The following is a 115,343-nucleotide window of genomic DNA, read 5'->3' on the forward strand; positions in this document are numbered from 1 at the left end:
CTGACCAGCCGCTGATGTCTTGATCGAAACTACTAGGTCCAACATCTCCGTCGAAACTTTGACTCCAATCATAGCGAGCAAAGCCGCTCAGCGAAATAGTATCTGTGAACGAATAGCCAAGCCCAGCCTGTGCGTAGAGACCAAACAGAAACTCTAAGTCGTCATTATCAAACGACGCGCTGGAATAGCTACTAATGGCACCATTATCAAAACTCTGCAAAGCGCGCTCACTGTGACTGGCATCCCAAGGCACAATATTTAGCGCCCCTCCGGCACTGCCGTTAACAAACCAATCACCCCAAGTTCGTTCAGCTCGGTAACCAAGGTCCAAAGTAATAACATAAAATTCTAACTCCAGATCTACAGGTGAATACAAAGAGACATCATACGATACCACATCTTCATCTCGGTCCAACTCCCTATCGAATGGTTGATTAGGGTCCGGCACCCTATTGGAAGGCTGATTAGGAATCAGCGGTCCAGTAACACTTCCATCATTCTGATGCACATCGTTAGGATCTAATGAGCCAACTAAGCTAGGATCAAGCTGGTAAGTATCAGTCACCCCAACACCATAATCTTCAACGTGAATGTTACCAGAAAAGGCAGAAACCCCATTGATCGATGACGAACCTTTGAAAATTGAAAAGCCGATTACTGGACCAGTACTCCAGCCATTGCCGTGATCAGTCAAACGGTCTAACTCGATACGAAAACCAAATTCATTTTCGTCACTACCTGAAACTCCAACAGCGCCAGTCTGCAGCGTGCTTTGAGAAATATCCCTAGCTGATCCAGCCAGTTGACCAGCAGCACTCACACTCATCGTTAGAGTATTATTAGAGGCATTATATTGGCCCGCTGAGTCGTAACCCCAATATGAAGTATTACCATCATTCACTGTGCCAGCATCGGTATTCACATAGCCATCATCGTACTGACGGTTAGCGTACGCTGCATCATCGCCAACTGAGCTGGGTAAATTATAGTACCCTTGGCCATATGGCGTCGGAAATACTGAGCTACTAGCAGCCGAACCTACCTTAAAATCCGCGCCTTGCACCTGCCGCATCATTGGTCCAGCAGATAGACGCCAACTAGACGCTGGAGCTGTAGCCGCGGGCATTACCATGGCATGTTTTTCTCCAGCAACCGCAACTCCACAAATGGGAGCGATGACTGTTATATAAACTAGGCTTGGGAGCTTTCTCTTTGTAGTCATATGATTCTATGTTTGGGTTAGGGTTTGCTTAATCTTCTTCGCTAAGCTCAATAATGCGGTAAAATCGCTGACTCACACTGCTAGGATGTGAATCCGTTTTGGGCTGACCACTATCAACCCACTCGGTTTTGTTAGCTACAGCAACAATAGGGGTAGCATTCAACCAATCTGACAAGCCAGTGCTACAATACTGCACACGATATCTACGCCCGACGATAGTAGCAAACTCTATCGCCACGCTGCCGTCGTCACCAGTCATCGATATTTCTATTGCTTCACTGAGCAGGCCAACCTGCAGAGCGGCTTCCTCATCAGACAAATAATAGAGTTCAATTCGGTAATCGGGCACGAAGGAAACATCCCTCGACGCTCTGTAATACTCGACTAACACCGTTTGGCTAGCTCCAGAAGCTATAGCACCAGCTATCTCAATAAATGGAACATTAGATTCTCCATCATGCGCAGCATAACCACTGGCATTATTCACCTGCACATCAGCTGGCAATCCGTGGATGAAGATTTTCATCGCAGCCACTTCCTTTGAGTTTTGATTCGTCACTGTCAACTCGTGAACTAACAAACCAGTTTGAATCGAGACTACCGGGTTCACAGTCAAGTTTACAGAGCCGATGCTTTCAGCACTCAAGATACTAGTTAAAAGAGATGCACTGTTGTTGCCTAACTCACTATCTAGCTCAACAGCATTAACAGAAGCGCTAGTTTCTATCACATCTGTTCCAGCTACCGCAGTCTCATCCACATCAATAGTCAATACCAAACTAGCCCGGCTCCCATTGGCTAAATGATCTATCGACCACTGCCCATTTTGATAGAAACCCACGCCATAGCTCTCCACTGCGGACAAGCTCACTCCAGCTGGCAGCGCATGACTAAGATCAACGACCAGTTGGCTAGCATCACTCGGTCCATCATTTTTCACGGTCACCACATGAACGAGCTCGTCTCCGTCAGAACCAGCAATTGCAGGGTCTAGCGACTCAGCTATAGCTACTGATAAATCCACACTTCGAACAATATCAGCAAACGCCTCAACTTCATCGTCATCTAGCAAGATAAGGTTTTCGTTAGCTGAAATTACCTCCAGCTGGATACCGACTACATCGACACCTACTTCAGCTGAACTTTGTACTGTGTAGCTGAGATCTAATGTCGCTACGGAGCTAACATCCAATGAGCCAATCGTCCATATTCCCGCGGAAATTGTACCCACATCGGCAGAAATATTACTGATAACCACTCCAGCTGGCAAAACCTCCAGCAGTTGGATTTGTACATTTGTCGCCACTGATGGACCATCGTTAGTGGCGCGCACTCGATAACTTAAATTGGCCTCACCTGATCCAGCTAACACAGAAGTCGCTGACTCTTCTATGCCTAACTGGATATCCACATTGCGTCCAATGCTAGTATTCTCTGTAGCGCTATCATTAGTATCATCTCCATCAACTTCGCTCACCGATGTAACCGCAGCTTGTAGTGAAATAGCTTCCACCGCCTGTTCTGCCGATTCCGATACCGTAAACTTGAGCTGCAGTGTGGCGGACGCCGAACTAGCTAGTGACCCAACATTCCAGCTACTCCCAACAACCGCCCCCTGACTGGCTATTTTAGCGCCAGCGTTGACCCCAACTGGCAAGCTCTCAGCCAGCGACAAAGCAATGTTAGTCGCTTCTGACGGGCCTTGATTCGTTACCGTCACGGTATAGGTCAAATTCTCGCTACCACTTCCAGCGATCACAGGATCAGCCGAATCCACGACGCTCACAAGCAGGTCAATTGATCTTTCGATATCTGTAGACTCGTTAGCACTATCATTTTGCGTATTAATTAGAGTTTCATTTGCATTAGTTACCGAGCAGCTAATACCTATAACTCCATCCCCTTCTGCGGCAGTTTCAGCTACGGTAAGAACCACAGTCAAAGTCGCACTCTCCCCCTGAGCTAGATTTCCTAACGTCCAGTTATCACCAGAAATTGACCCTACACTCGGAGTACTTGATTCAACACTAACACCAGCTGGCAAGGTGAGCAAACGATTCAGACTCACTCCTGAGGCATCAGATGGGTACTTGTTATGAACGGTTACGACATAAGTTAAATTGCCGACTCCAGATCCAGCGACCACCGAACTAACTGACTCGTCAATGCTCACCTGTAGGTCCACCTCGCGAGAGATGCTGGTAAATTCAGAAGCTTCTTCTTCTAGCAAAATATCTCGAGCTTGTATTCCAGCTGGAATCAGAGAGAGCTCATTTTCATTAACGCCTGTGACCGATGCTACTAGCCCCACGACATCTACGCCTGCAATAGCCGATGATGAGGCAGTCAAATAATAGCTCAGACTAGCGGACTCACCACTATCCAATGTACCGACCGTCCATTCTTCCTCGCTACTATCGTATGATGTTCCAGCTGAACTCAGTTCTCTATCAACGACCACGGCGCCAGATGGCAAAATAGCGGCGCTATCTATCAAAATCCCCGTAGCTTCTGAGGGGCCATTGTTGGTTACCGTAAGTTGATAATTTAAATTCTCGTCTCCAGAACCTGCTATGACGGGGTCTATGCTTTCGACTATGGCTAGATCCAAATCTACCAGACGGTTAATGCTGGTCGTTTCTGTATCACTATCATCCGAGGTATTCGCTAGATCTTCTGTCACGGAAAAGAGAACCGCTGCTGCGGTGACTTGATCATCATGAGCCGCTTGGCTAGACACATCCACGTATACTGTCAGCGTCGCGCTGGCATCCTTAGCTAGAGAATTTATGGTCCATTTGCCATTTGCGAAGCTTCCAGCTGACTCCGTGTAACTATCAACCACTGCATGTGTGGCTTCCGTCATGTTAACATCTATCACCACATTACTTGCTACCGATGGACCCTTGTTCCCCACCGTCACCTGATAGACTAAATTATCATCACCCGACCCTGCAATAACAGGATCCACATTTTCACTCACGCCTACCTCTAGGTCGACTAACTTGGTCGCACTTAAAGTAGCCTGAGCCGGTCCGCTGTTGCCTAAGTTTGAGGTCAGATCACCAGTCAGCGTGACAAACTCACCATCTACCGTCACTAACACGTCAACCTGTAGCATGCAGCTAGAACCAGCTGGAGCGCTACCGCCAGTGTAGCTCAGCACCGAGGAGCCAGCCACCGCGGTGATCGTGCCTCCTATGCAAGTTGTGCTAGCCGCAGGCACCGCTGCAATTTCTACGCCCGCAGGCAGATTCAAAGTAAAGTCTAGCGAACTAGCTGCTACTGAGCTTAATGAATTATCAATTGATAGAGTCAATGTACTATTTTGACTGACTGATACTGATGTAGGACTATAGGCCATACTGAAGCCCGGAGCTGGATTCACCCGCAGTGAATCCGAAGAAGTGCCACTATTCCCCAGGCTTGAAGTAAGGTCTCCAGAAGTATTAGAAAAAACACCAGCTACCTCAGCAACGACATCCACTGAGACGGTACCACTAGCTCCAGCGCTCACGCTTCCCCCCGTATAACTAATCGTCCCAGTGCCAGCTACGGCGTTCAACGTCCCGCCCGTCAAGGTGGTCGATGCGTTAGGAGTTGCGGCAATGACCATTCCAGCTGGCAAATTATTAGTGAAATCTAGCGCTGAAGCATCAGCCGTGCTGCCAGAGTTATCTACAGCAAAGGTCAAGGTGACGACTTCGCCGATAATCACAGGGTCAGATGAAAAACTTTGGTCAAATCCAGGCGTAGGATTGATGTGCAAATTTGCGCTAGCCGTTCCGCTATTACCTGAGCTGGATGTCAAATCACCCGTGGTATTCACAAAACTGCCCGCAGTTGAGGCAACGACATCTAGCTGGATTTGCCCACTGGCTCCAGCAGCTAGCGAGCCACCTGAGAAACTCCAATTATTGGCGCCAGCTAGCGCGGTCAAGGTGCCACCAGTTAGCGTCGTACTCGCATTCGCCGAGCTAGCTATTTGCATGCCTGCTGGCAGATAGTTGGTAATAGCAATCGACGAAGCTGCTAGTGAGCTAGCTGAATTATCCACTGTCAGGGTTAGAGTAACCGGCTGTCCAACCACATGTGGGTCAGGTGACAGAGTCATACTTACTGTTGGAGCAGGTTCAATAGACAAACTCGCTGATGTCGACTCAGCCACAGTTAGCCCATTGGCTCTCAGGTCGCTACTGATAAATGCGTAATCACCTGCTGCAACTTCACTGGGAACTACGATAGAGACATCTATCTGGCAACTTTCGCCTCCAGCTAGAGAACCTCCCGTCATGGTGATAAAGTTGGTTCCAGCTAGCACTGAGCCACTGCCACAAATGTCATTTTCAGGCAGACCAACAGCCACGGTTCCAGCAATACCAGCGCTCAGATTTTCAGAAAAGGCGATGCCATTCACTGATTGCACGGCGTCGTTGTTAGTTATGGTATAGCGAAGTGTCGCCGTGCCACCTACTACCGATGGGGCCAGAAATGATTTTTCAAAGCTAACATTTTGCACTGATAAAGTATCAGAGGCCGACGAGCCATATACAGCAAGGCCATCCAGCTCACCAGTTAGTTCACTGGTTGAACTAATGTATTCCCCAGCTGGGGCATCTACAGGAACCTGCAAATTGACACTGAAGGTAACGCTGCCGCCCGCGGCTATGGAGCCAGCAGTTAAAGTAAGCACATCAGCTCCGCTGAGTTGTGAACCATTGCCGGCAATATCATCAACAGGCAAGCCAACAGCTTCTAGGTCTGAGAGCGCAGCTCCTAGATCGTCAGTGAATGAGATATTAGTAACCGCCTCAGTTTCACTGAGGTTTATTAATGTGTACTCTAATGTCACCATTCCTCCCGCGGCTACAGGATCGTTAGTGAATGATTTGCTCAGCTGGATCCACTCGGAATTTAGTTCTAATCGACTGGCTGAACTTGGCACAATGATAGAGCTTCCATCTATAGTCGCAGTGAGGTTACTTGTTGAGCTGTTATAGCTGCCATCACTAGCGGATTGAGGAATCAAAACCTCAAGGTCAAAGCTGCAACTCGTGCCAGCGGGCACGGACCCGCCAACCACAATAATGAAGCTTGGTCCATTAACTGTCGACCCTGCGCCGCACGGTTCGGGAGGAAGAGATGTCGCCGCCAAACCGCTAATTACTGACGACAAACTATGAGTATAAACAATGTTAGTGGCGTCTTCAGTCCCTTGCGTATTGTCGATGGTATAACGTAGCGTGGCCGTTTCTCCAGGAATGAATGGTCCTCCAACAAATTCGTGGCTGAAGGTCAGCACCTCTAGCTTAAGCTCAGCGCTAGCAGCATCCGAAGTCACAGTTAGGCCAGCCACCTCTGCTGAGGGAGCCGATGTCGTTGAAGTATAGCTTCCGCCCGTAGCCGCAGCTGGAATGTTTAATTCGACAGAGAAAGTACATTCTTCACCTGGCTCAAGCGAACCTCCTGTAAAAGTTAGCGCTGTAGTTCCTGAAATCCTAGACTCATTGCCACAAATATCATCAACAGGTAGTCCACTAGCAGATAAGCCAGCTATCACTGAGTTAAGATCGTCAGTAAATGAGATCCCTGTAGCTCCACTCGGAGCATCTACATCAAGGCGCAATGTATACTGTAAGGTGACTGTCCCTCCCGGCAAAGCACTTGATAGAAACTCTTTTCTCAATGTCACTCCCGGAACAACGGTCAAACTCGTTGACGCCGCTGCCCCAGTGTAAACGTCTCCTGAGCCAGTGCCACTCACCGCTGAAGAGCTGATTTCATACGTGCCGCCTTTTACATTTTGTGGCAATTGAAAACCAAAACTAAATGTGCAAGTTTCCCCAGCTGCTAGTGAGGCTCCGCTTACAATCAAAAGGTCATGGCCACCAACTTGTGAAACATTGGAATTGGATCCAGCGCCGCAAAAGCCAGCTAAAGGAAGCGAGCTGGGAGTGACACCAGATATAAACTCAGATAGATTCAAGGAAAACGAAATATCAGTCAGGGCAGCACCTCCATTAGGGTTTGTTAGCGAACATTCTAATGTCGTGCTCCCGCCAGATTCAATAGGGTCAGTAAGAAAATTAATTGATAGAATAGGAGCCCACTGCACAAATAGAGTATCGCTAGCTGCATTGCCAGCTACGCTATCCGAGCTAACAAGACTACTTGTACTGGCATAACTACCAGCCGTAGCCTCAGCAGGAACCAGCAAAGTAACAACAAAAGTCTCTGAAGCGCCAGGAGCTAGGCTGCCAGAACTCAGAGTGATTAGATCGCTCCCACTCAGCTGAGATCCATCACCACAAACACCCGTAACAGGAAGACCAGTAGCTACCAAGCCTGTGAGCACCGCATCTAGGTCATCCGTAAAGGTGATATTATCAACTGTCTCCGAGCGGCTATAGTTAGTGATTGTGTATTCCAGCTCAACAGTGCTTCCTGGAACTACTGGATCGTTAAGAAACTTCTTTTCGATCAGAAGATCTACTGGCTGTGTCAGTATAGAAGTCGTAGCATAGGAAGCCGCTGACTGAATAAAAGCATCACAAAATAGATCATTTACGCCACGACCGTCAGCTACGATATCTATACTAAGGGTCAGCGTCTCTCCCGGTAGAAGTGCATTAATAATAGTATTTCCATTATGGCTATAACCATTAAAACTAAAGTCTATATGGTCTCCCCCAGCTTCAGCAGTAATAGCAGGTGTTTGTATGAACTGCTCATAAAGGGGATTCGATGCAGTACCAGCAGGAAAGTCATGCTCAATATTCGTAGGCTCAGCGACAACGAAACCAGCTGGCAGCTGTGTACTAAATGACAGGTTACTAATATCCCCCCCTCCAACAGGGTTACTAACCACATATTGAAGCGTCGTCCGCCCCCCTTTGAACACCGAGTCTGGCGAAAAAGCCATGCTGATGAGCGCTCGATTGACATCAACAACAAGATCATCTGTAGCGGTTCCTGAGTTACCAGCTGATGAAGTTAGATCGCCAGATGTGATCGTATGAGTCCCTACCACCGAGCTAGTGACAAACACAGTCACATCAGCGGAGGAACTTGCGCCCATTCTTCCTCCCGTCACACTGATGGTATTTCCACCGCTAGCAGCTACTACGATGGCATCCGCTAAAGTCGTGCTCGCTACTGCTGGGCTGGCAATGCTAACATCAGCAGGCAGATTAATGGAGAAAGCGACATCAGTAACTGGAGTCCCATTCGTATTGTCAATGGTGTAGACTAACTTTGTTGCCCCTCCTGGACCAATCGTATTTGGCTGTAGAATTAAGCTAGGACTAACATCCGCCTGAACAGCTAATCCTAGCAGGCAGAATATCCATAAGCTTATCAGAGTGGTCAGCCAGCGAGACTGTGACAAGTGGCTAGAAACGGGACGGTTTTTCATCAGGTATAGGGATAGGTTGAAACGTGAAAAAAAGAGCCTCAGCAAGGTCATCGACCTCGACATAAAACATCCAGCCTCGGCAGCTCGCTGGACATGATTTCTCAACCTCAGATGAGAAAAGATAAGAGACGCAGGGAGCCATGGCTCCCTGCAGTTGAATCAAAATAAATTAGCGACGACGGCGTATGGCCAAACCAAAACCCCCAAGCGCTACTAGCACTGCAGCTGATGGTTCAGGTACAGGAGTCACGTCGGTACCAGCTACTCCAGAGAAAGCACCTGAGGAGTCAGAAACTATAGTATTTTCCACAATTGTAGTAGCTTGATTCGGTAGGGCCGTATTGAATGTAAATGAACCTGATCCAGTAAAAATGTATTCATCGCCTTCTGAAAATACCAAATCATCATCAAATGTAATAGTTAGTGTTTGAGTTCCTGGAGCAGACGTTCCAAACCCAATAGGCGCTGAACTATTATTATTTTGATACACCACCCCTTCAGTCACATTTGTTAGGGAATAACTCCCCGTGAAACTAATATCATTAGTAGTAATCAATACACCCGGGCTAAAAGCCCCTGTAAAACTTAGTACTGCAGAACCACTAAACGAGCCGTCTGTTGTACTCCCTAGATCAGAACTGAAATCAAAGTTCACGGTATCGCCATCCCCCGCGTCTTCTAGGTTAATAATCATAGCCGCTTGTGAGGCCGAAGCCACCGCGAGCATGCTTATCGCTGTTAATAATGTTTTTTTCATATTTTTCGTTATTGTTCTTTTTGAGGGGTTTGTTGGATGTTCATTAGTTTTGAGCCAGCTGGGATCTGGTACTCAGAGCTTGTTCCATCAGGCCAGGTGACCTGCAGCAGGCCTCTTTCATGTCCACCCATGCCAAAGTGCAATGCCTTTGGGTGAGCTGATAGATAACCAGTGGTCGAGTGAACTTCTCGCCACACTTGGCTGCCGTCGGAAAATTTCATGATGGCAGTCGCGCCAATAGCATCACCACCATGGCGGTCGACTAACTTGATAGATGCCGAGCTACCTAACTTCGCGCCCATATCATTGCGCCACAGGCTTACCTCACCGTGATACGGATTCACCGCCACATCGAGGTCGCCATCACCATCGTAATCAAAATAAACCGCAGAGCGTGAATTCCCAATAATGCCGAGGCCGCTAGCGTCGGTACCTTGTTGTAGACGCCCGCCATCATTCACAAAAAAGACATTCTGTTCGCTGCGTCCATGGGCAAAAGTGACTTCTTTTTTTTCCCCTCTAAGAGGCTCGGCGTAGAAAGGATTCTCTTCGGCGTAGATGTTAAAATCATTCATGCCATTGAGCACGTAGAGGTCATCGTCGCCGTCATGATCAAAATCAAAAAAATCAGCATCCCAAGACCAGCCAGTTGAAGCATATCCACGATCTACCAGCAGGCTGTTTGTTAGCTTTGGCAGGCCCGCTCCAGCTGAGCGGGTTGAGAGAAATAAATCATTGGCCTCAACCACACGCATGTTGGCTAACTTTTCTGGGTTAAAAGATGCCGTCGTGCCCTCGTTAGGCAAAACGTACTTCTGGTCCTTATTCATCGTTACGATGTTGGAGATGTAGAAATCTGGCAGTTCATCAGCATTCAAATCCGCAATACCTATGCCCATCGTATAGGAGGCTTTTCCCGTTCCCAACTGTTCGGTCACGTCCACAAAGCCAAGGTGTCTGCCGTCTTTGATTCCCAAGTTGCGATAATATACGTTAGAGCCAAAATCATTCCCCGAGATCAAATCCTGCCAGCCATCGCCATCGATATCCGAATGGCCAACCGCCTGCGTCCAGCCACAATCGCCAACTCCAACAGACTGGGTAACATTCTCGAACTGGAATCCACCAAGATTGCGGAATAGCTGGTTTTCTCCACCATTGCGATTATGCCTAGCTAGGGTTGGTAAATCACCTGATAGATAGTTTCCAAAATAGCCAATGTAGATATCTAGCAAGCCATCTTTATCATAGTCCAGCACCGTGCAAGGCCCAGCTACTTGTCCTTCTCCGCCAAGCTGAGCCAGCTGGCTTAAATCCTCAAACTTCCCGCTACCATCATTACGATAGATTCGGTGTGAATCATTAACATAGGAAATAAACAAATCTTGATCCCCGTCATTATCAAAATCAACAAAGATTGGCTGGCGAACTTCACCATAAGTTCCATCCTCACGTTTCCAGTCTATGCCAGCTTGCTGCGTTACCTCTTTGAATGTTCCGTCTTGCAGGTTTTGATAGAGTTTATTGCCAGCTCCGCTAAGAACCAAAAGGTCAGGCCAGCCATCACCATCGACATCCTCAGCGGCAATGCCACTACCACCAAAGGCTGGTGGAATGGTGATTTCCCCAACGCCATTCCCCTTGTTGATATAGCTGCGCAGCTGGCGGGATAGCCAATCCGATGAACGATGCTGCATCGCTATGCCCACTAGATCAGTAACTTCTTTAAAATAGACACCCTCACTAGCAGGCTTCGCCTTCGCCCCCTGACTTGAATGTAATGTCAGCTCTGGTCTCTCAGCTGGAGAGCCCATCATTGCATGCTCCTGAATCAAAGATTGCAGATATTGCAGAGCCTCACCTAATCTATCAGAGGATAAATACTCATCTCCAGCTTGTTTGCTTTTTTCACCTGCCTGACGCCATAACAAAACACCAAATTGAGCTACCCCCTCAGCGAGCAGCTCGGCTGCAAATGGGCTAACATCCAGCAGGATCTGTTTTTCATAATCACTGAGAACATATTTCAGATAAAGCCAATGCAGGCCACTATCACGAAATGCATCCATGTCATAAGCCTCTATTTCGATGCTCTTATCAGCTAACTTGGGAAAGAAACTAACATCTTCAAATTCATTCACCTCAAAAGGAGTGAAGCTCTGCAACGCGCGATGCATGCTAGACTCACTTATCAATTCCTCACCATCACGTTCCGCTAGCTGCTGAGCCAGCAAATAAAGATCGCCAGCAAACTGCACCATTGCCTGAGTATAATATGACCTCAACTGCTTTGCTTCAGCGCTGTCGCTAGGCCAACGGGCCTTGGCAAAATACACCTGCAGGTTTCTCACAAACAGCTGATTATTAACAGCGTTGTAAGCCTGGTAGCTGGCTAACTTTTGCGCAATCACCTGCGGCAAAATATGTTCACCGCCTTGAGACAGCTCCTTCTCAGCTTGGTCTTCAGGTGTAGCAACTAAACCTAACTCCAACCAAGCCTCTCTGAGTATCTGTTCTGAGATCTCATTGCTATTTCGCTCTCTGGCTAACTGGTCAGCCTTCTGTAGAGCAGCTAGAGAATAATCATCCACGACTGACTTCAACCCCGCTACCATTGGCTCACTCAGATGAGTTAATTTCTCACCACCAAATAACAACTGCTCTTGTTTAACTGCTAGAATAGCTCGCAGTGAATAGGCAATACTGCTATACTGACGACGATCTCGCCCACTCAGCTCAATTCTCTCACCATCAGCTAATTCAATCACACATGATCCTTCAAGCGATGGCTGGATCCTTGGCAATGCCCTCTTAGAGATCGCTTCTTCTATCAGTGAGTCCTCTGGATTCGAAGCATGAATAGATTGCCAGATACTTTTCGCTAGGGACTTCAGCAATTCGTTGTTAGCGAAGCGAGCATGGCAACTCAACGGTGTGCCAAACATGAAGTCCTGTAAACGACTCGCCGTAGCATAACATTTGGGATCGCTTTTCGCTTCCAAAGTCTGAATCTGCGACACGACTGAGTGCGCAGAATCAGCTGAGTCCTGAGCCAGTAATACTGACGAAGGAATCAGTAACAGCGCCCCGCCAATTATTGACGGGACACTACTCTGTAGTTTGACTTTCAATGATTAGTTAGCCTTGAGGGCTTCCACTTCTTTCATCAATGCTTGCAGTTGAGCTTCCATTCTGTCGCTCTTCTCTTTCAAAGCATCAATTTCAGCATCCTTTTCTTCAACTGTCTGATTAAGACCTTGAATCGCTGCTAGAGCGACGCCAGCCATATCACGGCTGCTAATTCTCGTATCAGAGTCACCCAAATCAAACTGGGCTTTAAAGCCCTGCGCCATAGGACCAATGTGACGCGCTTGACTACGGTCGTTCTTATAAGTCCACTCTGACACTGGCAGTTTAAGCACCTTTTCAAGTACTTCTTGCTGGTCCAGCTTCACAAAGTTAGTTTTTTGAGTCTCATCAGAAAGCTCAGTCAGAGCCTGACAGGTAATATTTCCTGTAAAAGTTGAACCACTGTACTGCCCAAAGCTGAGCCTATCTCCGAGCAAAGCAGAAGAAATTGTTAGTGAGCCATCCGACTTTGACGTTAGACTCCATGTCTCAGCTGATGACTTCGCCGAGATCACAGCATTCTGACCAGCGCCAACAACCTCAGCAAGCACTGTAGCACTTCCAGTTCCTGAGTTAACTGCCGAAATTGTTGCTGTTCCATTGGATGAGTTTTCAGCTTTCACTGAAGCGCCGTTGGCATCTGTACTTTCAGCTAAAATACTTGCCACAGCGTTAGTTCTCCTAACATGAAGCGCTGCTTGCGGGGAGCTTGTACCCATACCTACATCGCCATCACCATGGATATCTATAGAGCTTTCTGGAGCACCAGGCCTAATTCGGAATGATAACTTTGATCCGTTAGTTACATCACGGATGAAAAAGTTAGCTTCATTGCCGGCCATGTCCCATGTCTGCGAAGCAAAACCACTTGTACCATTCTGTTCTAACCGCAATGTTGGGGTATTACCTGTGGCTGTATGCAGATCGACAATTGGTGTTGATGTTCCAAATCCTACATTGCCTCCTGACTTAACATAAAGAGCGTTATTGCCAGCTCCTTGAGCTACGTAAAATGGTTTGGTGCCCGCATCTGAATCTTCGAAAGCCAAATAGTTGGCTCCACCGTTAGAACTATCATTCGCTACAATTCTCCAATCAGCCGAAGGAAAACTCGCAGAGGTACTGGTATCTTGAAAATGAATACGTAAATTGTTCTCCTTTAGTCGAATGGTATCAAAACCGAAACTTTCACCATTCACCGAATCAAAGCCTGCAGCTAAACTTCCTTGTATAATCGTATCATCAACATGGATGACATCGCGAGGCAGCATGCCGGAATCGTTATCAAAGCTACCTGTGTGAGCTATAGGAAAGGAAACTGCTCCTCCAACTACTTTGAATGAGCCTGAGTAGTTAGCTGACGATCCGCTGTTAGCCTCACCAGCTCCACGCGACAACTGCTCGCCGGTATACACCACCAATGACCATGTATAATCGCCATCAGGCAGCACCTGATCTGATTGAGCGAGTACTTCAAGATTAATGGACTGGCCAGTTGTATAGGTATTCACCAATGGGAAAATGGCTTCACCATCAACTGTGAGCGTTGCGCTCGACCATGTTTCATCAGTTGTCCAGCTAAGTAACTCACCATCATTGATGGTAGATACCGTGGTTTCAGCGCACACGTTCCCAAAGCTCAGCAAAGCCACGGAACTAGCGCAAATCATCGATTTGCTAAATTTTTTCATGATGTAGGGATATGTTCTTAGGGGAAGAGACTACCCAGTGATGAGTTAAACACTCGATTTAGTAAAGTGTTTTTCTATCTTCTAAAAAAAATCATCCCACAAAAACCTATCAGAAAAACACCCCCATTCCCCATTTCATAATCACTCAGGGCTTAAACACATTTTCAGCTAGGAATCAAAAAACATGACACACCCCCTAACTAACGATGATTAAACAAATTAAATCACTAGATGTGGCTCCAGATTGACAGCAAACAACTATCTATCGACCACTATGACCAACAACTAGTCATAGCGAAGCAACAAAAAAGCCCAGCTGGAATCCAGCTAGGCCTTTGACGAAAATGGTTAATTGATAGAATTAGTTTAGATCAATCCTACAGCTTTGCGCACGCGCTGGAGCACCACAGCGGCTTCCGCTCTCGCTTTCTCAGCGCCCTCAGCCAGCACACGATCAACATAGCTAGGGTCGGCGATAAGCTCGTCACGTTTCTCACGCATAGGAGCGAAGAACTCCCAATATGCCTCCCACAGGCGCCCTTTGAGATCGCCGTAACCGAAACCACCAGCGAGGAAATCAGCTTTCATTTGCTCAACGTCAGCCTCACTAGCAAATAACTTGTAGAGATCGATGATGATAGATCCTTCAATTGGCTTTGGCTCTTCCACTGGAGTTGAGTCAGTCTTGATGCCCATGATGAGTTTACGCATCTTTTTCTTTGGCCCAAAGATTGGCAGTGTATTGCCATAGCTCTTGGACATTTTCTGGCCATCGAGCCCTGGGACAACCGCCGTATTTTCACGGATCTGCGACTCAGGCATAACCAACAGATCTTTTCCAAACTTGTCGTTAATCTTGCCAGCTAGATCGCGAGTCACCTCAACGTGCTGCTTTTGATCTTTACCTACAGGAACAACGTTAGAGTCATAAAGAAGGATGTCTGCAGCCATCAATACTGGATAAGCAAACAAACCGTGGTTAGGTGAAAACCCTTTCGCGATTTTATCTTTATAAGAATGGCAGCGCTCTAGCAGTCCCATTGGGCAGACGGTGGATAAAATCCACGCCAACTCGTTAACCTCTGGCACATCGCTCTGACGGAAAAATGTAGCCTTCGCTGGATCGAGCCCGCAAGCAAGGAAATCAACTGCCATCTCTCGCACATTTTCACGCAGCTCGTCAGCGTTTTCCGAGGTATTCATGGCATGGTAGTTAGCGATGAAATAAAAGGCATCGCCCTCATCTTGCAATTTCACAGCTGGCTGCATGGCACCAAAATAATTACCCACATGTAATTTACCGCTTGGCTGAAGTCCGGTCAGAATTCTCATGGCTGGATGATGCGAATCTCCAGCTACTTGTCAAGGGTGCGCATGCCCATATGCACGCTAGAATTTGCAGCCACCACGCATTTCTCACCATCACCGTAATCTTTAGTCCAGATGGGGAAAATTTAGCCCAACAAACTAAATCGAACAAGCCACCCGCTCACCACAAGCGACGAGAGCGCCATAACCCTTGATTTCCAAGCAACAACAAACAATCCCAGTTCCTCCCTAGCAGATGAATTTCACCAGTTACTCAGCAGAGATTTTTTACTCTTCACCTCAGCTGGTGATCGTGCCACATTGCGCGCGTTAATCACCTACTCCATCCCTTGAACAAAGAGCACATTTTCACTTTCCTTAAAGGTTTCGCCATGGGCGCAGCCAATGTCATCCCAGGCGTATCAGGTGGCACTATCGCCTTCATCACTGGCATTTACGAGCGGCTCATCAATGCCCTAAAATCCATGGGGCCAACTGCCATCAAACTGCTATTCAAACGCGACATCAAAGCTTTTGCCGCTCATATAGACCTCTATTTCCTCATCTCCTTAGGTCTTGGCGTGATCTGTTCCGTATTCACTCTAGCAAAGGTTCTCAAAGTAGCTAACACCAGCCATCCAGTTTGGGTTTCTGCCTTCTTCTTTGGCCTCATCCTTGCATCCATTTTCTCCGTCGGACGTATGGTGAAAAATTGGGCCCCCAGACAAGTTCTCGCCTTAGTCATTGGTCTCAGTCTAGCAGTCACCTTGGTTTTAGTCGACCAAGCCCAACAGAACCGCGACCCGATGTATCTAGCTATTTGTGGCATCGCAGCGATGTGCTCAATGATCATTCCCGGCATCTCTGGTTCATTCATCCTCCTTCTCATGGGTAACTACGAGCTCATCATGTTAGAAAGCGTCAACATGCTTCGCCTCGGTGAATTTGGAGTCGCTCTACCTATTCTCATTCCCGTAGGCATCGGCGCAGTAGCTGGCCTAATCGCTCTATCACATATCCTCAGCTGGTTATTTAAAACTTACCACGATACCGCTGTCGCGCTGATTACAGGCTTTGTGGCTGGCTCTCTCGCCATCATCTGGCCGTGGAAGGAAGCTGGCAAAATTGAGCGATTTAACGGCAAAGAGAAGATTGTTAGCTGGAAGCACACACTACCAGACTTTTCTACTTCACACGACCTCATAGCAGCTGCTATTGTCATTGCTGGCATCGCCCTCATTGTTGTAACCGAGTACCTAGCAGCGAAGGGTAACAAGACCACAAACTAAGATATCTGGTTGCATCAAAGCAACAACAGACTAACAATAATCCCCAATGCAAACAAAGATCTCACTATCAAGCTTCATTATAACCTGCCTGATTTTGGTCGTCTCAGTCACCGTGGTCTGGTTTACCACGGGTGGGCACAAAGCTCATGATGTTTGGTTAGAACAAGTTCGCAATAGCAGCCCAGAAGCAATTCCAGCTCAACGGCCCGCCCCAGATCCGAACCAACTGGAGCCAGCGCAGATCAATGTTGAAGAGCGCCTTGGCGTGCTATTTCGCCAGTACCCGTCACTTACTACCCCGCCAGCTAACGATGCAAGCCGCCACTATCAAGTCTTAGCTGCGTGGTTTGACATCAATGATCGCCCTGCGCTTTCCAGCCAGTTTGCGCAAATGGAGCTCATGCTCGGTGACGACAGCAGATGGGATGCTAACGCCGCTCAGGCATTTCTTGCCGAACACCAACTTCTCAGCGTCAAAGTTCGCCAGCTAGGCCCGTTGCTAGATTTGCCCAAATCACTAACGGCTGATGACTACGCTAGCGGCAATACTAGCCGGTATCAAGATCAGCTGAATACCGCTAAAAGCTATATCATTTTCTGCAGGCTACATTTTGCTCTGCATGCCAAACTTGGCCAATTGGAAGAAGCGGCTGCATTCTACCAACTCGTTCATGAAGCTCGCAAAGTAGCCAAAGTAGGCATCGAAGGATCGTCCATTGGCGTCGCCATTTCAAATAAGCTCGATAGCCTAACTCAACAAGTCGCCCCCGAGCAGCCAAGCATCCTCACTATCCGTGAACGCTTCCCATTCCAGCTGCCCAGTTACAGCGAAATTCTCAGATACGAATTCCGTATCAACATGGAAACATTGTACTCATGGGCGCAGACCACACCAGATGGACGCCTCGTCATCAACAGCCCTGAGTTTCCCCGCGAGATCACGGTGATAGAGATTGAGTCGGCTTTCACGACGGCCTACACCTACTACGTTAGAGAGCTTGCTGAATACGAAGAAATCCACGGCTATTCTCCGGACTTCCTCACACTGGCCAAGATTCAGAACAACTTTCAGGCACCTCTATCATCTCTTCAGCAAGAAATCATCGATCGTCATTTTACCACTTTTGCTGGGCACGCAACCGGGCTCAACCGAGCGAAGTTAGTCCACTACATGCTCAATGCAGCTTTGGATATTGCCACTGCTGAAAATGCTGGACGCAAGTACACTGAGCCGCTGCCGATTAACTTTCAAACTCGCGAGCGCGTCAGCTGGAACGGCGACAGTAACTCGCTGCAGACCAAGCTTGGCATGGAAGAAATCTCCATCGAGATTCCTTCCCGCAACAAGTAATGGTAAAAACTAACGCTGAACTACAGCTTGGTCGCCTTCCGTACCGTAGCGGTCTACACCAACGATAGCTATCAGCTCAGGGCTACCTTTAATCGTCAGCTTGTTAGTTCCAGCTGGAACGACTTTGATAGCAACCCACTTGCCATTATAGCGAGCTTGCACACCATATTTGGCTGCGCCTTTGACCGATCTCCAGCTCAGGCTAACATTACCTCCAGATCCTTTCGCACTAATACTTGGCGCATCTACCTTTTTCTTACTCAGCCACGGCATTGGCGGTACCAGCGCTGGCGTAGTGTACATGTTTTTACTCAACTGGCTGGAAATTCCACCACGGTTCTCCATCAATGCTTTCACGCTCCAGTGGATATGCCCAACATAATTTCTACCAATACTGCGTGAGTAGGAAACTTGATTCACAATCTCTGACGCCGGACGGCCAGGATCGGCGGTGCTATTAATCCTAGATGTCGCTATCCCAGGCCACACCGGGCGTTTTCCTTGTTTGCGCCACCAATCTAGCAATAATGTATAACTTTGCTTCTTCGGCTGGATGCGCCAATACAACTGAGGTGCTAGATAATCGCACCACGAGCTGGCTAACCATTTTCTTGAGTCAGCAGATAGATGTTCGTGAGCATCGATACCAGCTTCGATACCAGCTGGCACACCAGGCTTCCAGATGCCAAACGGGCTAATTCCCACGCGCACCCATGGTTTGATCCCCTTGACGGTACGGTACATATCTTTGACGTAGTTATCGACGTATCCACGACGCTTTGCCGGACTCAGTCCATCAGGAAATGGACGTGTCACTTGTCCATTTTTCACATCTGGATAGGGGTAAAAATAATCATCAATATGCACACCATCGATATCGTAACGACGCACCACATCCGCAATCACATCTAACGCACGTTTCCGCACCGCTGATTTAGACGGATCTAACCACACATATTGTTTGTACCTTTTTGTCAGGCTTGGTGATGTTTTGGTAATGTGATTGCTAGATGCTCTATGGCTGACGTTGCACAGAGCGCGGAACGGATTGAACCACGCATGAACTTCAATACCGCGGGCGTGCGCCTGTTGGATGGCATACGCTAAAGGGTCATAACCTGGGTCTTTACCCATCGTTCCCGTTAGCCACTGACTCCATGGTTCAAGCCTAGATCTATAAAGCGCATCGGCATTGGGGCGGACTTGCAGGATGATGGCATTCATTTTCATCGCCGCCATTTTATCTAGAATGCGGCGCATTTCAGCCTGCTGAGCAGACGCGCTCAAACCGGCTTTGCTAGGCCAATCGATATTATGTACCGTAGCTACCCAAGCTGCGCGAAACTCTTTCGGCATCAGCGGGGCCTTTTCCCGAGAAGGTTTATAAGTCTGGCCGATGGCAGATGTCATCAGCGCCAATATGAGGATGAAAATTCTAGGAGTCATAATCTATGTATGGGTAGATAGTAGCTAGCGGAATTCAGCGCGCAGCGGTCTAGCAAAGGTATAAACCACATCCCACGGCTTGGCTAGTAGCTAGCTAGAAAAATGCTCATTTTCACAAATTCCCCATCATGCGCTTAACCAAGCGATAGCCCTCCACATCGGGAGCCTGTGAGATAGCTGTAAAGTACTCGTTGATGCGATGGTAGCCACGTTTGCATAAATAATCACAGGTCTGCTCGAGTTGTTTACCATCGACCTGTGGGTCATTTGATAGAATTAGAGCGTGAGTACGCATGCAAGCACAGCTCATAGCGAACAGCTCGGTGGCAATGTCCACTAGTCTTCCTAGCCTCAGCTGATCACGCTCTAACTTCGGCCCTTTAATCACCATGGAATGAAATAGCGCCCTAGCGAGACGACGGCTCAAGTGGTTGATCTTTTTCAAATGTCCAGCTAGCAAGGCTGACATCGATTCGGGCACATCCGCACCACGAGGCAACCATCTAGCGGGATACCACTGGGCATAATGCAATCCAGCTTTCGCTGCCGCCGAAAGTCTATCAGCGATGCCCAAGCGCGTATCAATCGCCTTGGCGCCGCGACGCAAATGAGGGTCTAACGCCTCACGGGCGATGAACAATTTCATAATCTCACTAGATCCCTCAAAGATAGTATTGATGCGACAATCGCGGAACATGCGCTCGATGGGATCTGCCGATTCACCACGAGCACGCAACGAATCCGCTGTTTCATAACCTCGTCCACCACGGATCTGCATCGCCATGTCAATATCACTCCACGCCGCTTCCGTGCCCCACAGTTTGGCCATCGCCGCCTCAATGCGGATGTCCGCTTTTTTATTCTCATCCACTAGGGAAGAAACATAATAGACCATAGACTCAGTAGCTAACAAATCAGCTGAAATATCAGCCAGCTTGCTAGCAATCGCAGCATGCCGGCCAATTTGCTGTCCCCACTGGACGCGCTCATGACTCCAGCGCAGGGTAATTTCCTGAGCTCTACGCATCAGGCCTATACAGGCGGCTGGCAATGTTAGTCTCCCCGTGTTCAGGGTGGTCAGCGCCACTTTTAACCCCTTGCCTACTTTATAAACCACATCATCCAACGGCACTTTGACATCGTGAAACCTAACTACCCCATTATACAAAGCTTTGAGCCCCATGAAATGGCAGCGAGTCACGATTTCGACTCCGTCAGCTTCGACATCTACTAGAAATGCCGTCGTTGCATGAGGTTTCGCCTCTGAAGGCGTCTTTGCCATGACGATGATGTATCGAGATTTCAGTAGATTGGTGCACCAGACTTTTTCGCCGTTGAGAAGGAAATGGGATCCATCCTCGCTCAGTTCGGCTGTAGTTAGCATACCAGCTGGATCTGAGCCTACGCCACTTTCGGTGAGGGCAAATGCCGACACCCCTCCAGCTGCGCAGTGCGGCAGGTATTTTTCTTTTTGCGCCTCCGTGCCAAAAACTAACAACGGCTGAGGAACACCAATAGACTGGTGAGCGGAAAGCAATGCAGCTAGGTTTCCGCAATGGCTGCCAAGCAGCATGGCTGTTCTAGAGTAGTTGGTTTGCGACAATCCCAGCCCGCCATATTTTTGCGGAATTTTGATACCAAAACATCCCATCTCAGCTAGCTGAGCAAATACCTCATCGGGGATTTCCCCTTCTCTATCAATCGCGTCAGGATCGACTTCGTCATTAAGGTAACATTCTAATCGGCCAATAAAATCATTGCCCAGCTCGGCATCATCATGACTCTGAACACAATGAGCTAACATCGGTGAAAATTTGGGAACACCCATAAACAAGCTAGCGGCAAAACCACTGACAGCTCGTGTATCACGGCTATCTTCAGCCATTTCTAACGCCGCGCGCTGGCCTTCATTCATCGTTGAGGTATCGATGATGCCATGTTCTTGTTGTTCATTTTGCTTCATATCATTCCTCCTTATAAAACTTCTCATCGGCCCAAGCAAAATCATCAGATGCTCGCAGTGGCCCGCCACGGAATGGCGCATAACCAGTTCCCATCACCATGGCAAAATCCAACACACTCGCCGAGCTCACCACTCCTTGAGCCAGACACAACGCGGCTTCCTCACTCATTTTTCTAGCTAACTGCTCAGCTAGATCTTTTGGAGCCTGCTGCGGTTTCACTTGGCCTACTAGCTGCGGGTTCACGCCCACTTTCTTTTTCCCTTTATACAGGTAAAACCCACAGCCAGATTTCTGCCCGAGCATATTCATTTCTAGCAACTGCTGCAGCAGTTCGGGCATTTGCATGCGCTCTGGATATGCCTCCACCAGAGTATTGGCCACATATTGTCCCACATCAATGCCCACAACATCCATCAAATGAATTGGCCCCATAGGCATACCATAATCTAGCATTACGCGGTCCAGCGTTTCTATATCCACACCGCGCTCGTACCAATGAGCCGCTTCCAACATGTAGGGCATGAGAATGCGGTTGACCAAAAATCCAGGTGAATCTTTAACCACCACAGGCAGCTTGCCGATAGATTGAACAAACTTCACCGCGGTAGCTACGCTGACCTCATCGGTCTGCTCGGTAACAACAACCTCTACCAGTTTCATCATAGGCACGGGATTAAAAAAATGCAGCCCTAGCAGGCGTTCTGGCCGGTGAACCACATCAGCTAGTTGGTGAATCGGCAGCGCCGAAGTATTACTAGCCAGCACCGTTTCTGGGCCAGACCTTTCACTCAGGTCAGCAAAAATTTTCCTCTTCAACTCTAAATTCTCTGTGGCGGCCTCAATTACCAGCCCACAGCGCTGCAAACTAACCGGCTCACTCATGGGCTGGATTCTATCCATTCCAGCTTGCATCTGCCACTTACTAACAACACGCTTCTTCAGCGCTTGTTTGTAGGTTTTACTAATTCCCGCCATGCCAGAAGCCAGTGCTTCATTATTAACATCCTGCAGCAATACACTTTTGCCACGAGTACTCAACCAATAAGAAATGCCACTGCCCATAACACCTGCGCCAATCACTGCTGTCCTCTCAACCATGCGCGCACGATGATCATTTGGTTTCAGCTTGCGCGCCGCCTCATTTGAAAAGAAGAGCTCTGTGAGCCTGCGAGTCTCTGGACGCTGCAGCAAGCTAACAAAGGCTTTCCTCTCCATCGCCAGACTCTGACGACTGGAAACGTTAGGCGCTTTCACTAGAAGTTTGATAGACTCCTTGAGCGCTGGGTAATGGCCGCGAGATTTGGCCATCATCATAGACTTCGCCTTACTACCTATCAGCATGGCGCTAAGCGGGTTATTTGTCAGCCAGTGGTTTTTGCGTTGAGGTTTCTTTTTGGCCATGAAACTCAAGCTGTATTGGAATAGGTTCTCTGCCGCGCATACCTCATCGACCAGCCCTTTAGCCTTCGCCGCCTTGCTTTTGAGCAACTTTCCAGCCAGTACTAACTGCAGCGCCTGAGGTAGGCCAATCAACTTAGGTAGACGCGTTGAGCCACCCCACGCAGGCACAATGCCTAGCAATGTTTCAGGTAAACCAATGCGTGTGCATGAGGCATCGGATGCGATGCGCCAGTCGCAAGCGAGAGCAATTTCACAGCCGCCACCAGCGCAGGCACCATGAATGGCAGCCACGGTTGGAATCTTTAAATTTTCAATGCGCTGAAAAACATTCTGTCCCATTTGCAGCAGCACTAACAACTCCTGTTCAGATGCTCCAGCTAGGGTTTTAATATCGGCGCCCGCGATGAAGATTTTCTCTTTTGCTGATCGGATCAACAATCCTCTAACCAGAGGATCAGATTCTATCGCCGATACATGCACCTCTAACTCTTGCAGTACCGCGCCATCAAATAAGTTCGCCGAAGCTCCCGGTCGGTCAAAACTGAGCACCGCGATTTCTCCTATGTTACTGCGTTGAATGTATTTCATAATTCACTCCATTTTTTCTAACCAAAGAGCCGCACCCTGCCCGCCACCAATGCACAATGAGACCAATGCTTTTTGTCCGCCACCTTGGTGCATGGTATGCATCGCCGTTAGGACTAACCTAGCACCAGTTGCGCCGACTGGGTGCCCTAGGGCGATGGCGCCGCCGTGTGGGTTTAACTTATGCTCAGGAATCTCACCTAAGGCCTGATCGCAGCCAGCATGCTGAGCTGCTGATGGTTCCTTCAATGCCTGCAAACATGCGAGCACTTGGCCGGCAAACGCCTCGTTAATCTCCACGGTATCGGCATCTTGTAGCCGCAGACCTGATAGATGTTGCGCTTTATGGATCGCGTGAACGGGGCCCAGCCCCATGCGTTTAGGGTCGCAGCCTGCATAAGCGTATGCTCGCAGCTGTGCGATGGGAGAGATGCCGTACCACTTCTCCAGCTCGTGAGCCTTTTGTTCGCTAGCGACTAACAATGCCACAGCGCCATCGGTAATTTGCGACGAGTTACCAGCAGTCACGGATCCTGTTTTACGGTCAAAAACCGGCTTTAACTTGGCCAATTTATCGATGGATGAATCTCCCCGTATGCCATTGTCACGGTCCACCACATGGCCATTGATAAAAAATGGTGTCACTTCGTCTGCTAGAAATTTTCCAGCTCCCGCAGCCTTGAGCTGTGAGTTCACGGCAAACTCGTCCTGCATTTGCCTAGTGATGCCAAACTCTCTAGCTAGCACTTCAGCCGTCTCGCCCATATTCAGTCCACTTACTGGATCAGTGAGGCCTAACTTCAAACCTATCAGCGGGGAAAAATCAGCTGGTCTGAAATTCATCGCAGCCGAGAATTTTTGACCTAACGATCGCGCCTTAGCGAGCTGCATAAATTTGCCGATAGCTGACTGCCGATACAGCCACGGCACCTGGCTCATACTATCAACCCCGCCGACTACATACAAACTACCGCGACCAGCGGCGATGCGCTCGGCGGCGGTCGTGATAGCCTCCAGCCCCGATGCGCAATTGCGGTTCACCGTCATGGCTGGAACGTGCTTGGGAATACCTGCGCGCAGCGCGATAACACGAGCAATGTTAGCCGCATCTACCGGCTGACAAACACAGCCCATAATCACTTCGTCAATCTCAGCTGGATCGATGCCAGTGCGGGCTAACAAAGCCGCCACAACTTCGCGGCCAAGGTCAACGGCGCTGAGATTAGCAAAATCAGTGCCCATACGGATGAACGGGCTTCTTATGGCTGCTAGAATTTGCATGGCAGTTTAGGGTTCATTTTGCGGTCTGTTATCAACAACTTTTTTCTCTTTCAGCTCCACGCCGACGCCCTGCATTTTACGCAGCGTTTCCCAGTCATGGAACTTCACTTCATTTGGGCTCAAGTCGGTTTCCTCTTTGAGTCTCTTGCGAATTCTAGTAGCCAGCTGTTCTTTGTTATCACTGATAGCTACGGCGTGGATGACGATTTCATCGAGGTCTAATGGATCATCATTGAGCTTGCGCAGCTCCATCTGCCAGGCGCCTAGCCCATCGGTATCATCGAGGATATTTTCTAGCTGATTGAAATCTATCAATGTGCCTTTGAGCTTATCAATTTTCATGCTCTTGATGTCGGAAACACGAGAAATTCTCCCAACCAGCCGTGGGCATGTTCGCCCGCAGTGTGGGCATTTTCCATAATGCAGCCCTTCCTCTATCAGGTCACCAGTACGGTAGCGCAGCACCACCGATCCACGGCTCTGCAGCGCTGTATAAACAATCTCGCCGCCATGGCCTTCAGGTACTCGCTCGCCAGTGTCAGGATCGATGATCTCAATGAAACCCAAATCTGGATAGGTATGAAAACCAGTGGTCTTGCCACCGAGCGGCGGCGGGCATTCCGCCCAGGCCATCTTGGCTTCGGTAAAGGCGTAGGTTGAGATGATTTCCACATCTGGCGCGCCCAGGTCCGTGCAGAATTCATGCAGCTTGCGGCGCATGCCAATAGGCACTTTCTCACCACCTAACACCACCTGTTTGAGATGATCCCAGCTGCGCCCCTGTTCAAGGGCTTGCTGCAGCAAGTGATAGAGAAATGTGGGCATCGCAATCAACAAGTCTGGATTGATTTTAGAAATGCTTTCCACGTTACCTAACGACCCCATCACCTTGCCGCCACCTGTTGATAGAGCGAACACACCAGCAGCGGTGGACGCATAGTGGGCCTGCCAAAATGCGAGATGGGGAGCGAATGGGAAAGCATTCACCGCGCGGTAGTCGCGCTGGGTGTTACAAATAGCCATCAAACGACGGCCAGATTCCTCTAGCAAATGAATATCTTCCGCGGTGTATAAAAAGGGCACGGGAGCCGCTGAGCGGCCAGTTGTACTGGTCATGAAAATCGGCCTCAGCTCACGCTCCAACAATTTCTTTGCTTGGCTGGGGCCATTGCGCAGGATCATTTTCCATGTCGACGCCTGCTTGCGCAGAACTTCTTCATCTGGGATCAATACAAAGTCTTTAGGATCTATCAAATCAGCCTTGGATGTGAATGGCAGACGCTGCAGGTCAGCGGTCGTCCTAATAGAGTTAGGGTCAATATCTTCACGAGCAAACAGCGCTCGATAGAACTTAGAAAATGGCGCTACACGATCGCGAATGAGCGAGCGCAATAGCTGGTTTTGCATCAACTGAGTTTCCATAGGCAGAGCGTTAGCCCACCAATTTTTTCTTAAGCTTTTCATGCGGCACCTCGTTTCACATGGTTTTCTATCAACTCAGAAATCTTAGGCATCTGAGCCAGAGCCATTTTTCGGCCCATCTCAATAAATTGTTCGGCGTGAGCGAAGTCGTACCACTGGCTTGGCTGGCCGGCATAACAATCCACCACCACGTCAGCCTTTTTGGTAGATTCGTGAGCCATGCGAATTTGCGCAATCTGCAATGACCGGCTCATCACATCTAATCGATGGCCTTTTCCCACCGGATTGATACGCCCACACCACTCTAGCATTTTTCCCTCAAAGCGGCTGCAAATTCCCTCGCTATGATAAGCGGTCTCGCCTCGCAGAGCTGCGTCGTGGAGTTCGTTGTAATCAGGAAATGCAGTCGAGGCGATGACGTAGTCTACCTCGGTAAATTCGTGCAGCGCATCCACTGGTAGCGGCTCCACCACGCCACCGTCTATCAGGCTTCTATCATCCACCGTCACGGGCGTGACAATGCCAGGAATCGCACAGCTGGCGTGCACCGCATTGGCTACGATGCCTTGGTTAAAAACTACCCGCTCGTAGCTTTCTAGATCTGCGGCTACGATCAATAACTGCTTTTTCAGCTGGCTAAATGTCACCGCCCCAATGCTCTCCATCAGGTGGTCACGTGCTTTTTCTCCCTTAAAAAAACCACGGGTGAAGGGGAAATCAAAATCGGCAATTTTGCGTAATGCATGGGCGTCTTTCATTTCATCCGCCAGCTGATGGAGTTTTTGTCCATCCCAGCCAGCTGCCCACAGCGCGGCAATATAACTGCCCATGCTCGTTCCCGCCACCGCCGTCACGGGCACGCCTTGCTCTTCTAGCACCTGAATCACCCCGAGATGAGACAGCCCCTTGGCGCCGCCAGATGATAGCGCGAGACCAAACTTCACCTCATGCCAGCCAGCTGGCTTTTTCGCAGGGGCATGCGGCGGCGCGGGCTTGGCGGCAGCGTGTTGACGTGAGCCATCACCAGCTGATGGGTTTACCGCTGGTTGAGCTGCTTGTTTGTGGGGATTGGCGGGATGGTGCATGATCAAACACTCCTCTCTAATGATTGGAAAATGATACGCTCTAATTTCATCCTGCAAGATACCACAGTTTTTAGGCAAGTGCCACACCTTGACCACCGCTTATTCTTTTACGGTCAATAGATAAAGCTCCTCACCCAACAAACTCAAGTTCTCTAATCACTCGCATATCAAGGATGTTACCGATTGCAAATCCAGCGGAGCCAGCCAGCTAGAAATTTGTCAAATGATAGAACATTTCGTTATGAATTCGCTAGATCTCAGCCAGCTAGCTAGAATTTCTCTCTGAGCCGCTACTTTCCGTCGATGAATAGGCCACAGCTCTTAGCTAGAGGAAATGCAGCAAGCTAGCCGACTCCTTGATGATTATGCGCTTGCAAGACCTGAACAAACCATCATACAGACGTTTATGAAGAATTGGCTGGCAGCTCCTCTCACACTCCTGGCATTGGTTTCTCCGCTTAGTGCGGTGGTGATTCGCGATGATGTTTTTACCAACAATGGCGGGCAGCTAGATCCATCTGTGGATCATGTGGATGCGGGCTACAGCCAGCATAGTAGTTTCGCCCAACAGGATGTTTTCAAAGCGTGTTTGCAGTGGGGTGATGGCGTCAGCGCCAATAGCAGCTCGGGCACCTGGCTAGGCAATGCTAATGGCTCCAGCTACATTCTCATCGCAGGTCATTCTAGTAAGTCAGCCAATGGCTTCGTCTCCACTGGTTTTGAATATACCGACTGGCAAGGTCAAACGACCACACTCAGCTCAGCGAGCGTGACTCACTGGCGCAATGATGTCGCCGACATCGCCATTTTACAAATCGACCAGCCCATCGTGATTCTAGATGCGGTGAATCCTATCTTTTACGATGGCGACCAAGAGGCAGGCAAAGTTGTCACCTGGATAGGTACTGGATTTCGCGGCACCGGGCTGGCGGGGCAAGATTTTGACAATTTCGGCTCTGGCCGCGCGGCGGGCCAAAATATCATCGATGGCGCGATGACCGCCACCACTTTTGAGTTTGACTTCGACTCGGCTGCTCATACCAGCCTGCAGCTGGAAGCTCACCAAGCCAGTGGTGATAGTGGTGCCGCTGGCTGGATTCAGGTCAATGGCCAGTGGATGATCGCCGGGCTGGTTTCTGAAAGTGAGTACCCTGAAGTTTACCAAGCTAACAACATCATGGTGCGTACGTCTGGCACTCTAGACTGGATCACTAGCACCTATAGCGGCGCATTTACCGCCGTGCCCGAGCCTAGCTCCGCAATCTACGCAGCTCTGGCGGCTTTAGTCTTTGTTAGCCAGAGAAGACGCAGCTAACAAGTCCGCCAGCCAGCTTATTGGCCATCGCCAGATTCATCAATTTCCTGCTGGAGAATGAGAGAAAAGAGGTCGACGTCGACAACTTGCCTAGACCCTAACATCTCAATTAACATTCTCACTCTATCATTGCCGCCGAGCAGCTCGACCACTTCACCTTGCATACCTTCTAATGGCCCGTAGGCGACTTCTACTTCATCGCCAATCTCGATGCTCGGCTTGAGCACCACGGTTTCCCCCTCTTCCAGCTGGCTCTGCAGCGCGTGGATGAATTCCTCGTTGATCGTGGGCATGAAATCACCAAATTTCACGATGGTGAGCACGCCATAGGCATACCGCACAGCTCGCTCCATTTTCTGGCGGTCGAACTTGGCAAATAGATAGCCGGGAAACATCGCTTCCAGCCACCAAATTTTGCCGCGTTTGGTCGCCTTGCGGTATTTCAGCCGCGGGCAAATGACCTCCACACCATCCAGCTGGCGGAGCTGTCCTGCGGCGATGTGCTCGCGCTTTGGTTGACAGCGCACACAATACCAAGCCAGCTGGGGTTGCTCATTCATGATTTTGTTCCGAGAAATTTCTGCAGCAGTGGCAATACCATCTGCACGCGCTTAGACCAACGTTCTAGGCGCTCGACGCGCTCTAATAAGAACTCTTTTTCCTCGCCAGCTGGCAGGGCATCAACGTCGCCTTCTAGCGCTTTCAGCTTGCGTGAGCCACTCTCCATATGCGGACGAATCTCCTCTTTAATAAACCCACCAACCAAGCGCTTGAGCTCGACGTCAGCTTTGTAATACGTCTTGCGGTCGCCGGGTTTATTCTCCTCTAGCACGGCGCCCAGAGTGCGCAGCATCTTGATGCCTTGGCTCGCTGAACCTTTGCTAATTTCTAGCCGCTGGACCATTTCATCCATCGCTAAGGGCTCGCGGCTGGAATAGAGCAGGCCGTACATTTCTCCTACAGATTTTGGTAAACCTAGCAATTTAGCGCCATCGCTAAAATAACTGACCATCTGTTTCTCTAGGGATAGGATCTCATCCGATGCTTCACTGCCCATGCTCATGACGATGATAATGACGTAAAAATGCGCAGAGTTCAATTATTTTTGAACTTTGCGCATTTCCCCAAATCCATTAGCCATCACCTCAGCCGCTGGAAACCATTCCAGCTGGCTGAAGTGCGGCGTTTCAGCTTTTCTATTCTGCGCTTACGCGAATGAATATTTTCTCTTTACCTTTTTCCAATGGGTAATTTTTCACCCCATCAATCACCTCAGGCGTTTGCTTATAGCTGGACCAATTGACCAGATCTTCTGAGGTTTCCACCTTGTATTCCATCTTGTCGCGCATGCCGTGAGCCACGCTAAATGAACCGTCTTTGCCGCCTTGGATCGTTGGTTTCTTGCCCATGAAAGCGTAGAAATCAAAGGAGACATCTGCCGGAACTGGCTGCAGAGCCTGCGCACTCAGCACCTTGATCGTATCGCTCGAAGTTAGCTCGTGAGCCTTCCATCCTTCGTAGTTATTTGGCAGCAAGTAAGCCCCAGCCCAAACTCCAAATGGATGTCTGCCTTCGTAGACTTGATTCACCTCAAGTCTGAGCAGATTGACGCCGACGACATCAATATCGATGTGCTCAGCCATGTCGGCCTGGCCAGCTGGAGCCCCCTGATAGATCAGCTTGCCATCACCGTAAACCTTGAATTCCAACAAGGTTGATTGCGGGTTATCAAAATTTGTATAACAGAAAGTGTCAGACACAAAGCGCAGGTAATTACCTTTGAGGTTAAATTCCAAGACACTCGGCGTATGGAAACCAAATCCTTTTTCATAAACCCAGTTGCCCATTACAATCGGACTAACATTATTATTCAGGGCATCCACCCCAAGCTTCTGCCAGCCATTTTGAGAGCTTACCAAAGGCATGTCTGATAGGAAGACCGCAGCATCAGGGAAGCCAACTAACTGAAGTGGCTCTTGCAGCTCAAGATCACCAAAAGTAACTGAGCTGTAATTGCCAAATCCTGGACCCTGAGCTAGCTGCAGCGAATCGATGTAGAGCTCTTTACCACTCTTAATCTGCAACTCGATAGAATTGCCGCCTTCCTTGAGCTGACACCAAATGTAACGATCTTTGTAGCGGCTAACTGGACTCGTTAGGCTATCTTTAGTCCCTAGAGCCACACCTGAATCTTGTTGGTTAATGCGGCCTGATACAGTGACTGATTGCCCCACTAGATCAAACTCACCCGCATCTGCGCCAGCACCATTGACCACTAAGTTAACGTTACGCGACGGGCTAGAATCAGTTGAATAATAAGGAATGTTCAGCAGGTACTGACCACTACTTGGCACTTCTACATTCCACACAATGTATGCTGAGTTATTTTTTGGGAAATAAGCACACTGGTTAGTAGTCGCATTCTCCAGATAGAGTTTGTCCACCTTATCGGCAGCATCAGCCAATGTCACTACTTCACCTCGCATAATGAAGGCTTCACTAGCTGGGTACAGGCGACGTACTGATTCATAGATCTCATTTTCGTCGCTAGCCGCAGAGCTCTCTATGCTGGCTAGCTGATTCAAATTCGCACCTGGCGGCATAACCTTGACGCGAGCTACATCGTAATCAGATAGACCTTCCTTGTTAGTCACCTTGAGGTGGAAGGTGAAAGTTGTAGGTTCACTAACTACGGGAGCGGTGAAATTCGCAATGCTCTGTTTAGCTCTGGTAAGGCTAACGGACGGACCATGCTCGGTTTTCACCTCCCACTGGTAGCTGATTTCACTGCCATTTGGATCATCCGAGCCCGTGCCATCAAGATAGACAGTGGAGCCGCTAGCCACAATCTGGTGGCCTGCTGTCACCGCATATGGATAGTGGTCAACAGCGACATTAGATTCCTCAAAGTAGACTAACATCACGAGATCAGAAGCATTACCATTGGTATCCGTGGCCGTCACCGTCAGCACGTTAGGTCCAGGGAAATGCTTAGCTACATCATTGCTAACTTTATAGACATAAGAATTGCCATCAAAGTATCCAGGGAAGCCAATAGACTTGCTCAGGTGAACGGTATCGCCATCTGGCTCCTCCACATCAAACTCGATGCGCAGCGTTTCCCCCGCTTTGGCACGGAAGATGTTTTTGAAGCCGCCCGGACCTTCTCCTGGTTTGGTCATGGTGATTTTTGGCGCTGAGTTTGCTAGAATACTCAGCTGCATGACTTTTTCGGAAACGCGTCCGTGTTGGTCAGTGGCGCGCAGGGTGATTTCATGAGCCCCCACGAGATGCTCTTCAGCCACCACCGTATACACGCCGCCAAAGCCGCGTGCATTTTCAATAACACGACCAACCTGACCTGACATGCTGATTTCCATCGGCGACACAAAATCTGTCTGCACCGCAATTGGCACGGTTAGCTGCTGGCCTACAACAATGCTATGCTGTTCTGGCACCGTGCGCAGCTCAGGAGCTGGTCCTAAGTTAGAAACTTGCAGATCAAAATAGATCGTCGTTTGCCCCACACTTCCCTGGCCTTTGATCGCCAGCTGATAGTTGCCGATGTCTGAAGACTTCGGTGTCCAGCGGATGTAATAATCGTGATCTCCATGGCTGTCTGGCTGACGCACTAATGTCGCGCCAGATGGTAAGTTACTACAAGAGACAACAACATCGCCATCGCGACCTTCTGCTCGCAGGATGTGCAGATTATAAGACTGACCTACTCCAATATGTGAAGGACCACGAGCAAGTAGCACTGGGCGCTTCAGGTCCCCCTTCCAGCTAGGCTGGTTAGAGCGGCGCTGAGTGACTACTTGGAAAAAGTCAGCTACTTCTTGGCCGTATTCACTTAGGATATCAGTATAGACACCTGAGTACTCATTGGGATCAAAACCGCTAGATACCATGCCGGTATTGTTACAGTAGCTACAACCGTCGCCGCCGCAGTATCCGCAGGTGACTTGGCTGCCTGAGCCGCTAGCAAGCTCCGTTCCCAACATTGCTTTCCAAATCAGATAGGATGTATACTCCACATAAGACTGTATGTCTTGTGGGTCATCCTTATCCATCAAACCATAACGGTATTGAATGTGCGCCCACTCTCTGTAAGCGGAATCCTTTTTTCCATTCACATAGGTCGGGTAATTTTTCGCTAAATTAGCCAGTCTATATTTCTCTAGCAACAATCTGTTAAAGGATGCCATGCCACTCGCTTGGCCAGTGTACCAGCAAGCAGACCAGAAGCGTCCGACGCCGTCGTCATAATCACGTGTGGGCGCGAGAGCTGAATGTGTCTCCCACCATCCGTAACGCAATCTGCGGTACTGAGCGGTGCGGGTAGCATCGCCAGAGATATCTTTTTTGGCACTAATCACACCGTGCAGCAGCAGCACGTCGTCCATAGAACTATTAGGAGCAAAATCCCAATAGCCATTTTTTGTCCATGGCGCATCAGTCCATTCTCCACCTACCCACGTAGGGAGTTGGTATTCATATGCCTGGATCTTATTCCAGCCGTCTTGCGCGTACTGAGCCATCGCCAGTGAGTCATAGTCCCAGCCAGAACTGGAATTTTTTAGAGGCGAATAGAGAGAGTTAAACAAGGATGATGTTTGTGCCACCATGCCCGGTGTTGTGCCCTTTGTTAGCAATTCGCGGATTGGCTCCTGTGAATAAGCTGGCGGGATAAAATGAGGCATCCACTCCTTCCAGTTGAGCATGTTTTTGCTGATAAACTCTACCGATCTGTTGTAGTCGTGGTAGTCAAAATGAATGTCCTCGATGGTTGCCGTTTCATGGCCCGTCCACGCTGGCCAGAAATCTCCGCCCTTATTCAATGGCGGATTGTTGCTTCCTGGAGCTGTGCCTAACGGCCCTGACTGCAAGAATGGCTCATCCATGGTCATAAATGGCCCAGGGTGATTGTAGCGTAGAAATTCGTAAACTTTCTCACCTGCTTCTGCATCACCGAGCGCGCCTGCAAATTTTTTGGTACTAGAAACCACACGCGCTGGAGCAAATGACTCACCAAACATCACTAGGTCTTTGCCACTATCAGTATGGCAAGCGCCACACTTCTCCAGATAGATGGCTTCCCCCTCAGCTAGACGTTCTGGGGAAAAGGCATCAGGCGCGAGGTAACTAACATCGCGTTTGCCTGTTTCCTTATATGGCAGCTCAAAGTAGTGAGGTAACTTTGCATTTTTGCGCTTCCAGAAATGATCTTGAGGCTCCAACAGCTCTTTCTTTCCATTAGCCTGATTGACCATGTAGATTGGCAAGTTGCGGTATTTGGCAAACAACTCAGCATTCATCTTTTCACCAAATGGATTCACAGCTACCGGCATGGAACACTCACTCGCATATTCAAGATGCAGTTCAGAGCCGGTATCAAACTCTAACGAACCATCAAGAGCGATAGAGCCATACTGATTCTGCCAATCAAGGTTGAATGACTCATAGAGTTCGAATTGATACAAATTTCCGCGATATGTGTCCTTGGTATTTTCACAAGGTTTATCTACCAGAATGCGAACGTAGCGAGTTTGCTTAGGAGTAAAATTACGATCAGTAATTTCCAACACATTGCCAGTCACCACATCGAGGTCAATCCAGTCGCTATCTTTGCTCAAGCTTGGATTAGACTTGGTACTGTATTGCAGGCGGTAGTTGTAGAAGACCTTCCCCGAGCCCACCTCGTAAGGGCTGGTCATCCTCATCACCCAGCGCGAAACTGTATACACATCTTGTAAGTCCACCATCAGGGTGTGGCTATCACGGTAGAAATCATGCCAGTTAGTCTTAGGATTACCATCGGTGATGCGATCTGGCCCTTTCCCACTAACGTAATTGGCTGCCGTAGCTGGCTTATTGAGCGCGACGTTAGAAGCCGAGCGAAGAGTATGAGGCACAATAGACAAGACACTATTTTCTAGCTGAACGGTTCCACCTGGTCCAATGCCTAGGCGCCCCGCTTTGAGTGTAGAATTCTCTACTTTAATAGTATTGCCTGATGCTCCTGACGATGAACTCACCCACAGCAAATCATTGACTTGAAGTTGAGCTTGTTGGCTTAAGTTAAGTTGGTTATCACTTCCAGCCAAACCAACATAACAGGGGCCGTTAATGTTAATCTGGTCACCATTGACCACAACAGTCTCCGCCTCGCTGCCAATATTTTGGCCTAGAGTGAATCCGTTCTGATAATCGTTGATAGCAGTAATTTCAGTAGTGCCAGCTCTCAAGATTGAGGCTGATGCTAAGACTAACATTGCCGCGGATGTTAGGAGGGTTTCACGTGTTTGTCTCCGTGAGATCTTCATTTGTTTTGTGCTTGTGAGTGTCGTTTTCTCCTTCACTGGCTGGGTTATTTTCCGATGAAGAGGCGATGAGCTGACGGTAAAAAATTGAACTCCGAAACACGCACAAATGATATGAAGTCTATCAGGAATACATGAGGGTTATTTCGTTATTCAAAAGTTAACCAGCTAACATCCATATTGTGATATTTCATTTCGGGGTCAACACAGTCACATTAATCAAGCGTTTGGACTCAATCTAGCTAGCTGATTTAAAACACTCAGACAGATCTACAAACCATGTGTGTAATAATCGAAATTGCTAGAACATGAAATCACACATCCATATGTATCGATGTGACAGAATTACCATTTTGCAGCGTATAGACCACCTGAAATCTGGCTCCCCTCACTGTTACTAAACCGATACAAATCAATGTGTAAGAGACAAAAAAAATGAGCTCATTGAGCTCATCATCATGCTGGGCCTGATGACCCATTTTCCAGCTAGCTAGAAAAAAATGCTCCCGAATTCAGGAGCCGAAAACTAGCGAGAAGCGCTTTGCAGGTCTTCACCTGCAGGGCTCATTTTACCCTCGATCACAGCACCGCTGAGATCTCCTTTGAGAGGTAGCGATCCTTTACCCAATCTCGGGTATGTCTGGTAATCAACCTCATGCATGTATGACGCTCCAAGCCAGAGCGACAGTACCAACGCACTTCCAATGATGAATAGACGAACTTTTTGCATGAAAAAATCAGATTGTTTTGCCTCCGCAACGCACAGAAGATGAAAGCATTATAATCTTTATAGTTAAGTTCTGTAAAGCACTTTAACTTATGATCATAACTCCTGCATCACGCGTCAACGCGCCGAAGGCTTGTCACGATTCAGCTAAAGGATCAAGACATTTATCCTCAAGCCAATGTTCAATAGAAAACTCCAGCAGCCCTAGCTTTGCTCAGATGTCGTCTGAATATCTTGCAGTGCGGCGATAAAATCAGCCAAAATATCCGCCGGCACCATGATGGTATCGCGGTTGCCCGAGACATCTTCCGTGATCTTGACCACCTTACCTCGGGCATTCTGTTTCAGATCTAAATAAAATGTCTTACGATCTGCCAGAATCTTCTCTGTATGCAACAACTCGCTGTTTCTTCTATCGCTCACGGTAAAATCTATGTTGTAAATCTAGCTTCCTACGAAGCTGGAACTTTGCCAATATCTGGACTCATCTAATCGAAGTCAAGTAAAAGCGCTTGTTTTCATTTCAGCTAGACAAACACGATTAGATCCTGCACTAACTAAGCCATGTCCAATTCTAACGACACCAGCAAACAAAAGCACAACCCTGCGGTGCAAGCCCTCATGTGGATTGGCTGGCTTGGAGTTATCTACATGACAATCATGTATCAACTCTTTCTGATTTCCGATGAGATAGAAGTTAACACCTTCGACCCTCTGATAGAACCGGTCTCTCTCGGCTGCCTAATCATCCCTCTATTGCTACTCATCGTGACGAGGTTTTCTCTTCTACCAAAACTATCTAATGCATGGATTCAGCTGCTCGTTTTTCTTCCCTGCATGTTTGGTCTAACATTCATCTCTTTACTCGGCATCTTTATAGGGTCCAGCCACAAATTGCTCTTTGACCTCAGCCAGTTGCTTCTGCTCATCCTCTTCATCCCCTACTGGATTCGGGCGAAAAAGAAATCCAGCCAGCCACCATCACTTCCAGCTGGCTAAAATAAGTCTCCGCTGAGGAATTTCTCCTCCGCCACCAGCTGCAAAGATGCGCTCAACTCACCGCTGGCTGACGCTTGAACATTTTTTAGAGATCATCTCCAATTTAGCATTCTCAAATTGGGGTAAATCAGCCTAGTCTGCCCGAGCCATGGCAGACAACTTTGTACACCTACACGTTCACACATCATTCAGCACGCTGGACTCCACCGTGCGCGTCAAAGACGTCGTCGCCCGAGCCAAAGAACTCGGCATGCCAGCCCTCGCCATGACCGACCACGGCAACGTCTTTGGAGCCGTCGATTTCTTCATGGCCTGCCAGTCAGCAGGCATCAAACCCATCCTCGGCTGCGAGATGTACCTAGCGCCGGAATCCCATACGCACCTCAAAGAAGTGCCGCACCGAATGGATTCCACCCATCTCACTTTGTTAGCTAAAAATGAAACTGGCTGGCACAACCTAATCAAGCTGATTTCCATCGCCAACCTAGATGGCGTTTTCCGCGATGAACCGCGCATCGACCGCGAGCTGCTAGCTGAATACAACGAGGGGATCATCTGCCTCAGTGGTGACATCGACGGGCCGATTAACGAATGGCTGCTGCAAAACAACCCAGACCGCGCGCTGCAGGAGGCAAAGCTTCTGCACTCTATCTTCGGTCAGGAAGATTTCTATATCGAGCTCAACAACCACGGGCTAGAGAAAAATGAGCAATCCATAGCTGGACTGGCTGATATTGCCAAACAGCTAGCCTGTAAAGTGGTGGTCACTAACGACGTCCATTTCCTCCACGAAGAAGACCACGAAGCTCACGACGTTCTACTCTGCATTGGCCAAGGCAGACTACTGATTGACGAAAACCGCAAGCGCTACCCTAACGAGGTTTATTTCAAAACTAACGAGCAAATGCGCGAACTCTTTGCCGAGTTCCCCGAAGCCTGTGACGCCACCTTAGAGATTGCTGAGAAATGTGACGTCGACCTACACCTCGATCCTACCAGCTCAGAGAAATACCCGCAGTTCGATTCACCAGACGGCTCACCGCGTGATGAATACTTCCGCCGCGTGTGTTTTGAAGGCATGGTAGAGCGCTACGGCAAAGAAAAAGCCGGCTGCGACGAATACGTCCAACGCCTCGAGTACGAGATGAAAATTATCATCGACCTCGGCTTCGCCTCCTACTTCTTGATCACCGCTGACTTTATTAACTGGGGGCGCGATCAAGACATTCCTGTTGGACCAGGTCGTGGATCCGCGGCGGGCTCGTTAGTCGCCTACGCCATGGGCATCACCGACATTTGCCCAATGCGCTTTGGCCTACTCTTCGAACGATTCCTCAACCCGGAGCGTGTCAGTCCACCCGATGTGGATATTGATTTCTGTCAGACTCGCCGACCTGAGGTAATCGATTACGTGCGCCAGAAATACGGCGAGCGTTGTGTTGCTCACATTATCACCTACGGTACTCTGGGCGCCAAATCCGTGCTGCGTGATGTAGCCCGCGTCATGGGTGTTAGCTACGGCGAGGCAGACATGTTAGCTAAGCAAATTGAAGCCAAACCTGGCATCAAGCTACAGTCAGAATACGACGACAAAGAAGAACTACGCGACATCATCTCCAACAGCTCAACCTTCAAAGACCTGTGGAACTTCGCCATCAAGCTGGAAGGTCTCAACCGTAACACCGGTGTGCACGCCGCTGGTGTGGTTATCGGTGATAGAAACCTCGATGAACACGTCGCCCTAACACGAGCAAAAGAAGGTGAAGTTGTCACCCAGTGTGACATGGGAGCCATCACCGAAGTAGGGCTGTTGAAAATGGATTTCCTCGGCTTGAAAAACCTTACCGTGATTCAAGACGCCGTGCAGTACATTCTGCCAGACTTCCCTGACTTCGATATCCGCTACGTCCCGCTAGATGATAAACCTACCCTAGCACTACTCAACCGCGGTGAAACCATGGGTGTGTTTCAGCTGGAATCCGGCGGCATGGTGGAAACCTGCCGCAAATATGGCATTGATAAAATCGAGGACGTGATCGATTTGTTAGCCGTTTATCGTCCGGGAGCCATGCAATACATCGATGAGATGATTGCAGTGAAAAAAGGCATCAAAGAAGTCGAGTACGAGCACCCACTGCTAGAAACCATCTGTGGCGACACCTACGGCGTCATGATCTATCAGGAGCAGGTGCAGAACGCGGCGAAAGTGCTCGCTGGCTACACCCTCGGTGGTGCGGATATTCTGCGCCGAGCGATGGGTAAAAAGAAACAGTCTGAGATGGACAAGCAGCGCAAAACATTTGTTGCTGGCGCCAAGGAGACTAACGACATCGATGCTAAAAATGCCAACTTGATTTTCGATAAAATCGCTGGCTTTGCGGGTTATGGTTTCAACAAATCTCACTCAGCATGTTACGGCCACATCTCCTACTGGACCGCCTATCTCAAAGCTAACCACCCGGTTGAGTTCCTCTGCGGCCTGCTATCTAACGAGCTTAACAATACCGAGAAAATTGCCATTTTCATCAACGAGGCACTGCGCATGGGCATCGAAATTCTACCGCCTGACTTGAACAAATCAGAGGTTCGCTTCTGCCCAGAAGTTACCCCATCCGGCATCAAAGCTATCCGCTACGGGCTAGCAGCCATCAAGAACGTGGGTGAAGGCGCCATGACTATTGCGGTGAAAGACCGCAAAGAGAATGGCAAGTTCGAGTCATTAGATGAACTCTCCAACAGACTTGATTCCAAAGCAGTTAACAAGCGGATTCTAGAAAACCTCATCAAAGCTGGTGCCCTAGACTGGACCGGCGAAACTCGCGCTGGCATGTTCAACCGCATCGAACTTGTCATTGCTTCAGCTAGCTCCGCGCAACGCGATAGAGCTCAGGGCCAAGTCTCATTGTTTGATACCATGGACTTTGCCAGCAGCGCTCCTACGCCAGAGGCTAACCAAGAATTTGTCCCTGAGTGGACCAAAGACGAACGGCTAGAAACTGAAAAAGAGCTGCTAGGATGTTACACCTCTGGTCATCCGCTAGATGAATACAGAGATTTGCTAGGCTCAGACAGATTCTCACCACTCGGCAACATCGACGACCTCGACATCTCCGATAGAAAAAAACGCTACACCATGGCTGGCATGCTCAGGCTGGTGGAGCACAAAACGACCAAGGCGGGTAAAAAGTTTGGAGTCATGCACCTAGAAGATTTCTCAGGAACCTGCGAAGTCGTTAGCTGGAGCGAAAGCTATCTACCCGCCCTCGAGGAAGGATTGCTAGAAACTGGCAATATCATCACCGTGCGCGCTCAGGTTCAGGAAGATTTCCGCGACCCAGAAAAACGTCGTGTCAGTGGATCGCAAATCAAGCTGCTCAAGAATCGTAAAAAAGCTACCAAAAAAGGCGACTTCGAACTAACCATCTGGGCATCTCGCACCAGCGTCGACGAGCTCACAGAGATCCGCGATACGCTAGCCAAATACCCAGGCAAAACGCCCGTCGTCATTACCTTGCAAAAAGGAACTGGCGAGCGCGCCATCCTTCAGGTGTCTGAGAAATACAAGGTCAACGTCTGCCCAGAGATCATCAAAGACCTCCACCAATGGAGAATCTAAGCTGGCGCTGCCGCCAGCTAGATCCTAACTAGACTCTCTCACAGTGATCTGGAAAACTCGTTTTCCAGACCTTGAGGCATTGCTCTATTTCTTCGGTTTCACGTGTTGGGCTCAACTCCCAAACCAGTGGTTTTTCCGGGCTGACGTATTGCATCAAGTTAGGAAAATCCATCTCCCCGGTTAGCGGCACGCGGTGGTCGCGATGAGGCCAGTAGACATCGTGCACGTGGCAGCCTATCAGATATGGCTGCATCTTTTTGAGCCATTGTTCATGATTGAGCAAACCTAGATTATGCTTCAGCTGAACGTGGCCAAAATCGTGCCAATAGCCAACCCAAGGGTTGTCCTTAAAATGCTCCTGCAGTTTGATCATTTCCTCCTCTGAGGGAACGTCTTCATAACGGCTGCGGCTCTCTACAGCCAGAGGCACACCCACCTCTTTGGCTTTCTCACTCAGCTCTTCTAGCGCTTCTATCGCCCGCTGATAGTACAGTGGTGAGAGTTTTTCACGCTTCTTCACAAAGGCTAACTTATGTTTGGTATACTCTGGATCTAGCTGGCTACCTTCACGCACCATCGACGTTAGCTTCTTTGTCCACTTCTTGCTAGGCATCGGCACAGAGCCCATGTGCATGACGATGTACTTAGCTTCGAACTCGCCAGCCAGCTCGAGTGTTTTCAATGTCATCTCCATCGCCCGCTGGCGCTCAAACCCGCGGTGTGAGGTAAACTCGTATGCATCCGGCGCATCTATCATCACCTCAACTGGTGAAGGAAAATAGTTATGCACCCCAGAGCATTTGAACTTACCAGCCTGATAGGCTTTACGAATCCCAGGCAACTTGGCAATCGTCATGCCGTGGCTGAGCTCGACGTACTCCACGCCAAGCTGGGTAATTTCATCTATCATCTGCTCGCCATCACTGTGACGCGCATTGTTCCAGCAGCTAGAAAAACTCAACATACTAACAAACTAATTTATGGTTATGGCAACTTCCAGCTAGTCTTGAGACGCTGGTACTCAGCCTTTGGCAAAAGCACAAACACAGGGTTTTTGCTAGGGTCTACCTTAGAAATCATTTCTTTAAGTTTATCTTCGCGCATAGAGGTGCAGCCGTGCGTGGCGCGTCCACCATTGTCGCGCCAGATGTGGAAGAAAATCGCGCTGCCGCCTCCTGGCGTTGCCTTTTTCCCGTGATCCGCAGCATTGTGAGCCACAAATAACTTTAAGCTATGCGCGTGGTCACCTTGTCGCATTTGCTGCTTTTTCTCCCATGCTGTTTTGGGTTCGTGTTCTATCACCAAATGGCGATTATAGTATGGTGAGTTAGAATCTTCTACCCACAGGTCGCGAGTGGTAATTTGTCGGTAACTCAAAGCACGGTTTTTTTTAATCTGCGGCGCATATCCATAAGCTCCTCCAATCCAGAAAACACCAGCTGGCGCCTTCGCATCTCCCTCTTTTTTCATCGCTGAGCCCTTGGCTAAAGGATGTAAACCACGACCCCAAACCATGCCATTTTTCCCTAAACGGCCAGGCCAACTTTTCATAACGGGTTTCCAGTTCGAGCCAGATTTCTCATACATAGCCAGCTGCACATGGCTAGAGCCCCAATCGTCAGCCACACCTAACACGACCTGCTTACATGAACGCGGCAGCTCAAAGGCCGCTATGGGCATCAGGCTGAGTAGGGAAATCAATATGAACTTTAACATACCAGCAATGTAGCGACACAAGTCATGCTGTCTACTGCGGAGTTTTGCCGACCACTAACTTTTCCCTAGTGCTTGGTCACGCCATGCGAGCTTATTCATTACAATTTACGCCACCCACACTACACACTAACGACATATTCATAGCCTGATTGCAATTCGACAGTTTCACTAGTGACGCAAAAAATCAGCATCTCAATTAACACATGATATTCTATCCACCATTCTCAAAAAGGCTAACTAATACGATTTCATACGCTTAACCGAACCTACCCAAACAGTCGTACATGATCATGTCACACTTGAATTTGACAGACAGCTTTTTGAACACTGAAATCTATCAATAGATAGAAAACCCACTCTTTGTTATGAAAATAAAAACACTAACAATATCATCAATGTTCTGCCTGCTGGTCCCGTGCTCCGCAGCCACTTCTGTATATGCTAACTTCCTGGGCGCATCAGGAACAGACTCATCTATCAGCAACGGTAATATCGGTGGCAATAATTGGAATAACATCCAGTTCAATGCAGGCACCGCGCAGAACCTCAACGCTAGCTATCTTAGTGATGCTAACGGCAACGCAACGAACTATACTTTTGCAGCCACCTTCTACGGCGGCGTATCCATGAATGCCCAAGGTGGAGTCAATGTTTCTACTGACGATTCCATGAACTGGTATCACGATGCCAATGGCATCGACTCATCTATCAACACGGGGAACCGCATCGATAACGGCTCAATCACTGGCTTGAATGCTGGCGATACCTTCGCCACCTATAGCTTAGGCGGCTTTCAGACCACGGATACCGTCACGCTTACTTTTGTTTGCTCACGTGATGGTGGTTATATTGATCCTAACACAGGAACAACACGCTATACAGGCATCCTCGTTGACGGCCAAGACATGGGGTATTTCGGCGCAGGAAGTGATATTGGAGGCAATACAAATCAAGAGTTCACCATCACACTAACAGGGAAAACAGAATACGACATCGACTTCTTGTTACCTAGTGATTCAGGAAACTGGGGACCATTGGGCAATGCATTCAAACTCGACGTGGTACCAATTCCAGAACCATCTACCTCAGCAACAATGATGCTAGGGTTGAGCGCGCTACTACTCAGACGCCGTGTGAACCGTCGCTAGAGAAATCTACATTCCTAGCTACTATCAAAAAAACAAGGTCAGGCGCATGGACATCCATCACCTGACCTTCTTATTGTTCGATTCTATCGAGCTGAAATATATAGCCTAACGAAGTGCTTCAATCGCCTCGCGAATATCTTCGATTGTCACTTTTTTAGAAACCTCAGCAGCGCCTAACTTAGTCAACAATACGAAGTTGATCTCACCGCCACTAAATTTTTTATCGCGCTGAAGTTTGGCCACGATCGTTTCGCTATCAATACTATCAGCTAGCTTGAGCGGTAGCTGGAATTGCTCTAGCAAATCAATAATTTTCTGGCTGTCAGCAGCTGGGAATCCATTGATTTTTTCAGACAGTCTGAGCGCAGCAATGGTACCTAAAGAAATGGCTTCGCCGTGAAGCATCTCGCCGTAAGGTACAGAGGCTTCGATGCCGTGCCCGATGGTGTGACCAAAGTTAAGCAAAGCACGAGTGCCCGCGGTTTCACGTTCATCTTCTTCTACCACGCGCGCCTTAATCGCAAGGTTACGGGCTAACAAATCTGGCTCAACGTACTTGGCAGCGGGATCCAACTGGCTGAGGTCTACAACCATCTTAGCGTCACGAATGGCAGCATGTTTGATCGCCTCAGCAAAGCCCTCGCGGTATTCACGACCAGCTAAAGTCTGCAGTGTGAGCGGATCAACAATCACCATTTTCGGCTGATGGAAGGCGCCTATCAGGTTTTTTCCTTCCGCTGCATTCACGCCAGTTTTGCCTCCGGCTGAACTATCAACCTGCGAAACAATCGTCGTTGGAATTTGCACAAATGGAATGCCTCGGTAGAAAATAGCCGCTACAAAGCCAGCTAGATCACCAACCACACCGCCACCCAGGGCGACAACAAATGACGCTCTATCATGGCCTTGCTGAATCAGCTCGCTGCACAAGCCAGAGACTTGAGTCATCGACTTGCTGGCCTCGCCAGCTGGCACCACATGTACGCTTGGCTCATAGCCAGCTGCGCGCAGCGATTTCTCGACGCGGTCGGCATACAGCGGTGCTACGTTGCTATCAGAAATGATTGCGCACTTTTTCTTCAACCCCAGCTGGGATATCAGCTCGCCAGTTTGATCGAGCAGTCCGTCTTCGACTAAAATATCGTATGAACGATCCGCTAAGTCTACGTGTACAGTTGGCATGATAGATTTCGTTAGTAATTACTCCCAGTGGGAAATGTTTTTGAGTTTTTCGAGGCGGTCATTGATGTCTTCGCTACTGCAGCCTTGTAGTTTCTGCGTAGAAAATGCCTCACAGGTGAAGCTAGCTAGAACGCTGCCGCGGATCGCACCATCGCGAATATCGGCAAAGCTATATTCATTATGATCTAGTGAATCAAGCCAGCCAGCTAGACCGCCGAGGAATGAATCTCCAGCGCCTGTTGGATCTGCCAGCTGACGCAGTGGCCAAGCTGGGAAAGTGAAAAATTGACCGTCTGGACCAAACAAATACGCACCAAACTCACCCAACTTGATGATGACAAATTTTGGACCTTTCGCTAATAATTTCTCGCCAGCTTCGATCAAGTTAGATGTCGCCACAAACTCACGAGCTTCTGATTCATTAATCACGAGCAGGTCGATGCGTTGCATCACTTCGTTGAGCCTTTCGTTAGCAATGGCAATCCATAGATCCATCGTATCCGCCACCACAAACTTATTTGCGCTCACACATTGGTCGAGCATCTGGATCTGGTTGTCTGGAGACATGTTAGCCAATACCACTACATCTGCATCCGCCAGCTCAGCTGGAATTTTAACCTGCCAGCTCTCTAGCACGTTGAGCCCCACGCTGTGTGTGGTACGCTCATTCATGTTCTCGTGGTACTCACCTGTCCATGTGAATGACTCGTCTTCTGAGCGCTCCACACCAGCCAGAGTCACACCGTGGCTCTCTAGCATATCGAGATGCTCTTGTGGATAGTCGCGGCCAATGATTCCAACAAGATCAACCGATGACGTCATGTAGCTAGCTGATAGAGCGGCGTAGGCCGCTGAGCCACCAAGAAGTTGCTCTCCCTTAGCGTCTGGAGTGATAACGTTATCGATTGCGATAGTTCCGCCGATGATGATAGACATGATGATTGATGGTAAATTTTCTGCTGCCGCTGGGTGCGCGCGAGCATGCATGGGTTTCCCCCGAATGACCTAAGAATTCAAGTCTTTTAGTTGATCTACACAGGCTCGTGTAGTGCCGACCACATCCTCAGCGGTAAGCAAGGCAGAGACTATGACCACGCGGCGAGCGCCAGCGTCAATCACTTCAGCTAGGTTAGATGGCACGATGCCACCGATACAAAATACGGGAATCTCAGCGCCTACACTCTGCTGCACACCAACGATATTTTCCATGCCAATGCCTGGTCGTCCTTTTTTTGTTGGCGTAGGGAATAGTGGCCCAAAGCCGATGTAATCAAATCCCTCAGCCAGTGCTCCAGCTGCTTGCTCAGGAGAATGAGTCGAACGTCCAACAATCATCTCGCCTCCAACAATTTCTCTCACTGCTGCTAGAGTGCCATCATCTTGACCAATGTGCACACCGTCAGCTGAGACCTGTTTGGCAATGTCAGCAAAATCATTAACAATAAATGGCACTCCTGCCTGACGACAAACAGATCCTACCAGCTGGCTGAATTTTAGAATCTTATCTAGCTCGCAGCCTTTGGCGCGCAGCTGGATCACGCCAGCGCCACCGTCGATAAGTTGTTGGGTTCTCAACTCCAACGAATCTTCATTGACGTATCCCAAATCCACAATGCCATACAATGTGGCCGCCGCTAACTTCTCTCTGACTGTCTGACTCATAATGCTGATTTTTCTTACCCACTTTGTGAAAGAGAGGCGCCAAAGAAGCAAACCAAATCCCTCGTGATTAGACATTCGCCAGCTGACTCGAATTAGGAATCTGGAAAAAACACTCACTGATTAGGACAGTTTTACCAAGAAGATTGGTCTCCAACTCATTAGCCACTTGACCAATTGCCCTCCTATGGGTCTTATGCCCGCGTCATTCACTCACTTTTCAGCACATGCTCAAAGGACAACTTAGATACACAATGCAATGTTTGGCTGCTCTGGCAGCTCTGACCCTGACCTTGTTAGCCGCGATTCCGGCTAGCGCGCAGGATTTTGAAGGAAAAACGATCTCACAAGTGCAGATCCGCTACAGCGGGCCACGCACTGTGGACGAAGCTCGTATACGCAACTACATGAGTGTGCGCGCTGGAGAAAAATACGATGCTACCAAACTCGACGACGACATCCGTAGCCTCTACGAAAGTGGCCTAATCGATAATATCTTATTCTTCGCTGAGCCTCAGGGTGAGAAGGTTAAGGTGATCGCCGAAGTTGTTACTCGCCCAGCTCTAGCGGGTGTTGGTTTCACCGGCAACGAAATCTTTAGCGACAAGAAGTTAGCTAAAGTTTCCAAGCTTAAGCCAGGTGGACCTCTTAGTGATACGCAGATTTTAGAAGCGCGTAACAACATCGAGAAACAATACCACGGCTACGGTTTCCCTGACGTTATCGTTAGCCACCGCATGCAGCCAGTGAATGACAGCGGCCGTGCTGACCTCATCTTTATCATCGACGAAGGCGCCAAGAACAAGGTGCACAAAATCACCTTCGAAGGTAACAACTCATACGATAACAATACTCTTCGTAAGGAAATGAAAACCAAACAACAGTCATGGCTTTCATTCCTAACTAAGGCAGGTCAAATCGACACCACCTTGCTAGACGAAGACGTTGACCGCGTTCTCGACTTCTACCGCAACCGCGGCTACCTGCGCGCCAAGTCTGACGGCTTCCGCCGTGAGCCAGCTAAAGACGATATGGTTAACCTCGTTATGGCTATCCAAGAAGGCCCGCGCTACAAGGTCAATGGTGTTGGGTTTGGTAAAACTTCCGTCTTCAAGGCTGAAGACCTCATGAAGGTGCTCACTCTCAATGCTGGCAACGCCTACTCAGCTGAGAAAATGCGCCGAGACATCACCACCATCCGTAGTTACTACGGTTCTCGTGGATACGCTGACGCCACCGTCACTCCTGACCTGCGCGACGCCGGTCCATCTCAGGTGAACATCACCTACCGCATCACTGAAGGCAAGCCCGTCAAAGTAGGTCGCGTCACCATCGAAGGTAACGACAAAACTCAAGACCGCGTGATCCGCCGCGAACTTCCTCTCAAGCCAGGTGATAACTTCAATACCGTGGAAGTAGAAACCGCCCGCGCTCGTCTGCGCAACATGAACTACTTCAACGACGTTCAAGTTAGCAATGACCCTAGCAGCCAAAAAGGTTACCGTGACATCAACATCCTCGTTGACGAAAAAGAGACAGGCCAAATCAGCTTCGGTCTCGGTTTCAGCTCAGTCGACTCTATCGTAGGTTACATTAACCTCGAGCAGACTAACTTCGATATCACTAACCCATGGGGATTCACCGGTGCTGGTCAGCGATTCTCTACCAAAATTCAAATCGGTTCTGAGCGTACTGACTTCGACCTCTCATTGGTTGAGCCATGGTTCCTCGGTCGCCGCCTCGCGCTGGGTACCACACTCTTCTACCACGACTCTCGTTACTTCTCAGATGTTTACGAGCAATCTAACTTTGGTGGTGAAGTCTTCCTGCGTCACAAAGTCACTGAGCGCTCAAGCCTCAAGACATCTATCCGTATTGAGAAATTCGACGTGCAAGTTGAAAGCGATACTCCAGATGATTCACAATTCTGGCTAGACGACGGCGACTACCTGCGCAACTCACTCAACATCGAGTGGACACTCGATACTCGTGACAGCAACCAACTCACCCGTAAAGGTCACCGCGTTAGGTTAGGAGCCTACTACGCTGGCCTTGGTGGCGACGTAGAAAACTACGGCCTCTCTATCAGAGGTGAAAAATACTGGAACCTCTACGGTGACAGTATCCTCGAGCTCCGCGGTGCGATTGAAACTGTAGAGAGCGACGACCGCGTTCCAGTCTTCGACCGTAAGTTCCTCGGTGGCCAGCGCAACCTGCGTGGTTTCGAGTACCGCGACGTCGGTCCACGTGACGAAGCTACTGGCGAAGTTCTCGGCGGCAGCGGTTCAGCATTTATTCAGGTAGAATACACCATCCCGCTCATCGACAGCGTGCGTGCAGCTATCTTCTACGATGCCGGTCTTGTTTCCTCAGACGCCTACTCATTTGACGGTGACGTCTTCAGTGATGTTGGTCTGGGTCTGCGCCTGCGCCTACCATTCGGTCCACTCGCGGTTGACTACGCCATCCCAGTTCAGTCACCAGATTCAGAAGCTGACAAAGGTGGCCAATTCAACTTCTACCTCGATTACAACTTCTAATCGATAGAACCGAATCATCATTCACCAAAAACGCCACTCGCATGCGAGTGGCGTTTTTTTGTACCTCAGAACTTCCTCTAGCTAGAGAGGGATGGTTTCGATGAGTAGCGGTACATGCTCCCACGAGGGCTAGATCTAATGGCTGGCCCAGCTAACGAGAGCGAGGTCCTCAGCTAGTTACTTTTCTTCAACCTCCAAAAGGTGATTTAAGACTTCAAAGATAACAAATAGGGGGGACCAACAAATATAGTTAGCCCCCCCTGTCTATGAGAATTAATAAATTACCCTTTGCCTTTTTTCCCTTTGCTCTTTGGCTCAGCACTTATGAAATCGCCAGTTCCTGGATGCGACTTAAGCGTTTTCAACATCGCTTCGACACGCTCGGGCATTTGTTTCGCTAGATTATTGCGTTCGCCAATGTCTTCAGCGGTATTGTATAATTCAATCACAACACCTTGTTTGCCACGGCGATAGATCAGCTTGTATTCCCCACGCTGCATACCTACTGCGGACACGTGTCCAGAACCGTGACCAATTGGAAACATCCATACAAAATCTTGCGTATCGGCAAGCTCACCTGAACCACTGAGCACTGGCAAAATACTACGACCGTCAACGTGCTGCTCAGGCATGGCTGGGAGCTTAGCTACATCCAAGACTGTTGGATAGATATCTGTATTGATAGTAGCGGTCTCTATCACCTTGCCACCTTTGAACATCGGTGAGTTCACAATAAACGGCACGCGAACACCACCATCGTAAATCCATCCTTTGCCTCCGCGGTATGGGTAGCTGCAAGCTGGAAGGTGATCAGGCCAGCCCTTCGTTCCTTTTGAATTTGGTCTCGTTGATAGACCTCCTTGATCTGCTGTGAAAATAATCAGAGTATTATCACGTATTTCAAGCCGATCGAGAGTATCAACCAAGCGCCCAACACTATCATCTACTGATTTGAGAAGACCTGCGAAAACCGCGTTGCTCTGGCTGTTACTAACGACAATTTCCCCTCCTCCATCAACTTGCTCTACTCTATAATCGTGCGCATCACGGAATTCCTCTGGCACCTTACTTTGAAAATGTTGGAGGTATTCTTCCTTTGCTTGCAGCCTAGTATGCACGCCGTAGTATGATAGATATACCAAGAATGGCTCATCTTTGTTAGCCTCAATAAATTCAATGCAGTGATCAGTTAGTACATCAGGTAAGAAGCTTCCCTCAGGGCAATCCTCTAATCCTGGATACGCTCCTTTTGACTTGCGCCCGCCTTCATGAAAAGGCCAGAAATATTGCCCTGGCTGACCGTTGCTACCACCTCCAATGTTGATGTCGAATCCATATTTAGTCACCTCATCAGGTCCACTCATATGCCACTTGCCTGCAAAAAGTGTCTTGTAACCAGCATCCTGCAGCACCTTCGGCCAGATGATATTGCCTGCGGGAATTTTCCCCGGAATACCAGTCACTCCTAAACGAGCCGGAAATTTACCAGAAACCATTGCCGAACGGCTGGGACCACACACAGGGTGGCTTGAGTAGGCATTCTCAAAGCGTAATCCATCAGCGGCTAGCTGATCAATGTTAGGAGTTTCATGAAATGTGCTCCCATAACAGCCTAGGTCCATACGACCCAAATCATCCACCAACAAGAAAACAATGTTAGGACGTTCAGCTGCGGACAAGCTGCCAGCTAGGCAGGTGATAATGGTTAATAACTTTTTCATCATTTAAAATCTTCGATTCACTATTGTTGATACTTGTACGTAGCAATATTCATAAACCTTTTTCCATAAAAATGTTTCACATGTGAAAACGATTATCAAAACAGCCACCCAAACCCCTTAACAACTAATAATAAACACATTAACAACAGCAAGATACTCGTACAGCTATCATGATATTTACCAAAATAAGCAACATTTTACCATTTTACTGACATCATGATTTTTTATGTATAAATAGCCATACCAATAGAAGTTAGCACACACCTATGAACAATACCTTAGCAATAGAAAAAATCGCCCACATTGGTCGGACCAACTGGCCCGGTATCATTACGGCTATCGCCATTCTAATCATCTCCTTAGCTTCCCAACTACAAGCAACTCCATTGCGCACGGAATCTAACTTCGATGATGGTTGGAGCTTCGCCAGATTTGGCAAGATGCCCGGAGGCGAAGTACTAGCTGAACCCAAAGGCATTGAGAAAAATGAGTTCAATACCAATGACTGGCGAGCGGTAAAGATCCCACATGACTGGGCCATTGAAGGACCATTTGATGCCAAGCTAGCTAACGAAACAGGCAAACTCCCATACGCTGGCATAGGCTGGTATAAAAAAGATTTCACCATGCCTGCAGAGGCAAAAGATCAACGCCACTTCATCCATTTCGATGGAGCAATGAGCCACGCTCAGGTCTATGTAAATGGCAGCAAAGTGGGCGAATGGGTATTCGGATACAATGCATTCCGCTTTGAAATGACTGACCAGCTCAACTACGGCGGCAGCAACACCGTCGCAGTTAGACTAGACAACCCCGATCAGTCATCACGCTGGTATCCGGGAGCTGGTATCTACCGACACATCACCCTAATCAGCACCCAGCCAGTTCACCTTACACAATGGTCTACCTTCATACGCAATAAAGAGGTGAACCAAAATGAAGCCACCATGCAGTTAAGCTCACAGGTGGTAAATCAGAGCGAAACCAGCGCTAACACCTCATTAGAATATCAAGTTCTGTTCGACGGCAAAGTCGTTCAAGACGGTAAACTGGCCAGTCAATCCATCGCCGCTGGTAAATCCGCCAGCTTTGAAACACAGATCCAGCTGGCGAAACCACAGCTATGGAGTCCTGAAAAACCATCACTCTATCAACTTCGCGTAACTGTAAAATCAGCCGATGTGGCAGTGGATCAGAAAGATTTCACCTTTGGCGTTAGAGATGCCAAATTCACCGTTAAAGATGGCTTTCACCTCAATGGCCAGCGCGTGCAACTCAATGGTGTCTGTATGCACCACGACCTTGGGCCATTAGGCGCAGCTACTAATCGAGCAGCAATCGCTAGGCAAATACGCCTGCTCAAAGAAATGGGTAGCAATGCCATCCGCTTCAGCCACAACCCACCTAGCAAAGACTACCTAGAACTCTGCGATGAGATGGGCATGTTAGCTATCGATGAGTCATTTGACTGTTGGAGAAAAGGCAAAAAGCGTAACGACTACGGCAAACATTTCGACGAGTGGCACGAGCGTGATATTCGTGCTTGGGTTCGCCGCGACCGCAACCATCCATGTATTATCGCATGGAGTACCGGCAACGAAATTCTCGAATTCAAAACTGGCGGCGAAGGTATTGAAATTAGCAATCGCCTTACAGAAATCGTTAGATCCGAAGATGACACTCGCCCTGTCACTAATGGAGTTAGTCGCTGGCAAGCCGTAGAAAACGGCATGGGAGCTACCCTCGAAGTCTTTGGTATCAACTACCATCACGTCAAATATGACATCGGCCTAAAAGCCTTCCCCGACACCCCCTTCTACGCCAGTGAAACCTCATCCACATTCAGTTCGCGTGGCGTCTACACATTCCCTCCTAACGTAAAAAACAAAAAAGCCGGTCTCACTAAAGACTTCCATGTTAGTTCCTACGACTACAGCGCGCCACACTGGGGCGCTCCCGTTGACCAAGTCTTCCTACGTCTCGATAAATACCCTAGCTTTGCAGGTGAATTTGTGTGGACTGGCTTCGACTACATTGGCGAACCTACGCCATTCAACAAGGACCCAACAAATGCGCTCAACTTCGATACCGAGAAGGAAAAAGACGCCTATCGTGAATTCATGAAACAGAGCGGTGGCGCTCCATCTCGCTCATCATACTTTGGCATTATCGACCTCTGCGGGTTCCCGAAAGATAGATTCTACCTCTACCGCAGCCGCTGGATGCCTAATGAGCCAACACTACACATTTTACCTCATTGGACATGGCCTGATAGAGTAGGAAAAGAAACCCCTATTCACGTCTATACCAATGCTGACGAGGTCGAGCTGTTTGTCAACGGCGAGTCCAAAGGCAGACAAAAACGCCAGCCATCTAGCTATCGTCTTGTTTGGAATGATGTGGCCTATCAGCCAGGTGAAGTTTACGCCATCGCTTATAAAGATGGCCAAGAGTGGCAGCGGTGCACGGTCAAAACCGCCAGCGACGCAAGCAAGATTGAACTCTCAAGTGACCGCAAATCAATCGCTGCAGACGGCTACGACCTCGCATTCATCACCGTCTCTATCAAAGATAAATCTGGCATCACCGTGCCGCGCAGCATGAATGAGGTAAACTTCTCTATCGAAGGTGATGGAGAAATTGTTGCTGTGGGTAATGGCGACCAAACTAGCCATGAGCCATTTCAAGCTAGCAAACGCAAAGCATTTAATGGTCTGTGCCTCGCTATCGTTAGAATCAACAAAGGAGCTACCAAGCCAATCACTCTGAAAGCGACTAGCTCTGGACTACAGGCAGCTGAAATCACTATCAGCCCGTCTAAATAATTCCTTTCAAATAGAATACCAACGCTCCGTGCTGCACTTCAGTACGGAGCGTTTTTTGTTACTTCATCCTCCCGCTAGCTAGTATTGATATAATCAATACTGCGAAAAAAACTATCAATTACCACCCCGGTGAAATGTGAGGCACGGTGTAGGCATGACACTCATGCCCTACATCATGATCACCGCAGCCGTGATGTTTCTCATCGAACGTCTCTGGCCAGCCAATGCTCTCCCTAAAGTTCCTAACTGGTGGCCCAGAGTTCTTTTACTGAATCTAGTGCAAGCCGCTGTTGTCTGGCTAGCAGGAGTTAGCTGGGACCAATGGATGCGCCCGCTGGCACTCTTATCTAGCCACCAACTTGCACTCTGGCAGCAGGTGTTGATTGGTTACCTCACCATTACCTTTGTTTATTATTTCTGGCACCGGCTGCGCCATGAATCGAAGTTTTTCTGGCGCCTCTGCCATCAACTGCACCACTCACCACGGCGCATGGAAATCCTCATGTCCTTCTACAAGCACCCCGTAGAAATTACCATCAACGGGATTCTGAGTTCAGCCATCATGTTCCCTCTGCTAGGCCTATCACCTCAAGCGGCTGTACTCACCAGCCTAGCAACAGGCATCGCCGAACTCTTCTATCACTGGAACATCAAAACCCCACGCTGGTTCGGCTATCTATTCCAGCGCCCAGAGTCCCACCGCGTCCATCATCAATACCTCCACCATACGCAGAACTACTCTGACATCCCTCTTTGGGACATGCTCTTTGGCACATTCAAAAACCCTAGCAAAAAGGTAACTCAATGCGGTTTTGACGACTGGCGTGAAGATAGATTTGACGACATGTTAGCTGGTCGCGATGTGCACGCAGCTGGAAGCAAACAACTCTCACCCATGCACCTGCTCCCCAGCTGCATTGGCTGCTCGAAACGTTGGGCCTGCTGGCAATCACGCCAGCTACAGCACCCGGATTCAAATTCTAACTCATCAGAATCATGAAGCTCATCACTCGTCAGAATCTACTCGCTCTATCAATCCTACCGCTAGCCAGCTTGGCCATGCTCGGAGAAATCATCCAGCTGCCGAAACTCAAAGCGCTCGGGCTTGCGAGCGGCATCGCCCCATTCACCAAAGTCTTTTGTACAGCTAACGACCAAGCCACAGGTGAAAGCTATGAAAGCTTCAACCTGCAATTCCAAATCCACTATACCACTGCCGACCAGCTAGATCACACACTCACCCTAAGCCCAACAGAGTCTGAAAAAATCCATGGCCCTTACAACCGCCGCAATGTCTATGGTGCCACACTCGCCTATGCGCCAGCCATGACGGCGGCGCAGCGCGATCAGTTTATCCACTACGCACTTGTCCATCCTGGCCAGCTGGCACGTGAGTTAGACATTCCAGCTAACGCAAAAATCAACGCGGTAACGATAACTAGCCACGACAACGAAAAATCATGGAAGTATAGCAACTTCTAACTCTCCAGCCGCCATGTCCGTACTCACCCAAAAAGCTCGCTACAGCGAACGCCAATTCACCACCTTTCGCATCCTCCTCGGCGTTTACCTCATCATTCATTTTCTCGCTCTCGTTCCCTATGCAGCCGAACTTTTCAGCGACAGCGGGATTCTATCAGACCTCACATTAAACCCATTCTCAGCTAGCTGGCCTAACCCACTATTTTGCTGGCGATCACCTGCAGCAGCCAGCTCGCTGATTATCATTGCCGCTCTAGCAGCGGTAAAACTTAGCTGTGGATGGCATCGCAAACTCAGCGCGGTCATCCTCATATTCATCTGGTCGTGTCTATTCACCGCCAATCCATTCATTGCCAACCCAAGCCTCGGGTACATCGGCTTATTATTAGCTCTAACTTTATGCATTCCAGCTGGCGAAAAAATCACCCCGTCGGCGAAATCCAGCTGGTACATGCCAGCGATGGTACCATGGGTAGCTTGGGCGATGATGGCTATCGGTTACAGTTTTTCTGGCTGGCTGAAACTCTCCAGCCCGAGCTGGCTTAGCGGCGACGCGCTCGCCCAAGTCTTAGAAAACCCACTCGCTCGCCCTAATACTCTGCGCTCGCTTCTTCTATCACTACCTGCTGAAATTCTAAAACTAGCCACATGGCTCACCCTAGCAGCTGAGATCTTATTCCTACCGCTTTGTTTAAGTAAAAAATCACGTCCATGGATTTGGCTAACAATGACGCTAATGCACATTGGCATTGTGTTTGTTATCGACTTCGCCGACCTTAGCTGCGGCATGTTATTGCTTCACCTATTCACATTTCAGACATCTTGGCTGCCCGCTCGCAAGCCAGTTGGTGACGCACGCCACATACTCTTCATTGATGGCGAATGCCTATTCTGCCAAGGCAGTGGGAAATTCCTCACAAAGTTAGACAGGCAAGCAGTCCTTCACTTTGCCCCACTACAGGGAGAAACTGCTAGCCAGTTACTCAATGATGAGCAACGGCAGCTAGTTGATGCTAACAACCATGCCAGCGGCGCCGCCATATTGATAGAAAATGCCCAGCTGAATGGTGATGACACCTCCGCCCGCACTTGGTCTGGCCATCTCGCCGTGCTGCGCTCACTCTATCTAGTTGGCAGTTTGCCCTCCTTAGTCTGGCTGCTGCACTACCTACCAGCCAGCTGGCTCAGCGCCGTCTACCGAGCCATTGCCCGCCAGCGCTATCGATTTGGTAGAAACCAGGCGTGTTCATTAGACCGATCCGCCAGCGACCGCTACTTGCCGTGATTCCAGCTGACGCGATTAAACGGGGAAAATCACAAATCTCACGCATACATCGCTAAAAAGTCATTGGATTTTGCCAAAAGCTGCGCCATATACACCACATGCCTGAGCACAAACCAGAGCGGAAGAAGCGCAAACTCAATCTAAAACAAGCCTTTGGGCTTTATAGTTACTTGGGTAAATACAAGATGATCTTCATTCCGTCATGTATCGCCTTGTTTCTTACAGCTGGGCTCGCGCTGGCATTTCCGTATTTTCTTACCCAACTGGTAGGTGATCCTATGGACGCAGCTCGCAGCGGTAATATCGATGCGGAGAAAATTGCTAGCAACATCGACCGCGTTGTCATCATGCTTTTGGGCACACTAGCACTGCAGGCGTTCATCTCCTACTGGCGAGTTAGAGGTTTTATCAAAGTCAGCGAAAGCGCGCTCAACGACATCCGTCAGGCGCTATTTGGCCACATGGTTCGCCTGCCCATGCCGTACTTTTTGGAAAAACGTCCCGGTGAAGTTAGTAGCCGCTACGCCGCAGACCTTGGAGTCTTGCGCGATACCCTACTCACCACTGTGCCACAGTGCGCACGCACCTCAGTCACTCTAATTGGCGGCATTGTTTTCATCTTCATCGCCTCACCTAAACTGGCTACCATCATGATCACCACCATGCCCGTGGTCATCCTCATGGTCGCTATCTTTGGCCGCAAAATCCGCAAATTCTCACGCGATGCCCAAGACACTCTAGCTGATAGTAACATCGTCGTGGAAGAAAGCATTCAGGGCATCTCAGACGTCAAAGCATTCACTAACGAAGACTACGAAGAAGATCGCTACCGCAGCACACTAAGCAAGGTGCTAGATGTCACCCTGCGTGGCGCAAAAGCTCGTGCCTCATTCATCAGCTTTATCATTTTTGTCCTGCTAGGCACCATCGCCGGTGTAGCTTGGGTAGGCGCTCACATGCTTGCTAGAGGAGAAATTTCAGGTGAAAACTTTGCCATGTTTGTGCTCTTCTCCATCTTCGTAGGCGCGTCTCTGAGCTCGTTTCCTGAGATCATCAGCCAGCTACAAAAAACCGCTGGTGCCACCGAGCGCATTCAAGAAATCCTTGGTGAAACCTTGGAAGAAGAGCCTAGCTCAGGAAGACCACAGCTGCTAGATAGCGGCGAAGTGGAGCTGCGCAATGTTGGCTTCCACTACCCGTCACGCGCCGATGTTCGAGTGCTCAATGATGTTTCATTCATTGCCAAGCCAGGTGAGCGCATTGCTCTGGTTGGGCCTAGTGGCGCTGGTAAATCGACTGTCTTTTCATTGCTCTTAGGATTCTATCAGGCGCAGCAAGGTGACATTTTCTTCGACGGCAAAAGCTTCAAAGACCTCTCACTAGCGGACACTCGTAGCTCTATGGGTTTGGTGCCACAGGAAGTACTATTATTTGGCGGCTCCATCCTTGAGAACATTGGCTACGGGCGCCCCGGCGCTAGCAAAGAGGAAATCATCACCGCTGCCAAACAAGCTAACGCGCACGAGTTCATTGCCAATTTCCCTGAAGCTTATGAAACCACCGTGGGCCCACGTGGCATCAAGCTCTCTGGCGGTCAGCGCCAGCGCATTGCTATCGCTAGAGCGATTCTAGCCAATCCTAAAATCCTCCTGCTAGATGAAGCAACCAGCGCGCTGGATACGGCTAGCGAGAAGCTGGTACAAGAAGCGCTCAGCCACCTGATGCACGGTCGTACCTCACTGATCATTGCTCACCGACTGAGCACTGTGCGCGACGCCGACCGTATCCTTGTACTGCAGAATGGCCACATTGTGGAAAGCGGCACTCACGACGAGTTGATGCTCAGAGATGGCGCCTATCGCATTCTGGTAGAAACTCAGCTAGAAAGCACGAGCACGCTTGCCGATAGCCAGCCAGCTGAGGTATAGCTTATCCATGAGATTGATTGATAGAATTCCTGGCTACAGTGATAAGTGCATGCGCAAGCATGGTAAATCAGCTTATTACATATCACTTCTATTACCTCTCTTAGGCATTGCGACATTCTGTATCATCTTCCTACCTCCTTTGAAACAGGCCGATCAATTGCTCTCAGATGAATCAACACGATATGAAGCTCAGCTAGAGATGGTAGATTTGGCCAAATCACGGCCACTTTCCGAGAAAGAGGCTGCTGAACTCAAAGCTGGCCTAACAATAGCTCAGGCCTCTGGCAAGTTCATCCTAGAGCTTCTTCCAATATTCTGCACCTTTGTTATAGCTATATTTATCAGCTTCCTTGCAGCATGCTCGTTACAAGCGAAAATCAACAGCTTGCTAGAGCGGCTCGATGAGGTTAAAGATTGAGAGATGAAGTCTCCCACATTACTTCTTTCTCTCATTCTATCAGCTGGACTAAGTGCAGCTGAGAATCCCTTGCTTATCCAGCTAGATCAAGCAGCTGTGCAGCTGAGTTTTCAAAAAATCCCCGCGGCTACATTTGAAATGGGCAGCCAGCTCGACGAGCTTGAGCGCCAACCAGACGAGCTAGCTCATCGCGTGACTATCAGCGCGGATTATTATCTAGCTACTCATGAGCTGACACAGAGCCAGTGGTTCAAGCTGATGGGAACCACGCCGCAGCAGCAGTTTGAGAAATATAACAAACGCTGGCCACTGCGAGGCACCGGCGACCAGCACCCGATGTATTTGATCAGCTGGGACGAATGCCAAGAGCTGTGCAAAAAACTTAACCAGCTGGCGGCTGCGCAACTTCCAGCTGGCTATCAATTCACTCTACCAACAGAAGCTCAGTGGGAGTACGCCGCCAAATCCGGCACGCCTAACTTCTCGCTAGAAATACTTGCCGAGCTGGCGTGGTTTCGTACCACGAGCAAAAAACAAGTCCATCCGGTAGCCAGCAAAAAACCTAACTTGCATGGTTTATTCGACATGCACGGCAATGTCTCCGAGTGGTGTTTGGACTGGTACGCCGAGTATCCAGCTGAACCGGTTATTGATCCAGCTGGCCCCGCCAGCGGTGACCGTCGAGTTTGCCGCGGTGGCAGCTGGTTTGGCAAATGGCAAAATACCCGCCCATCACGCCGCTTCCACGACCCACAGGACCAAGGATTCAGCTCAATGGGCGTGAGGCTGTGCCTGAGCAAGGCTGGTCAAGAATAAATAGTTAGGAAAACTCAGCTAGCTAGATGCGGTCGATGAACCAATAAAGACCAATGAGGGCGATGCTGGCTGATAGGCCGTCGCGCAGGTAGTGGAACCAATCGAATTTTCTGAACCAGCCGATGGCTAACAATACGGCAAAGATGATGAATACTTGAGCCAATTCAACACCGATGTTTGCGGCTAACAAAGGCATAATGATATTACCACCAGAGCCGAGCTTCTCGCCGAGAGCACCAGCAAAGCCGGCACCGTGAATGAGCCCGAAGGTGAAGATCACGCCGAGGCGGAATTTTGATAACTTCTTCAGCCAGAAATTCTCAACGGCCACAAAGGCAATGCTCAGGGCAATCAATGGTTCGATGATAGATCCAGGTAGGTTGATGAAACCGAGCACTGATAGAGCTAGGGTGACGGAATGAGCTAGGGTAAACATCAAGCTCTGAGTGAGCAGCGGGCGCCAAGTGAGCGAGAGCAGCACCATGGCGAGGATGAACAGAACGTGGTCAAGCCCCTCTGGCAGGACGTGCTCAAAACCTAAAATCACAAAGCTAACAAACGAGCTGGTTTTGCTAGGCACAATTGACTCTACCACTTCAGTCTCTTCAGCTGGCTGGCCATCTTCACCTTTTGCCGCAGTAGCGGGCTTGCTCACAACCCGCATCAGCTCTAACGACCCACCGGGTTTGATATATTCGTAGGCTTCGATTTCACCGTGAATATCGTGCATGGCAACGAGGTATTTGGGATGTTTGCCCTCGTTGATTTTCATCACTAAAGTTCCCGTTGGCAGTTCCCCATCTACTAAAATTCTGAAGTAGGCGTATCCACCTAGCAACTCGGGGAAATTAGGCGGATCAAAATCAAAATCTGGGTAGCTGGCGGTCCAATCTAACTTGGTCACTTTATCTCCCTGATGAACTTGCCATTCGATGCATTCACGCAGGTATTTCTCAGCCCCTTCGCGCAGCTCGGCCCATTTTTCTGGGCTTTGTTCGGCTAACCATTCGCGTGTTGGTTGTGGTGCGTCGACATCGAGTCGCTGAGCTTCGGTGGCATAACCAACATCATAGAGCACCTCAGCGCGCCAGCTTTTGCCGTCGTGGGTAAAGTCGACGTAGATTTGCTCAACAAGATGTGCGCTCAGGCCAAGAAGGGTGAGCCACCAAATGAAAAAAATGCGCAATGAGAAATTCACGTGCGCGTTATACGACAGCTTCGCTGATAGACAAGCTGAAAGCATGCCATGTAGTCGCTTGCCCCCACTAACAATCGCTATCTAAACTGGGTGCTAAGCTTTTGCGGTTCGTAAAATTTCACAACTAATCCGCTGCGCCTGTACGCTTGGGCAATCTCTTTTTCCAGCTGGTCGAAACTACGCCCCAACAAGAGCTCGTCGATAGCAGTTTGGCCAGTTTTCCCCTCGTGCAATCCTTTGAGGAATGAGTTTAGAGATTCGCGTGTGCCGCCTCTATCAAGGTGGATGAAGTAGTTGGTTAATAACAATCCAAAGGCGTAGTTAGCTCTAGCATTTTGGCCTGAGAACTGGCCGTAGGACATGGTCATGAACCACTCTAAGTTAGGCATGTGTACTTCCTTCACTAGATGTTGGTCATACTGTGAGCCCACATTGGCGTGCCGGCCACCTAAGGTAATGTAGCGCATGAGGTTTTTCTGATGCGATGTATTGAGGTGGAATTTGCCGCTCTCGTAGCGGGTGCCAGCCACGTACTCGGCGATGCCTTCGGAAAACCAGCCACGCGAACCTTGCGCAAAATAAACTGGCTCAGTGAGCTGGTGGGTGAGCTCGTGCATGAGGATGTAGTTCGTTTTTTCGTGGTCGACGCGATAGCTGCCACCTAACTTTCTCACCCCAAGGTTATGGATAGGCACAACAACGTGGTCTTTTTCTGGATCATAAAATCCACCAACACCTGAGCGGCCACCTAGCTGCATGAATGAATGGTTAGACTCAACTAACAACACCTTGAAATAGCCGCCGCGCGTGTGAGCCTTGAGCATGCCTAGCGGCATTTTATTAACGTAGTCGTATGTGGCTTCGAAGATTCTAGCCAGCTTTGACATGGCTGAGCTACCGAGCTTGGCGTCGCACTGGAATTCAAAGTGTGGGCTGCGGTAGACGTAGAAGTCGTTTTTACTATCTTCCTTGATCACTTGGATCGTTTGCCGCGGGCTCGCGTATGCTTCTGTGGGCCACGGCGAGCTGAAATCTGCGCGGTAGTATCGGTGATCGTTAGATACTTTCTTCGACATGCCAGCTAGCGCATCTGGTGAGGGCTGATTTTTCGCTGCAGGAGCCGTGGTTTTTTTCTGGCTAGAACTGCTTGAGGCGGTGGGTTTACTGCTCCCCATGCCCATGACGTATGCCTGGTCGCCGAGTGATAGTCGGCTAAACTCGACGGCAAAAAGTTTGCCGTCACTGGTGCGTTTGAGAACCACTTTATTTCCCTGCTGGCGCACGTATTCGGCTTCCATAGAGGTGCCGGCTTTGACGTCACGCCACTCACGCGCACTAGCCGAGCAGGCAAAAGCGGCGATCAGCAAGCAGACTTGGGTGATTCGATTAAGTGTTTTTTTACTTCGCACACTATTTATCTGCCTTAGCTAGCGCGCGCCGTCAAAGTGAATCTTCACGCCACGTGACTTCCAGGCCTTGGCAATTTGCTCCTGGAGCTGCTCGTAGGTGCGTCCCATGAGCAGAGCGTCAATGGCTTCCTGACCTTTTTTGCCATCCTGCAGCGCCTTGAGAAAATGATTTAAGGCGACGCGCTCGCCATCACCATCCATGTGGAAAAAGTAGTAGGTCAGCAGCAATCCACAGCCGTAGTTGCGGTTGGCGTCGGCGGTGAAGCTCGAGTAGGGCATGAGCATGAAATCTTGCACGGCAGCCATGCGGATTTCATCACCCAGCGCACGGCCACCATTTTTATCTCTGCCATAGGCGGTGACGTAGTCTTTCACCGCGCTGATCTGTTGTTTGGTAGAATAAATGCCCGAGCGGAATGGGGTGACGCCGACATATTCAGCTAGACCCTCGGTAAACCATCCTCGCGCACCTTCGGAGTAGTATTTTCTATCCGTGAGCTGATGGGCAATTTCATGCGGCAGGGTTTTGTTGGAGTGGTCGCGGTCGCGCATGTAGCGGCTGCCTACTTTTTTCACGCCTAAGCTGGTAAGTGGCACCATGATCAAATCTCCACGTGACATATAAACACCTGCAGATTCTGGCGGAGCGCCGTTAGAAACGTAGGTGCCGTGATGTTCAAATAACAAAATCTTGAAATGCTCACCTTCGAGATGTGGTTTGCGCATGCCTAATGGCAGCAATTTGACATACTCATAGGTGGCCTCAAACAAGCGAGCAAAGCTGCCCACGACGCTCTGGCTGAGCTGCACGTCGCAGATGTATTCGTAATGCGCGCTGCGGTAGACGTATTTTTTCTCTGTGTCATCTTCGGAGACAACTTGCACATCTACTTGGGCGGCTACTTTCACCTGTGACGGCCAGTCGGCGGTGTAGCTGGTAAACTTCGTGGCGTCAGCTTCGCGGCTACGCCGGCTAGAAGACGTGTCGACATCGCTGTCGCTGCCGGGGTCTAGCTCGTTTTCTGTTTTATCCGCCATGCGCTGGCTGACGTAGCTACGATCAGCCTCGCTGAGTTTTGCCAATGATAGGCTGAATGATTTGCCATCGCTCTGCCGCTGGATCTTGACCTGCTCACCATCGCTAGAAACATACTCTGCCTCAACTTTGCGCCCGGTCTCGGCGTCCGTCCATTCACGCCCGCTGGCTGGCAGCAAGATGGCAAGGCTGCTCAAAATCATTATCAATGGCTTCATTGTGCAAAAGCTAACAACAAGCCAGCTAGCCGACAAGCAAACTGTGAATGCAATTTCACCTAACGCTGATGATTTTAGCCGAACCGATTACAGAAAATCGTCCGTGAATCAACCAGATGTCTGAAACACACCTAAGTCATTCTAAGTTAGCAAAATGAAACCCCAGCGCTCTATCAACGACAATCGTTTGACACTTCACTACTTGGTAACGTGCTGATGCTGACTGCGTCTGGGCTTATGTAATCAACAAAAACTAACTCCATATATGTCTACCCCATCAAAACTACCTCTCATTATTTCCGATAACCTCGACACCGACGCCACATTTGTAGGCCGCGAGCTCAATGGCAGAGAGATGCTAGTTTTCAAAATCACCAGAGCAAGTGGCTCATGGTTACTCGTAAAGCCAACGGCATTCAGCGCTGACCAAGGCGAACAATGGATCCACCCAAATAGCATGGACTGGGCCTGGAACCTGTACAAAGAGGTGCAGCACGCCGCCTAAAATTTCTTTTCACCACTGCCAGCTGAGTCGATTTCTAGAAAATCACTAGGCTGGCAACTATACCATTTCATCTAGTGCCGCCGGCTAATAAGTGGACGCTGCGCCCATTCATAGCGGATGGCCCCCAATACCCCCTCATCGTATCCCCCAGCGCAATAACTCCTTGCAGCTAGACTAGGTACTAGATGAAATGACCCTTTTTTTTATTTCACCCAGCCGTTTTGGCTGCCCTTTAGCTAAGCCATTCGCTCATAGCTTAGTGATCTAGTTAATTTTTCATATTGCCCAGTTTCTCCCGCTGGCTGGCTATTTTTCCGCTGGAATAAGTAAGCTGGCACATATGATTTAGCCTTTGTTCACAATTAAAACAAATTTTGTGTAACACGCTTAAAATAAACGCGTTTAGGTAAATGAACACGGAAACAATCGTTTAAAAATCATGAACAATCCACAACTACCTCCCGTTCTCGCTGAGAACCTAAACCCACAGACACAATTTTTTGGCAGCAGCCTCGATTCCGACGAACAAATGGTCTTCAACATCCTAAGAGCCAGCGGATCATGGTTGCTAATCAAACCATTTTCAGAGCGCGGTGACCGCAGCGAACAATGGATCCACCCATTAAGCATGAACTGGAAATGGTCTTTATTCCAAAAACAAGAAGCTCAGCAAATTGACGCTGTAGCGATCACCGCGGCATAAACAATCCCCTCCGCTAAACGACACACAACTAAAGTTGTCCTTATTGACGAGTCCCCTAGGCACGCCCCCGTCTGTCAATCACTGCCAGCTAGCTCCCCTATTAGAAACAAGTTTTCCCGCTGATTTTTTCAGCCCCCCGCGCACTTATCAAATTGCTTCATCTTGCCGAAGCCTGACCGCCGATTTTCCAGCCAGCCTTTCCAGCCAGCCTTTCCAGCCAGCCTTTCCAGCCAGCCTTTCCAGCCAGCCTTTCCAGCCAGCCTTTCCAGCCAGCCTTTCCAGCCAGCCTTTCCAGCCAGCCTTTCCAGCCAGCCTTTCCAGCCAGCCTTTCCAGCCAGCCTTTCCAGCCAGCTAGCCGCTGCGTCCCTATGAGGTCATGACCATTTTCCCATCAGCCATTGGCTGATAAATCCACCCGCAGAACAAAAATTTGGCCCTTTTCGCGCAGAGCGAAAAGGGCCAATGAAAAAATCATTTGCTAGAGATTAGCAAATCAGCCGGTGAATTAGGCCATATTAGTGAAGACCGTTTGCACGTCTTCATCTTCTTCTACTTTGCCGATGAACTCGTCGATTTCCTCGCGCTGTTCGTCGGTAAACTCAGCTGGAGTATTGGCAATGCGCTCCAGCTTGGCTTCTTTGATCTCCACCTTCATGTCTTCCAGTGTTTTGCACAGGTTGTTGAAGCTTGTGTACTCACCTACCACTAGCACCACGCCTTCTTCTTCCTCCAGCTCTTCGAGGCCAGCGTCGATCAGCTCGAGCTCGATTTCCTCTAGGTCCATGTCGTCCTTGAGGTCAAATTCAATCACAGCCTTGCGTGAGAACATGAAATCAAACGCGCCGCTCTGCTGCAGCTGGCCGCCAGATTTGTTAATCACCATGCGCACATTGGCAAAAGTACGTGTATTGTTATCTGTAGCGCACTCGATCCACAGCAGCACACCGTGTGGGCCCTTGGCTTCGTAGTTCACCTCAGCGAAGTTTGCGGCATCTTTAGCTGTCGCGCGCTTGATCGCTTTCTCAATGTTATCCTTAGGCATGTTCTGAGCCTTGGCATTCATGATCGCGGTGCGCAGACGAGTATTAGACTCAGGGTCTGAGCCCCCCTCTTTAGCTGCCATGGTGATCACTTTTCCTAGCTTAGGATAAAGATTAGACATCATGCCCCAACGCTTCAGTTTCGATGCTTTCCGGTATTCAAATGCTCTGCCCATTTTCGTCTAGTTGTAAAAATTGTCCCCGCCAAATGCAGCGGGACTGAGAAGGTAGTGGGAATCTAGCCAGCACTCAAGAGCGGACATTAATAAAACATCTCATGTTTCACCGACTCAAAAAACATTTCTAAAAATCGCTATTTATGGCACGCAGGTTGCTGCATGAAAATTATTCATGGTTCGCCCATTCTAAAATTGCAGAGGAACGAACGACTGGCTAGACCCGTTCGTGTCATCCTGTGACATCACTAATAACACTACAACACATAAATTATTATGACATCCAAGAACAAAACTGGCTGGCTGAGTCTAGCGGTTTCCTCCCTCCTGGCCCTACCAGCCATGGCTGAAGAAGCAGCCGCTGATGCAGCAACAACGGCCCTTAATGGCGCTGATACAGCGTGGATCATCGTCGCCTCTGCGCTGGTCTTAATGATGACTCTACCTGGTCTGGCCCTGTTCTACGGTGGTCTGGTTCGCTCGAAAAACGTTCTTAGTATCTTGGTGCAATGTTTTGCCATCACCGCAATCATGTCACTACTCTGGGTCGCCTTTGGATATTCATTTGCCTCTACATCAAGCGGCAGCGAGTTCCTCAACGGCTTCATTGGTAATGCCGACAAACTTTTCCTCAAGGGCATCACCGTAGACTCGATGTCAGGCACAATCCCTGAATCACTCTTTGTGATGTTCCAGATGACCTTTGCCATCATCACCCCTGCACTCATCGTGGGTGCCTTTGCCGAGCGCATGAAATTCAGCGCTGTGCTTATCTTCTCTACCATTTGGTTCATCATTTCCTACATCCCAGTCTGGCACATGGCCTGGGGTGGTGGCTGGTTCCACGCTATGGGCGCTATCGACTTCGCCGGCGGAACTGTGGTTCACATCAACGCCGCCGTAGCTGGTCTCGTTGCCTGTTTATTCATCGGCAAGCGTAAAGGTTTTGGTACTTCTCCAATGCACCCGCACAGCGTGCCAATGGTACTTACTGGTGCTGGCCTCCTCTGGGTTGGCTGGTTTGGATTTAATGCCGGCAGTGCGCTGGCAGCTGACGGTTCAGCCGCGATGGCGATGCTGGTGACCCACGTTGCCACTGCTACAGCCGTTGTGACTTGGATGATCGTTGAATGGATCGTTGACGGCAAGCCAACTGCGGTTGGTGTCGCCACTGGTGCAGTAGCTGGCCTCGTTGCTATCACTCCTGCAGCTGGAGACGTTGGACCAATGGGCGCTATGGGCCTTGGCCTCATCTCCGGTGTGGTCTGCTTCTTCTTTGCCACTCGTCTCAAGCACATCTTCAAATACGATGACTCACTGGACGTCTTTGGTGTTCACGGTGCAGGTGCCATCGTTGGTGCGATCTTCGCCGGTGTTTTCTGCTTCGAGGAATTCGGCGGATCTGGCGGCAATCTCGAGAGCATGGGCGCACAGGTTTGGGCGCAGACAGCGTCTGTTCTCATCACCATCGCTTGGTCTGGTGTAGCCACTATCATCGGCCTCGTGATCGCCAAAGTTTGCTGCGGCGGACTGCGTGTCGACGACAAAACTGAGATCGAAGGTCTCGACTACGCCGAACACGGTGAGACTTCCTACAGCGACTAATTTGTATCCGTAGCTAATCTCCCCTTACAAAAAAACAACTGCCTCGTGGTCATCTGACCGCGGGGCAGTTTTTTTGTGCCTAAAAACCAGCCAATAGCAATGGATGCTCCACGGGCGGGTTATACAACGACATCTGTCGCAATATACACCAATTCAAAAACTTTTATTCGTGAAATAAATAATCGGTTTAGTTGACGACAAAAAGACGACTTAACCAACCCCTTTGAAATCGTTAGAACCAGCTAGGCAACACGCCAAGAAAAACGGCTGAAAACACCCATCAAAAACACCCCCAACCCTCTAAAATAAAACAAATTAACCCATTCAAACAAAGGTCAATCAACTACAAAAATATACAGGGCGAACAACTGAGGCATGATATAAAAAACCGGATATTGCGCACCCTAAGCAGACCAAACAAAAAAAACTAAAACCAGCTAGACTCACGATTAAAAATGATAATTTGCTGCAAAATGAAGTTGTATTTTTACGTTAACAAAAGAAAACAAAAATATCACCACGGAAAATCATGGCCAAACTTAATTCATTCTCATTACCCGTTCTTCTGGGTATCGTTCTAACCAACCTGCCCTTGACTCCGCATGCCAGCGGCCAAGAGGCTAATCCAGCTGGCACTCAAGCAAACTTCCAGATTGTTCAGAGCAACAAAAGTGTTCCCATTATTTTTGACCAAAAGGCAGCTGACGTCATCGAGATCAGCGCAAATGCCTTAGCCAAGGATATTGAACTCATCACTGGCACAAAGCCGATTGTTACCAACAAGCTGAAGTCAGATTCTAAAACTGCCATCATCGTTGGTACGCTGGGGAACTCAGTAGCCATCGACCAGCTCGTTAAGTCCGGTAAGATTTCTAAAGATGGCATCGCCGGCAAATGGGAAAGCTTTCTCATTCAGACCGTAGACAGCCCAGCAGCTGGCATCGACAAAGCACTAGTCATCGCAGGTAGTGACTCACGCGGCACCGCCTTTGGTGTGTTTGAGCTCTCCAAGCGCTTGGGTGTATCACCATGGGTATGGTGGGCTGATGTAAATCCAGCCAAACAAGACGAACTGCAAATCGCGCTTGATGATGTCGTCATGGGTCCTCCTTCTGTGAAATTCCGCGGCATCTTCCTCAACGACGAAGACTGGGCGCTGAAACCATGGGCAGCTAAAAACATAGATACCGACGTCAAGGATATCGGCCCAAAGACCTATGCTCAAATCTTCGAGCTGATGCTCAGACTCAAGGCCAACTACATCTGGCCAGCCATGCACCCATGCACCAAGGCGTTTTTCTATTACCCTGAAAACGTAAAAGTAGCTGAGCAATACAACATCGTGCTCGGATCTAGCCACTGTGAGCCAATGCTGCGCAACAACGTGGATGAGTGGAAAAAGAACTTCAAAAACGAGTATGAAAAGAAGCCAGGACCGTGGCGCTACGATACCAACAAAGAAGAAATTCACCGCTACTGGGAAGACCGTGTAAAAGAGTCAGCCAATGTTGATGCGGTTTACACCATCGGTATGCGCGGCGTGCATGACGGCGGCATGCCTGGACCTAAAACCACTGAAGGTCAGGTGAAGCTACTCAATGAGGTCATCAAAGATCAGCGCGAAATGTTTGCCAAACATTTAGGCAAAGACCCTGCTGAAATCCCGCAGATTTTCTGCCCGTACAAAGAAGTGCTTAAGCTGTACCAATCTGGTGCAGAGATTCCCGATGACGTCACCCTCGTTTGGGCTGATGACAACCACGGCTACATCCGCAACCTTTCTACTCCTGAAGAACAAAAACGTTCTGGCGGCAGCGGCGTTTACTATCACCTCTCCTACTGGGGTGTGCCAAAGGATTACCTCTGGCTGAGCACTATCGCGCCACCACTTATTTCATACGAACTCAGCAAAGCCTACGCCTACGGCGCAGATCGCTTGTGGGTGATGAATGTTGGTGATATCAAACCAGCTGAGCTGGAAACTGAATTTGCCATGGATCTGGCCTGGGACGTCAATGCCTGGCCGCCAGAGAAGTCTCATGAATACGCTAAGCAGTGGGCGGCACGCACCTTCGGCAAAGAATATGCCGAGGAGATTGCCGACATCAAAGATGTCTACTACAAACTCGCAATCGCCGCTAAGCCAGAGCACATGGACTCAGTTCCATTTTCTAGCGAAGAAATGAATACTCGCCTCGCGGAGTACAAAGAAGTCGCCGAAAAAGCTAGCGCACTGAAAGCAAAGATTCCAGCTCACCTGCAGGATGCTTATTACCAGCTGATCCTCTACCCAGTGCTTGGATCATGGAAAATGAACGAGAAGCAGTTGTACACCAGAATGGGCGAAGACGACAAAGCTATGGCAGCCTACAAGGAAATCATTGCCTATACCGAAGTCTACAACAAAGAGATCTCCAACGGCAAATGGGACCGTATGATGAGCATGATTCCACGTAACCGCCCAGTGTTCAAGGCACCCAAAAAGATGGATAAAAAATCAGTGGAGAAATATCTGCTGACCGATAAACCTATCAAGACCATTGCCGTATCAGACTTGCAGTTTGACAGCAAAGAGATGCACATCATCCCTGGTCTGGGTGTCGATGGCGCAAGTCTTACACGCAAAGAATTTGTCAGCGAAAGTTACCAGCAAGCCGATGCCGCCAAAGCGCCTACAGCTTCATGCAAAATCAAACTGCCAAAGGGCAAATATCGCATCGAGCTCGTTTGTGTGCCAACTCACGCCATCCACGAAGGTCGTAACCTCACCATGGCTCTTAAAATCAATGACGAAGACAGCCAGTTCCTCGACATCAACTCGCCAGCTAAGTCCGACGCATGGTACAAAAACGTCCTGCGTGGATTCTCAGCTGCCGATGCTAAGTATGAGCTGAAAGAAGATGGTTACCTCAACCTTCAGCTTGGCCTGCTAGATCCAGGTTTGGCTATCTCCAAGATTGTGATCTACTAATCGCTTCTAGCTAGATCCAAAGTATCATCGAGACCGTTGTGCCGCGCTGCCTAAGCAGCCTGCACAGCGGTCTTTCTTTTGCCCGTAAATAGCCGCCGCTAACAAACAGGCGTTCTCACTACTATAATTTCCCCGCTCTATTATACCTGACAGCGTGATACTGTTAGTCTATCGTCGGTAGTTACCACGCCCCCAACAATCACTACACAAACAGCTAACATGAACACAGAAATGCCAGACGAGATCATCAGCCTAGGCGCCTTTGAGCCAAGAGATACAAAGTCCATCATCAGCAAGTTAGAAGCGCAGGCCATCGCCTTTGAAATCGGCATCGATGAATCCTTACTCATGACACCTAGCCGTGGAGTGGAATTTCAGCTAGGACGATTTCCAGATGGATCAAAAAACCTCATCTTTATCCACAAAGACAACCTCCCCGAGGCCGAAGCCATTCTCGCCAGCGTTTTTCCGCAATAACTAGCTACGCATGAATCCAGCAAGAGACAAAAACCAAGGGCTCATTGTGATGCGCCCATTGCTCTGCTGTGCCATCGTTTTTGGCGGGATCGTTAGGATCTTTGAGTGTTACTCCTATACGTCTACAAAAGCAGAATTCATCGAGCTCTGGCAATCAACAGGCAATGGCCCGTTTGCATTCCCGGCAGGCATCAAAATCTGTGCCGTGCTGTTCCTCTTGCTAGCAACTCTTGACCTAGCTCTAGCTAAAAATAAGCGTGGTCGTTGGGCTACATTTATTTTCTGCATCATCCTAGCCGTCTACGGCTGGCTGCTGAACCAGCATACCGCCGCGTATGCGCGTGACAACCGCTCGGCTCAGCAATCTACAGCTCACCAATAGCTAGCTGGGAATTTCCAGCTAGCAGACTAACTAAAATACTTCACCACCACGCACTGCCATCCTTGATCAAAATCTAATATAGGCTGGTCCTAAGGTCGGTAATTTCAAATTCATAGCGCGCGCCCACAGCTAGATCGCTGGGTTTGATAGAAATTAAACCCGTAGAATTCGGCTGCACGGCCCAGCTATATTCCTTGCCGTTGTATACGTCCAATAGCTCATCCTTGTCGTCATAAACCTTTAAGGTGTAGACTAGGTCCTCCCACTTGTATTTTGTCTGGTTGTTTATTTGATAAATAAAAACCTGCTTACCATCATTTTCTCGCTGGCTGGTGAGTTCGCTAGAAATTGATTCTTGATGATCAACAAACTCAACTCCTCCCCAAAATATTCCTCTAAATATCCAAAGCATGATGAGCATTGGTAAGAATGGGGCGATGACCCCCACTAGACGGTACTTCTTGCCCTGGTCAGCCGTACAGTGCTGACACTTCTTTGCCTGATCATCGATTTCACTGGAACATGAGGTGCATTTTTTCATCACCAAAACCTAACCAGAGAAGTTGCTAGACAGCAAGCATCAAGGCTATCAAAACGTTCACTTTCTCGGAGGTTTATGAGCTGCGCAAAAAATCCAGCTAGCTAGAAACAAAAAGCGCCCGCTGCGTGAGCAACGGGCGCTTGAAATATTGAGTTAGCTGGATGCTTAGGCGCTAGCGGTTTCGTCGCCGCCTTTACCTTCTGCGTCTTCAGTTTCTACAACGACTGGCTCTGGCTCTTCCACAGTCATTTCGATTTCGAAATCACGGTGTGAATGGAAGCCGGTACCAGCTGGGATCAGGTGACCCATGATGACGTTCTCCTTGAATCCACGGAGGTAATCTACGCGGCCAAGTGTTGAGGCATCGGTAAGAACACGTGTGGTGTCCTGGAAGGAAGCCGCTGAGATGAATGATTCAGTCTCAAGTGACGCTTTAGTGATGCCGAGAAGAACTGGCTCACCTTCAGCACAAGCACCACCTTGGGCGAGTACTTCGTCGTTGGCTTTCTTGAATGTCGTTTTGTCGATCTGGTCACCCCAAAGGAACTCAGTATCACCAGGCTCGGTGATTTTGACTTTACGCAGCATCTGGCGGATAACCACTTCGATGTGCTTGTCGTTAATCTCAACACCCTGCAGACGGTAAACGCGCTGCACTTCGTTGTTGAGGTGTTCTTGGAGAACCTGAGAGCCACAGGCTTCGAGCAGATCTTCAGGAGCCACTGGCCCTTCAGTGATCTGGTCACCAGCTTTGAGGTAGTCACCTTCAGAAACGATAACGTGTTTGCCCATTGGGATGAGGTGGTCAGCGTGCTCACCACTCTCAGGGTTAGTAACGATAACTTTCTTCTTACCACGAACGTTAGCACCGAAGCTGATTTCACCGTCGATCTTAGCAATGGTACAAGCATCTTTCGGACGGCGAGCTTCGAAGAGCTCAGCAATACGCGGAAGACCACCAGTAATATCACCAGTCTTAGACGCCTTACGTGGCGTACGAGCGAGCTGTGAACCAGCGGCTACTCCGTCACCTTCTGCTACAGAAAGGTGAGCGCCAACTGGGATTGAGTAGCTAGCGAGGATGTCCTTGGTATCTTTGTCCACAATGACGATCTGCGGGTGCAGGTCTTCTTTGTGTTCAGTAATAACCATGCCTTCCTGGCCAGTCTGCTGATCTTTCTCAGTCTGAACGGTAATGCCTGTGATCATGTCGCGGAATTCCACGATACCATCTTTAGCGGCAAGAATTGGTACGTTGTACGGATCCCAAGTTACGAAGGTCTGACCCTTCTTCACTTTTTCACCATCACCTACAGAGATCACAGAACCGAGTACTAGGTTGTAGCTCTCGAGCTCAAGACCATCTTTGTCGCGGATGATTACAGAACCATTCTTGTTCAGCGCTACAGAGTTGCCGTCCACGTCTTTAACGTCGCGTACTTCTTTGTAGACTACTGTACCACCGTTCTTAGCTTTGATAAGCGGCTGCTTGAATGATGAGGATGCAACACCACCAACGTGGAATGTACGCATGGTCAGCTGGGTTCCCGGCTCACCAATTGACTGTGCTGCAATAATACCAACTGCTTCACCAATCTTGGCTACCTTACCTGTGGCAAGGTTGAGGCCGTAACACTTCTGACAGCAACCACGTCCAGTCTCACAGGTGAGAGCTGAGCGGATCTTAAGCTGAGTGTATCCGATGTCTTCGATGCGAGCTGCTTCGATTTCACCCATCAGGCCATTCGCTTCAACGATGGTCTCACCTGTGACTGCGTCGACAACTTTTTCAGCTGAAACGCGGCCGTAGAGACGCATGGAGAGAGATGCGGCTTCTTCGTCGTTCTCGATGATTGGAGTAACGGTGATGCCATTTACGGTACCACAGTCGTGCTCAGTAACGATAACGTCTTGAGAAACGTCAACCAGCTTACGAGTCATGTAACCTGAGTCAGCGGTCTTAAGCGCGGTATCAGCGAGACCCTTACGAGCTCCGTGAGTAGATGTGAAGTACTCAAGTACTGACAGACCTTCACGGAAGTTTGAAGTAATTGGGCGTTCGATAATGTCACCAGATGGCTTGGCCATCAGACCACGCATACCGGAGAGCTGCTTAATCTGCTGCTTGTTACCACGAGCACCAGAGTCAACCATGAGGTAGAGTGGGTTCACCATCTCATCACCCTTGTTGTGCTCGAGCTTACGGTAAAGAGCATCGGCAATGTTATCTGAACAGTGAGTCCAAATATCAACCACCTGCTGGTAGCGCTCGTTATCGGTGATCACACCGTTACGGTACTGCTTAGTGACTTTTTCAATCTCAGCGTAGGCCTTAGCAATCTCAGCTGGCTTTTCTTCTGGAATCACCATGTCGACGATACCAATGGAAATACCTGAGCGAGTCGCTTCCTTGAAACCGAGGCTCTTCATGTCATCAACAACCAGAACAGTCGCCTTCTTACCAGCAACCTGGTAACAGCGCCAGATGATGTCACCGATCTGCTTCTTACCAACGTTGTGGTTCATGAAACCAAGACCTGCTGGCCAGATTTCGTTGAATCGCACGCGGCCAGGAGTCGTCTCGAGGATGGCTGATTCTTTGTCACCAAATACGGTGTCGCGGTTGAAGTCTGGGTTACGCAGACGGATCCAGTCGTGGTAGCCCACCTTGCGGGAAGCAATAGCGTATTCTACCTCTGTGGTATTTTCGAACAATGGAAGGTGCTCGTTCTTCTGCTCTTCCTTCTCAACAGCTGTCAGCTGGCGAGCATAGGTAAGGTAGTAAGTACCAAGAATAATATCCTGTGATGGAGCAATAATTGGCTTACCAGATGCAGGTGAGAACAAGTTGTTTGGCGCAAGCATGAGCTGGCGCGCTTCCATTTGTGCTTCTACTGAGAGAGGCACGTGAACCGCCATTTGGTCACCATCGAAGTCAGCGTTGTAAGCTGTACATACGAGTGGGTGCACACGGATAGCAGAACCCTCAATCAATACTGGCTCGAATGCCTGGATAGAAAGTCTGTGCAGGGTCGGTGCGCGGTTAAGCATCACTGGGTGTCCCTTAGTCACTTCCTCAAGAATATCCCAAACTTCAGGAGTCTTGCGGTCGATCATCTTCTTAGCTGAACGCACAGTGTGGCAGTAGCCAAGCTCTTTGAGACGGCGGATGATAAATGGCTCAAACAAGCTGAGTGCCATCTTCTTAGGAAGACCACACTGACCAAGCTTAAGGTTTGGTCCAACAACAATCACAGAACGACCTGAGTAGTCGACTCGCTTACCAAGAAGGTTCTGACGGAATCGTCCACCTTTACCCTTGAGCATGTCTGAGAGTGACTTGAGGGCGCGGTTGCCAGCACCTGTCACTGCACGACCGTGACGACCGTTATCAAACAGAGCATCCACAGCTTCCTGCAGCATGCGCTTCTCGTTACGGATAATCACCTCAGGAGTCTTCAGCTTAAGAAGGTTCTTGAGACGGTTGTTACGGTTGATCACACGACGGTAGAGGTCGTTAAGGTCAGAAGTAGCAAAGCGGCCACCTTCCAGAGGAACCAGCGGACGAAGGTCCGGTGGAATTACTGGAAGTACGTTCATTACCATCCACTCAGGACGGGTATTAGACTCGTGGAAACCGCGAGCCAGCTTGATACGCTTGGCGAGCTTCTTCTTAGTCTGCTTAGAACGAGTATTTTTCATCTCTTCCTCAAGCTCGACGCAGAGTTCCTGCAGACGTACTTGTGAGAGAAGCTCTTGCAGAGCTTCAGCACCCATCACTGCACGGAATGCAGTTTCACCGTAGGCGTCTTCCGCTTCGATCAGGTCAGTTTCGCTAAGCAGCTGGCCGAGCTCCAGGCCAGTGTGGCCAGGTTCAGTCACTACGTAATCTTCGTAGTAAATGATACGCTCAAGCTGACGAGCAGCGAGGTCGAGGATCAAGCCGATGCGTGATGGCATACACTTGTAGAACCAGATGTGTGATACTGGCACAGCGAGCTCGATGTGGCCCATGCGCTCACGACGAACGCGAGACAGAGTCACTTCAACGCCACAGCGGTCACAGACAACACCTTTGTGCTTAACACGCTTGTATTTACCACATGAACACTCCCAGTCACGAGTAGGACCGAAGATACGCTCACAGAAGAGACCGCCCTTTTCAGGTTTGAAAGTACGGTAGTTGATGGTCTCAGGGTTTTGCACCTCACCGCTACTCCATGAACGGATTGTATCAGGATTCGCCACAGTGATTGCGACGTGATCGAACTTATCTGGGCGTGTGTCTACGCCGAAGAGTTCACGAAGATTGTTTTCTACACTCATTATAAATTAGTAGGTAGTTAAAAGTTCAGGCTTTAGCGGATTAGAGAGTAAGGTCATCAAGTGAGAATTCAGCCTCATTAGCCGATGGGGTACCACCAGTTCCTGGTCGTACGTCCAAGCAGAGCGCCTGCATTTCCTTCATCAGAACGTTGAAGGACTCAGGAGTTCCAGCTTCGAGGTTGTTATCACCCTTGACAATAGCTTCGTAAATACGGGTACGTCCTTGGACGTCATCTGACTTCACAGTAAGAATTTCCTGCAAGATGTATGCGGCACCATAAGCTTCAAGTGCCCACACCTCCATCTCACCGAATCGCTGACCACCGTACTGAGCCTTACCACCAAGTGGCTGCTGAGTAACTAGTGAGTAAGGACCAACGGCACGAGCGTGGATCTTATCAGCCACCAAGTGACCGAGCTTGAGCATGTAGATCTGGCCAACCACTACTGGCTGCTGGAATGGCTCACCTGTAAGACCATCATAGAGAGTGGACTTACCTGCTACTGAACCATCTTTGCCGTCACCGACCCATGTGTATCCTTCAATCTTCTTGGCTTGTCCCATGAAGTCCCAAACTTGTTCTTCTGGAATGTCATCGAAAATTGGAGTGGCAACAGTAAAGCCGAGTGCTTTGGCTGCGACACCGAGGTGAGTTTCGAGCAACTGCCCCACGTTCATACGTGATGGCACGCCGAGTGGGTTCAAGCAGATGTCAACTGGAGTACCGTCAGAGAGGAATGGCATATCGGCCTCAGGCACGATGTTTGCAACCACACCTTTGTTACCGTGACGTCCAGCCATCTTATCACCAACGGAAAGCTTACGCTTAGCGGCGATGTAGACTTTGACTTCCTTGATCGCACCTGGATCGATTTCATCACCACTCTCGAGAGTGTCGAGACGACGCTCACGGTCTCCGTCGAGCTCAGCAAAGCGCCCTTCGAATGTTGAGATGATTTCAAGGATCTTGTTGCGGATTGGTGATGGATCAATCTCGATGTGATCGTAGATCGCAGCCAGCTTACGGAGAAGCGTCTTAGTGATCTTACGGTTAGCCGGGATGATGATTTCACCAGTCTGAGCATTTACCACGTCGAGAGGAATCTTTTCGCCGAGCAGGATGTCAGAAAGCTTCTCAGTGAGTTGCTCAGTGAGAACGTCTTTCTTCTTCTTGTACTCGTCGTTGATCTTCTTGAGTTGCTTGCGCATCTTAGTAGGATCCAGCTCGCTCTCTTTACGACGTGCCACGCCGTGAGTAGTGATGCGGATGTCCTGCACGATACCGATACAACCGGAAGGTACGCGGAGTGAAGAATCTTTAACGTCAGCAGCTTTTTCACCGAAGATAGCACGCAGAAGGCGCTCTTCCGGAGCTAGCTCAGTTTCAGACTTAGGAGTGATCTTACCAACGAGAATGTCGCCTGGCTTCACCTCAGCACCGATGCGGATGATACCGTCATGGTCGAGGTTTTTCAGAGCTTCATCACCTACGTTTGGAATATCACGTGTGATTTCTTCAGGTCCAAGCTTAGTATCACGAGCTGCACACTCGTACTCAGAAATGTGGATTGAGGTATAAACATCCTCTTTAACCACACGCTCAGAGATCACAATAGCATCCTCGAAGTTGAATCCGTTCCAAGGCATGAAGGCAACCATCACGTTACGGCCAAGAGCAAGCTCACCACCGTCTGTGTTTGGTCCGTCAGCGAGAACGTCGCCAACCTTCACCTTAGTACCACGCTTCAGAATTGGCTTCTGGTTTAAGCAAGTACCAGCGTTTGAACGCATGAACTTACGCAGCGGGTAAACGTAGATACCTTTAGAAATATCAGAACGCACTGCATTCACATCAGAAAGCAGAACTTCGTCAGATACTGGCAGCTCACCGTCTTTAGTTACCACGATCACCTCAGCTGTAGCAGCTGCAATGATACCGTCGGACTCAGAAACGATAACCGCACGTGAGTCAGCAGCCGCTTTGGCTTCCAGACCTGTACCAACGTATGGTGCTTCAGAAACGAGCAATGGAACACCTTGGCGTTGCATGTTTGCTCCCATCAATGCGCGGTTCGCATCATCGTGTGCGAGGAATGGAATGATACCCGCCGCAACTGAAACCAGCTGCTTTGGAGAAACGTCCATGTAGTCAACCGTTGTTGGGTCAACCTCAATGAACTCACCTTTTTCACGAGCAGTGATACGCTTAGCCAGCTCAGTGCTGCCAGCGCTTACGGTGAATTCACCCTTGTCGTTGATGAAGTTGTTTGCCTGAGCGATCAGCTTACCTTCCTCTTGGTCAGCGGTAAGGTACTCGATCTGGTTGGAAACAACACCTTCTTGCACGCGGCGGTATGGAGTCTCGATGAATCCAAACTCGTTAATGCGAGCATAGGTACAAAGTGAGTTAATCAGACCAATGTTTGGTCCCTCTGGTGTTTCAATCGGGCAAATACGTCCGTAGTGAGATGTGTGAACGTCTCGAACTTCGAAACCAGCACGATCACGGTTCAGACCGCCAGGTCCGAGCGCTGATAGACGGCGTTTGTGAGTCAGCTCAGCCAGAGGGTTAGTCTGGTCCATGAACTGAGAAAGCTGTGAACGACCGAAGAAGTCACGGATCACTGCTGAAAGTGCTTTCGGGTTGATGAGCTTCTGAGGAGTCATGCCCTCAAGGTTCACATCAAACAATGTCATACGCTCTTTGACGAGACGCTCAGTACGAGCAAGACCTACACGACACTGGTTAGCAAGAAGCTCACCTACTGCACGCACGCGGCGGCTACCAAGGTGGTCAATATCGTCAAGTACACCCTCACCTTTTTTCAGGCCGAGCAGGTACTTCACAGCACCGAGGAAATCAGATGGATCCATCACGCGCAGTCCCTTGTCCACTTCGAGGCCAAGTTTCTGGTTGATCTTGTAGCGACCAACGCGAGTGAGATCGTAACGCTTCTCGTCGAAGAATAAACGCTCGAGAAGTGCTTTTGAGTTAGCTGCAGTTGGTGGATCACCAGGACGCAGCTTGCGGTAGATGTCTTTGAGTGCTGACTCTTCGTCAAACGCTGGGTCTTTCTTAAGCGACTTAAGCAGAACCTCGTTTTCGCGAGAATCAATCACGTTGAGAGTTTTGTAGCCGAGTGCCAGCAGCTGGCGAACCACACCAATAGTAAGTGGCTCGTAGGCTTTGGTTACAGAAACTTCATCGTCGAGAACATCTTCGTATGGAAGCAGGTTACCCAGCTCCTCTTCAGGCATATCTTCTGCAAGCGTGAGCTTCTGAACTGTGAAGAATTCTTCCACCAATTCACGGTCAGTTGGCCAGCCAAGTGCACGAAGGAATGTTGTTGCAAGGAACTTACGACGACGACGACGACGGTCGAGGTAAACGTAGAGAAGATCATTAGTATCGAACTGAGTCTCAAGCCATGATCCGCGATCAGGAATGATACGGAATGAATGAAGCACTTTACCATTGAGGTGAAGTGAGGTCTCAAAACAAATACCAGGTGAACGGTGAAGCTGAGAAACGATAACACGCTCAGCACCGTTAATGACGAAAGTACCGCGGCGGGTCATCATCGGCAATTCGCCCATGTACACACGCTCCTTTTTGTTGCCGGACTCGTCTTTAAGTTTGAATGTAACGTAAAGTGCTGCGCTGAAGGTCTCACCTGTGCGCAGTGACTCCAGAGCCGTTGCTTTTGGCTCTTCGATGTCGTAGGCTAAAAACTCAAGAGTGATGGCTTCATCATAACTCTTGATGGGAAATATTTCCTGAAATACGGCCTGTAGACCAGTGTCTTCACGTTGTGAAGGTGGAATATCCTTCTGTAAAAAGTCTTCATATGATTTGCTCTGAACCTCGATGAGGTTTGGAGGTTGAATGACTTCCTCAATGGTTCCAAAGTAGCGTCGCTCGGCCATGATGTATTCTAGATGTGGATTTGGTGGATTGCGGGGGAATTAGATCGGATTTTTCCTCTATTAGGACGAAAGTAGCGTGTTAGGGCGATTAAAAGTATCGTTTAATTCATTGGCGTCTACAAAAAAGCGCTAAAATCAGCCACTTCGTAGAGACGCCGAAACGGCACGCGGGAGATTTCTCCCCCACGTGCCGGAAATTGGAAAGTCGGACTACTTGAGTTCGATCTTAGCGCCAGCTTCTTCAAGCGCTTTCTTAGCTGCTTCAGCAGCATCCTTGTCAGCACCTTCGAGTACTGGGCATGGAGCAGCTTCAACAAGCTTCTTAGCGTCAGCAAGACCGAGGCCACTTACTACACCACGAACTGCTTTAATTACAGCAATCTTGTTACCACCTGCTTCAGCAAGGATAACGTTGAACTCTGTCTGCTCTTCAGCAGCACCACCACCGTCAGCAGGAGCACCTGCAACAGCAACAGCAGTAGGAGCAGCAGCGCTTACGCCCCATGCTTCTTCAAGGTTCTTGATCAGTTCAGCAGCTTCGATGATTGTAAGCTTGCCCAATTCTTCAGCGATTTTTTCGATATCAGCCATTTTTTTATTCTCCTTTGCGGTGTCGTCGCGCCTGGAGCTACCAGACATTTGAGGGTGCATGCTTGTACCCCGACGAGGAACCAATTTTTATTTATTCAGGCAGCATCTTGGAGAGATGCTGCCATCCGTTCAGATTGTTTATTATAGTTACTATTCGCCAAACTTAGCTTTAAGCACACGAGCGATAGATGAACCAGGCTCGTTGAGTGTGCGTACCAGTTTGCTCGCAGGTGCGTTGAGCACACCGAGGAGTTGGGCGAGGAGTACTTCGCGTGATGGAAGGTTAGCAAGCTCAGCAACCTGAGATGCTTCAAGAACGTCTCCGTCGAGAATTCCTGCTTTAACTTCCATGATTTTGAATTCTTTAGTGAATTCTTTAACGACCTTAGCAGCAGCGCAAACGTCAGCTTCACCAGTGATGAATGCTGTTTGTCCTGTGAGTTTCTCGCTGATGTCAGGAAGACCTGCGTCGGCAATTGCCTTACGCATGAAAGTATTTTTAGCCACGTGGCACTCTGAACCAGCCTCAGTGAGGCGGTTACGGAGTTCACTGAACTGAGTTACACTCATGCCAGTGTAGTCCACAACAAGCACAAATGGAGAAGCATTAACGCGCTCAAAGAGCTCGTCGATCATGTATTTTTTATCTGCGTTCATTTCTCTATTCCTTTAATGCTTAGTTAGTAGTGAATGCAGCAGCGTCAAGAGCTACACCTGGGCACATGCTAGCAGCCAGAGTGATGCTCTGGATGTAGTTACCTTTAGCAGATGCTGGCTTAGCCTTTACGATGCTATTGATGAGAGCTTCAGCGTTTTCAGCAAGTTGCTCAGGGCTAAATGATGCTTTACCTACAGCAGCAGAGATGTTGCCGTTTTTGCAAAGCTTGTAATCGATTTTACCGGCCTTAGAAGCGTTTACAGCAGCTGCTGTATCGTCAGTTACGGTACCAGTTTTTGGGTTTGGCATGAGGCCACGAGGTCCAAGAACACGAGCGATCTTACGCACTTCCTTCATGGCATCAGGAGTAGCGATTGCTGTGTCAAAATCGGTGAATCCGCCTTGGATCTTAGCAATAAGATCTTCAAGACCGACTTCGTCAGCACCTGCAGCTTCAGCTGCTTTAGCTGCGTCACCAGTCGCGAAAACGACAACGCGAACAGATTTACCAGTACCGTGCGGGAGAGCAACGGAACCACGAACCATTTGATCGCTCTTACGAGGATCAACACCCAGCTTGAATGACAGAGTCACTGTTGGGTCAAACTTTGGTGCGGGAAACTTTTTGATAGTCTCAACCGCTTCACCGAGTGCATACTGCTTTTCTCCTTCAACGAGAGCAGCTGCAGCTTCATAGCGCTTACTTCTATTTTTAGCCATTTTGATTTTTGCAGTGCGGGCGGGATAGTCAATTTTAACTACCTCTCCTGCGGGTTGGTTTTGCCATGCCCTAAATTAAGGCATTTGGCGAGATTAATATTTTTTAATAAATCGTCCGTTGACGATGAAAGGATTAATATCCTTCGATTTCGAGACCCATTTGTCTGGCTGTACCAGCAAGGATCTTAGCAGCTTGCTCCTTATCGTTAGTGTTAAGGTCAGCAATCTTTGCATCAACTACTTCCATGAGTTGATCCTTAGTGAGCTTACCACACTTAACTGTGTTTGGAGTGCCTGAACCTGAAGCAAGACCTGCTGCCTTCTTAAGAAGAACGGCTGCTGGTGGCTGCTTAGTGATGAAGCTGAATGTAGCGTCTTTGTAGACACTAATGACAACCGGAAGGATGTCGCCAGCTTGCTTTTGTGTCGCAGCATTGAAGTCCTTACAGAACTGCATGATGTTGACACCCGCCTGACCGAGAGCTGGACCTACTGGAGGAGAAGGGTTCGCTTGGCCGGCCTTAATTTGAAGCTTGATAACGCTTTTAATTTCTTTGGCCATGATGTTATGTCGTTTTGGGTTGGTTTTCAGCGACAACCTGATTGTCGCCGGAAATTGATAGAAAAGTTATTGAGACCGATTGGCGCGCAGACTACTCTTTTTCAATCTGCCAAGCTTCCAGCTCAACAGGTGTAGCGCGGCCGAAAATATTAACGGAAACCAGGATTTTACCTGTTTCGTGATCGATTTCTTCGATCACACCGGTCTGGCCTTCAAATGGGCCATCACCAACTTTCACACTGTCGCCAGTGTCGAAAGTAATCGCAGGGCGGATATTTTCTTCGCGCTCGTTAATCTGCGATAGCATAGCGTCAACCTCGCGCTGACGCATCGGGATAGGACGATCTTTGGTGCCGGCAAAACCGATCACACCGTCCATCTCTTTAATGAAATACCAAGTTTGGTCCATCAGTCCACCGTCTTCTTCAAACAGGTGCATATTGACGATGATGTAACCAGGGTAGAATTTACGCTTGGTTTCAATTTTTTTACCACGGCGGTTCTCTTCAACACGCTCTTGTGGCACCAAGACATCAAAGATGTAGTCACCCATCTCCTGAGCTTCTGCTTCACGACGAATACGATCGTGAACACGCTTCTCCTGTCCGGAAAGTACGTGTACAACATACCATTGTTTTTTTGGCTCTGGAACGACTGGCATCTCTTATCTAGGGTATTAAGTCTTTAGAAAAAAAGTCTGACGAGGTTATCGTCAGTACTATTGACCAAGTGTTGTAGTAATCAAATTCAACGCTTTGGCCGCTAAGATATCGAAGAAAGCTACAAAGCCCGCTAGCAAGATCATTGCCACCAATACCACAAGCGTGGAATCAACCAGCTCTTTATACTTCTTAAAGCCCTTCGCCTTAGGATCACTGTCCCACGGCCAAGAAGCCTTGCGAAGCTCTGCTTTTACTTCATGGATGAAATTGAATGCTTTGCTTAACATGCGCTTATCTTCTTAGATTAAATAAAGCTGGCAGGGCCAGAGGGACTCGAACCCACAACTTTCGGTTTTGGAAACCGACGCTCTACCAATTGAACTATAGCCCTTTGATTTGCTTTACTTAAATGCTGAATGTTTAGGCTGGGAGGGCGCCCCGATTCAGCGGCGGGACACCCTCTAATATCAACTGCAGTTAATGGCAAGCATTATCTGGCAGTTAATTTCACCTTAAATTAGTCAAGGAGTGCTGCAACGCGGCCTGCACCTACGGTACGACCACCTTCGCGGATAGCGAAGCGCATGCGCTCTTCCATGGCTACTGGTACGATAAGAGTAACTTTGAGAGTTACGTTATCACCAGGCATAACCATTTCGATTCCTTCTGGAAGCTCGATGCTACCAGTCACGTCTGTTGTACGGAAGTAGAACTGTGGACGGTAGTTGCTGAAGAATGGAGTGTGACGGCCACCTTCGTCCTTTGAAAGAACGTAGATCTCAGCTGAGAACTCTTTGTGAGGAGCAACTGAACCTGGCTTACAGATAACTTGACCACGCTCTACGTCGTCTTTCTTAAGACCACGAACGAGGAGACCAACGTTGTCACCTGCGCGACCTTCGTCAAGAAGCTTACGGAACATCTCGATGTCTGTAACAGTTGTTTTCTGTGTGTCACGGATACCAACGATTTCAACTTCTTCCATCTTGTGAACGATACCACGCTCAACACGACCTGTAAGAACAGTACCACGACCCTCAATTGAGAATACGTCTTCAACTGGCATCAGGAAGTCAAGATCAACTGGACGCTCTGGCTCAGGAATGTATGAGTCAACAGCTTCCATGAGCTTCTTGATTGAATCGATGTGCTTCTGGTCACCTTCAAGTGCCTTAAGCGCAGAACCCATAACAACTGGGATCTCATCACCTGGGAATTCGTACTCGTCGAGGAGTTCACGAATTTCCATTTCAACGAGCTCGAGGAGCTCTTCGTCATCAACTTGGTCAGTCTTGTTCATGAATACAACAAGAGCTGGAACACCAACCTGACGTGCAAGAAGGATGTGCTCACGAGTCTGAGGCATTGGGCCGTCAGCTGCTGAGCAAACGAGGATACCACCGTCCATTTGGGCAGCACCTGTGATCATATTCTTAACGTAGTCAGCGTGACCTGGGCAGTCAACGTGAGCATAGTGACGGTTCTCTGTCTCGTACTCAACGTGTGCTGTAGAAATTGTAATACCACGCTCACGCTCCTCAGGAGCAGCGTCGATTTCGTCGTATGCCTTTGCTTCACCGCCTGAAGCCTCAGCCAGAACGTTGGTGATTGCAGCGGTAAGAGTAGTTTTGCCGTGGTCAACGTGGCCAATTGTGCCGACGTTAACGTGTGGTTTTGTCCTTTCGAATGCTTCTTTAGCCATGGTTTTGTGTAGGTTGCGCTTTTGACGGCGGCTGGTTTACTTTATAAGTCATACAGAGCAGTGGAGCTTATGGCGGGAATTGAACCCGCGACCTCATCCTTACCAAGGATGTGCTCTACCCCTGAGCTACATAAGCGTTCGCACTTCTCCACTTCTCCGTACTTCTTTAAAATTCGCGCTCTTCATCATTCATGAATGAATCCCGAAGCGGGCGAATTCTTTAAGTCGCGGAAAGCGGGCGGCAAACTAGCAAAGACTTGCGCTGTGTCAAAAACAATTTCACTCAAACCGTGATATTTTTTCGTTTCGAATTAAAACACCCAGCTAGTTAACCAGCAATAGCTTCAAAAACAGCCACTTACTAAACCGACCTCACTAGAGAAAAAAATCTCTCTATTTGCATTCCAGCCAGTAATTATAACCACCAATGCAGCTATAAATGCAGTTCTGCATTTATAGCTACCGGCAAATCCATCGCGGCTGACGTCCTGCCGCACGATTTCTCTAGCAGCAATCAGCCAGCTACAATCACTTCATCTGCTGTTTATTTTTTGCATACAGCCACTGCAGCACCTTGCCGTCCGCAATGATCGCCATCGCCTCAATATCCTGCGGACCAACAATTGTCTCCGTGCGGAATACTATGATGCCAGTATCACGCTGCACACCTTCGTAAACTTCAGGAGTCCCCGCACGCGCATCTTGCACTTGGTCTAGAGTAAACTCGGTAACCTCACTCGCTTCAATACTCGCACGCATGATAGTTAAAATTTCAGTATCCGTCAGTTCACCACTGCCAGCTGAAGCCGGAGCAGCTGGCTGATCGCTAACAGCAGGCTGAGCTGGCTCCACAGGAATCACCGGCTGGGATTCAGACAAACCCGGAGTGGGTGTTGCCGCTGGCTGCGCTGGCGCACTTGCCGGCGCAGGAGCTGGATCAGGAACCACTGGCGGAGCAACTGCTGGCGGCTGAGCATTTGGATTTGCCATCCGCTCAAGCATCTTTGGCATAGCCAGCTCAATAAAGTTGGTTTTGCGAATATCAATCGCCCCTTCAACCACACCCATCACGCTGAAAATCACATCTTCACCTTCCAGGCCGATGACATCAACCATAGAACCAGCTGTCAGCGGGTATGGTTTGTCGCGCACCACAATAGAAATCTCCTCACTTAAAGCCACCCGATCAGGATAATCTTCTTTGGCAAACTTGCTCAGATCAATACCCAGATCACTGCCAGCAACCGCAACGGTCTTAGCTGGAGTCACCACAACTTCATCATCCCCTGTCAGCGTGATTGTCTGTCTCGGTTTAGCTGGCGCGGCAGAATCATCTACCAGCTCGCTAGTCGCAGCTCCTTCATCATCCGGCAAAATGGACTTTTCAACTAACGGAAAGAGCACATATCCCACTGCGACGCATATTAAAATAATCCCTATTGTCCCAAAGTTCATGACCTAAAGCACTAGCAGCCAAATTCCACACTAGCAAGCCACATATCTAACGTTTATACATCTTTATACCTACAGACCAACCGCCAACAGCATGATTAAAGCGTCTTAAAACCAAGCGCAAACTTGCTGGCGCATATTGCTTGCAATGTCTCCAGCTGGCAGCAATGTCTAAGCCATGCATCGCCTTTTTCTCCTCGACGGCATGGCGCTCGTCTACCGTGCCCATTTCGCCTTTTTCCGCAATCCCATCATTACTAGCAAAGGACTCAATACCTCAGCGATTTTTGGTTTTGCCAACACTCTGCTAGACATCATTGAAAACCACCAAGCCACCCATCTAGCCGTCGCCTTCGATACCTCCGCGCCCACCGAGCGACACAAGATATTCCCAGAATACAAAGCCCAGCGCGATGCCATGCCCGAGGAGCTCGCCGCCGCTATCCCCTACGTCAAGAGACTCTGCCGCGCTATGGGTATCCCCGTCATCGAGCTAGATGGCTACGAGGCCGACGATACCATCGGCACCCTCGCCCGCCGCGCTGACGAAGACGGATCCTACGAAACCTACATGGTCACCCCAGATAAAGATTTCGCTCAGTTAGTGTCCGACAAAACCGCCATGTGGAAACCTGGCCGCAAAGGCGCCGAGTTCGAAATCCTCCGCTACCAAGACATCCTCGACAAATGGGAAATCCAGCGACCTGAGCAAGTCATCGACATCCTTGGCCTGTGGGGAGACGCGTCAGATAACATCCCTGGCGTGCCCGGCATCGGCGAAAAAACCGCCAAAAAACTCATTGCTAGATTCGACTCTACTGAGACGCTGCTAGAATCCACCGACCAGCTCAAAGGCAAACAAAAAGAAAATCTCATCAACTTTGCCGACCAAGCTAGACTATCAAAAAAACTAGCCACTATCATCGTCGACGCGCCAGTTGACGCTAAGCTGGAAGACATGGTGTTAGACGAACACCACAGCGATGACCTGCCAGCCCTCATTGAGGAGTTAGAATTCAAAACCCTCGGCCAGCGGCTACTCAACCGTACACGTGAAGGCGCCCACATCGAGGAAGCGCCAGCTAGCCAGCCAGCTCAGCTGAAAAACATCACTAACAGCGACCACAGCTACCACTTCATTACCGAAGAAAAGCACGTCGCCAGCATCGTCAAAGATTTACAAAAAGCAGACCGCTTCTGCTTTGACTTAGAAACCAGCTCGCTAGACCCGCGCAGCTGCCAAATCCTCGGCATCGCCCTGTCTATCAACCACGGCAAAGCGGTATTTGTAGAACATTCCATCGCCCAGCCAATCTATCAGCTACTCACTGAGTCACCCGCCACCAAAGTTGGCCACAACCTCAAGTTCGACCTCTCCGTGCTCGCCATGAATGGCTTCACCGCAGCTGGCCCATTCTTTGATACCATGATCGTGCACAGTCTCGTCATGGCTGAGCAAAAACACAGCATGGATGCGCTGGCTGAAAACCTCCTCAGCTACCAGACAGTCAAATTACAAGACGTCTGGGAAAAATTCCTCGAAGCACAAAATGCAGCTGGCGACGAAGACGACTTATTTGCCACTGCAGCAAAGAAGCGCGGCAAGAAAGCCATCGACATGTTAGCTATCCCGCTAGACCAACTGGCTGACTACGCCTGCGAAGATGCAGACATCACCATGCAGCTGGCTATTCTGCTTACTCCAATGCTGCAGCAAAGCGGCCAGCAGGAACTCTACGACAAAATTGAAGCGCCACTCCTCCCAGTGTTAGTTGCCATGGAGAATGAAGGCATCCGCGTAGACACCGAGACACTCGAAGTCACCGGAGTGAAACTTCAACAACGAATCGACCAGCTATCAGCTAACATTTTCGAACAAGCTGGCAAAGAATTCAATCTGAATTCACCAAAGCAGTTAGGCGAAATCCTTTTTGGTGAAATGCAGCTGGTAGAAAAACCAAAGAAAACCAAAACTGGCCAATTTGTCACTAACGAGCAGGTCCTATCATCACTAGCGCCCAAGCACCCAATCTGCGCCGATATCCTCAACTACCGCGAAGCAGCCAAGCTGAAGTCTACCTACGTAGACGCCCTGCCTAACCATATCTCTGAAACCACCCAGCGCGTCCACACCCACTATCATCAGGTGATGACCGCCACTGGCCGACTGGCATCTAACGACCCTAACTTACAGAACATCCCAGTGCGCTCAGAAGCAGGCAAAGAGATCCGCCGCGCCTTTGTTCCTCGCGACGAAAACCACACCCTGTTTGCTGCCGATTACTCGCAAATCGAACTCCGCGTCATGGCTGCCGTCGCTGGTGATGAATCCATGATTGAGGCATTCAAAAACGGCCTCGACATTCACGCCGCCACCGCCGCCAAAGTCTTCCACGTTGAACTCGACGATGTCACCCGCGACATGCGCAGCACCGCCAAAATGGTCAACTTTGGCATCATCTACGGCATCTCCGCATTCGGTCTATCACAACGCCTCGGCATCCCGCGCGCCGAAGCCAAGGAGATCATCGATACCTACCTCGCCCAGTACCCAGCCATCGCTGCATTCATGGAGAAGAGCGTTGAAGACGCCCGCAACCAAGGGTTTGCAGAAACTCTAGCTGGACGCCGCCGCAACCTGCGCGACATCAACTCACGCAATGGCAACATCCGCTCTAACGCTGAGCGCGCCGCCATCAATACCCCAATCCAAGGCGCCGCTGCAGACATGATCAAAGCCGCCATGATCAAGGTGCAACAGATCCTAACTGACGGCAACTACCGCAGCAAACTCCTTCTGCAAGTTCACGATGAACTCATCATCGACATGCACGTCGACGAACTCGCCGAACTGAAACCAAAAATCGTCGCCGCCATGGAATCCGCCATGCTGCTACCACACGAGGTGCCAGCTAAAGTAGAAACCGGCCAAGGTGACAACTGGCTCGTCGCCCACTAACAAAACCACCCCCAGCTAACCATTCACCGCCTCCCCAGTCTCGGTCTTTCAGACCTTTGCTGGCTGGGCGACCCCTACCCAGACCTGCGTTGCTCCTGCGGAGCTTCCTTGGTCTGGGCTGTAATCTCTCGGCCCTTCGGGCCTTTTCTTGATGATGCCTGACACTTTTCTTGATCATGCCTGACACTTTTCTTGATCATGCCTGACACTTTTCTTGATGATGCCTGACACTTTTCTTGATCATGCCTGACACAATACGTCAGAGCTAGAGCCCTTCCTTTCCCGAATCAACACCAGCTAACTAGGACGCCAAACCTAACACCGTCCAACTGACGCGCTGCTACTAATAATCCAATATTCACACTAAAAGAATCCAGCACAAAGAAAGAACCCAGCACAAAGAAAGAACCCAGCACAAAGAAAGAACCCAGTACGAAGAAAGAACCCAGTACGAAGCTGAGGTAAAACTCAGCCAGCAATAAATACTTCGCCTCCCAATTGGCTAGCCGGACCCACCCTCACTGTTAGGTGCCGAGCGCCGCTAAAAAAAGGCCCAAAGGGCCGAGACATTACAGCCCAGACCAAGCACCGTGCCGAAGGCACACGCGCAGGTCTGGGTGAAAGACCGAAGCAGCAGAAGGTCTGAAAGACCGAGACAAACGCCAGCCCAACCAAAACACACCAGGCTAATCCCAAACATAGCGTTCATCCCAAGCTACTTTATGTTTACTCAAAAGTGCACGAAATTCATCCTGAAATGTATGCTTTGCGTGATGCTCCCGCTGGCTGGCTATGTAATCAATAACCGCATCCACATTTGATTGGCTGACCGAAAAAGCTCCGTAGCCGAACTGCCAGCAAAACAACGGGTTTTGCTGATTTGCTTTCACCCATTTGCTAGATTCCACCTTTAGAGAAGAAACCAAATCCGCAATCGTACGGGTTCGGGATTGGCGAATGAGGACGTGCAGGTGATCCTCCACTCCGCCCACTTTGATTACCTGACAGCCATGTGAACTTCCAGCGCCCGCAACGTACGCCCACAGATCACACTCCCAGCTCGGAGAAATCCACGAGTGCCTATCTTTGATACTAAAAACAAGATGCAGGTAGGCTTGTGACAACGATTGAGGCATAGCTAGCAGGCTAACACAAACATCATGATTTGTCTCGGTCTTTCAGACCTTTGCTGGCTGGGCGAACCTTACCCAGACCTGCGTTGCTCCTTCGGAGCGGCCTTGGTCTGGGCTGTAATCTCTCGGCCCTTCGGGCCTTTTCTTGATGATGCCTGACACTTTTCTTGATGATGCCTGACACTTTTCTTGATGATGCCTGACACTTTTCTTGATCATACCTGACACTTTTCTTGATGAAGACTGACACTTCCCTTGATGATGCCTGACACTTTTCTTGATCATGCCTGACACTTTTCTTGATGATGCCTGACACTTTTCTTGATCATGCCTGACACAATACGTCAGAGCTAGAGCCCTTCCTTTCCCGAATCAATACCAGCTAACTAGGACGCCAAACCTAACATCGCCTAACTGGCGCGCTGCTACTAATAATCCAATATTCACATTGAAAGAATCCAGCACGAAGCAATGGCAAAACCCAGCCAGCAATAAAATACTTCGCCTCCCGATTGGCTAGCTGGACCTACCTTCACCGCTAGAAACCAGACGGCGCCTAAAAAAAGGCCCAAAGGGCCGAGACATTACAGCCCAGACCAAGCACCGTGCCGAAGGCACCAGCGCAGGTCTGGGCGAAAGACCAAAGCGGCAGAAGGTCTGAAAGACCGAGACAAACGGCAGCATCACCGAAAATCACTCCCCCTCACCTAGCTAGTTTCTCAGCTGGAACGCCCGCTGCTATTTATGCAGCTAGCTGGCGTCATCCTCGTTCGCTAGGATTTCTCATGCGGTGGCCGCTGGTTCTTTTGCTTGAAATTGAGCTGTATCTGTGCATTGTCCGCGCGCAACCATGGCTGATAAAGTAACTCAATCACTACCCGGATTTCGCGATTTTACTCCGCGTCAATGTGCGATTCGCAACTACCTGCACGAATGTTGGAGGTCGGTAGCTCATCGGTACGGGTTTGTAGAATGGGAAGCACCGCTGGTAGAGTCGACTGAGCTGTACATGAAAAAGACGGGCGACGAAATTGGCACCCAGCTATTTCGCTTTGAAGATCAAGGTGGCCGCGACATCACGCTGCGCCCTGAGCTGACAGCATCACTGGCGCGCATCGTGGCTGATAACCAGCGCGATTTCCCTAAGCCGCTGAAGTGGTTTGAGATCGGCCCATGTTTCCGCTATGAGAAACCACAAAAAGGCCGCGGACGTGAGTTTATCCAGTTCAATGCCGACATCATCGGTGAAGCCTCAGCAGCAGCTGACGCCGAGCTGATTTCCATGGCGATTGATACCATGCTCGAGCTGGGATTTGAGGAAGGTGACTTTGTTGTGCGCGCCTCTGACCGCAACAGCTGGCTGGCATTCTGCGAGCAACACCAGATCGAAGACATTTCTGGCTTCCTGCAGATTATCGACAAACTCGAGCGCATGAAACCTGAGGCGGTAGCTGACAAGCTGGTGCCATTTGGTGTCGACCGCCAAACTGTCGATGAATTTATTGCCAACCCAGACAACGCCAGCGACGACTTCAAGCTGGTGCAGGCAAACCTAGCAGCTCGCGGACTGGCTGAGTTCTTTGAGCTCGACCTGACGATTGTGCGCGGGCTGGCTTATTACACCGGTGTGGTTTTTGAAATCTTTGACGGCAAGAAATCTATGCGCGCGGTAGCTGGAGGCGGCCGCTACGACAAGCTGCTCAACATTCTCTCTGACGGATCATGCGACATGCCAGCTACTGGTTTTGCCATGGGTGACATGGTGATTGCTAACTTCATCGAAGAAACAGCTCACGCAAAAATGGAGATGGAGAAGTGGATCATGAACCACCCGTCTTGCGAAGTTTACGTGGTGGTAGCGGATGAAGAGAAGCGCCCTGAAGCGCTCGGCGCCATCAGCGATCTACGCCGCGCTGGCGTGCAAGTAGACTACCCAATGGTCAAGCTTGGCGTTGGCAAGCAGTTTAAGAAAGCTCAACAATCTGGCGCGCGCTTTGCGCTGGTGATTGGTGAGGAATTCCCAGAAATGAAGCTCAAAATTCTAGCTGCTCGCAGCGAGGAAACCATCCACCCGAATGCCGATTTAGCGGAAACTATCGTCTCACGCCTTGAGCAGACAGATGGCCCGTTGATTGCTTAATCATACACAAATAAAAGATGCGGATTGATGTTTGCGTGGCATTTGCTACGCCTCTCCGCAGCAGAAGCCACCCCCACCAAATAGATATAACCATTTAAGACCATGCGTACACATCATTGTAACGAACTACGTAGCTCCGATATCGGCAGCACTGTCACTCTCATCGGCTGGGTTCAGTCAGCTCGCGACCACGGTGGCGTTATTTTCACTGACCTGCGCGACCGCGAAGGCCTCACTCAGTGTGTTTTCCACCCAGAGGAAAATGCAGAAGCCGCCAAGCTCTCACACACACTCCGTCAGGAAGATGTGATCCAAGTAGTCGGCCTCGTTGCAGCTCGCCTGAAGACAGACGACGTTGATACCACCAACAGCGACATCGCTACAGGTGAAATCGAGATCGTTGTCAAAGAGCTCAAGATCGTCAACAAAGCTGAAGTGCTTCCATTCCAGCTGGACAAAGAAGTGCACGAGGACCTGCGCATGAAGTACCGCTACCTCGACATGCGTCGCCCGAAAATGGCTCGCAACATGAAGCTGCGTCACCGCATCACTAAGACCACTCGCGACGTACTCGACGAAGACGGTTTCCTCGAAATCGAGACACCTATCCTTTCTAAGTCTACTCCAGAAGGCGCCCGTGATTTCCTCGTGCCATCACGCATGCACCCAGGTAGCTTCTACGCACTGCCACAGGCACCACAGCAGTACAAGCAGCTGCTCATGGTTGGCGGTATTGAGAAATACTTCCAAATTGCTCGTTGTTTCCGCGATGAAGATCTGCGCGCTGACCGTCAGCCTGAGTTCACTCAGATCGATATCGAAGCTTCATTTGTAAACCAAGATGACATCATCGGCTTGATCGAAAAGCTCATGGGTCGCATTTTCAAAGAGTCTATCAATGCTGACATCCCAGCTAGCTTCGAGCGCATCACTTATCAAGATGCCATGAACCGCTTCGGTTCTGACAAGCCAGATACACGCTTTGGTTACGAGCTTACCGAGCTGGACGCAGTATTCTCTACTACCAAGTTCAAGGTATTCTCAAGCATCCTGAAATCAGGCGGCTGCATCAAGGCGATCAACGCTAAAGGATTTGCAGGCATCTCATCTGGCCAAGTCGACAAGCTCACTAAGCTGGCGATCGAAGCTGGAGCCAAAGGTCTCGCTTACATCCAAGCACGTGGCGAAACTCCAGACACATGGCGTTCACCAATCACCAAACTCTTCACTGAGCAAGAACTAGCTGACCTCAAAGAAGCCATGAACATCGAAGCGGGTGACCTCATCCTCTTTGGTGCCGGCGACTGGGAAACCGTTTGTGACGTGCTCGGCCGCGTTCGCCTCAAGGTAGCTGAATACCAGAAGATTCTCGAAGACAATACCGACCTCAACTTCCTCTGGGTGACAGAATTCCCACTGCTCGCCTACGATGCTGAAGACGACAAGTGGAATGCCGTTCACCACCCATTCACTCGCCCAGTACCAGAAGACGAAGAAAAACTTCGCAAGGGCGAGCTAGAAGGCCTGCGCGCACAAGCTTACGACGTTGTTCTCAACGGTTACGAGCTCGGCGGCGGATCTATCCGAATCCACGAAGCTGACCTACAGGAAGCGATGTTCGACGCCCTCGGTGTCACTCCTGAAGAGAAAGTGGAAATGTTTGGCCACATCCTCGACGCCTTCAAATACGGCGCACCTCCACACGGCGGTGTTGCTCTCGGTCTCGACCGCGTATCCATGCTTGTTGCCGGTGAAGAATCAATCCGCGAAGTGATTGCCTTCCCGAAAAACAACAAAGGCAGCGACATCATGTCTGACTCACCAGCTGAAGTTGATTTCAAACAACTCCGCGAGCTGCGCATCCAGACAGTGGCTAAAAAACCACAAGCTCAGCCAGATAGCGCTAAGTAAGCTGGACGCTGAATATTTCAGCCAGAACTAGCTAGCTAGAACCATTTCCATCCCGCCACGCCCAGCGTGTGCGGGATTTTTTTTACCCCTAACTACCAGCTAGAAATATGCGCAGAAACAAAAAAGCAGCTAGGCATCACACCTAGCTGCTGAAAACATCAATCCCTCCGCGAGATTACTTGCGGCGGCGCAGAAGAAAAGCGAAACCAGCCAAACCCGCCAAGGCTGTAGAACTAGGCTCGGGAATAGGAGCCGAGACGATACCATCTACCTTGAGGTTATCCGCAATAAGGCTAAAGTTGCTGCCAGTCTTTTTAGTACGAGCCAGCACATAAAGGGTGACTGTATCATCATTGCTCAATCCAGAAATCCCGGACAATGAGAAATCCCCCGTGTTAGTCAAACCTACAGCGATAGGGTCAGCTAGCAGACTCGCATCATCATCGCGGCTCAACACCTTCAGACCGTCAGTCTGACCAGCATTTGGGTTGGTCTCCCCAGCAACGGCATTTAGCTCCACAATTGGCCCATCATTCACGGAGTAAAAAATACCGTAAGTTAATGGATTACCAGAGCCAGTCCCACCGCCATCACCCTTAGTGCCTCCCCAATCCATGGAGTAGACAGCTGAGCTGAAATCTAAAGCCGCGCCAGCATCTGGTGTAAGCTTGAAGAAAAAACCCGTATCGCTGCTATCAACAGGGCCGTTATCAATGTCATTTATTGTGGAGACACCAAAAAAATACTTATCTGTCTGCAAAATAGAATCTGACGGAACTGAGCCGTCCGCGGACACCTGAATATATGAAAATTCATTTATCGTCCCCTTTGCCAATTGAATTGATACAGCCGAAGCAGTCACGCCAGCGCCCGAAACTCCAGCATTATAGGACGACGATTCAAATGCGTACGAGATGGTAGCCGCATGCGTCAGCTGAAGCATTGCGGAGCTTAATAATAGAGGTGAAATTATCTTATTCATAGCTAAACAACTTATTCTTAACAACCAAGACTCACCCCAGCCACCCCAACAAGACAAGCATATATGAATAATTTTTTTACCTAATGTTAAAAAGAATACTGATTGTATAAATCTACAACAATACAAACAAAAGCTATCTAGCTGATTTACTCAGCTGGCAGCTCTTTCACCCAGCCGAAGTTGATGAGTTCCACTAGCTCGAATTGTTTCTTTTTATGACTATCGTTGACCGAGCGCAGCTTGAACATGAATGGCAGAGGTGAAGAGTTGGCCTCACCTCTAGCAAACTTACGCTGGTGGAATTCGATTTTTCTAGCTAGAGCAGAATCACGCGGCACATAAACTGAGACGGACTCGTCCAATTTAGGCTCAGAATATTCATAGGCAACCCACGCCTTATCATCACGAAATTGATAGGCGTAGAAGGCGCCTTCACTCAAATACGCGCGCATCTCGGCCTCGGCAACTTCCCCATTCAGCAGATCTTGTATACTATAAGGGTTGTAACGACCGTAGGCATCCCAATCAATGAGCCCTAGCTGATCCCCTAGCAGCACTGGGATGAGCACCATCTGCAGATTCTCCAGCTGGGCTGAGTATAGAATATAATTGTCGCCCATAATTGGACCACTAAACAAGGTGCGTAACTTAGCCGTCTGCGCATCAGCTGAATACTTAGCATAATGCTGACGGGCAATTTCTGGCTGGCTGACATATTTCAGCCGCTCTTCCAGATCTGTAGTATTTAGGAATGCGCGGATATTCTCCTCGAATAATTCCCAATCGATAGCTTTCAACTCAGCGAGCTCCGCCTCCACACCAGAGCTTGCAGCTACCCACATCGCATCATCATCCGCTGGAGCTACTGATTTTTGCTTGGCTAAATAAGTGATGCCGGCAGCAAATAGGCCAACAACAAACAAGACGATCACTATATTGCGCCCCCAGATAAATGGATCGCGCTTTGATGCTCCATTCTGGCCACCCTGCCACTTTTCTTGCTCGTGCTTACTATGCCCACTCACCACTTTCTTTTTCCGTCGACGCCCCAGCTGAGGTGGCAGCTCTGGCTGGCTTGATGATGACCTTCCAGCTCGGCGGTATTTATTTGAGTGTGGTGTAGACATAGATAAGAGACCTTCTGGTACATTTAGCAGAAAACCCAGTATTCTGCACAGTTGTTTATCGTAATTTCCAACGAACTTCTTTCTGATTCACCGTAGAAATGAAGGCAAAATTGTATTTTGCCCCTAGTGCGGCATCGATTCCCCGCTATTTGACGTAATTTTTTTCAAGTTTTCACCACTCGAAAAATAACAAACCCAGCTGGATAGAGCACAACTCAACAACAATTAATCCACATAGACTTACACCAGCTAACATCTAGCTGAAACGCCCGGTTTTTCATAAGCTAAAACCAGCCCGTGAGAAAAAAAATGAACTTTAAGCAAAGATTTCCTTGCCTTTATTCGGCAATCGAGGTAACTCCCTCCCGCACCGTTTCTTCGGAACACCTGCTCGGGTGGCGGAATTGGTAGACGCGCTAGACTAAGGATCTAGTGGCCGTTAAGGCCGTGGGGGTTCGACTCCCCCCTCGAGCACCACTTTTCATTAAGTGGTTTTTACGACGAAGATCTTTTATCAGCACTCGCTATCGGTTTCTCTCTACCACCCGATTTCTTGTTTCGCGAGACACTACATGCTGAATATTCTTTAAAGAACTCAAGCTATGACGACTTTCCAAAACTATGCACGCCATAATGAAATCGGCGCGAACTGCTACGTCCTCGAGACTGGCAACTGCCGAATCGCCCTAGACTCTGGCATGCACCCCAAAGAAGAAGGTATCGATTCCCTTCCCCTGCTGGATGAAATTCCAGACGATAGCATTGACGCTATCATCCTTTCCCACTCCCACCTCGACCACTGCGGATCTATCCCAGTGCTGATGGAAGAGCAGCCAAACGCACCAGTCTTCATGACGCCTGCTACTTTTGAGCTAGCTGACGCGCTGCTTCACAACTCCGTCAACGTAATGATGAGCAAACGCCAAGAGCTCGGCATCACGGAATATCCATTTTACACTCACCGCGAGCTCGATGAAGTACAAGAGCGCTGGATCACCAAAGGGTACAAAAAGCCATTTGAGATCAAAGAAGGGGTGAAAGTTACTTTTTACGATGCTGGCCACATCCTCGGCTCAGCTGGCGCATTGATCGAATCTGAAGGCAAGCGCATCCTCTACACCGGCGACGTGCAGTTTGAAGACCAAACGCTGATCACCGGCTCTAAGCTGCCGACTGAAAATATCGACACGCTGATCATTGAGACCACTCGTGGCGCCTCACCTCGCCATCCAGAATACACTCGTGAAAAAGAGGAAAACATGCTCGCTGAGGCTATCGAACGCACCATCGCGCGCGGCGGCTCAGTACTCATTCCGGTATTTGCCATGGGCAAAACTCAGGAAGTGATGACCATGATCCACAAGTTCAAAGAAGACAAACGCATCCCTGATGCTCCAGTCTTCATGGGCGGCCTGAGCACCAAGATGACCATCATCTTTGATAAACACTCCGGCTCATCACCACGCAACGTTCCCGGCTTCAAAATCCTCCGCGACATGGAGATCCAAGGCGCCAAACAAAAACGCCGCCGCAAGAGCACTCCGATCCACTACCGCCCAGGCGCTATCTTCGCCCTGTCCAGCGGCATGATGTCTGAGAAAACCGTCTCCAACAACTTTGCCAAATCATTCATCGATAATCCAAAGAACTCACTGCTCTTTGTTGGTTACGCTGATCCAGAATCTCCAGCTGGCGTGATCCGCGCCTCTGAGCGTGGCGACTACATCAAACTCGACCCCGAGTCTGAAGCCGTGAAATTTGACTGCGACATGGACGTGTTTGATTTCTCCGGCCACGCCACCCGCGATGACCTTCTGGAGTATATGATCAAAGTGAACGCAAAAAAAACTATTCTCGTGCACGGCGATCCAGAAGCGACACAATGGTTCGCAGATCAGCTTGCTGAAAAATTACCTACCACTGAAGTGATTATGCCAGAAATTGGTCGTAATTACGAAATTTAACCTTAAACTCCCGCCACATTCCTACATAAGCCATGCCACTCATCGTTCAAAAATACGGCGGCACATCCGTCGGCTCCATTGATCGCATTCGCAACGTTGCCTCCCGCATTAAAAAACTGCGCGACGAAGGAAACCAAGTTGTAGCCGTCGTCTCCGCTATGGGCGGTGTCACAGACAAACTCATTGGCATGGCCAATGAACTCAACGACACCCCTCCTGAGCGCGAGCTAGACGTCCTCCTTTCTTCTGGCGAGCAACAATCTATCGCCCTGCTCTCCATGGCCCTCGAAGGCATGGGAGTACCAGCTGCCTCAGTTACTGGCCGCCAAGCTGGCATTTTCACCACTGGCAGCCACACCCGCGGTCGCATTGACAAAATTGAACCAAACATGGTGCACGGCTTCCTCGACGAAGGCCGCGTAGTCATCGTAGCTGGATTCCAAGGCATCACTGAAGACGGCCACATCCACACACTTGGCCGTGGCGGATCAGACCTTACAGCCATCGCTGTAGCCGCAGCTATCAATGCGGACCTTTGCCAAATCCTTACCGACGTCGACGGCGTTTACACCTCTGACCCACGCGTGGTCAAAGACGCCCGCAAACTCCCTGAACTCTCCTACGACGAGATGCTCGAGATGGCCTCATCCGGCAGCAAAGTCATGCAGTCTCGCTCCGTAGAATTTGCCAAAAAATTTGGAGTTGTCTTCGAAGTGCGCTCAAGCCTCAACGACAATCCAGGAACCATCATTACCGAAGAACATCCCGATATGGAAGCAGTAGTCATTCGCGGAGTCTCGATCGAGCGCTCCCAAGCACGTGTTACCGTCCAGAACATTCCTGACGACGCCAAGTCCGCCGCTCAGATCTTGGGCGCACTCTCAGAAGCAGAAATCAACATCGACATGATCGTTGCCAACTCATCGCAAGATGGACGTGGCCGACTATCATTCACCATGCATACCAATGATCTTGGCCGCGCACAAGCTGCTCTCCAGCCGCTGCTCGGACCACTCAATGCCACCGTTGAAACAGAAGCTGGCCTAGCCAAGCTGTCTACCGTTGGCATCGGTATGCGCTCACACTCAGGTGTAGCCGCTAAGATGTTTGAAGCACTCGCTGAAGCAAACATCAAAACAGGCATGATTTCTACCTCAGAAATCAAGATCGCCGTCACTGTAGAAGAGACACAGATCGAGGAAGCAGCACGCGTCGTGCACACTGCTTTCAAGCTGGAAAGCAAGCCTTGCGCCTAATTTTTGGCCACCCAATAACAACTTAATTCTCTGGCGAGCCAAGTTTCCCCTTGGCTCGCTGATTTTTTTTGCATGACCACCGTTCTCGATACCATTGACAAAGGCACCCGCTACCTCGAATCCCGCGGTATTGAGGATGCCCGCCGCAACATGCAAATGTTGGTTGCCCATCAGCTAGGGCTCAATCGCATCGAGCTCTACATGCAGTTTGACCGGCCGATGCAAGAAGACGAGCTCGCGCCACTGCGCGACATGCTCAAAAAACGTGGCCAACGCGTGCCTCTGCAACACCTGCTCGGACGCGTAGAATTCTTCAATCGCGAATTTATCTGCGACTCACGCGGGCTCATTCCGCGGCCCGAAACTGAAGAACTCGTCGAGCTCATCCTTAAAGAAAATTTACCCGCCGAGTGCGACGTGCTCGACCTCGGCACTGGCTCAGGCGTGCTTGGCCTCACACTCGCCGCTGAGCTGGCGGAAAAATGCCACCAACTCACCTGCGCAGACATCTCGCCAGACGCGCTCGCGCTAGCTGGAGAAAATGCCGCCGAGCTTGAGCTGGATGGCGTGGAGTTCATCCACACCGACCTCTTCGACCAGCTAGCTGGCCGCCGCTTTCACCTCATCGCCGCAAATTTACCGTACGTTGAGGAGACCGACCGACCATCACTGACACCGGAGGTCATGCACGACCCCGAACTCGCACTTTTCAGCGGAGCTGACGGCCTAGACCTGCTCCGCCGCTTCTGCAAAGAAGCCCGCAATTACCTTCACCCAGGCGGCATCGTCGCTTTAGAAATTGGCCATCGCCAAGGTCCCGCACTTGAATCCTTGCTTCTAGCCGAAGGCTTCACTAATGTGCGTGTCCACAAAGATATGAGTGGCATTGCCCGCTTCCCCATCGCACACATCGACTAAAAACCATGGATAAACTTCTCGTTCACGGCGGCTCAAAACTGAAAGGCTGCATCAATATTTCTGGGTCAAAAAATGCCTCATTGCCTATTCTAGCAGCCACTCTACTCACCGAGCAAACTTGTATCATTCGCCACGTCCCGGACGTCTCTGATACCAACTACATGCTGCAGATCCTCACCGCCCTCGGCGCTGAAGTGGAGCGTTCAAGCGGCACCGTGCGCATCACCGCAGCCAATATCATCCATGACGCACCCTATGAGCTGGTACGCAAAATGCGCGCCTCTATCTGCGTAATGGGCCCATTGCTTGCCCGTCTGGGCAAAGCCAGCGTATCTCTTCCCGGTGGCTGCGTGATTGGCGACCGCCCAGTGGACCTGCACCTCAAAGGCCTGCAAGCGATTGGCGCCCACATCAACATGGACTCCGGCAACATGCACATGACCTGCAACGGCGGACTCAAAGGCGCTGAAGTCGACCTCAGAGGCAAGCACGGACCAACTGTACTCGGCACCGACAACCTGATGATGGCGGCAGCTCTCACACCCGGCACCACCGTCATTGAATCTGCAGCCTGTGAGCCAGAAGTCGTCGACCTCGCTGATTTTCTCAACAAAATGGGCGCAAAAATTTCCGGTGCTGGCACCAGCCGCATCGTCATCGAAGGCGTGGAAAAACTCAACGGCGTGCAACACACCGTCATCCCCGACCGCATCGAAGCCGGCACATTCATGGTGGCAGCAGCGATGGCTGGCGAAGGCGTCACCCTCAACCGCGTGCAGCGCGATCACATGGAAGCCATCAGCGACAAGCTGGAAGAATCTGGCCACTCGGTGGAATTTAATGACGCTGGCACTAGCGTGACCGTAAAACCTGCTGAAAACCCAATTGGCGGCAAAATCACAACGGCTCCTTATCCTGGTTTCCCAACGGATATGCAGGCTCAGTTCACTGCACTCTACGCCATCACACCGGGCATTTCCGTGGTGGAAGATACCATTTTCCCGCAGCGATTTATGCACTGTGCTGAAATGACCCGCATGGGCACTAACATCAATGTCGACAACGGCACAGCCGTCATCGAGGGCAACCGTGAGCTCTCTGCAGCTCCCGTCATGGCCTCCGACCTGCGCGCATCCGCCGCTCTCGTTCTCGCCGCATTATGCTCTAAGGGAACAACCGAGATTAATCGACTGTATCACATCGATCGTGGGTACGAACACATTGATGAAAAACTGCTCCAGCTAGGGGCTCAGGTCGAGCGCGTCGCTAATTAATAAGTTTTTCTTGCTAGATTCTTAGCTAACGAGTAAATATTCGACTTGACGCATGTCCATCCCGCATGGAGATTCGCCGGCACGAAACCTCAGCTGGTTGCATAATGGGTGGATTGTGCCCGCGACCAAAATTAGATTTTCCTAAATTCCTATGGCTACTAAAAAGACCGCAGCTAAAAAGACGACCGCTAAGAAAGCGACCGTCAAAAAAACTGCCGCATCCAAAAGCACCGCTAAAAAGGCTGATGCCTCAGCTAATGATGAAGCTGCAGCAAAGCCAGCTGGCAAACGCGCGGTGAAAAACCGCATTGATACTCCCGAGATCCAAGAAAAGATTCGTGAGCTCATCGTTCTAGCCAAAGAGCAAGATTACCTCACCTACGACGACATCAACGAGATCCTGCCAAATGACTTGGTAGATCCAGCTGACGTTGAGGCTATCCTCGACCGTCTGCGTAAGATGGAGTTCGACATCATTGACGCCTCAGAGGTAGACAGCTACCGCGACCGCAAGCGCGACGATGCCACCGACTCACCTAAGGGCGACCAGAAACTCGACATCCTCGATGATCCAGTTCGTATGTACCTCAAGCAAATGGGCCAAGTTCCATTGCTTACCCGTGAGCAAGAAGTAGAAATCTCCAAGCGCATCGAAGACGCAGAAGTAGCCGCCAACAGCGTGCTTCACCGCTATGGGTTTATCGCTGAAGCCTACCTCGACCTCGCCGACCGCCTCAACCGCGGTAAAGAGCGATTCGACCGCGTCATCCAAGATAAGAAAATCGAAAGCCGTGAGCGCTACATGCGCGCGCTACCAAAACTTTGCGAACAAGTCCGCAACCTCTACGAGGACAACGACCAAATTTACCGCAAGCTTTCTGCCAAGCAGCCACGTGGCAAGAAGAAGCTCGAAGAGTCATTTGCCAATAACTTGGAAAGCCTCGAGCGTCTCTACCATCGTTTCTACTACAAACAAAAGGTAGTGGAAGAATTCAACAAGCAAGTTGAAGAGCGCCAGAACAAGTTCATCAAATACGAGCGCAAGCTCAACATCAACCCAGACGAAAAAGAGTTCATCACCAAAGTACGTGAACTCCAGCAGCAGTCATGGATGACCGCTGAGAACTTCGGCGAAGCTCGTAAGACATTGCGCAAGTTTACCCGCGCTGCTTACCGTGCCAAAACCGAAATGGTGGAAGCCAACCTGCGTCTGGTAATCTCCATCGCCAAAAAGTACACCAACCGTGGACTTTCATTCCTCGATCTCATTCAGGAAGGCAACATGGGCCTGATGAAAGCGGTGGAAAAATTCGAATACCGTCGTGGTTACAAATTCTCCACCTACGCAACATGGTGGATCCGTCAGGCGATCACTCGCTCGATTGCTGACCAAGCGCGTACCATTCGTATCCCAGTGCACATGATCGAGACAATCAACAAGCTGATGCGCGTGCAGAAGCAGTTGGTACAGGAATACGGTCGTGAACCAACTCCAGATGAGATTGCTGAAGAAATTCACCTTCCCGTGGAGCGTGTACGTACCGTTCTCAAGATGGCTCAACAGCCGATCTCACTGCAGGCACCAGTAGGTGACTCAGACGATACTTCCTTTGGTGACTTCATCGAAGATAAAGCCGCTGAGAACCCAATGGAAGAAGCTGGTTTTGCCATGCTCAAGGATAAGATCGGTGACGTTCTCGATACTCTCACCGAGCGTGAGCGCGAAGTTCTCGAGCAGCGATTTGGCCTCAAAGATGGCTACTCACGCACACTTGAAGAAGTGGGCCGCCAGTTCCAGGTGACTCGTGAGCGTATTCGCCAGATCGAAGCGAAAGCACTGCGTAAGATGCGTCACCCGACCCGTATCCGCAAGCTGGAAGGCTTCATCGAGATGCCAAACATGTAAGCTGCCAGCCAGCTAGAAAATTTCCACGAGAGCGTGCCATCTGGCCGCTCTCGTTTTTTTTTGCAAAAAAAAGAGCCGCGCCATAATTAGCGCAGCTCGTGCATAGCGTTTCTTTACCGCCTATTGGCGCTCAAAGCGGAAGATTTTTTCACCTTCCTTGTACAAATTCAGCCGGTCGCGCCCCTTCAACTCCATGTAGGCAGGGTCTTCGTCAATACCGCGGCTCATGCGCTCAATGCGATCCAACTTCTCCATAGAGACTTCTTCGCGCTCTTTTTGTTCCGCCAGCTCAGTTTCCATTTCCTGGAGTTTGAGGTAATGCGGAATCGCCGAGGCAAATACAGCTGAACAGAAAACCAAAACCAACAAACAAACTGCTAGGCGCACACCAGCTTGCATCTGAGCTGTCCGCTTTTGAATACGGTTAAACTCACCTGCACTGGCATAATAAGGTTCAGAATGTTTATCAAACGCCATTAACTACCTTGAAACATAAACTATTAGATAGGATTCAGCAAAGCCCAAATAGATAATTTTCTGAGCATCGGCTAAGCTATATATAGTAACGACTTGTGACATTTGCTAACAAATCCATAACACTTATCAGAAATTACATAGCCCGCTAAACCGTTAAGATGTACAAGTTAAACGCCTTATCACTAAGTGGATTACCATGTAAACACAAGGTGACGACTTTTACCGTAGACAGGCGATTTGAAATATGAAAGCCTACTAAAATCGCAAACGTATAAAACGTTTGCACCCCAAACATTTTTTACCCTATGCACTGTGTATCCTGCGGCACCTCGCTCCCCGAGTTCCCCCCACAAAGCAAACACTACGACTGCCAATGCGGCTATCGTCTGTGGTTTGTTCCTCACGGCAAAAATGAGTACCTCATGAGTTGCCACTCCTGTGGCAAACCTGGCGTGATCACCCGTGAGTTTTACCAAAGGAAAACCGCCTGCGACTGCGGTGCTCGCTGTGCTGCCATTGAGCTCAGCGCCACGCAATCACCAGCTGAAGAGCCAACGCCGGTTCCAGCTGAGGAAAAATCAGCTGCCGTGGAGCTGAAAACATCCACACCCAAAAGGCACAAAAAACCCGCCCCAGCTGCGGCCAAAGTAGCTGAGCCTGTAGCTGTCACGCTCAAACCAGCCGCACCCAAGCGCGCTGCAAAATCACCTCCTCCACCAGCCGCCGTCGCCCAGCCAGCAGCCCCAGCGCAGCCAGTTCGCCAACCAGCGCAGGCGGTCTATCAACAGCCGGTGGTGAAAGCCAAAAATAACTACCTTGGCATGCTTGCCTCAGTCGCCATTCTCGGCGGCGCACTCGCTGGCATTTATTACCTTCCCGAGCTGACTGGCAAAACCGACGACCAGCCAGCTGCAGAGGCAGAAACTGCCGCCGCCAAAGCGGAAGCTGTAGACACCTCGCTGATGCCAGCACAAATCGCTGAAATGGTGCGCGCTGATGAAGGTGAGCTCGAAATCAGCAAAACCACTAAGGTCAATGCAACGCTCACGCCTGAGAGCCCGCAGCAAGATATTCTGGGCAACTCAGCGCAAGGATACCAAAAGCTAGCGAACAAGCGCGAGACACCGCTCAGCGAAGCCAAGGTCACCAGCCAGCCGTCCAGCTACGAGGTGCTTCATTTTGAAGATAAAATTCAGCCCTTTCTGCAACAATACTGTGTCAGCTGCCACGGACCTGATGAACAAGAGGGCGACCTGCGACTCGATGACCTGAATGCTGAAATTGCTAGCGTCTTCGACATGGAGCTGTGGACGGATATTTTAGACAACCTCAACGCTGGCAGCATGCCGCCCAAAAAGGCCAAACAACCGGGCCACGAAGACATTCTAGCTGCGCTGGATCCACTCACGCATAGTTTATCAGAGGCCCGCTTGTACTTTGCATCAAAGTCAGGAAAATCAAAACTTCGCCGCCTGAACAAACGCGAATACATCCATACCGTCGAGCAGCTTACCGGCGTGCGCATCACCCCAGAAGACATTCCCGACGATACACGCAGTTATGGATTTGATACGGTAGCTTCAGGCCTCACCGTTTCCAGCCAGCAGATTTACGGATACCTTGAGCTGGCGGAAAAAGCCATCAAAGTCGCCTGCAATACCCCCAAAAACAGCCTCCACGCCAGACAAGAAGCCATCGACTTCGACATCGCCAACGTGCGCAAAAAAGCGATTGATGTGTACAAAAATAGGCATGTTCCCAAGGCTCAACAATACATTGATAAAATAGCCGCTCTGCGCGCCAAAGGGCTCAAAGATGAAGACATTGCCAAGCAAACTGGTAACGACGGCCTGACCATGCTGAACCGCAGCCTCAGGCTGAGCCAAGCGGTGCTCGATTCTCCGCTGCTAAAATACGAGAAACTGCCCTATACCGACACTGGCAGCCTGATTTTACCGCACGCCGATAAGACACTTGAGTCATTGGCCATCCCGCTGCGTCCGCCAAAAGCAGCCAAGGGAGAAAAGTCGATCACCTTAGCAAATGGCCACTACAAGCTGCGCCTCAAATGCGCTCAAGTCGGCGGCACCAGCTACCCACCGGTGCTTAAGGTCAGTATTGGTGTGAGACGCTCAGAAAAGATCGTCTTCGAAAATATCATCACCAGCACGCCTGACTCGCCTGAAACCATAGAGATCCCATTTTATTATAGTCACGACGACCGCGGCCAGCAGATCTCCTTCCGCTGCTACAATACCGCCTTTGAAAAGGCACCAAAACAAGAAGGATCCAAGCTGTTCACCGAAATGGTCAACCAGCTCACCAACCGCCGACGTAAGGCTTTTGGCAGCATCGATAAAAACCAATACGGCATCTGGCTGGGAGAAGCTCAGCTGATTCCCGTCGAAGGCAAATCGTCGCTCATTGGCTACAACCGCATATTCTTCAATGGCGACGACGATGAAAGCGACAGCTACGCCAAGGAAGTCATTCATAATTTTGCCAAAGAAGCCTTTCACAACAACCCGCCAACCCGCTCGTACATCGACAAATTGTTCAAGCTGTACCAGCAATCACTCGCTGACGGGTCCTCATTCAAAGAAGCGCTAGCCGAGCCACTGTCCATCGTGCTCGCCTCGCCGAGTTTCCTGTATCTAGCCGAAGACAGCGATCTAGAAGAAGGGTTTGAAGAAATCACCCAGAACGAGCTAGCTACCCGCTTGAGCTATTTCCTGTGGAGTTGCCAGCCAGATGATACGCTGAAAAAACTCGCTCGGGACGGCAAACTCAAAGACCTCGCCGTGCTGCAAGAACAAGTCATGCGCATGATCCAAGATCCCAAGTTTGACCATTTTAATGATGGATTCATCCACCAATGGCTCAAACTTTACAAAGTAGACGAAGTGGACCCCAACGACTTCCTTTACTCCAACTGGACTCACGCCGTGGCACAGGCATCCAAAGAAGAAAGCAAGCGATTCTTCAATACTCTGATCCGCAAAAACCGTCCGGTCCACGAGTTGATCAAAGCCGACTACCTCGTCGTTAACCGCCTGATGGCTGATTACTACGGCTTGCCAATCGATAAGCTGGGGCCACATTTCCAGCCGATCGCCAAACCACATGACAGCCCGCGTGGCGGACTGCTCAGCCAAGCGTCATTCCTCACCATGACCGGCAACGGCGACCGTACATCACCAGTCGAGCGCGGCGCCTACATCCTCTACAAATTCCTCGACTTTCCAGAAATGCAGCCGCCGCCAAACGTGCCGCAGCTAAGCATCGACAGCGGTGACATCGATACCACCGTGCCTGATGCCATGGCTGCTCACACCCAGCAGGTGCAGTGCGCCGCCTGCCACCATACCATCGACCCGATTGGCCTCGGGCTGGAAAACTTTGACGCCGCAGGCAACTGGAGAACCGAAGAAATCCTTCCAGCCAGCCCGTCTGACATCAAAAAAATGCGCCATCTGCCGCTGTCCACGCAGGGGCAAATGCCCGACGGTCAGCGCCAATTCGATAGCTATCATGGTCTTCAGGACGCCCTAATCCAAGACCGCGATGCCCTGGTGCGCAGTCTGGCGAAAGCCATGCTCACTTACTCACTGGCACGTCCAGTGGGTTTCCAAGATACCCCACTCATCGAAGACATTGTTGAGACTGTAAAACTCAACAATTACACCGCCCAAAGTTTAATCTTTGCCATCGTCCTTAGCGACACGTTCCAACAAAAATAACCAGCTACAACTATGATCCGCAAACGTCTCTCACGCCGCACTTTCCTAAAAAGTGCCTCTGCTACGATCGCCCTACCCTGGCTCGAATCGATGACCCCCCTATCCGCTGCTCAAGCTAGCACGGTGGCCACTGAAGCCCCGCGCCGCTTGATGTTTCTCAGCTACCCGTACGGGGTGACTGAAGAAGCATGGTTTCCAAAAACCGCTGGCGCCAAATACGAAATGCCCAAAGCGCTCAAACCGCTCGAGCGCTACCGCAAATACTTCTCCGTTGTCTCCAACCTGAGCAGCCAAGCGTGTCCATCGGTCCACAGTGGCTGCACCACCTTCCTCACCTGCGCAGACGTCTATCGCAATCCATCAATTGGATTTTCCAACACAGTGTCGTGCGACCAACTCGCCGCGGAACATTTCCTCGGCAAAACCCGCCTCCCGTCGCTCACGCTGACTGAAAAAGGTGAAGGCGGCATGGGCCCTGGCTCATCGCTGGCATGGGATTCTCGCGGCAGCGCCATTCCCGGTGAAGGCGACCCGATGAAAGTTTTTAATAAACTCTTCACCCCAGAAACACTCACCGAAGAACAACAACGCGATCGCCTAGCCCGCAAAGAAAGCGTGCTCGATACCATCCTCGACGACGCCAAGCGAATGGAGCGAGTCATCAGCTCGTCAGACAAAGACAAGCTGGATGAATATTTCACCTCCGTGCGGCAAATGGAACGCCAGCTGGAAGAAACCTCACAGTGGATTGGCAAACCAAAACCCAAATCACCACTCGCCCTCCCAGAAGCTGAGGAGTTCAAAGGATCACAAAAGATCAAGCTGATGTACGACCTCATGGTAGCTGCGCTGCAGACCGATCAAACCCGCGTCTGTTCGTACCGCCAGCCACTCAATGTGCTGCTCAAAGAGCTCGAGTCTGGCAACTGCGGGTCACACCAAATGAGCCACTACAAAGGTCACGACTCACGCTACGAAGTGTCACTGCGCAGAGACATCCTGCAAGCTCAGTCGCTCGCCTACCTGATCCATAAACTCGGCACCACCAAAGACGTTGCCGGCAACTCATTGCTCGATCAAACACTGGTGGCCTACGGCAGCAACATCCGCACCGTGCACATGCAGCGCAATATTCCATTCCTCCTAGCTGGAGGCACTGGCACCGGCGTCAAACAAGGGCAGCACTATGTGTTTGAGGAAAATGATACCCCGCTGGCAAATATGTGGCTGAGCATGCTCCAGCACACTGGCGTACAAGCTGAGTCATTCTCCAATAGCAACGGCACGCTGAAGGAAATTTTCCCCGTCTAAGCAGCAGCTAAAATTCACCAGCTAGCCAGCTGGCACAAAAAAAGACCCACAGATTAGTCGCTGTGGGTCCTTTTTTTACACTCATGGCTTCATGCCATGATAGCGATACGGCGAATAGCCACGCGATTTTACATAATTTACCGGAATCGTGTGCAACAATACCTTCCAAGTTGGTGGCGCGCCCGTCTCATACGCCCAAAAATGACTGCCCGAAGTGCCCTCGACGTAGCTTACAAATAGCAGCGCGTGGTCGTTGTTTTTGTTTAATATATCACCCGGCTGAAGGTCGGCGTAGCTGGGCAGCTTTTCACATAAACTCGCCAGCTCGCGGGTGGAATACGGACGATCCAGCCGCCAGCAGCGAGAAATTAGCCCTGAGCAATCGATGCCCGCAGCATATTGGCTGACGCCACTTTCCAGCTGGGCACGTTTGGCGCGGGTATAAACATCTCCCGCCGCATAACCTTGTTTGAGCTTTTTCTCAAAGCTGCGCGGGGTATCAAAACCACCCCACTTATACGGCATGCCCATATTTTCTTGGTCAACTTTCCACCACCCTGGGCGCGAGGAAATTCCATCGGGCATATCGGCATCAGGCGTATGCACGAGGATGCCATTGGCGTCTTTTGCGTGTTGCACATTTTGCTCACTCGCCGTCCAATACATTGTCCGGTATGCCTCGGCTATTCTCAGTGATTGCTCGCGCGTGACGGATTCTGCTGGCTGGAAATCTTGCCCGCCCGGCTGGCTGGAGATTTCACAAGAAACCAGCAAGCAGGCACACCAAGCTCCAGCTAAAGATTTAGGAAATTTAAAATTCATCGTTTGCTGGTGAAACCCTCCAGCTAGAAGGAATACAAGTCAACTTCCAGCTAGAGTAAAAAACGACCGCGATGTAACCATCCATGACCAAAATCCCCCATCATCACTACATTTTGCAACTTCACTCTTTCAAATCACCAGCTCAGCAGTTAAATCCTAATTATGTCTACAGCGCTACCTCCTAAACCACGCCATCGCGGAGCTAGATCTCATGTTCTTATCGTGGCTTCAGAGTACAATCAGGAATTCACCGACGCCCTAGTCACTAATACCCAAGAAGAACTCGATGAGCTTCTCGGCAGCGGTAGATGCGACCTCGTGCGCGTCCCCGGTGCCTTTGAAATTCCAGCTGTAGCTGAAGCCTTTATTGCCGAAGAAAAACCAGACGTTGTCATTGCGCTGGGGCTTATCTTACGTGGCCAAACCATGCACGGCGACCACATCGCCAGCACCGTGACCGAGACCCTCATGGAGATGTCCGTTCGTCACCGTATGCCTATTATCCATGAAGTTCTTCTTGTCGAAGACGAAAAACAAGCTTACGCACGCTGCATAGGCAGCAAGCTCAACCGCGGTCGTGAAGCCGCTCGCTCTGCTGTACGTGCATTAGACACCTTTGCGCAACTCAAACGCACCTCAACTAGACACTTTCCAAGCAATGCTTAAGCGACGCCAAATCCGCGAAACTGCCATTCAGTACCTATATTGTGCTGACCTCGAAGGAGGAGCCGCAGCCGAAAACCTCGAAGAAACATTCTGGCAAATTGCCCAAGAATCAAATATTCGCAAACTGGCTCTCGCCAAAAACAAAGCCATCCAGCACATCACTCAAGGACGTCCTGGAAGAATTGAAAAATTTGTAGCTCGCCAGCCAGAAGCACAATCATTGCTCGGCAGCTATACTGACTACGCCGTATTCAACGGCATCCTCGTCAAACTCACTGAAGGGGAAAGCAAACTCAGCACATGCCTCGATCGACTCAGCCAGCTGGCTAAAGACGAAGACGAACAAGCTGAGTTTGAAGAAATGCTCGAAGAAGTTTTTGTGCTCAACCACAGCCTGCAAAATAGCCGTAAAGAATGGCACAAGCAGTGTGAAGATTTTCCTGAACTGAGCGGAAAACTGCAAGCATGCACCGCCGCCATCGTCCAACTTGGCCGCATTTCTGAGCGCCTCGATATCGTCGAATTCCCAGAAAAACAGCCAGGACATCCAGCCACTAGCCACATCGAAAGCTCATCAGAAGAGCTGCAGGGACTGCGCCGCGAAGCTGGCAAAATGATCAAAGGTGTGCTCGATAATAAAGAGACACTCGACGCAAAACTCTCTGAGTGCATCGAGAACTTCTCACCTGAGCGTATCGACCCGATCGACCGCGCCGTGATGCGCCTTGCTGTGTACGAACTACTGAACTGCCCAGACGTTCCACGCGCCGTTGCCATCAACGAGGCTATTGAAATCGCTCGCCGATTTGGCTCCAGCCAGTCAGCCAGATTTATCAATGGTGTGCTCGATGCGGTAAAATAATCGATACATCAGTACACATTAACCCCTAAATTTCTGTACTAGCAGGCATTGCCGCTTGCCGCATGGTATCTTGCGTGATTGGATAATGGCACTAAATATTAACCCATCTTCCAGCACTTTTACTAAGAACTATGAGCCAAGCGATAGAATTTTTCGGACTTGAAAATCTGAGCCAAAAAGGAGCCCTGATCATCCCAGGCCGCCTAGATTTTCACGAAGTTCTCCAGCTGGAAAACAAACTCGCAGACCGCCAGATCACCTGGCTGTGCGAGGAAAACATCTCACTCGAGTTCACCGAGCAGGCATTTCTAGAAGCCGAGCAGCGCAATGTGCTCGCCTTCTCGCTCGACGACGACCCGCAGCTCGTCGGCAAAAAACTAAAGGAATCACTCGCCAACAATGGCGTGATTATTTTCCTAGCTGGCCAGGCACGCACCCACCGCGGTGACATTTCACCAGTACCGGCCAGCCACCTGCAGTTCCTCTGCAAACTGGGCCTGCCAATTCACGCGCTCTCCTGCCACATGGTGGAAGAAAATGCCTTATGCACAGATATTCTGCGCAACCTGCCCAAGGCCATCATCAGCCTCAGCGTGGAAATTCCAGCCAAGCAAGCGAGCCCAGCTAGCTGGCGCGAAGCTCTGGTACTTGGCGACGAACGCAACTACTCGTCACGCTCATTTTTAGAAGGATCGCTGACGCTCAACCTGCTAGCTGGCCTGAAAAAACACGGCAGCACCAGCTCCATCACAGATGGCACGGATGACTCCACGCTCAGCTACGATAAGATTTTAGGTGCCGCCATCGCGCTCTCTCAGATCATCAAGCAAGAGACCAAAAAGAAGCGCGTGGCCATCATTCTGCCTCCCGGCAAAGGTGGTCTGGTAGCCAACCTCGCGGTACTTTTTGCTAATAAAATCCCGGTGAACATCAACTTCACCGCCAGCAACCGCGCCATTCACTCGTCTATTCGCCAAGCTGGCGTAGACAAATACATCACCGCGGATCCATTCATCCGCAAAATGCCACACTACCCGTGGCCGCCAAACCGCGACATCATCTACATCGAGCGCGAGCTGCCAGTCTTGAAAAAGAAAATCATCCGCTGGGTGATCCTCAGCAAGATTCTGCCAGTTCCCGTGCTTGCCAAGATGCTCGGCCTCGGCGAAGACCGCAACAACGACGAAGCCGTCTTGCTTTTCACCTCAGGCTCGTCTGGCGAACCAAAAGGTGTGCCGCTCAGCCACCGCAATGTGCTCGCCAATATTTGCCAATTTGGCTCACGCGTCAATATGTCTAACGAGCACACCTTGCTCGGCTGTTTGCCACTATTCCACAGCTTTGGCAGCACCGTGACGCTGTGGTATCCATGTATCGAAGGCATCAACCTAGTCACCTACCCGAGCCCGCTGGAAACCAAGCGCCTTGCCGACCTGATCGAAGCGCACCAGATCAGCCTGCTCATCAATACACCTACATTCCTGCGTGGCTACATGCGCCGCGTGGATCCAGAGAAACTCAAATCGCTCAAGCTCATCGCTACTGGCGCAGAAAAACTGCCGCGTTCGCTGGCGGAAAAATTTGCTGAGAAATTTGGCATCATGCCGATGGAGGGATACGGGCTCACCGAAACCAGCCCAGCCACCAACCTCAACATCCCAGATATGCTGGTGGATGGCACCGGCTGCGATATCCCATCCAACAAAGCTGGCTCGGTGGGTAAACTGCTTCCCGGCATCGCCGTCAAGCTGACCAACCCAGCCAACGACAAAGCCACACCAATTAGCGAACAAGGGGTGATCTGGCTGAAAGGATCCAACATTTTCCAAGGCTACCTGAAAGATGCCGCCAAAACTGACGAAGTCATCAAAGATGGCTGGCTCAATACCGGTGACATCGGTCGCGTCGACGACGACGGGTTCCTCTACATCGAAGGGCGCATTTCACGATTCTCAAAAATCGCCGGCGAAATGGTGCCTCACGAAACCGTCGAAGCCGCCATCAACCAGATCTACGAGCTCGATCAAGAAACCGAGCGCAAAATTGCCGTCGTTGGTGTGCCTGACGAACAAAAGGGTGAAGCCATCGTGCTCCTCAGCACTCTCTGTGGCGATACCTACCACCAGGAATGCATCGACCTGCGCTACAAGCTCATGGACATGGGAATCCCATCGCTCTGGTGCCCGCGTAACTTCATCCCAGTGGAAGAAATCCCTGTGCTCGCCTCTGGCAAGCTCGACATCAAAGGGTGCGAGCAACTGGCCCAAGAGCTCAGCTAAGCCGCTGAATCTTGCCATTTTTTCTCCAGCTGGAAATCTCCTCCAGCTGGGGCACTTTCAGCTGGCGGGAAAAATCCAGCCAGCGAGCTCACCCTCACACGCGCATATAAACGAGGCTATGCCAGGCGATGTAGATGAAGATCATCGGCACCAGCCAGCGGCAAACACGATCGATTTTTTTGCCAATGTGTGCCTTTTCCTTCTGCGCCAAAACCGCGGTGGTGACAGCTAATATCAAAGTCACAAAAACCAATACGGTAGAGGCAAAAACAAATCCATCCATGCGTGTGATGTAGGAAATCTGCGGCATCTCTTTGCCAATGGCAAAACGATAGGCAATCAAAGTCAGCATCGACGTTGTCGCCACACCAATCTGTGGACCCGCCTTAGCCGCGTCCACCCAGAAGACAATCCACGACATCATGACGATGAAAACCAATGGGCTCATCACCTTGACGACATAATAATTCGACGAACGCTGGGCTTGCAGGTCGACAATATATACCGAGCGTTTAGGCAGATCATCAAACAAGGCACCTTGGCCGAGCTCGACATCCCAGCCTGTGATTTCCCAGTCGGGCAGTGAGAACTTTTTGGCTAAGCCAGACGGGAATCGATCATCCTTCACAAGAACCACCGATTGGTGAGAATCGCCAGCTGCCATCATTTTGATGTAAAAGTGCTGTTTATCGAAAGGGAAGTTACGCAAATCTAGCGGCTGGGACAAATTCCCCCACACTCGCTGAATCATCAATACTTCACCATTCGGGCTCACATTGGCTTCTTCTGGCAGGGTTTTGAAAAGCTTTTGTTGGTTGGTAATCTGAATCTGCGGGTACCAAATATCACCCAGATCAACAACCACATCGTGCTCAGCGTCGTGCTTGAGCCTATCGTCCTGCCAGCGCACCATATAAGCATAGTTCACTGTGAAATTCTGTTTTGCAGAATCAATCTGCTCAATATCGATCAGCGCAAAGCGCACCCAGACTTTTACCGGGCCGCCACCAGATTCAGGCAGGCTTTTCAGATCGTCCTGATCGAGGTCTAATGCCATCGCCGAGATGCTGGTTAACCACAAAAATAACAATACAAATAGACGTTTCATGCACCTGCTCTAGCATTTCTATCACTAAGCTCAATCACCAAAAACTACTGCGACGCCAAAACTGCTGCCAGCAATCCACTTGACTCACCTGCCAAACCCGCTATCAAGCGCTTAACCAATTCCCTAGAACAACTATGAAAATGACCCGCCAACGCGTAGTTAATTGCACCATTGGAGTCGCTGTCGCCCTCGTGTGCACATTCATTTATTCTGTCTACATCGTGCTCGAGCTCATCGGCATCGTCGGCTAGACAGGAACATCAGGATTTCCCCAACCACTCACCAGCTCGCGTCCATCTTGGCCGCGAGCTTTTTTTTCTAGCTAGCTCAAATTTACATCCAGCTAGTCTATTTCTAACTAGCCAGCTAGGATGACACGCATGGATTCTGGACAGCGCGTGACGCTCATGCTAAGCCATCGACATGGCAAACATTGAAATCGTTGGCAACTATCAAGCGCAGTGGGGCGAAGGTCCAATTTGGTGGAATGACAAACTTTACTACGTAGATATCGAAAAACACGTCGTTGTTATTTTTGATCCAGCTAGCGGTGAAGAGAAATTTCTCCCTGTAGGTGAACGCGTCGGCACCGTGGTTCCTC

At 49.8% G+C, this 115,343-nt stretch carries 78 protein-coding genes and 3 tRNA genes (2 of these 81 cut by a window edge); 35 read left to right on the forward strand and 46 right to left on the reverse strand.

The window, feature by feature from the left end; translation table 11 throughout:
* The 6 genes from JIN82_RS03890 to trpS form a co-directional block, all read right to left on the reverse strand.
* Positions 1 to 1,222: the 5' portion of a porin family protein gene (locus JIN82_RS03890; RefSeq protein WP_200310332.1), read on the reverse strand. It extends 29 nt beyond the left edge of the window; only the first 1,222 of its 1,251 coding nucleotides appear in the window; it begins with the start codon at positions 1,220 to 1,222; the stop codon falls past the left edge of the window.
* 28 nt (positions 1,223 to 1,250) lie between these two features.
* Positions 1,251 to 8,636, reverse strand: a complete 7,386-nt coding sequence (locus JIN82_RS03895) for a DUF7933 domain-containing protein (RefSeq protein WP_200310333.1) — start codon at positions 8,634 to 8,636, stop codon at positions 1,251 to 1,253.
* A 169-nt stretch (positions 8,637 to 8,805) separates the two neighbouring features.
* Entirely contained in the window at positions 8,806 to 9,393 is a 588-nt protein-coding gene (locus tag JIN82_RS03900) for a PEP-CTERM sorting domain-containing protein (RefSeq protein WP_200310334.1), read from the reverse strand.
* 8 nt (positions 9,394 to 9,401) lie between these two features.
* Positions 9,402 to 12,413 (reverse strand): CRTAC1 family protein, encoded by a 3,012-nt coding sequence (locus tag JIN82_RS17550; protein WP_200310335.1) that lies wholly within the window; start codon positions 12,411 to 12,413, stop codon positions 9,402 to 9,404.
* Positions 12,414 to 12,527: 114 nt separating this feature from the next.
* Positions 12,528 to 14,150, reverse strand: coding sequence for a tail fiber domain-containing protein (locus JIN82_RS17555; RefSeq protein WP_325099466.1), 1,623 nt, complete (start codon positions 14,148 to 14,150; stop codon positions 12,528 to 12,530).
* Between the two features lie 429 nt (positions 14,151 to 14,579).
* On the reverse strand, positions 14,580 to 15,545 hold the full coding sequence (trpS, locus tag JIN82_RS03915) for a tryptophan--tRNA ligase (RefSeq protein ID WP_200310337.1): 966 nt from the start codon (positions 15,543 to 15,545) through the stop codon (positions 14,580 to 14,582).
* Between the two features lie 326 nt (positions 15,546 to 15,871).
* Here trpS and JIN82_RS03920 point away from each other — a divergent pair, with 326 nt between their 5' ends.
* Positions 15,872 to 16,810 carry a DUF368 domain-containing protein gene (locus tag JIN82_RS03920; RefSeq protein WP_234041758.1) on the forward strand — a complete coding sequence of 313 codons (939 nt, stop codon included), beginning with the start codon at positions 15,872 to 15,874 and terminating at the stop codon, positions 16,808 to 16,810.
* A 46-nt stretch (positions 16,811 to 16,856) separates the two neighbouring features.
* Positions 16,857 to 18,161 carry a hypothetical protein gene (locus JIN82_RS03925; RefSeq protein WP_200310338.1) on the forward strand — a complete coding sequence of 435 codons (1,305 nt, stop codon included), beginning with the start codon at positions 16,857 to 16,859 and terminating at the stop codon, positions 18,159 to 18,161.
* A gap of 9 nt (positions 18,162 to 18,170) precedes the next feature.
* On the opposite strand, the gene JIN82_RS03930 is transcribed toward JIN82_RS03925, so the two are convergent.
* From JIN82_RS03930 to JIN82_RS03955, 6 genes are all read right to left on the reverse strand, one after another.
* Positions 18,171 to 19,607, reverse strand: coding sequence for a glycoside hydrolase family 10-like protein (locus JIN82_RS03930; protein WP_200310339.1), 1,437 nt, complete (start codon positions 19,605 to 19,607; stop codon positions 18,171 to 18,173).
* 112 nt (positions 19,608 to 19,719) lie between these two features.
* Positions 19,720 to 21,570, reverse strand: a complete 1,851-nt coding sequence (locus JIN82_RS03935; RefSeq protein WP_200310340.1) for an acyl-CoA dehydrogenase family protein — start codon at positions 21,568 to 21,570, stop codon at positions 19,720 to 19,722.
* Between the two features lies 1 nt (position 21,571).
* Positions 21,572 to 23,560, reverse strand: coding sequence for a 3-hydroxyacyl-CoA dehydrogenase NAD-binding domain-containing protein (locus tag JIN82_RS03940; protein ID WP_200310341.1), 1,989 nt, complete (start codon positions 23,558 to 23,560; stop codon positions 21,572 to 21,574).
* A gap of 3 nt (positions 23,561 to 23,563) precedes the next feature.
* On the reverse strand, positions 23,564 to 24,838 hold the full coding sequence (locus JIN82_RS03945; protein ID WP_200310342.1) for a thiolase family protein: 1,275 nt from the start codon (positions 24,836 to 24,838) through the stop codon (positions 23,564 to 23,566).
* Positions 24,839 to 24,844: 6 nt separating this feature from the next.
* Positions 24,845 to 26,302 carry a phenylacetate--CoA ligase family protein gene (locus tag JIN82_RS03950; protein ID WP_234041759.1) on the reverse strand — a complete coding sequence of 486 codons (1,458 nt, stop codon included), beginning with the start codon at positions 26,300 to 26,302 and terminating at the stop codon, positions 24,845 to 24,847.
* Positions 26,299 to 27,345: a patatin-like phospholipase family protein gene (locus JIN82_RS03955; RefSeq protein WP_200310343.1), complete on the reverse strand. Its 1,047-nt coding sequence runs from the start codon at positions 27,343 to 27,345 to the stop codon at positions 26,299 to 26,301. The genes JIN82_RS03950 and JIN82_RS03955 overlap by 4 nt, the downstream gene beginning before the upstream one ends.
* A gap of 406 nt (positions 27,346 to 27,751) precedes the next feature.
* Here JIN82_RS03955 and JIN82_RS03960 point away from each other — a divergent pair, with 406 nt between their 5' ends.
* Positions 27,752 to 28,660: a hypothetical protein gene (locus tag JIN82_RS03960; RefSeq protein ID WP_200310344.1), complete on the forward strand. Its 909-nt coding sequence runs from the start codon at positions 27,752 to 27,754 to the stop codon at positions 28,658 to 28,660.
* 17 nt (positions 28,661 to 28,677) lie between these two features.
* Here JIN82_RS03960 and nusG (JIN82_RS03965) read toward each other — a convergent pair whose 3' ends face one another.
* The 5 genes from nusG (JIN82_RS03965) to JIN82_RS03985 all read right to left on the reverse strand — a co-directional run bounded on the left by nusG (JIN82_RS03965) (position 28,678) and on the right by JIN82_RS03985 (position 36,133).
* Positions 28,678 to 29,220 carry a transcription termination/antitermination protein NusG gene (gene nusG, locus JIN82_RS03965; protein ID WP_200310345.1) on the reverse strand — a complete coding sequence of 181 codons (543 nt, stop codon included), beginning with the start codon at positions 29,218 to 29,220 and terminating at the stop codon, positions 28,678 to 28,680.
* The gene (locus tag JIN82_RS03970; RefSeq protein WP_234041760.1) at positions 29,217 to 29,759 is read right to left on the reverse strand and encodes a GbsR/MarR family transcriptional regulator; all 543 of its coding nucleotides are present in this window, start codon (positions 29,757 to 29,759) and stop codon (positions 29,217 to 29,219) included. Before JIN82_RS03970 ends, nusG (JIN82_RS03965) begins: the two co-directional genes overlap by 4 nt.
* A gap of 97 nt (positions 29,760 to 29,856) precedes the next feature.
* Positions 29,857 to 34,986 (reverse strand): NPCBM/NEW2 domain-containing protein, encoded by a 5,130-nt coding sequence (locus JIN82_RS03975; RefSeq protein ID WP_200310347.1) that lies wholly within the window; start codon positions 34,984 to 34,986, stop codon positions 29,857 to 29,859.
* 523 nt (positions 34,987 to 35,509) lie between these two features.
* Complete coding sequence (locus JIN82_RS03980) at positions 35,510 to 35,713, reverse strand: hypothetical protein (RefSeq protein WP_200310348.1); 204 nt, start codon at positions 35,711 to 35,713, stop codon at positions 35,510 to 35,512.
* Positions 35,714 to 35,914: 201 nt separating this feature from the next.
* Positions 35,915 to 36,133 (reverse strand): RNA-binding protein, encoded by a 219-nt coding sequence (locus JIN82_RS03985; RefSeq protein WP_200310349.1) that lies wholly within the window; start codon positions 36,131 to 36,133, stop codon positions 35,915 to 35,917.
* 141 nt (positions 36,134 to 36,274) lie between these two features.
* Here JIN82_RS03985 and JIN82_RS03990 point away from each other — a divergent pair, with 141 nt between their 5' ends.
* On the forward strand, positions 36,275 to 36,709 hold the full coding sequence (locus JIN82_RS03990; RefSeq protein ID WP_200310350.1) for a hypothetical protein: 435 nt from the start codon (positions 36,275 to 36,277) through the stop codon (positions 36,707 to 36,709).
* A 148-nt stretch (positions 36,710 to 36,857) separates the two neighbouring features.
* Complete coding sequence (dnaE, locus tag JIN82_RS03995; RefSeq protein ID WP_200310351.1) at positions 36,858 to 40,325, forward strand: DNA polymerase III subunit alpha; 3,468 nt, start codon at positions 36,858 to 36,860, stop codon at positions 40,323 to 40,325.
* A gap of 28 nt (positions 40,326 to 40,353) precedes the next feature.
* Here the strand turns inward: dnaE and JIN82_RS04000 are convergent, their stop codons facing one another.
* Both JIN82_RS04000 and JIN82_RS04005 read right to left on the reverse strand, forming a co-directional pair.
* Positions 40,354 to 41,289: a sugar phosphate isomerase/epimerase family protein gene (locus tag JIN82_RS04000; RefSeq protein WP_200310352.1), complete on the reverse strand. Its 936-nt coding sequence runs from the start codon at positions 41,287 to 41,289 to the stop codon at positions 40,354 to 40,356.
* A 20-nt stretch (positions 41,290 to 41,309) separates the two neighbouring features.
* Positions 41,310 to 42,041, reverse strand: coding sequence for a L,D-transpeptidase family protein (locus JIN82_RS04005; RefSeq protein ID WP_200310353.1), 732 nt, complete (start codon positions 42,039 to 42,041; stop codon positions 41,310 to 41,312).
* A 365-nt stretch (positions 42,042 to 42,406) separates the two neighbouring features.
* Here JIN82_RS04005 and JIN82_RS04010 point away from each other — a divergent pair, with 365 nt between their 5' ends.
* The gene (locus JIN82_RS04010; protein ID WP_200310354.1) at positions 42,407 to 43,189 is read left to right on the forward strand and encodes a PEP-CTERM sorting domain-containing protein; all 783 of its coding nucleotides are present in this window, start codon (positions 42,407 to 42,409) and stop codon (positions 43,187 to 43,189) included.
* Positions 43,190 to 43,294: 105 nt separating this feature from the next.
* On the opposite strand, the gene aroB is transcribed toward JIN82_RS04010, so the two are convergent.
* The 3 genes from aroB to thiE all read right to left on the reverse strand — a co-directional run bounded on the left by aroB (position 43,295) and on the right by thiE (position 46,033).
* A complete protein-coding gene (gene aroB, locus JIN82_RS04015; RefSeq protein WP_200310355.1) occupies positions 43,295 to 44,371 on the reverse strand; it encodes a 3-dehydroquinate synthase in 1,077 nt (358 codons plus the stop codon).
* A gap of 18 nt (positions 44,372 to 44,389) precedes the next feature.
* Positions 44,390 to 45,307 (reverse strand): PfkB family carbohydrate kinase, encoded by a 918-nt coding sequence (locus JIN82_RS04020; protein WP_200310356.1) that lies wholly within the window; start codon positions 45,305 to 45,307, stop codon positions 44,390 to 44,392.
* A 69-nt stretch (positions 45,308 to 45,376) separates the two neighbouring features.
* Positions 45,377 to 46,033: a thiamine phosphate synthase gene (thiE, locus tag JIN82_RS04025; RefSeq protein WP_200310357.1), complete on the reverse strand. Its 657-nt coding sequence runs from the start codon at positions 46,031 to 46,033 to the stop codon at positions 45,377 to 45,379.
* Between the two features lie 224 nt (positions 46,034 to 46,257).
* On the opposite strand from thiE, the gene bamA reads away from it, so the two are divergent.
* The gene (gene bamA / locus JIN82_RS04030; protein ID WP_200310358.1) at positions 46,258 to 48,570 is read left to right on the forward strand and encodes an outer membrane protein assembly factor BamA; all 2,313 of its coding nucleotides are present in this window, start codon (positions 46,258 to 46,260) and stop codon (positions 48,568 to 48,570) included.
* Positions 48,571 to 48,851: 281 nt separating this feature from the next.
* On the opposite strand, the gene JIN82_RS04035 is transcribed toward bamA, so the two are convergent.
* Positions 48,852 to 50,294: a sulfatase gene (locus JIN82_RS04035; protein WP_200310359.1), complete on the reverse strand. Its 1,443-nt coding sequence runs from the start codon at positions 50,292 to 50,294 to the stop codon at positions 48,852 to 48,854.
* Positions 50,295 to 50,557: 263 nt separating this feature from the next.
* Between JIN82_RS04035 and galB the strand changes: the two genes are divergently transcribed.
* From galB to JIN82_RS04070, 7 genes are all read left to right on the forward strand, one after another.
* Positions 50,558 to 53,116 carry a beta-galactosidase GalB gene (galB, locus tag JIN82_RS04040; protein ID WP_200310360.1) on the forward strand — a complete coding sequence of 853 codons (2,559 nt, stop codon included), beginning with the start codon at positions 50,558 to 50,560 and terminating at the stop codon, positions 53,114 to 53,116.
* 154 nt (positions 53,117 to 53,270) lie between these two features.
* On the forward strand, positions 53,271 to 54,116 hold the full coding sequence (locus tag JIN82_RS04045) for a sterol desaturase family protein (RefSeq protein ID WP_200310361.1): 846 nt from the start codon (positions 53,271 to 53,273) through the stop codon (positions 54,114 to 54,116).
* Positions 54,113 to 54,598 (forward strand): hypothetical protein, encoded by a 486-nt coding sequence (locus tag JIN82_RS04050; RefSeq protein ID WP_200310362.1) that lies wholly within the window; start codon positions 54,113 to 54,115, stop codon positions 54,596 to 54,598. Before JIN82_RS04045 ends, JIN82_RS04050 begins: the two co-directional genes overlap by 4 nt.
* Positions 54,599 to 54,611: 13 nt before the next feature.
* Positions 54,612 to 55,883 (forward strand): DCC1-like thiol-disulfide oxidoreductase family protein, encoded by a 1,272-nt coding sequence (locus JIN82_RS04055; RefSeq protein WP_200310363.1) that lies wholly within the window; start codon positions 54,612 to 54,614, stop codon positions 55,881 to 55,883.
* Between the two features lie 98 nt (positions 55,884 to 55,981).
* Entirely contained in the window at positions 55,982 to 57,811 is a 1,830-nt protein-coding gene (locus tag JIN82_RS04060) for an ABC transporter ATP-binding protein (protein WP_200310364.1), read from the forward strand.
* A 7-nt stretch (positions 57,812 to 57,818) separates the two neighbouring features.
* Positions 57,819 to 58,229 carry a hypothetical protein gene (locus tag JIN82_RS04065; RefSeq protein WP_200310365.1) on the forward strand — a complete coding sequence of 137 codons (411 nt, stop codon included), beginning with the start codon at positions 57,819 to 57,821 and terminating at the stop codon, positions 58,227 to 58,229.
* 3 nt (positions 58,230 to 58,232) lie between these two features.
* A complete protein-coding gene (locus tag JIN82_RS04070) occupies positions 58,233 to 59,045 on the forward strand; it encodes a formylglycine-generating enzyme family protein (RefSeq protein WP_200310366.1) in 813 nt (270 codons plus the stop codon).
* Between the two features lie 22 nt (positions 59,046 to 59,067).
* On the opposite strand, the gene JIN82_RS04075 is transcribed toward JIN82_RS04070, so the two are convergent.
* From JIN82_RS04075 to JIN82_RS04085, 3 genes are read right to left on the reverse strand one after another with little or no spacing between them, the layout of a single operon-like run.
* On the reverse strand, positions 59,068 to 60,288 hold the full coding sequence (locus JIN82_RS04075) for a HupE/UreJ family protein (protein WP_200310367.1): 1,221 nt from the start codon (positions 60,286 to 60,288) through the stop codon (positions 59,068 to 59,070).
* Between the two features lie 32 nt (positions 60,289 to 60,320).
* On the reverse strand, positions 60,321 to 61,652 hold the full coding sequence (locus JIN82_RS04080) for a hypothetical protein (RefSeq protein WP_200310368.1): 1,332 nt from the start codon (positions 61,650 to 61,652) through the stop codon (positions 60,321 to 60,323).
* Positions 61,653 to 61,670: 18 nt separating this feature from the next.
* Complete coding sequence (locus JIN82_RS04085) at positions 61,671 to 62,906, reverse strand: hypothetical protein (RefSeq protein ID WP_200310369.1); 1,236 nt, start codon at positions 62,904 to 62,906, stop codon at positions 61,671 to 61,673.
* A 265-nt stretch (positions 62,907 to 63,171) separates the two neighbouring features.
* Between JIN82_RS04085 and JIN82_RS04090 the strand changes: the two genes are divergently transcribed.
* Both JIN82_RS04090 and JIN82_RS04095 read left to right on the forward strand, forming a co-directional pair.
* Positions 63,172 to 63,411 carry a hypothetical protein gene (locus JIN82_RS04090; protein WP_200310370.1) on the forward strand — a complete coding sequence of 80 codons (240 nt, stop codon included), beginning with the start codon at positions 63,172 to 63,174 and terminating at the stop codon, positions 63,409 to 63,411.
* A gap of 439 nt (positions 63,412 to 63,850) precedes the next feature.
* On the forward strand, positions 63,851 to 64,114 hold the full coding sequence (locus JIN82_RS04095; RefSeq protein ID WP_200310371.1) for a hypothetical protein: 264 nt from the start codon (positions 63,851 to 63,853) through the stop codon (positions 64,112 to 64,114).
* A gap of 505 nt (positions 64,115 to 64,619) precedes the next feature.
* On the opposite strand, the gene JIN82_RS04100 is transcribed toward JIN82_RS04095, so the two are convergent.
* Positions 64,620 to 65,330: a YebC/PmpR family DNA-binding transcriptional regulator gene (locus JIN82_RS04100; RefSeq protein WP_200310372.1), complete on the reverse strand. Its 711-nt coding sequence runs from the start codon at positions 65,328 to 65,330 to the stop codon at positions 64,620 to 64,622.
* 276 nt (positions 65,331 to 65,606) lie between these two features.
* On the opposite strand from JIN82_RS04100, the gene JIN82_RS04105 reads away from it, so the two are divergent.
* The 4 genes from JIN82_RS04105 (at position 65,607) to JIN82_RS04120 (ending at position 70,765) form a co-directional block, all read left to right on the forward strand.
* Positions 65,607 to 66,935 carry an ammonium transporter gene (locus JIN82_RS04105; RefSeq protein WP_200310373.1) on the forward strand — a complete coding sequence of 443 codons (1,329 nt, stop codon included), beginning with the start codon at positions 65,607 to 65,609 and terminating at the stop codon, positions 66,933 to 66,935.
* A gap of 529 nt (positions 66,936 to 67,464) precedes the next feature.
* Entirely contained in the window at positions 67,465 to 69,906 is a 2,442-nt protein-coding gene (locus JIN82_RS04110; RefSeq protein WP_200310374.1) for a glycosyl hydrolase 115 family protein, read from the forward strand.
* A 219-nt stretch (positions 69,907 to 70,125) separates the two neighbouring features.
* A complete protein-coding gene (locus JIN82_RS04115) occupies positions 70,126 to 70,383 on the forward strand; it encodes a hypothetical protein (RefSeq protein WP_200310375.1) in 258 nt (85 codons plus the stop codon).
* Between the two features lie 10 nt (positions 70,384 to 70,393).
* On the forward strand, positions 70,394 to 70,765 hold the full coding sequence (locus JIN82_RS04120) for a hypothetical protein (RefSeq protein ID WP_200310376.1): 372 nt from the start codon (positions 70,394 to 70,396) through the stop codon (positions 70,763 to 70,765).
* Between the two features lie 73 nt (positions 70,766 to 70,838).
* Here the strand turns inward: JIN82_RS04120 and JIN82_RS04125 are convergent, their stop codons facing one another.
* From JIN82_RS04125 to JIN82_RS04185, 13 genes are all read right to left on the reverse strand, one after another.
* Positions 70,839 to 71,306, reverse strand: coding sequence for a hypothetical protein (locus JIN82_RS04125; protein WP_234041762.1), 468 nt, complete (start codon positions 71,304 to 71,306; stop codon positions 70,839 to 70,841).
* A gap of 165 nt (positions 71,307 to 71,471) precedes the next feature.
* On the reverse strand, positions 71,472 to 75,632 hold the full coding sequence (gene rpoC / locus JIN82_RS04130) for a DNA-directed RNA polymerase subunit beta' (RefSeq protein WP_200310378.1): 4,161 nt from the start codon (positions 75,630 to 75,632) through the stop codon (positions 71,472 to 71,474).
* Positions 75,633 to 75,672: 40 nt separating this feature from the next.
* The gene (rpoB, locus tag JIN82_RS04135) at positions 75,673 to 79,560 is read right to left on the reverse strand and encodes a DNA-directed RNA polymerase subunit beta (RefSeq protein WP_200310379.1); all 3,888 of its coding nucleotides are present in this window, start codon (positions 79,558 to 79,560) and stop codon (positions 75,673 to 75,675) included.
* Positions 79,561 to 79,770: 210 nt separating this feature from the next.
* Positions 79,771 to 80,151 (reverse strand): 50S ribosomal protein L7/L12, encoded by a 381-nt coding sequence (gene rplL, locus JIN82_RS04140; protein ID WP_200310487.1) that lies wholly within the window; start codon positions 80,149 to 80,151, stop codon positions 79,771 to 79,773.
* A 150-nt stretch (positions 80,152 to 80,301) separates the two neighbouring features.
* Positions 80,302 to 80,808 (reverse strand): 50S ribosomal protein L10, encoded by a 507-nt coding sequence (gene rplJ / locus JIN82_RS04145; RefSeq protein ID WP_200310380.1) that lies wholly within the window; start codon positions 80,806 to 80,808, stop codon positions 80,302 to 80,304.
* 19 nt (positions 80,809 to 80,827) lie between these two features.
* On the reverse strand, positions 80,828 to 81,529 hold the full coding sequence (gene rplA, locus JIN82_RS04150) for a 50S ribosomal protein L1 (protein ID WP_200310381.1): 702 nt from the start codon (positions 81,527 to 81,529) through the stop codon (positions 80,828 to 80,830).
* Between the two features lie 133 nt (positions 81,530 to 81,662).
* Positions 81,663 to 82,091: a 50S ribosomal protein L11 gene (rplK, locus tag JIN82_RS04155; RefSeq protein ID WP_200310382.1), complete on the reverse strand. Its 429-nt coding sequence runs from the start codon at positions 82,089 to 82,091 to the stop codon at positions 81,663 to 81,665.
* A 91-nt stretch (positions 82,092 to 82,182) separates the two neighbouring features.
* The gene (gene nusG / locus JIN82_RS04160; RefSeq protein ID WP_200310383.1) at positions 82,183 to 82,752 is read right to left on the reverse strand and encodes a transcription termination/antitermination protein NusG; all 570 of its coding nucleotides are present in this window, start codon (positions 82,750 to 82,752) and stop codon (positions 82,183 to 82,185) included.
* A 57-nt stretch (positions 82,753 to 82,809) separates the two neighbouring features.
* The gene (locus JIN82_RS04165; RefSeq protein WP_200310384.1) at positions 82,810 to 83,040 is read right to left on the reverse strand and encodes a preprotein translocase subunit SecE; all 231 of its coding nucleotides are present in this window, start codon (positions 83,038 to 83,040) and stop codon (positions 82,810 to 82,812) included.
* Positions 83,041 to 83,068: 28 nt separating this feature from the next.
* Positions 83,069 to 83,144: transfer RNA gene (locus tag JIN82_RS04170), tRNA-Trp, on the reverse strand.
* 126 nt (positions 83,145 to 83,270) lie between these two features.
* Complete coding sequence (gene tuf / locus JIN82_RS04175; RefSeq protein ID WP_200310385.1) at positions 83,271 to 84,455, reverse strand: elongation factor Tu; 1,185 nt, start codon at positions 84,453 to 84,455, stop codon at positions 83,271 to 83,273.
* Between the two features lie 61 nt (positions 84,456 to 84,516).
* Positions 84,517 to 84,591, reverse strand: a tRNA-Thr gene (locus JIN82_RS04180).
* A 392-nt stretch (positions 84,592 to 84,983) separates the two neighbouring features.
* The gene (locus JIN82_RS04185) at positions 84,984 to 85,910 is read right to left on the reverse strand and encodes a hypothetical protein (protein ID WP_200310386.1); all 927 of its coding nucleotides are present in this window, start codon (positions 85,908 to 85,910) and stop codon (positions 84,984 to 84,986) included.
* A gap of 175 nt (positions 85,911 to 86,085) precedes the next feature.
* Here JIN82_RS04185 and polA point away from each other — a divergent pair, with 175 nt between their 5' ends.
* Entirely contained in the window at positions 86,086 to 88,866 is a 2,781-nt protein-coding gene (polA, locus tag JIN82_RS04190) for a DNA polymerase I (RefSeq protein WP_200310387.1), read from the forward strand.
* Positions 88,867 to 89,552: 686 nt separating this feature from the next.
* Here the strand turns inward: polA and JIN82_RS04195 are convergent.
* Positions 89,553 to 90,002, reverse strand: coding sequence for a transposase (locus tag JIN82_RS04195; protein ID WP_200310388.1), 450 nt, complete (start codon positions 90,000 to 90,002; stop codon positions 89,553 to 89,555).
* A gap of 847 nt (positions 90,003 to 90,849) precedes the next feature.
* Here JIN82_RS04195 and hisS point away from each other — a divergent pair.
* Positions 90,850 to 92,139 carry a histidine--tRNA ligase gene (gene hisS, locus JIN82_RS04200; protein ID WP_200310389.1) on the forward strand — a complete coding sequence of 430 codons (1,290 nt, stop codon included), beginning with the start codon at positions 90,850 to 90,852 and terminating at the stop codon, positions 92,137 to 92,139.
* A 102-nt stretch (positions 92,140 to 92,241) separates the two neighbouring features.
* Positions 92,242 to 94,050, forward strand: coding sequence for an aspartate--tRNA ligase (gene aspS / locus JIN82_RS04205; protein ID WP_200310390.1), 1,809 nt, complete (start codon positions 92,242 to 92,244; stop codon positions 94,048 to 94,050).
* Positions 94,051 to 94,225: 175 nt separating this feature from the next.
* Here the strand turns inward: aspS and JIN82_RS04210 are convergent, their stop codons facing one another.
* Entirely contained in the window at positions 94,226 to 95,032 is an 807-nt protein-coding gene (locus JIN82_RS04210) for a PEP-CTERM sorting domain-containing protein (protein WP_200310391.1), read from the reverse strand.
* 146 nt (positions 95,033 to 95,178) lie between these two features.
* Entirely contained in the window at positions 95,179 to 96,159 is a 981-nt protein-coding gene (locus JIN82_RS04215; RefSeq protein WP_200310392.1) for a hypothetical protein, read from the reverse strand.
* 389 nt (positions 96,160 to 96,548) lie between these two features.
* Here JIN82_RS04215 and JIN82_RS04220 point away from each other — a divergent pair.
* From JIN82_RS04220 to rpoD, 6 genes are all read left to right on the forward strand, one after another.
* Positions 96,549 to 96,636, forward strand: a tRNA-Leu gene (locus JIN82_RS04220).
* Positions 96,637 to 96,761: 125 nt separating this feature from the next.
* Positions 96,762 to 98,123, forward strand: a complete 1,362-nt coding sequence (locus JIN82_RS04225) for an MBL fold metallo-hydrolase (RefSeq protein ID WP_200310393.1) — start codon at positions 96,762 to 96,764, stop codon at positions 98,121 to 98,123.
* Between the two features lie 32 nt (positions 98,124 to 98,155).
* Entirely contained in the window at positions 98,156 to 99,379 is a 1,224-nt protein-coding gene (locus JIN82_RS04230; RefSeq protein WP_200310394.1) for an aspartate kinase, read from the forward strand.
* A gap of 72 nt (positions 99,380 to 99,451) precedes the next feature.
* On the forward strand, positions 99,452 to 100,297 hold the full coding sequence (gene prmC / locus JIN82_RS04235) for a peptide chain release factor N(5)-glutamine methyltransferase (RefSeq protein ID WP_200310395.1): 846 nt from the start codon (positions 99,452 to 99,454) through the stop codon (positions 100,295 to 100,297).
* A 5-nt stretch (positions 100,298 to 100,302) separates the two neighbouring features.
* Positions 100,303 to 101,571: a UDP-N-acetylglucosamine 1-carboxyvinyltransferase gene (murA, locus tag JIN82_RS04240; RefSeq protein ID WP_200310396.1), complete on the forward strand. Its 1,269-nt coding sequence runs from the start codon at positions 100,303 to 100,305 to the stop codon at positions 101,569 to 101,571.
* Between the two features lie 151 nt (positions 101,572 to 101,722).
* Entirely contained in the window at positions 101,723 to 103,477 is a 1,755-nt protein-coding gene (rpoD, locus tag JIN82_RS17560; protein WP_200310397.1) for an RNA polymerase sigma factor RpoD, read from the forward strand.
* Between the two features lie 120 nt (positions 103,478 to 103,597).
* On the opposite strand, the gene JIN82_RS04250 is transcribed toward rpoD, so the two are convergent.
* Positions 103,598 to 103,954, reverse strand: a complete 357-nt coding sequence (locus JIN82_RS04250) for an FtsB family cell division protein (protein WP_200310398.1) — start codon at positions 103,952 to 103,954, stop codon at positions 103,598 to 103,600.
* 305 nt (positions 103,955 to 104,259) lie between these two features.
* Here JIN82_RS04250 and JIN82_RS04255 point away from each other — a divergent pair, with 305 nt between their 5' ends.
* Positions 104,260 to 107,694, forward strand: a complete 3,435-nt coding sequence (locus tag JIN82_RS04255; protein ID WP_200310399.1) for a DUF1592 domain-containing protein — start codon at positions 104,260 to 104,262, stop codon at positions 107,692 to 107,694.
* A 12-nt stretch (positions 107,695 to 107,706) separates the two neighbouring features.
* Positions 107,707 to 109,005 (forward strand): DUF1552 domain-containing protein, encoded by a 1,299-nt coding sequence (locus JIN82_RS04260; RefSeq protein WP_200310400.1) that lies wholly within the window; start codon positions 107,707 to 107,709, stop codon positions 109,003 to 109,005.
* Between the two features lie 81 nt (positions 109,006 to 109,086).
* On the opposite strand, the gene JIN82_RS04265 is transcribed toward JIN82_RS04260, so the two are convergent.
* Positions 109,087 to 109,827, reverse strand: a complete 741-nt coding sequence (locus tag JIN82_RS04265; RefSeq protein ID WP_200310401.1) for an NlpC/P60 family protein — start codon at positions 109,825 to 109,827, stop codon at positions 109,087 to 109,089.
* A gap of 162 nt (positions 109,828 to 109,989) precedes the next feature.
* Between JIN82_RS04265 and ribH the strand changes: the two genes are divergently transcribed.
* From ribH to JIN82_RS04280, 3 genes are all read left to right on the forward strand, one after another.
* The gene (gene ribH, locus JIN82_RS04270; RefSeq protein WP_200310402.1) at positions 109,990 to 110,493 is read left to right on the forward strand and encodes a 6,7-dimethyl-8-ribityllumazine synthase; all 504 of its coding nucleotides are present in this window, start codon (positions 109,990 to 109,992) and stop codon (positions 110,491 to 110,493) included.
* The gene (gene nusB / locus JIN82_RS04275; protein ID WP_200310403.1) at positions 110,486 to 111,355 is read left to right on the forward strand and encodes a transcription antitermination factor NusB; all 870 of its coding nucleotides are present in this window, start codon (positions 110,486 to 110,488) and stop codon (positions 111,353 to 111,355) included. Before ribH ends, nusB begins: the two co-directional genes overlap by 8 nt.
* Before the next feature lie 131 nt (positions 111,356 to 111,486).
* Complete coding sequence (locus tag JIN82_RS04280) at positions 111,487 to 113,634, forward strand: AMP-binding protein (protein WP_200310404.1); 2,148 nt, start codon at positions 111,487 to 111,489, stop codon at positions 113,632 to 113,634.
* A 94-nt stretch (positions 113,635 to 113,728) separates the two neighbouring features.
* On the opposite strand, the gene JIN82_RS04285 is transcribed toward JIN82_RS04280, so the two are convergent.
* Positions 113,729 to 114,742, reverse strand: coding sequence for a ligand-gated ion channel (locus tag JIN82_RS04285; RefSeq protein ID WP_200310405.1), 1,014 nt, complete (start codon positions 114,740 to 114,742; stop codon positions 113,729 to 113,731).
* Positions 114,743 to 115,165: 423 nt separating this feature from the next.
* On the opposite strand from JIN82_RS04285, the gene JIN82_RS04290 reads away from it, so the two are divergent.
* Positions 115,166 to 115,343, forward strand: the 5' end (the start) of a protein-coding gene (locus JIN82_RS04290) for an SMP-30/gluconolactonase/LRE family protein (RefSeq protein ID WP_200310406.1). Its footprint extends 677 nt past the window's final position; only the first 178 of its 855 coding nucleotides appear in the window; its start codon is at positions 115,166 to 115,168; its stop codon lies off the right edge, out of view.

Source organism: Persicirhabdus sediminis (genome assembly GCF_016595495.1).
GTDB classification, from domain to species: domain Bacteria; phylum Verrucomicrobiota; class Verrucomicrobiia; order Verrucomicrobiales; family Akkermansiaceae; genus Persicirhabdus; species Persicirhabdus sediminis.

What these genes read in the sequence shown, in the direction of transcription:
- JIN82_RS04195 (WP_200310388.1), bottom strand. Translation starts at nt 90,002, where the DNA reads ATGCCTCAATCGTTGTCACAAGCCTACCTGCATCTTGTTTTTAGTATC.
- JIN82_RS04165 (WP_200310384.1), bottom strand. Translation starts at nt 83,040, where the DNA reads ATGTTAAGCAAAGCATTCAATTTCATCCATGAAGTAAAAGCAGAGCTT.
- JIN82_RS04065 (WP_200310365.1), top strand. Translation starts at nt 57,819, where the DNA reads ATGAGATTGATTGATAGAATTCCTGGCTACAGTGATAAGTGCATGCGC.
- JIN82_RS04085 (WP_200310369.1), bottom strand. Translation starts at nt 62,906, where the DNA reads ATGAAGCCATTGATAATGATTTTGAGCAGCCTTGCCATCTTGCTGCCA.
- aspS (WP_200310390.1), top strand. Translation starts at nt 92,242, where the DNA reads ATGCGTACACATCATTGTAACGAACTACGTAGCTCCGATATCGGCAGC.
- JIN82_RS04010 (WP_200310354.1), top strand. Translation starts at nt 42,407, where the DNA reads ATGAAAATAAAAACACTAACAATATCATCAATGTTCTGCCTGCTGGTC.
- JIN82_RS04255 (WP_200310399.1), top strand. Translation starts at nt 104,260, where the DNA reads ATGCACTGTGTATCCTGCGGCACCTCGCTCCCCGAGTTCCCCCCACAA.
- JIN82_RS03945 (WP_200310342.1), bottom strand. Translation starts at nt 24,838, where the DNA reads ATGCAAATTCTAGCAGCCATAAGAAGCCCGTTCATCCGTATGGGCACT.
- JIN82_RS04095 (WP_200310371.1), top strand. Translation starts at nt 63,851, where the DNA reads ATGAACAATCCACAACTACCTCCCGTTCTCGCTGAGAACCTAAACCCA.
- JIN82_RS03955 (WP_200310343.1), bottom strand. Translation starts at nt 27,345, where the DNA reads ATGCACCATCCCGCCAATCCCCACAAACAAGCAGCTCAACCAGCGGTA.
- nusG (WP_200310383.1), bottom strand. Translation starts at nt 82,752, where the DNA reads ATGCCAGTCGTTCCAGAGCCAAAAAAACAATGGTATGTTGTACACGTA.
- murA (WP_200310396.1), top strand. Translation starts at nt 100,303, where the DNA reads ATGGATAAACTTCTCGTTCACGGCGGCTCAAAACTGAAAGGCTGCATC.
- JIN82_RS04060 (WP_200310364.1), top strand. Translation starts at nt 55,982, where the DNA reads ATGCCTGAGCACAAACCAGAGCGGAAGAAGCGCAAACTCAATCTAAAA.
- JIN82_RS04070 (WP_200310366.1), top strand. Translation starts at nt 58,233, where the DNA reads ATGAAGTCTCCCACATTACTTCTTTCTCTCATTCTATCAGCTGGACTA.
- polA (WP_200310387.1), top strand. Translation starts at nt 86,086, where the DNA reads ATGCATCGCCTTTTTCTCCTCGACGGCATGGCGCTCGTCTACCGTGCC.
- JIN82_RS04125 (WP_234041762.1), bottom strand. Translation starts at nt 71,306, where the DNA reads ATGAAAAAATGCACCTCATGTTCCAGTGAAATCGATGATCAGGCAAAG.
- JIN82_RS04020 (WP_200310356.1), bottom strand. Translation starts at nt 45,307, where the DNA reads ATGTCTATCATCATCGGCGGAACTATCGCAATCGATAACGTTATCACT.
- JIN82_RS04280 (WP_200310404.1), top strand. Translation starts at nt 111,487, where the DNA reads ATGAGCCAAGCGATAGAATTTTTCGGACTTGAAAATCTGAGCCAAAAA.
- JIN82_RS04105 (WP_200310373.1), top strand. Translation starts at nt 65,607, where the DNA reads ATGACATCCAAGAACAAAACTGGCTGGCTGAGTCTAGCGGTTTCCTCC.
- dnaE (WP_200310351.1), top strand. Translation starts at nt 36,858, where the DNA reads ATGGCAGACAACTTTGTACACCTACACGTTCACACATCATTCAGCACG.
- ribH (WP_200310402.1), top strand. Translation starts at nt 109,990, where the DNA reads ATGTCTACAGCGCTACCTCCTAAACCACGCCATCGCGGAGCTAGATCT.
- rpoD (WP_200310397.1), top strand. Translation starts at nt 101,723, where the DNA reads ATGGCTACTAAAAAGACCGCAGCTAAAAAGACGACCGCTAAGAAAGCG.
- rplK (WP_200310382.1), bottom strand. Translation starts at nt 82,091, where the DNA reads ATGGCCAAAGAAATTAAAAGCGTTATCAAGCTTCAAATTAAGGCCGGC.
- JIN82_RS03960 (WP_200310344.1), top strand. Translation starts at nt 27,752, where the DNA reads ATGAAGAATTGGCTGGCAGCTCCTCTCACACTCCTGGCATTGGTTTCT.
- JIN82_RS04005 (WP_200310353.1), bottom strand. Translation starts at nt 42,041, where the DNA reads ATGTTAAAGTTCATATTGATTTCCCTACTCAGCCTGATGCCCATAGCG.
- JIN82_RS04120 (WP_200310376.1), top strand. Translation starts at nt 70,394, where the DNA reads ATGAATCCAGCAAGAGACAAAAACCAAGGGCTCATTGTGATGCGCCCA.
- trpS (WP_200310337.1), bottom strand. Translation starts at nt 15,545, where the DNA reads ATGAGAATTCTGACCGGACTTCAGCCAAGCGGTAAATTACATGTGGGT.
- rpoC (WP_200310378.1), bottom strand. Translation starts at nt 75,632, where the DNA reads ATGAGTGTAGAAAACAATCTTCGTGAACTCTTCGGCGTAGACACACGC.
- rpoB (WP_200310379.1), bottom strand. Translation starts at nt 79,560, where the DNA reads ATGGCCGAGCGACGCTACTTTGGAACCATTGAGGAAGTCATTCAACCT.
- JIN82_RS04250 (WP_200310398.1), bottom strand. Translation starts at nt 103,954, where the DNA reads ATGGCGTTTGATAAACATTCTGAACCTTATTATGCCAGTGCAGGTGAG.
- JIN82_RS04100 (WP_200310372.1), bottom strand. Translation starts at nt 65,330, where the DNA reads ATGGGCAGAGCATTTGAATACCGGAAAGCATCGAAACTGAAGCGTTGG.
- JIN82_RS04260 (WP_200310400.1), top strand. Translation starts at nt 107,707, where the DNA reads ATGATCCGCAAACGTCTCTCACGCCGCACTTTCCTAAAAAGTGCCTCT.
- rplJ (WP_200310380.1), bottom strand. Translation starts at nt 80,808, where the DNA reads ATGAACGCAGATAAAAAATACATGATCGACGAGCTCTTTGAGCGCGTT.
- JIN82_RS03950 (WP_234041759.1), bottom strand. Translation starts at nt 26,302, where the DNA reads ATGAAAAGCTTAAGAAAAAATTGGTGGGCTAACGCTCTGCCTATGGAA.
- JIN82_RS04230 (WP_200310394.1), top strand. Translation starts at nt 98,156, where the DNA reads ATGCCACTCATCGTTCAAAAATACGGCGGCACATCCGTCGGCTCCATT.
- JIN82_RS04035 (WP_200310359.1), bottom strand. Translation starts at nt 50,294, where the DNA reads ATGATGAAAAAGTTATTAACCATTATCACCTGCCTAGCTGGCAGCTTG.
- JIN82_RS04055 (WP_200310363.1), top strand. Translation starts at nt 54,612, where the DNA reads ATGTCCGTACTCACCCAAAAAGCTCGCTACAGCGAACGCCAATTCACC.
- JIN82_RS04265 (WP_200310401.1), bottom strand. Translation starts at nt 109,827, where the DNA reads ATGAATTTTAAATTTCCTAAATCTTTAGCTGGAGCTTGGTGTGCCTGC.
- JIN82_RS04090 (WP_200310370.1), top strand. Translation starts at nt 63,172, where the DNA reads ATGTCTACCCCATCAAAACTACCTCTCATTATTTCCGATAACCTCGAC.
- JIN82_RS03925 (WP_200310338.1), top strand. Translation starts at nt 16,857, where the DNA reads ATGCAAACAAAGATCTCACTATCAAGCTTCATTATAACCTGCCTGATT.
- JIN82_RS04110 (WP_200310374.1), top strand. Translation starts at nt 67,465, where the DNA reads ATGGCCAAACTTAATTCATTCTCATTACCCGTTCTTCTGGGTATCGTT.
- nusB (WP_200310403.1), top strand. Translation starts at nt 110,486, where the DNA reads ATGCTTAAGCGACGCCAAATCCGCGAAACTGCCATTCAGTACCTATAT.
- bamA (WP_200310358.1), top strand. Translation starts at nt 46,258, where the DNA reads ATGCTCAAAGGACAACTTAGATACACAATGCAATGTTTGGCTGCTCTG.
- JIN82_RS04185 (WP_200310386.1), bottom strand. Translation starts at nt 85,910, where the DNA reads ATGAACTTTGGGACAATAGGGATTATTTTAATATGCGTCGCAGTGGGA.
- rplA (WP_200310381.1), bottom strand. Translation starts at nt 81,529, where the DNA reads ATGGCTAAAAATAGAAGTAAGCGCTATGAAGCTGCAGCTGCTCTCGTT.
- JIN82_RS03975 (WP_200310347.1), bottom strand. Translation starts at nt 34,986, where the DNA reads ATGAAGATCTCACGGAGACAAACACGTGAAACCCTCCTAACATCCGCG.
- prmC (WP_200310395.1), top strand. Translation starts at nt 99,452, where the DNA reads ATGACCACCGTTCTCGATACCATTGACAAAGGCACCCGCTACCTCGAA.
- JIN82_RS03935 (WP_200310340.1), bottom strand. Translation starts at nt 21,570, where the DNA reads ATGAAGCAAAATGAACAACAAGAACATGGCATCATCGATACCTCAACG.
- JIN82_RS03930 (WP_200310339.1), bottom strand. Translation starts at nt 19,607, where the DNA reads ATGACTCCTAGAATTTTCATCCTCATATTGGCGCTGATGACATCTGCC.
- JIN82_RS04000 (WP_200310352.1), bottom strand. Translation starts at nt 41,289, where the DNA reads ATGTTGAGTTTTTCTAGCTGCTGGAACAATGCGCGTCACAGTGATGGC.
- JIN82_RS03980 (WP_200310348.1), bottom strand. Translation starts at nt 35,713, where the DNA reads ATGCAAAAAGTTCGTCTATTCATCATTGGAAGTGCGTTGGTACTGTCG.
- rplL (WP_200310487.1), bottom strand. Translation starts at nt 80,151, where the DNA reads ATGGCTGATATCGAAAAAATCGCTGAAGAATTGGGCAAGCTTACAATC.
- JIN82_RS03900 (WP_200310334.1), bottom strand. Translation starts at nt 9,393, where the DNA reads ATGAAAAAAACATTATTAACAGCGATAAGCATGCTCGCGGTGGCTTCG.
- JIN82_RS03895 (WP_200310333.1), bottom strand. Translation starts at nt 8,636, where the DNA reads ATGAAAAACCGTCCCGTTTCTAGCCACTTGTCACAGTCTCGCTGGCTG.
- aroB (WP_200310355.1), bottom strand. Translation starts at nt 44,371, where the DNA reads ATGCCAACTGTACACGTAGACTTAGCGGATCGTTCATACGATATTTTA.
- JIN82_RS03990 (WP_200310350.1), top strand. Translation starts at nt 36,275, where the DNA reads ATGTCCAATTCTAACGACACCAGCAAACAAAAGCACAACCCTGCGGTG.
- galB (WP_200310360.1), top strand. Translation starts at nt 50,558, where the DNA reads ATGAACAATACCTTAGCAATAGAAAAAATCGCCCACATTGGTCGGACC.
- JIN82_RS04050 (WP_200310362.1), top strand. Translation starts at nt 54,113, where the DNA reads ATGAAGCTCATCACTCGTCAGAATCTACTCGCTCTATCAATCCTACCG.
- JIN82_RS04115 (WP_200310375.1), top strand. Translation starts at nt 70,126, where the DNA reads ATGAACACAGAAATGCCAGACGAGATCATCAGCCTAGGCGCCTTTGAG.
- JIN82_RS04075 (WP_200310367.1), bottom strand. Translation starts at nt 60,288, where the DNA reads ATGCTTTCAGCTTGTCTATCAGCGAAGCTGTCGTATAACGCGCACGTG.
- JIN82_RS04210 (WP_200310391.1), bottom strand. Translation starts at nt 95,032, where the DNA reads ATGAATAAGATAATTTCACCTCTATTATTAAGCTCCGCAATGCTTCAG.
- JIN82_RS04215 (WP_200310392.1), bottom strand. Translation starts at nt 96,159, where the DNA reads ATGTCTACACCACACTCAAATAAATACCGCCGAGCTGGAAGGTCATCA.
- JIN82_RS04285 (WP_200310405.1), bottom strand. Translation starts at nt 114,742, where the DNA reads ATGAAACGTCTATTTGTATTGTTATTTTTGTGGTTAACCAGCATCTCG.
- thiE (WP_200310357.1), bottom strand. Translation starts at nt 46,033, where the DNA reads ATGAGTCAGACAGTCAGAGAGAAGTTAGCGGCGGCCACATTGTATGGC.
- JIN82_RS04045 (WP_200310361.1), top strand. Translation starts at nt 53,271, where the DNA reads ATGACACTCATGCCCTACATCATGATCACCGCAGCCGTGATGTTTCTC.
- JIN82_RS03940 (WP_200310341.1), bottom strand. Translation starts at nt 23,560, where the DNA reads ATGAAATACATTCAACGCAGTAACATAGGAGAAATCGCGGTGCTCAGT.
- nusG (WP_200310345.1), bottom strand. Translation starts at nt 29,220, where the DNA reads ATGAATGAGCAACCCCAGCTGGCTTGGTATTGTGTGCGCTGTCAACCA.
- tuf (WP_200310385.1), bottom strand. Translation starts at nt 84,455, where the DNA reads ATGGCTAAAGAAGCATTCGAAAGGACAAAACCACACGTTAACGTCGGC.
- hisS (WP_200310389.1), top strand. Translation starts at nt 90,850, where the DNA reads ATGGCTGATAAAGTAACTCAATCACTACCCGGATTTCGCGATTTTACT.
- JIN82_RS04225 (WP_200310393.1), top strand. Translation starts at nt 96,762, where the DNA reads ATGACGACTTTCCAAAACTATGCACGCCATAATGAAATCGGCGCGAAC.